Origin of the sequence: Citricoccus sp. NR2 (assembly GCF_027594385.1) — a bacterium.
Lineage (GTDB): Bacteria > Actinomycetota > Actinomycetes > Actinomycetales > Micrococcaceae > CmP2.
In genome coordinates this window covers 3085538-3200880 of sequence record NZ_CP115154.1, presented here as the reverse complement: position 1 = coordinate 3200880, position 115343 = coordinate 3085538, and the positions used below count along the sequence as shown (strand labels likewise).

Sequence of the window (115343 nt, the reverse complement as noted above, 5' to 3'; positions counted from 1 at the left end):
ACCCCGCTGTTCAATATGTGGCGTACCATCGGGCTCTACGACACCTGGCTCGGATTGATCATCCCGTACCTGTCACTGACGCTTCCGATCGCCATCTGGACACTGGCCGCGTTCTTCCAGCAGATCCCCTGGGAGCTGGAACAAGCGGCCCAGGTCGACGGCGCCACCCCGCTGCAGGCGTTCCGCAAGGTGATCGTGCCGCTGGCACTGCCCGGCGTGTTCACCACCGCGATCATTGCGTTTTTCATCGCGTGGAACGACTTCGTCTACGGGATGTCGCTGACCTCTTCGGAGGCGGCGAGAACCGTGCCCGCCGCGCTCGCGTTCTTCTCGGGCGCCTCCCAGTTCGAATCACCCACGGGAGCCATCTCGGCTGCCGCTATCATCGTCACGATCCCCATCGTCATTCTCGTGGTCCTGTTCCAGCGCCAGATCGTTGCCGGTCTGACCTCGGGCGCGGTCAAGGGCTAGAAGAAAGTAGGAGCACTGATGGCATCCATCACCCTGAACAACATCGTCAAGAAGTACGACGACGGCTTCCCGGCGGTCAACGATGTCTCCTTGGACATTGCCGACGGCGAGTTCGTGATTCTGGTCGGACCCTCCGGTTGCGGCAAGTCCACGCTACTGCGGATGATCGTGGGCCTGGAGGACATCACCTCGGGTGACATGATGATCGATGGCCGGCGGGTCAACGAGGCGGACCCCAAGGAGCGCAATCTGGCCATGGTGTTCCAGAACTATGCGCTGTACCCGCACCTGACCGTGTTCGAGAACATCGCGTTCCCGCTGCGGCTGGCGAAGCTGAGCAACTCCGAGGTGGACCAGAAGGTCCGCGAGGCCTCGGCGCTGTTGGAATTGGACGATCACCTCGACCGTAAACCGGCCAACCTCTCCGGCGGTCAGCGTCAGCGTGTGGCCATGGGCCGAGCCATCGTGCGTGAAGCCGATGCATTCCTCTTCGATGAGCCCCTGTCGAACCTGGATGCCAAGCTGCGCGGGCAGATGCGTGCCGAAATCTCGCAACTGCAGCGCCGTCTGGGCGTCACCTCGGTGTACGTCACCCACGATCAGACCGAGGCGATGACACTGGGCGACCGGGTGGCCGTGCTGAAAAAGGGCGTTCTGCAACAGGTCGCCTCACCACGGGAGCTCTACGAACAGCCGGCGAACCTGTTCGTGGCCGGATTCATCGGCTCACCGTCGATGAACTTCCTGCCCGCCACCCACAAGGAAACCGCCGAGGGGCACGTGCTCTCCTCGCCGATCGGTGACATTCCGATCCCGCAAGACAAGGCCGCCGCCGCCCTGGGCCGCGAGATTGTGCTGATCGGCCTGCGCCCTGAGTTCTTCGAGGATGCCTCGATGCTCGACGACGCCAAGCGTGCACAGGGCTCGGTGTTCCCCTCCACCATCAGCCATGTGGAGTGGCTGGGCCACGAGCAGTACGGCTACATCGACTACGAGCAGGACGAGCGGGTGGCTGACCGGCTCACCGCGCTGGCTCAAGAGCTCGACGCCGATGAGCTACGCCCGCAGGTGGTAGCCACCCTTTCGGCCGAGTCGCTGGCACGCCCCGGACAGCCGTTGGATCTGTGGGTGGACACCTCACGGATTCATATTTTCGACCCAGAGACCGGGGATAACCTGACCCGTGACCCGGAGCGTGGTGCGGAGTTGACTCGGCTCGCCGCCGAAGACCGGCAACGCGAGATCGAGATGGCGCAGCAACGCTGATGCGCACTGGCCCACGCTGACGCGCCCTTCAGGAGTCGTCGCGTAGCGCCTCGCGGTGTAGTTCGGCCTTCTCCACGTAGGCCTCCGCGTTGTTCTTGAGCGCGGCGAGTTCGTCCTCGGTGAGCTCGCGGCGGACCTTGGCGGGCACCCCGGCCACCAGGCTACGCGGTGGAATGACGGCCCCCTCGGTCACCAGCGCGCCCGCGGCTACCAGCGACTGCGCGCCCACGACAGCGCCGTTCATCACGGTGGCCGACATGCCGATCAGGCACCCGTTCCCCACGGTGGCGCCGTGCACCACAGCGGCGTGGCCCACCGAGACGTCGTCGCCGATGGTGCAGGGGAAACCCGGATCGGCATGGACCACCACATTGTCCTGCAGATTCGTACGCTCGCCCACGCGGATCGGCGCGGAATCGCCGCGCACGGAGACCCCATAGAACGCAGAGGACTGCTGGCCCAGGGCGACGTCGCCGCTCAGCGTGGCGGTTGGGGCCGCGAAAACGGTCTCGTGGAGCTGGGGAGTGGAACCGGACAGGGTGATGATGTGTGCCATCTCACCAGTCTACGGTGACGAAGTGGCGTCCCGTCGAGAGTCTTGAACTAGGAGAACACCACGGTGCGGTGACCGTCGAGCAGCACACGGTGCTCGGCATGCCACTGCACGGCCTGGCACAGGGTGGAGCCCTCCACCTCGCGACCGCGCACCACGAACTGCTTGGCGGTGAGACCGTGGGTCACCCGCTGCACGCGTTGCTCGATGATCGGGCCCTCGTCCAGATCGCCGGTCACATAGTGGGCGGTGGCGCCGATGAGCTTCACGCCGCGGGCGTGGGCCTGGTGGTACGGCTTGGCGCCCTTGAAGGAAGGCAGGAACGAGTGGTGAATGTTGATCGCACGACCGGCCAGCTTCGAGCACAGGTCGTCGGAGAGCACCTGCATATAGCGGGCCAGGACCACGAGTTCGACGTCGTAGGTGTTGACCAAGTCCATGAGCTGGGCCTCGGCGGCGGCTTTATTGTCGGTGCCGTCGGCGTTCTTCTTGATCGGAATGTGCACGAAGGGGATGCCGTAGAAGAATGCCATCGGCTGCAGGTCCAGGTGGTTGGAGACGATCACCGGGATCTCGATGGGCAGGGTGCCGGCCCGCTGCTGGAAGAGCAGATCGTTCAGGGTGCGTCCGTCCTTGGAGCACATGATCAGGGTGCGGGTTTTGCGCAGCGAGTCATTGACGGTCAGATTCATGTCGAACTTCTCGCGCACCGAGGCGAGCACTTCCTCGGTGGCCTCCGCGGTAGCGGAGGTGGTGAACTGCACGCGCATGAAGAAACTGCCGGTGTCGGGGGAGTCATACTGCTGAGATTCGGTGATGTCCGCCCCGACCTCGAGCAATGCGCCGGAGACGGCGTGCACGATTCCGGGACGGTTCGTGCACGACAGGGTCAGGATCAGAGTTTTCTCGGTGGCGGAGGAGTTCGCGGTGTCAGTCATAGCGTCGAGACTACCTTTCGACATGCTCAGGGAGGCGGAATGCCGGTACGTGAATCACAATAACTAAGAGCATAGTGATTCACGCCACAAAGCTCAAGGGACCCTTGGCACCCCGTGAAAGCTCGCGGTGATTGTGCCGAAATTGCGGCTCAGGGGTTTCATAGTCACCCGGCGGTGTGGTCATGATGGGTGGCAGTTATCCGGTTCTGACGAACTTGGACGACTCGCCACGATGCGGAGACACCGCATCGTTTGACGAATCCCAACGACAACGGAGGTGGAAGTCATGGCGACGACCGATCCGAAGAAACTTCGTAAGCTTGCTGCCGCACTGGGTGTGGGTTCCCTGCTCGTGATGGGAACGGCTGCATGCGACAACACCGAAGACACCGCGCCTGCCGAAGATGGCGTTGAGGCCCCCGCTGAGGAGGGCGGCATGGACGAGGGCACCCTCGAGGACGGCGCTGAAGAGTCCGGCACCGGCGACGACGCCGGCGGCTTGGAGGACACCGGCGATGATACCGGTGGACTGGAAGGCGATACCGAAGAAGACCAGTAAGGTCCGGTGAGCACACCTGCTCCAGCCGACGACGAAGCCCCCACGAAAATTTTCCGTGGGGGCTTCGTGCTGCTCAGATCAACTCCGAGTGATGGTGCTATCAGACACCCGGGGTGTCATCGCCGAGGTTGGCCTTGACGGCATCCTCGATGCGCTGACCGATGGTGGCGTCAACGTTCTTCCAGTACTGGAAGGCGTTGGAGAGCACGGGCTCCTGCACGCCGTCGAGAGCGCCGGAGACGGTCTCCACGAACTGATCGCGCTGAGCGTCGGTGAACACTTCGCGGATCAGGATGCCTGGCTGCACGAAATCTCCGTCTTCTTCGCGCAGCGTGTATGCCTCGCGGACCATCTCGCCGTCGGATTCCCAGGAGACGTCCACTGCGCCGGTCTCGTCCGACCAGGAATCGCCGAAGGAGTTCGGTGCGTAGACGCTACGGGCGCCGCTGTGGTCGTACCACATGTTGCCCTCGAAGCTGTAGGTGTGCACCTCGTTCTTCGGGCGGTTGACGGGCAGCTGCTGGAAGTTGGTGCCGATGCGGTAGCGCTGAGCGTCCGCGTATGCGAAGTTGCGGCCGAGCAGCATCTTGTCGGGGGACATGCCGATGCCGGGAACCATGTTGCCGGGGGAGAAGGCAGCCTGCTCGATCTGAGCGAAGTGGTTCTCCGGGTTGCGGTTCAGCTCCATGGTGCCGACCTTGATGCGCGGGTAGTCCTTCTTCGACCAGGTCTTGGTGAGGTCGAAGGGGTTGTAGCGGTAGGTCTTGGCTTCCTCGTACGGCATGACCTGAACGTAGAGGTCCCACTTCGGGAAGTCTCCGGCGTTGATGGTGTCGAACAGGTCGCGGCGGTGGTACTCGGCGTCTGCACCGGCCAGGCGCTCGGCCTCTTCGTTGGAAAGCACCTCCACACCCTGCTGGGAGAGGAAGTGCCACTTGACCCAGAACTTCTCGCCTGACTCGTTGACCCACATGTAGGTGTGGGAGCCGTAGCCGTTCATCTCGCGCCAGGTCTTGGGCAGGCCACGCTCGCCCATCAGGTAGGTCACCTGGTGTGCGGACTCGGGGTTCTGCGTCCAGAAGTCCCACTGCATGGTGCCGTCGCGCAGGCCGGAATCGGGCAGGCGCTTCTGTGAGCGGATGAAGTGCGGGAACTTCATGGGGTCGCGCAGGAAGAAGATGGGGGTGTTGTTGCCGACGAGGTCGAAGTTGCCCTCTTCGGTGTAGAACTTCAGGGCGAAGCCGCGCACGTCACGCCAGGTGTCGGGAGAGCCCAGCTCGCCGGCGACGGTGGAGAAGCGCAGCAGCAGGTCGGTCTCCTTGCCGGGCTGCAGGAAGTCAGCCTTGGTGTATTGGGAGACGTCCTCAGTGACCTTCAGGGTGCCGAAGGCGCCGGAACCCTTGGCGTGCGGACGGCGCTCAGGAACGTTCATTCGGTTGAAGTGAGCCAGGGTCTCGACCAAGTGGTGATCGTGCAGCACGATCGGGCCGTTAGGTCCCACGGTCAGCGAGTTGCGGTCGCTGACGGCGGGGATACCGGCCTGGGTGGTCGAACCCGTGGCGTGACGAGTGGTGTTCTCGGTCATCTCATTCTCCTTGGTTGTACGAGTGGACGGGTGGGACAGATGGAAATTGTGGGACTGCCGGCTAGCGGAGCAGTCTGTGGTCGGATCTACGGTGCGGTGGTTTCCTTGACTGCGGTGGCGTCTCGGCAATTGCTGCAGACGCCGTGGTAGACCACATCGGCAATCTGGATGCTCATGCCGTGGTCGTGCGACGGCGTAAGACAGGGGGCATGGCCGACGGCGCAGGCCACATCTTCGATGCGACCGCAGTGCACGCAGACGGCGTGGTGGTGGTTGTCATCAACGCGGGTTTCATAGCGGGCGGCCGAATCCGGAAGGTCCAGCTTGCGGGCCAGTCCCACATCAACCAAGGAGTGCAACACGATGTAGATCGACTGCACCGTCATATCGGGCAGGGTGGCGCGCACAGACTGGAGAATGTCGTCCGCGGTGGAATGTGGCAGGGTCTCGAGCGCGTTCAGCACAGCCAGGCGCTGTTTGGTGACGCGCAGACCCGTCTGGCGCAGTCGCGCGGCCCAGGTCAGGGAGGGGGCCTGGGATCCCTCAGTCGTGTGGCTGGCGTCGTGGCGCATGACACTAGTCTCCCAATTTTGAATCACTCAAAAAAGCAAGGTTAGGCTAGCCTGAGCTTGTGGCGCATGGCATGTTTTGGGCGGGGCCGTAAGGGTAGTGCAAGGCGCCGGTGGTGCGGCTAAGATGAGCGAGGAAGCCGCGACTGGCGCAGGTGGGCTACCACCGGGAAGCGGCTTCTCGTGTCGCACTGACGATTTTCAGGTGTGGCGCGCATGCTGGTGTACGAGCCGTCCGCCTGGGTTCGTATGCGTCGCCCTTCGATCAATACCGCCAGCAGGAGACTCTCATGACGGACCAGACCGCCACCATCCAGACATCCATCAACACTGCCCCCTTGTCCGAGGTTGATCCCGAGATCGCCCAGGCGATCGCCGACGAGGTGGGCCGCCAGCGCGGCACCTTGGAAATGATCGCCTCCGAGAACTTCGTGCCTCGCGCCATCCTGGAAACCCAGGGCTCGGTGCTCACCAACAAGTACGCTGAGGGTTACCCCGGTCGCCGCTACTATGGCGGCTGCGAATTCGTTGACGTCGCCGAAAATCTGGCGATCCAGCGCGCCAAGGATCTCTTCGGCGCCGAACACGCCAATGTTCAGCCCCATGCGGGAGCCCAGGCCAACGTGGCCGTGATGCAGGCGCTCATGGAGCACGGCGATACCCTGATGGGGCTGTCCCTGGCCCATGGTGGCCACCTGACCCACGGCATGAAGCTGAACTACTCGGGCAAGAATTTCCGCATCGCTGCCTATGAAGTGGACTCGGAGTCGTACCGCATTGACATGGACAAGGTACGCGAGCAGGCCGTCGCCGAGCGCCCCGACGTCATCGTGGCCGGCTGGTCCGCCTACCCGCGCCAGCTGGATTTCGAGGCGTTCCGTTCTATTGCTGACGAAGTGGGCGCGAAGCTCTGGGTCGATATGGCGCACTTTGCCGGATTGGTAGCCGCAGGGCTGCATCCGAATCCGGTGCCGTACGCCGACGTCGTCTCCTCGACGGTGCACAAGACGCTGGCCGGGCCGCGTTCCGGTTTCATTCTGACCACCGAGAATCTGAAGAAGAAGATCGACTCGGCGGTGTTCCCGGGCCAGCAGGGCGGACCGCTGATGCAGGCTATTGCTGGTAAGGCGGTCGCTTTCAAGATCGCCGGCAGCGAGGAATTCGCGCAGCGCCAGCGCAACACCTTGGCTGGTGCGCAGATTCTTGCTGAGCGCCTGACGGGTGCCGATGTGGCAGAGCATGGCGTCTCCGTGCTGACCGGTGGCACCGACGTGCACCTGGTGCTCGTGGACTTGCGCCATTCCGAGCTGGATGGGCGTCAGGCTGAAGACCTGCTGCACCAGGTGGGTATCACCGTGAACCGCAATGCTGTGCCGTGGGACCCGCGTCCGCCGATGACCACCTCTGGTCTGCGTATCGGCACTCCGGCCCTGGCCACCCGTGGCTTCGGCGATGCTGAGTTCACCGAAGTGGCCGACATTATTGCCACCGCGCTCAAGCCGTCCCCTGATGTGGAGGCACTGAGGGCACGTGTGGCCAAGCTGGCTGACGATTTCCCGTTGTACGAAGGCCTCGAAACCTGGTGACAGCAGCCCATTGACTCACTAAAGTCATAGTGAGTCAGTTGGTGTTTACGATACAGAAGGATGGGGCGTTCAGATGACCGCACAGAAACTCGATGGCCGCGCCACGGCGGCGTCCATCAAGGAAGAGCTCGCCGCACGCGTCGCCCGGCTCAAGGAGCAGGGGGTCACCCCGGGGCTGGGAACTGTCCTGGTCGGAGCGGACCCCGGTTCGCAGTCCTATGTGGCGGGTAAGCACCGGGACTGCGCCGAGGTGGGCCTCGAGTCCATCCAGCGCGAGCTCCCGGAGAGCACGACGCAGGACGAGTTGCTGGCCGTGTTGAAGGAGCTCAACGAGGATCCGCGCTGCACCGGTTACATCGTGCAACTGCCCTTGCCGAAGCATATCGACACCGACGTCATCCTCGAGGCGATCGACCCGGACAAGGATGCGGATGGCCTGCACCCGATGAACCTGGGCCGCCTGGTGGCCTCCACCTCCGGTGAGCTTGACTCTCCGCTGCCCTGCACCCCCAAGGGCTGTGTGGAACTGCTGCGCCACTACGGCATCGAGCTGGCTGGCAAGAACGTGCTGGTCATCGGCCGCGGCGTGACCATCGGCCGCCCGGCTGGTCTCGTGCTGACCCGCAAGGATGTCAACGCCACGGTGACCCTGGCCCACACCGGCACCGTTGACGTGCAGGAGCACATCCGTCGTGCCGACGTGATCATCGCGGCGGCTGGAGTGGCGCACATGGTCAAGTCCGAGGACGTCAAGGACGGCGTTATCGTGCTTGACGTAGGTGTCTCGCGCCGCGAAGACCCGGAGACCGGCAAAGCCAAGATCGTCGGCGACGTCGATCCCGCCGTGGCGGAGAAGGCATCGTGGATGGCTCCGAACCCGGGAGGCGTCGGTCCCATGACTCGCGTCATGCTGGTCGCCAACGTGGTCGAAGCCGCCGAACGACAAGCTGCAGACGCCGCCCGCTGATGCGCATTCGGCAGTGCCCCGGACCCACTTCATGGCAGGTCCGGGGCACTGCTGTATTCGCCCGTCGATTGTTTCTGTGACCTCGGTCTCGCTACGATGAGTCGGTGCAGCCCTTCACCGATGCGGTCATTTCCGCTCAGCAACTCACCAAGTGCTACGACGACTTCACCGCGGTCGACGCCATCAATTTTCACGTTGAACCCGGAGAAGCGTTTGGGCTGCTAGGCCCTAACGGGGCGGGTAAATCCACCACCATGCGAATGATCGGCGGTGTTTCACAGCGCACCTCCGGTACCCTGCAGATCCTGGGGCTGGATCCCGAACAGCACGGTCCCCAGGTGCGGGCCCAGCTCGGGGTGGTTCCCCAGGAGGATAACCTCGATCTCGAGCTCACGGTGCGCGACAACCTTATTGTCTACGGGCGGTACTTCGGGCTGCCCTTCTCCTACCTGCGCCCGAAATCCCAGGAGCTGCTGGAATTCGCCCAGCTCACCGAGAAGGCCGATGCCCGGGTCGAGGACCTCTCCGGGGGTATGAAGCGCCGGCTGGTGATCGCTCGGGGGCTGATCAACCAACCGCAGATTTTCATGCTCGACGAACCCACCACGGGGCTCGACCCTCAGGCCCGGCATGTGCTGTGGGACCGGCTGTTTCGCCTCAAGGAGGCTGGCACCACCCTGGTGCTGACGACGCACTATATGGACGAAGCCGAGCAGCTCTGCGACCGGTTGATCGTCGTCGACCAGGGACGGATTATGGCCGAAGGGTCTCCGGCCCAGCTGATCCGCGAGCATTCCACCCGCGAAGTGTTGGAACTGCGGTACGGCTCAGACCGCAACGCCGTCGTGGCAGCCGAGCTCGAGGCTTCCGAAGACGTGGGTGCCGTGGCTGAGCGGGTGGAAGTACTTCCGGACCGCATCCTGCTCTACGCCCCCGACGGCGAGCACGCGCTTTCTACGGTGGCCAACGCGGGGTGGACGCCGCGCTCCTCGCTGGTGCGACGGTCTTCGCTGGAGGACGTGTTCCTGCACTTGACGGGACGGTCGCTCATTGACTGAGCAGACACGTCTCTCCGACGCCGCCACGCTGCCCACTCTCGCCCCGGCCCGCGAGCACCGGGTGCCTTCGGCGTGGCGGTCGGTCTGGTCGTACGCGGAGCATTTCCTGCGCAATCTGCGCCGCTACGGGACGGTCGTCGTCGTGGAGGCGGTGGGCGAACCCTTGATTTATCTCATGGCCATGGGGTTGGGGCTGGGTTCGTTGATCGGCGGCGGCGAAGCCAGCATCGGGGGAGTGGACTACGTCGCCTTCCTGGCGCCCGCCCTGCTCGCCGCCAGCATCCTGACCTCCGGCAGTCCGGAATTCACCTATCCGATCATGGGCGGATTCTCCTGGCACAAGACGTTCTATGCGGCCCAGGCGACCGTGCTGCGTCCCTGGCATATTGCGGCCGGGCACATTCTGGGCGTGACGATCCGGTTCCTGGTGCAGGCCACGCTGTTCCTGGTGATGATGCTGCCCTTCGGCGTGGTCAGCTCGCCTTGGGCCTGGGTGCAGATCTTCACGGCGACGGCGGGCGGGCTGGCCATCGGCCTACCGCTGATGGCCTACGCTGCCAGTCTGCGCCGCGATGCCGGCCAGTTCGCCATGGTCCAGCGGTTCATCATCATGCCCATGTTCTTGTTCTCCGGCACGTTCTACGCGTTGAACACCTTGCCCCTGGCGCTGCAGTGGATCGGCTGGATCTCCCCTCAGTGGCACGCCGCCCAGCTCGGTCGCATCCTGACCTATGGGATGGACAATCCCGCCTGGCTTACCGGCGTGCACGTGGCGTATCTGCTCGCACTCTGCGCGGTCGGCTGGATCGCCGTGGCGCGCGTCTTCGAGCGCCGGCTGGGTGGGCGCGACCTCGTGACCGTCTCGAGGCGTGAGCTGACGAAGCGCTCGAGAGTGGCACAGCGCAACGCCCAGCGGGATTTTTCCGGTCCCGTGCCGCCGATGCCGAGCATCGAGGTGCGGCAGGGTGCATTCGCGGGAATGTATGCGGGCAACATCCGTGCCGTGATGGAACGTGGATTCCGTGCGCTGAAGACCAATAATTGGGGCATCTTTATCTCCGGCTTCTTTGAGCCGGTGCTCTACCTGCTCTCCCTCGGGTTGGGTCTCGGGGCTCTGGTGGGTGTGGTGGAGGGACCCGCCGGACCGATGGAGTACGGTGCCTTCATCGCACCCGCGCTGCTGGCCGTGTCCGCCATGAATGGTGCGATTTACGATTCGACGTGGAACGTCTTCTTCAAGCTGCGCCACGCCAAGCTCTACCGCACCATGCTGACGACGTCGGTGGGTCCCCTCGATGTGGCCATGGGTGAGATTGGGATGGCGTTGCTGCGCGGTGGAATCTACTCGACCGGGTTCATGCTGGTGATGGCGGTGCTGGGGTACCTCACGAGTTGGTGGTCGCTACTGCTCGTGCCGGCCGCACTGTTGGTGGCTTTTGCCTTCGCGTCCCTGGGGATGGCTATTACCAGCTACATGCGCACCTTCCAGCAGATGGATTGGATCTGGGTGGTGATGATGCCGATGTTCCTGTTCTCGGCCACTTTCTTCCCGCTGAGCGTCTACCCGCCGGTGATTCAGGGAATCATTCAGGCCTTGCCGCTGTGGCATGCCGTCGAGCTGATGCGGCAGCTGTCTGTCGGGGCGTTCAGTGGAGTGACCTTCATCCATCTGGGCTATTTCGTGGTGATGATCACCGTGGGCATCTGGTTCACTACGCATCGCCTGCGGGCGCTGTTCTTGCGCTGACAGCATCGGTGCCCGTTACATTGTTCGTCAAGCTGTAGCCGGGGTCTTCGTCTCGTAGAAGGCCCCGGCCTTGACCATCGCGAAGAGCACGTTGAGCCGGCGACGAGCTAGACACATCACTGCAGCGTTATGACGTTTCCCTTCGGCTCTTTTCCGGTCGTAGTATGCCTTCGATACCGGTTCATGACACGACGCCACCCACGCCGAGTAGAACAACGCGTTCTTCAACCGCTTATTACCCGCCCGCGAGGGAAACTCTCCCCGTATCGAGGTACCCGACCGCCGAGTCACCGGGGCAATACCCGCATACGCGGCCAGATGCCCAGCAGTCCTAAACGCGGAGAAATCACCAGCCGCTAAGAGGATCTGGGACGCGGTCTTAACGCCGACTCCCGGCATGGACGTTAAGACCTGAAGAAGAGGGAGCGAATCAGCCAGTGCGGCGGCCTCTGCCTCGATCTCAGCCCGTTCATTCTTCAGCGCCTTGATCCGTGCCGCATGGCGAGGAACTACCGACTCCGAGGCTACACTCCCGGGTACTGTTACGGTCTGCTCAGCCAGGGCATCGAAGATCGCATCAATCAGTGCCGAGGGATCTTTGCGGGTGTGGTTGCGTGCCCACCGCTTTACCCCAGACTTCCCCGCTGCTCGCAGTCCGGCTGGTCCCCGATACCGGATCAAGAGGTCCAACACGATGCTCCTGGTCAACACTGTGCCCTTGAAGACGCGCTCCAGTGCTGGATGGATCTGGAGCAACAAGGACCGAAGCCGGTTAATCGCCCTGGTGGTGTCATGGGCCAGGTCCTCATCCGTGCCAGCCAACACCTTGAGATTCGCCAAGACGTCGGACTCCCGATCCACAGACCGTAGCGTGTGCGGCATCGTCCTGGCCGTGTCAGCGATGATGAACGCATCCCGGGCATCCGTCTTCGCCTGACCCGGATACAAATCCGCAGCCTTCCGCATCGCTAGCCCCGGAAGGTAAGCGATATCGGCTCCACAATCCCTGGCGACCGCGACCGGAAGCGCACCAATCGTGTTCGGCTGATCAACAATCACCAGCACCCGGCCGTACTCGTGCTGCAAAGTCGTGATCACGTCCCGAAGTGTTGTTTCATCTTGCGAGAGCTCGTGGTCGAAGACCCGCTCACCTGCCAGATTGAGCCCGCAACCGTGATGACTGGTCTTGCCGACGTCGAGTCCGAGCCAGATGTCGTATTCGGTATTCATGACAGTCCTCCTCGACCATCCCCAAAGTGGTCGTTGGTTGTCATGACACCCGATGCTGGCACCCACGTTACGGAGAGACCTCAACAGTATTGGGCCGAGCCCCTATCAGCAGTCAACGCGCGTCCTGGATTCCTGGCGGCAACACCCCCGGATCATCAATGACAGGGCAAATCAGCCATACCAGGACCAGCGACCAGGCCCCGTGCGGGACCTACGAATAAATATAGGGGCACCCCCCGTCGTGGGTGGGGCACCGAGGTTGCTCGTTGCTGGTCGTTGGCGAAGTCGAGCTACTTAGACTCCGGTGTGCTGCCGGTGCTGGTCGGCGCCGGACGGATCTCCGTGGGAATCCGAGGCGGTCACGGTGCGAGCGGGCTCGAACACGGTCATCCCGGTGGCCTGCTCTTCCTCGTTCTTGATGGACATATCGATGCCCTTACGATCGCGCACCAGCAACACCGCCACGAGGCCGAGGAGTACCATCACGCACAGGTAGATCGAGATCGCCATCGAGCTTCCGGTGGCGTCGAGCAGCGCCTGGGCGATGGTGGGGGCGAACGCGCCGCCGATCACTGCGCCGAGGGCATAGGAGATCGAGACCCCGGAGAATCGCACCGAGGCCGGGAACAGCTCGGAGTAGAGGGCGGCCTGGGGGCCGTAGGTGAGGCCGGTGCCGATGCAAACCAAGAGCAATGCCAGGTACACCATGGCCAAGGAGCCCGTGTTGATCAGGATGAACAGCAAGAACACGGAGGGGATCAGCCAGATGTAGCCGATGATGTAGGTGCGGCGGCGACCGATTTTATCCGAAAGAGGACCGGAGGCTAGCGTCGAGAGGAACCAGATCGCTGAGGCGAAGCTCATGGCAACCAGGATCTCGGTGCGGTCGAATCCGATGGTGTCGGTGGTGGCGTATGCGGGGAGGAAGCCACCGGTCGACATGTAGCCAACGGCGTTGTTGCCGGAGAAGATGAAGGCGGCGATGATAACGAGGTACCAGTAGCGACGGAACAGGTCGACGATCGGGACCTTCGCCTGTTCTTTCTTCTCGGCCATTTCCTGGAAAACGGGTGACTCGTCGACGGCGATGCGCACGACGTAGCCGACCACGATTAGCACGATCGACAGCAGGAACGGCACACGCCAGCCCCACTCCAGGAAGGCGTCGCCCGGGGCGATGACGCCGGTCATCAGAGCGGTGATGCCGGTAGCCATCAGCATGCCCAACGGCACGCCCAACTGCGGCACGCAGCCAGCCAGCCCACGGCGCTTGGCCGGAGCGTGTTCCACGGCCATCAGTACCGCCCCGCCCCACTCGCCACCGGCGGAGATACCCTGGACGATGCGCAGGACGAGCAACAGGATCGGGGCCACGATCCCCAGCGTCTCGTAGGTCGGCAGTAGGCCGATCAACGTCGTGGCGACGCCCATCCCGATCAAGGTGACCATCAGAATGAAACGGCGGCCCAGCTTGTCGCCGTAATGTCCGGCCAGGAAAGCGCCCAGCGGTCGGAACAGGAAAGAGATACCGACCGAGGCGAAGGAGATCAATAGTCCGATCGACGGGCCGGCCGGTTCGAAGAACAACTGCGCGAAGACCAAGCCGGCCATCGTTGCGTAGATGAAGAAGTCGTACCACTCGATGGTGGTGCCGATCAGGGTGGCGGCCGCCACGCGCTTCTGGTTGGAAGATCTGCTGTATTGGGAAGTTTCGACGGACATACGGTCCCCTTCGGGTCGAAGGTCGGATAGATCGCGCGGCTGCACGATGTTCGTGTTTGCCTTCCATTGTGTGCTGACTCACACCACGCGTAAACTGGTATTTAGATACAAGGCGGATTCAACCGGTCGATGCAACACCGGGTTGGTGAAGCGATTGTAGCTGCTCGGTGAATACCTCTGCCGGGGTTCTCCAGCCGAGGACCTTGCGGGGCCGGTTGTTGAGCGCGAGGGCCACCGCCTCGAGATCTTCGGCCGACCACCGCGACAGGTCAGTACCCTTCGGGAAGTACTGCCGCAGCAGACCATTGGTATTCTCGTTCGTCGGTCGCTGCCAAGGCGAGTGCGGGTCCGCGAAGAACACCTTCGTACCGGTATTGAGAGTGAACTGCGCGTGCCCGGAGAGCTCTTTCCCGCGATCCCAGGTCAGCGTTTTACGTAGCTGAATCGGCAGGGCCGTGATCGATGAAGCCAGCGCTGCGTTCATCGCGACAGCGCCATATCCTCCGAGCGCCGCCCCGTTCTTCACGGCTGGCGTCTTACCCCATCCCTCCAGCCGGGGCAGGTGTACCAGTAGCGTGGAGCGGCTGGAGCGTTCGATGAGCGTGCCGATCGCGGACCGGCCTGTGCCGATGATCAGATCGCCCTCCCAGTGCCCCGGAACTGCGCGATCATCGGCCTCTGCCGGCCGTTCGGAGAGCACGACGTCCTCGGTAACATGCCCCTGCGGCTTGTTCCGTGAACGCTGCCTGGGTTGGCGTAGTGCCCGCCCGGTGCGCAGACACGCGACCAACTCCCGCTTAAGCGCGCCACGGCCCTCGATGAACAGTGACTGATAGATCGCCTCATGACTGATACGCATGGACCCATCATCGGGGAAATCGATCTTCAACCGGTGAGAGATCTGCTCAGGACTCCAGGCTAGCGACCATCGCCGGTCAGCCCGATGCGGTTTGTTCAGCCCCTTCCACGCAGGCGGTGTCGGCCCGACAACGATGCTACCGTCGGGCCGGCGGACGGTCCCGGCGAGTCGTTCCTGCACGTACTCACGCAACTGACCATTGGTGACGAGTTTCGAGGCCTTCGGTCGCCTCGCAGTTTGCTGCGCCTTCCACTGCGCCACTAACGCCCGATACTCCTGTTTCCCGCTCCGCGTCGCGGCGTTGCGGCGCAGCTCTCGGGAGATCGTGCCAGGGTCACGCCCCAGCTCGCGGCCGATCTCCCGCACGCCTTTACCTTTGGCGCGCATCAGCGCGATCTCCTCACGTTCCTCGAACGAGAGATACCGGCCCGACGGCGCCTCCAAACTCAACGGTGTCATACCGCCAGCGTGGCGAAACCAGCGGCTCCCGACTGGCACGGACACGCCCACTTTCAGCGCCGCTTCAGCTGACGTGATGCCCGTCGCGATCAGACGCCAGAACTGCCGCTGCACCGCCCGCGAGGGCTCAGGCCGCCCAGGCGAGCGCATCGGCGGCCGCAACGCCCTGTCCGCACGCTACTGGCGTCGAGCCCCGTCCGGAACCTCGCTCGTCTTCGCAGACCAAAACTTCGTCGTCACTGCTGAACACCTCCAGGATCACGAGGTGTTGCGACAACCAGTTGAATCCGCCCAACTAATCACGGTTTTAATGAGGTGTTCGTGCCACGATTCACGCTACGGCAGATGGAGGCACTGCTGTCGATCGCCGAAACGGGATCCATTGCCCAGGCCGCACGTGAACTGGGGCTGTCCGCATCGGCGGTGACCGGGGCCCTCAACGAACTCGAGCGTGCCCTCGATTCCACGCTCACGGTGCGACGCAAGGCGCACGGGGTGACACTGACGCCGACCGGGATTCACGTGGTGGAAGAAGCTCGCACTCTGCTGTCCCTGTCCGAGGAGATCGAACATTCCACGCGCGGCTCCGAGGGAGAGGTGCGCGGGCGACTGTCGATGGGTTCCTATGTCTCGCTGGGTCCGACCGTGCTGACGCCACTGCTGGCTGAAGTGGCCCGACAGCATCCGGGGATCGAAGTCGATTTCGCCACCGGATCCCAGGAACAGGTGTGTCAGCGTGTGCTCTCCGGGGATGTGGATCTCGCCGTCGCCTATGACCTGAATCTTCCGGCCGGACTGCGAACGATTCCGCTGGCTAGATTCACCCCGCACGCTGTGCTGCCTGCTGATCATCCGCTCACCGGGCAGGCGACGGTGTCGCTGCGCCAGCTGGCCTCCGAGCCGATGATCCTGCTCGATATCTCACCGAGCCGCGAGAACACCTTCCTGCTGTTCACCGCGGAAGGACTCACCCCTACGGTGGCTTATCGCACGACTGACTTTGAGGTAAGCCGGTCCATGGTGGGGGCCGGACTGGGATACGCCATCCTGACTCAGCGGCCTTCCGGCGATCATACTTACACAGGCCAGCCGTTGGAGATCCGCCGACTCCACCCGCGCGTGCGCAGCTTGGACGTGGTGCTGGTCTGCAATGCCCGCACCCGTCTGTCCCGGCCGGCCGCGGTGATGATGGAGATCGCCAGGGCGCTGCCGTCGAACGCCTTGCATCCCTCGGACCCGTGATCAGCCCTGGGCGGAGCGACGGTGCGGAATTCGTTCCCGATCCCCCTGATGGGAGATAATGAACCCTATGCAGTCTGTGGAATCGTCCTCACCCGCTTCGCCCGCCTCCCGCGCCGCCGCTGGCCTGGGCTCCAAGATCACCTTCGCGGTGATGATCACCGTGCTGTTGGTTGCCATTGTCTTCGCCGCGAACCAGAACGACGTCATCGGCTGGCTCGTCGTCGCGGTCTCCGCTGGTTGGCTCATCCTGGCCACCGTGGTGGTGCTTTTCGTGCGCCGCGGTGCCCGCGCGGTGAACAACCAGGTCAAGAACGCGCAGGCGACTTTCGCGGCACAGCACGCTCAGCGCGCTGGATCCACGACGACGGCATCGGAGCCTCAGGGCGATCCCATGCGCGATTCCAAGCTCGACCACTCCTTCAAGATCGTCGAAGTGCAGACGCGCGTGGTCACCGAGGAACTGAACAAGGGTGCCGACGCCGACCAGGCCATGATCGGGCGCGCGCTCGAGACCATTGCGATGACCTCGTCCAATGCCCGCGACATGATCAACCCGCAGCGTGGACAGAACAGCACCAAGGACGGCGAAGATCCGATCTCCGGTGATGTGATCAACTGAGCCGACCCGGGGCGACTGACACACCGCCGGAGCCCCGATCGTGAACCACGTATGCTGTCAGGGTGAGTGAACCGACACAGACTGAGACCCCTGTAGAGCCCGTGATCCACGCCAACGCCCACGACCCCAAGGCCGCCGGTGCGATTCGCATCGCCACGGTCAACGTCAACGGCATCCGTGCTTCGCACCGCAAAGGCATGACCACCTGGTTCGCCGGCCGTGGCGTCGACCTCATCACCCTGCAGGAGGTGCGAGCCCCTGCCGACATCACCCGTACGCTGGTCGACGAGATCACCGGTGAGGAATGGGGCGAGGCACACCTGCACGACGCCGTGGCCGCTGCGAAGGGCCGTGCCGGGGTGGCGATTGCCTCGCGTTTCCCGCTGCTGGACACGCGCGCCCACCTCAACGACGTCGACGCCTACTTCAACGAGGCAGGCCGTTGGGTCGAGGCTGACGTCGCGACCCCTGACGGCAAGACCCTCACCGTCGTCTCGGCCTATGTGCATTCCGGAGAGGCCGATACTCCGAAGCAGGTGGACAAGTACCGTTTCCTCGACGAGATGATCCGTCGCCTCGGCGAGCTGCGCGACTCCGGCAACCACGTGCTGGTCACCGGTGACTTGAACGTGGGGCATACCCAGAACGACATCAAGAACTGGAAGGGCAACGTCAAGAAGTCGGGCTTCCTTCCCGAGGAGCGTGCCTACTTCGATCGCTTCTTCGGCGAGGAGCTGGGCTACGTCGACGTCGCCCGATCGCTGGCCGGAGACGTGCCTGGCCCCTACACCTGGTGGTCGATGCGCGGGCAAGCTTTCGACAACGACACCGGGTGGCGCATCGATTATCAAATGGCCACCTCAGAACTGGCATCGAAAGCCACGAAGTCTGTGGTGGATCGGGCCCCGAGCTGGGGCACACGCTTCTCCGATCACGCCCCACTGGTCGTCGACTACCAGTTCTGATTACGCACTGCCGCCACCCTTTTTCTCTTCCGCGAAAGACATCATGACCGACAACTCCACTACCTCTCAGCGTCTCAGCCCCGCCGACGTGCTGGCCACCGACCTGTCTTCCACCGCGCATCTGACGGGCGTTTCCGACCGGCACCGCGTACTCTCCGGGATGCAGCCTTCTGCCGATTCCCTCCACCTGGGCAACTATCTGGGAGCCTTGATCAACTGGGTCAAGGTTCAGGATGATTTCGACGCCTACTACTTCATCCCCGATCTGCACGCCATCACGGTGCCGCAGGACCCCGAGTCGGTGGCACAGCGCACCCGGGTTGCGGCGGCACAGTTCATCGCCGCGGGCATCGACCCTGAACGTTCCACGCTGTTCGTGCAGTCCCAGGTTCCGGAGCATGCTCAGCTCGCCTGGGTGCTCACCTGCATGACGGGAATGGGCGAGGCCATGCGGATGACGCAGTTCAAAGACAAATCTGCCAAGCAGGGAGCCGATTCCGCCGGGGTGGGCTTGCTCGCTTACCCGATGCTGATGGCGGCCGATATTCTGCTGTATCAGCCGCAGGGCGTGCCGGTCGGTGATGATCAGCGTCAGCATGTGGAGCTCACCCGGAACTTGGCACAGCGTTTCAACTCCCGTTACGGCGAAACCTTCGTGGTGCCCGTCGGTTTCTACCCGGAGACGGGAGCGCGCATCTATGACCTGCAGAACCCGACAGCGAAGATGTCGAAGTCGGCAGAATCACCGAACGGGCTGATCAATATTCTGGATGAGCCCAAGGTCATCGCCAAGCGTATTAAGTCGGCGGTGACTGACACGGGCACCGAGATCGTCTTCGACAAGGAGAACAAGCCCGGGGTCTCGAACCTGCTGTCGATCTTCTCCGCGCTGACCGGGACCGCGATCGAACAGCTCGAGCAGGACTATCAGGGCAAGATGTACGGCCACCTCAAGGTCGATCTCGCCGAGGCGGCCACTGCAGCACTGGAACCGGTGCGGACCCGGGCCCTCGCCCTGCTGGATGACCCGGCGGAATTGGATCGTCTCCTGGCCCGAGGCGCCGCCAAGGCCCGTGCCGTCGCCGCACCCGTGCTTGCCGACGTGTACTCCAAGGTGGGATTCATGCCACCCGCCGCGGCGTCCTGAACCAGTGATATGACAGTGTCATGGTCGGACGTGCAGATCGTCATGGGTCGACCGTGACACAATCTCCACCTCAGGGTGGATGTGTCTCCGCCGCTGGGCTGGCATGCTGAGTAGGTAGTGTTCCCATGTTGTCCAGGAGAGAGCAACCATCATGTCCCATGTGGCGCCCACTCCGGTCGACGGTTCGTCGCCGTCGACCGACCCCTTGGTCGAGACCGAGAATCTCATCAAGATCTACGGAAGCGGCCAATCGCGTTTTGACGCGCTCAAGGGCCTAACCTTTCAGATCCACCGCGGAGAATCCGTAGCGATCGTAGGGAAGTCCGGTTCCGGAAAGTCCACGCTGATGCACCTGTTGGCATTGCTAGACCGTCCGACCGAGGGCGTCGTGGCCATGAACGGGCGTCCCGTGTCGAATCTGAAGCCCAAAGAGATCTCCCAGGTGCGCAACGCGGACTTCGGTTTCGTCTTCCAACAGTTCTTCCTCAACTCTAATCAGACGGTGCTGGAGAACGTGATCCTGCCGCTGAAGATCGCCGGAGTGCCCGCTGCTGAGCGCAAGCGCCGCGGCATGGAGGTCCTGGAACAGCTGGACATGGCTGATAAGGCCAAGAACAAGGCCACGGACCTCTCTGGCGGGCAGAAGCAGCGCGTGTGCATCGCCCGTGCGCTGGTGAACAACCCGTCCGTGCTGTTCGCGGATGAGCCTACCGGCAACCTCGACTCGGCCACCTCCGAGATCGTTGAGAACATCCTCTTCGGCCTGCACCGCGACCAGGGCATCACCCTGGTGGTCGTGACCCACGATGATGACCTGGCCACCAAGTGCCAGCGCCAGCTGATCATGCAGGACGGCGAGATCGTCGAGGAACGCACCACCCCCGTCTCCACGGGACCCGACACCGGCCGCCACGCCATCATCGAGGAGGGACAGCGGTGAAAAGCAAAGACGTTATCACCTCAGCCCTGGGGAACACGATGCGCTCCAAGCTGCGCACCTTCCTCACCGTCATCGCCATTGTGGTTGGTGCCTTCACCCTGACCCTGACCTCCGGACTGGGTGCCGGTATCAACAAGTACGTCGACCAGATCGTGGAAGGCGTGGGCGATTCCGACCAGATCTATGTGATGTCTGCCCAACAGCAGAATGATCCCATGGCCGGTTCGGGCGAACCCGTCGAGTACGACGAATCCGTCCAGTCGGGCCCAGGCAACGAATTCGGCATGACCGCTCTCACCGACGACGACATCGAGGCCATCGGCGAGATCGATAACATCACCGAGGTCAATCCCATGGTCTTTGTGATGGCCGACTACCTCGAAGTGCCCGAGGGTACGAAGTACACGGTCGACCAGCTGGGCTTCCCTTCGGACATCAACGGCATGGAGTTGCTGGCCGGTGAGACACCGGACCCCCGTCAGCTCGAGGTCATCATCCCGTCGACCTGGCTCACCACGTTCGGTATCGACAATGAAGACAATGCCGAGGAGGCACTCGGGGAGACAGTGACATTCGGGCTGAAGGACATGGCCCAGCAGGAACAGACGGTTGAAGCCGAGGTCGTCGGCGTCTCCGAGCAGATGCTCTCCGGCGTCGGTGGAAATCCGACTCCCTCTCAGGCGCTGAACGATGAGCTCTATGACGTTCAGAATTCGGGTCTCGATGTGGACGTTCCGGAGAGCTACATCCAGGCGATTGCCGTGGTGGATGATATCGATGCCAACATCGACCAGGTCAAGGCTGACCTCTTGGCCGAGGAGTACCTCGGTATGACGGTAGAAGACCAGCTGGGCATGATCCAGGGGATCATCAACACAGTGACTTGGGTGCTCAACGGCTTCGCGCTGATCGCACTGGTCGCCGCCTCCTTCGGTATCGTGAACACCCTGCTGATGTCGGTGCAGGAACGAACCCGCGAGATCGGCCTGATGAAGGCTCTGGGCATGTCCAACGGGAAGGTCTTCGGGCTCTTCTCCATGGAAGCCGTGCTGATCGGTGTGATGGGCTCGCTCATCGGTGTGGGACTCGGCGTGATTGTCGGTGTCGGCGGAAACGCCGCCCTCGTCAACGGTCCGCTCTCGGGGGTTGCAGGGCTGACGCTCTTTGCCATCGAACCGGTGCAGTTACTGCTCATCGTGGCGCTGATCATCGCGATCGCGTTCGTCGCCGGAACCCTGCCCGCCCGACGGGCATCCAAGAAGGATCCCATCGAGGCCTTGCGCTACGAATGACCCATAGGGATACACTCACAATCGCCCGATAATTAGAGGAGACACGCACATGTCGAATGACTACCCGCAGCCCCCGCAACAGGACCCGAATGCTCAGCACGGTGCTCAGCAGCCGGGCACCAAATACAACACGGCGGCCTACCAGCCCGCTGGCCAGTACGGTGCACCCCTGCAGCGTCCCCGGGCCCTGGACACCCTGCGCAATCTGACCCTGATCTCTGCGGGGCTCTACCTCGTCTCGACGATCATCAGCGTGTTCACCAGCCTCGATGAGGACCTCATCGCAGAACAGCTCCGCTCCACCGGAATGCTGACGGAGACCCAGATCGAAGAGAGTATAGAATTCGGCCTCATTTCGGGACTCGTCACAGTACTGGCCACCGGACTCATCGCGCTGATCCTCTACGTGGTGGTCATCATTGGTGTGAGCAAGGCGAAGAACTGGGCCCGCATCCTGGGTATCGTCCTGGCCATCATCGGACTGCTCTTCACCGTCGGCGGTACGCTCATGGGCGGAATCGGTGCCGCGTTTGCTTCCCCGCTGATGATCGCTTCGACCGTGGTCCTGATTCTCTGGATCGTGGTCAGCGTGCTGTGGCTGATCAAGGCCTTCAGCGCCCCGGTGCGCGAGTACTTCGCCGCACCGCCCCAGGCTCGCGCCTGATCGCGAGCTGACGGTCAGTATTGCACTGACCCGGCAACTGCGAGCCCCGCCCGGATCGACGACTGCCCGGGCGGGGCTCGTTGCTATCCTGGACACCACACCACCCGCACAGCGCATCGCGGCCGCCGCCCGATGCAGAAACAAGGGAGCACAGTGAGCGATACCAACACCAAGACCACCTGGATGCGGCGATACACCACGGACCCGGAACGGATCGAGGAATTCATCGACTTCCTCACCTCGAGAGTCATTCCCGTCCGGGAGTCTCGCGGTTTCATCATCGAGCAGGGATGGGTCAACCCCGAAGGCACCCAGCTGACCTGGTTCGTCAGCTACGAGGGGTCACCGGAGGACTTCGCGGCCGCCGAGAAGGCGTGGGAGGAGTCCGAGGACCGCGCGCAGGTCTTTGCCGACGCTCCCGCCTATGTCACGGCCAAAGACCTGCAGCAGGCGCGTCAGATCTTCTAGAGCGCATATAGGCACCAAAAGAGCACCTTCAACGTCTGGAGACGCGACAGGGGCCTTGTTCCGGAATCAATCCGGAACAAGGCCCCTGTCAGCTTAAGGCTGTTGCGGTGATCAGAAGGCGCGTGCCAGCACGGCCTGCTTGACTTCGGCGATCGCCTTGGTCACCTGGATGCCACGGGGGCATGCCTCGGTGCAGTTGAAGGTCGTGCGGCAGCGCCACACGCCTTCCTTGTCGTTGAGGATCTCCAGGCGCAGGTCGCCGGCATCGTCACGCGAATCGAAGATGAAACGGTGAGCGTTGACGATGGCGGCCGGACCGAAGTACTGCCCGTCGGTCCAGAACACCGGGCACGAGGAGGTGCAGGCGGCGCACAGGATGCACTTGGTGGTGTCGTCGTAGCGCTCACGGTCCTCAGCGGACTGGTAGCGTTCCTTGGTTGGCTCGTGACCATTGGACACCAGGAAGGGCATGATCTCGCGGTAGGACTGGAAGAAGGGCTCCATGTCCACGATCAGGTCCTTCTCCACGGGCAGACCCTTGATCGGCTCGACGGTGATGGGCTTGGACAGGTCCAGGTCCTTCAGCAGCGTCTTGCAGGCCAGGCGGTTACGACCGTTAATACGCATGGCGTCGGAGCCGCAGATACCGTGGGCGCAGGAGCGGCGGAACGACAGGGTGCCGTCGTGCTCCCACTTGATCTTGTGCAGGGCGTCCAGCACACGGTCGGTGCCGTACATGGTGAGCTCCCAAGTGTCCCAGTAGGACTCCTCGGAGGACTCGGGCAGGTAACGGCGTACCTGAACGGTGACGGTGAAGCTAGGAACTTCACCGGCGCCGCCGACCTCGTTGCCCAGGTCGATCTTGGACGCCGGCTCGGCTGGTTCGGCATAGGTGGCAGTCATTAGTACTTACGCTCCATCGGCTCGTAGCGGGTCATGATGACAGGCTTGGTTTCGAATCGGATTCCCTTGACACCTTCCATCTCCGCGTTCTCATCGCGATAGATCATGGTGTGTTTCATGAAGTTCTCGTCATCGCGGTCCGGGTAGTCCTCGCGGTAGTGACCACCGCGGGATTCCTTGCGGCCCAGGGCGGCCAGCGTCATCGCCTCGGCGATGTCGAGCAGGTAGCCCAACTCCAGGCCCTCGAGCAGGTCGAGGTTGAAGCGCTTCCCCTTATCCTGGACGGCGACATTCTTGTACCGCTCGCGCAGGGACTCGATCTCTTTGAGAGCGCGGCGGATGGACTCCTCGGTCCGGAACACCTGCATGTCGGCGTCCATGACTTCCTGCAGGCGGGCGCGCAGGTCAGCGATCTTCTCGTTGCCGCTGGCGTCGCGCAGGTTCTCGATCTCCGAGATGATGAAGTTCTCACCGTTCTCCGGCAGCTCCACGAAGTCAGCATCCTTGGCGTATTCCGCCGAGTAGATGCCGGCGCGGCGGCCGAACACGTTGATGTCGAGCAGAGAGTTGGTACCGAGACGGTTGGAACCGTGCACGGACACGCAGGCCACCTCTCCCGCGGCGTACAGGCCCGGGACGACGGTGTCGTTGTCCTGGAGGACTTCACCCTTGATATTGGTGGGGATACCGCCCATGAAGTAGTGGCAGGTCGGGAAGACCGGCACCGGCTCCGTGTACGGCTCCACGCCCAGGTAGGTGCGGGCGAACTCGGTGATGTCCGGGAGCTTGGCGTCGATGTGCGCCGGTTCCAGGTGCGTCAGGTCGAGCAGCACGTAGTCCTTGTTCGGGCCACAACCACGGCCCTGTCGGACTTCCTCCGCCATGGAACGGGCCACGATGTCACGCGGGGCCAAGTCCTTAATGGTGGGGGCGTAACGCTCCATGAAACGCTCACCCTCCGAGTTACGTAGAATGCCACCTTCACCACGGGCGGCCTCGGAAAGGAGGATGCCCAGTCCGGCCAGGCCGGTCGGGTGGAACTGCACGAACTCCATGTCCTCCAGCGGCAGGCCCGCACGGTAGGCGATGGCCATGCCGTCACCGGTGAGGGTGTGGGCGTTGGAGGTGGTCTTGTACACCTTGCCGGCACCGCCGGTGGCGAAAACAACCGACTTAGCCTGGAAGATGTGGATCTCGCCGGTGGCCAGCTCGTAGGAAACCACACCGGCCACGCGCTTCTGCGTGTAGGTGGTGCCGTCCTCGCGGGTTGCTTCCTCGTCGACCATGAGCAGGTCGAGAGCGTAGAACTCGTTGTAGAACTCGACGTTGTGCTTCACGCAGTTCTGGTAGAGCGTCTGCAGGATCATGTGCCCGGTGCGGTCAGCGGCGTAGCAAGCGCGGCGGACCGGCGCCTTACCGTGATCGCGGGTGTGACCGCCGAAGCGGCGCTGGTCGATCTTGCCCTCGGGGGTGCGGTTGAACGGCAGGCCCATCTTTTCTAGGTCCAGCACGGCGTCGATGGCTTCCTTGGCCATGACCTCGGCTGCGTCCTGGTCGACGAGGTAGTCGCCGCCCTTGACGGTGTCGAAGGTGTGCCATTCCCAGTTGTCTTCTTCGACATTGGCCAGGGCGGCGCACATGCCGCCCTGAGCGGCACCGGTGTGTGAACGGGTCGGGTAGAGCTTGGTGAGCACGGCGGTGCGAGCGCGCTGGCCCGCTTCGATGGCAGCGCGCATACCGGCGCCACCGGCCCCGATGATCACGACATCGTACTTATGTACTTGCATCTGGTGCGATTCTTTCTTTCTGACGTATGCGCTTCAGCACTGAGAGCTGATCGGTGCGGTGATGAGTCGAATACTCAAGCGCGTGTGCGTCGGTTCGGGTCTGTGGTCTCAGTCAGCGCTTAGTTGAAAGCGGCCTGGTCGAAGCAGAATGACGGGCTGCGATCCAGGAGCTGACCGGTGGAGTCGACCATGCACGGCTCGAAGGTGAAGATCACCAGGGTGCCCAGCACGATGATGGCGGTGGACGCGGCGTACAGGACGATCTTCAGCCAGAAACGGACCTTGTCCGACTCGGTGTAGTCGTCGATGATGGTGCGCACGCCGTTGGTGCCGTGCAACATCGCCAGCCACAGCATGGCCAGGTCCCAGATCTGCCAGATGGGGGAGGCCCACTTGCCGGCCACGAGACCGAAGTCGATGCCGTTGATGCCCTCGCCCACCATCAGGTTCGAGAAGAGGTGCACGAAAATCAGCACGACGAGGAGCACGCCGGACAGGCGCATGAACAGCCAAGCCAGCATCTCAAAGTTGCCGGACTTGCCTTTGCCACGCGTGTACTTCGGGTCGATCCGACCCGAACGCGGTGCTGCGATATTGGTTGCTTCTGCAGTGGCGCTCATGGCTCAGTGACCTCCAAAGGCAAGCATCAGGTGACGGATAGTGAATCCGGCGAAGACGACGATCCACAGAACAAGGACACCCCACAGCAGTCCCTTGTGGTGTTTCGTGCCGCCCTTCCAGAAGTCGATCAGAATGATGCGAAGGCCATTGAACGCGTGGAAGATGATGGCGCCCACGAGTCCCACCTCGCCGACAGCCATGACCGGGTTCTTATAGGTTCCGATGACAGCGTCATAGGCTTCCGGCGATACGCGCACCAAAGCGGTATCGAGAACGTGGACCAATAGGAACAGGAAAATCACCACGCCGGTGATGCGATGGGCCACCCAGGACCACATTCCCTGTTTGCCGCGATAAAGTGTCCCGCGGCCTGACTTCGACGTCGAGGCGGGGGACTGCGCGGTTGTCGCAGTTGACACTTTTGTACCTCCCCAAAAAGGATGCAATGGCGTCTGCAGACAGGTGGAGAATCTGCAAGAGGAACGCCGGTGCGAATTGCACTCCTTCTGATCAAGGGTAGTCCCTCGAGAGGGTCTTGCGGAAATTACGTCAACGTGTTGACCCGAATGCTCCGGCGTGCTCGCCTAAGCTGGTGGACGTGAACAGATCAGAGGCATCCGAGGCCATGTCAGTACCCGTGTCCGCCACCCCCGGACTCGACCGGTTTTACGCCGTGATTCCGGCCGGAGGAGTGGGAACACGGTTGTGGCCCCTCTCTCGTGCAGCCGCTCCGAAGTTCCTCCATGACCTCACCGGTTCGGGGCAGACGCTGATCCGTGCGACCTTTGATCGGTTGGAAGATTTGGCCGGATCGCAAGTGATGGTTGTCACAGGGCAGGCTCACCGGGATGCGGTGCAGGAACAATTACCCGATCTGGATTCCAGGGACCTGGTTTTGGAACCCGAACCCAAGGACTCGGCCGCCGCCATTGGTCTTGCCGCGGCGATCCTGTACCAGCGCGACCCGGAGACCATTATGGGATCGTTCGCCGCAGACCAGGTGATCGGCCCGGTGCCGGTATTCCAGCAGGCCGTTCGCGAGGCGGTGGCGACCGCTGCCAGTGGCGGCGACGGCAAGATCGTCACCATCGGTATCAAGCCCACCTACCCGGCCACCGGGTTTGGCTACATCCACCAGGGGCGGGCCCTGGAGGTCGAGGGTGCCCCGAGCGCGCACGAGGTGGATTCCTTCGTGGAGAAGCCCGACGAGAAGCGCGCCCGCAGTTATGTAGACAGTGGCGAGTACCTCTGGAACGCTGGCATGTTCGTGGCGCCGGTCGCCCTGATGCTCAAGCACCTGAAGGCCACCGAGCCGGAGCTCTACGCCGGGGTGACCGAGATTGCTGAGGCCTGGGACACCGAGGAACGAGACGCGGTAATAGCTCAGGTGTGGCCCGACCTGCCGAAGACGGCTATTGATTATGCGGTGGCGGAACCGGCCGCCGATGCTGGCGATGTGGCGGTCATTCCGGGGGATTTCACCTGGGACGATGTGGGCGACTTCGCGGCGATTGCTCGGCTGAACCCGGCTACTGACAGTTCAGGGATCACCGTGATCGGGGAGACCCCACGCGTGTACTCGGACCAGGCCTCCGGCGTCGTCGTCACCGATACCTCGCGGGTGATCGCGCTGATCGGCGTCGAAAACGTGGTGGTGGTCGATACCGGGGACGCGCTGCTCGTGACCACTACCGAACACGCACAGTCCGTGAAGAAAGCCGTGGAGTCACTGAAGGCGCACGGCGACAACGACGTGCTGTGACGCCTTGAGTCGTACGAGGCGTGCTGGTGACACGGTGGGACGCGCGCAGTGGATAAGGTAAGGGAATGGATTCCGACACCGAGCCCACCACGGCACCGCGTCCGGTCTTAGATGACCCTGGACTGCCGCGGGTGACACCGCTGATTGAGCAGCTGGTGGACGACGTCATCACCGTTCGCCGTGACCTCCATCAGCACCCGGAGCTCTCCTATCACGAGTACCGCACCACAGAACGCCTGCTCACCGTGCTGCGCACGGCCGGGTTGCAACCGGAGAAGTTCGAGGACACCGGACTGTTTGTGGACATCGGCTCCGGGCCGATCGTGCTGGCGCTGCGCGCCGATATTGATGCGCTGCCGCTGCAGGAACTCACCGGACTCGACTACGCCTCGGTGAATCCGGGGGTGGCTCACGCCTGCGGTCACGACATGCATACCGCCGTGATGCTCGGCACCTCGCTGGCGCTGCACCGACTAGTGACCGGCACCGCGGGCCAGGCCGGGGTGGATGTGAGCCGGGTGAGCCTGGCCGGGCGGGTGCGGATCATTTTCCAGCCTGCCGAGGAACAGCTGCCCGGCGGATCGCTGTCGGTGATTAAGCAGGGCGTGCTCGAGGGAGTACCCCGGATTTTGGCCGCGCACTGCGAGCCGCGCTTCGACGTCGGGACCATTGGTACCCGTATCGGTGCTATTACCTCTGCCGCGGACACGATCCGGATTCGGTTGCACGGCCGCGGTGGCCATACATCGCGACCCCAGCTCACCGAGGACCTGGTGTACGCCCTGGCCCAGATCGCCGCCCAGGTGCCGGCCGTACTCGGCCGGTTGATTGATGTGCGCTCGGCCGCTCAGGTGGTGTGGGGCGAGATTAACGCCGGACACGCTCCGAACGCGATCCCGAATACCGGATACCTGGCGGGCACCCTGCGCTGCTTGGATGCCGAGGCCTGGGAAACAGCCGGACGGATGCTCGACGACGTCGTCACACAGGTGGCCGCGCCCTATGGTGTGGACGTCGAACTGGACCACGTGCGCGGCGTGCCTCCAGTGGTCAACACCGAGGCGGAGACGGACCTCATTGAGGACGCCACCCGATTCGAGATTGGCTCGCGTGCCATTACCCTGACCCCGCAGTCGATGGGCGGGGAAGATTTCGCCTGGATGACCCAGCAGGTGCCCGGCTCCATGCTGCGCCTGGGTACCCGCACTCCCGGCGGGCGCATTTACGACCTGCACCAGGGCGACTATGTTCCCGATGAGCGCGCGATTGGAGTGGGCATGCGGATCTTCACCGCGGCCGCGCTGCGAGCCCTGGCCGGAGTGCAGTAATGCCTGATCTTGCGACGGAAGGCACGGCGGACAGCACCGTGGACTGGGGCGCGCTGCGGGACGCGGCGGCCCGGGTGCTGGACCGGGCGTATGCTCCCTACTCCGGGTATCCGGTGGCTGCCGCCGGGATCACGGGCACCGGCGAAGTGCTCACCGGGGTGAATGTGGAGAACGCCTCCTATGGCCTCACCCTGTGCGCCGAATGCTCCCTGGTATCCCAGTTGACTCTTGTGCCCGGCAGCGCCTCGGGAGTACGCCCGGAACTGCACGCAGTCGTGTGTCTGGACGCCGAGCAGCAGCTGATCACCCCCTGCGGGCGGTGCCGTCAGTTACTCTACGAATTCCGCCCGGCCGAGCCTGGCGCCGCGTTGCTGGTGCTCACCAACGAGGGGCCGCTGAGCATCGAGGCCCTGCTACCGTACGCCTTCGGACCCCAGCATCTGAGCACCTGAACCCTGCAGACCTGAGCCCGAGAGGAGCCGCCCCGATGAGCGGAACCGAGCCCTTTGACGCCGTCGAGCTGATCACCACCAAACGTGACGGCGGAGCGCTTTCTGCCGATCGGGTCACCTGGCTCTTCGAGGCCTACCTGCGCGGCGTGGTGGCCGAGGAGCAGATGTCGGCGCTGGCCATGGCCATCGTGTTCCGTGGGCTGAACCCGGAGGAACTCTCCGCCTGGACGCAAGCCATGATCGACTCGGGCACCCGCATGGACTTCTCCGCGGTGTCGGCGCCCACCGCCGATAAACACTCCACCGGCGGCGTGGGCGACAAGATCACCCTGCCCCTGGCCGCGGTGGTCGCTTCCTTCGGGGTGGCGGTGCCGCAGCTCTCCGGGCGCGGGCTGGGCCATACCGGCGGCACCCTGGACAAGCTCGAATCCATCCCCGGCTTTCGGGTGGAGCTGACCACCGAGGAGATCGTGCAACAGTTGCGCGAGGTCGGCGCGGTGATCTGTGCCCCGAGCACGCAGCTGGCCCCGGCTGACCGGAGGCTCTATGCCCTGCGTGATGTCACCGGAACCGTGGAATCCATCCCGCTGATCGCTTCGTCGATCATGTCCAAAAAGATCGCCGAGGGCACCGACTCGCTCGTGCTGGATGTGAAATGTGGGACCGGCGCCTTCATGAAGACGTTCGACGACGCCCGGGCGCTCGCCGAAACCATGGTGCGCCTGGGCACGGACGCCGGGGTGGCGACGTCTGCCTTGATTACCGACATGTCCACCCCGCTGGGGCTGACCGTGGGCAACGCCATGGAGATCGAAGAATCGGTGGAGGTGCTCGCCGGGGGAGGACCCGACGACGTCATCGAACTCACCGTGGCCCTGGCCCGTCGCATGCTGGACGCCGCCGGCCGACCCGACGCCGACCCGGCCCGGGCGCTGGCCGATGGCACCGCGATGGACACCTGGCGGGCCATGGTGCGAGCCCAGGGTGGGGACCCGGACGCCGCCCTGCCGGCACCGAAACACACCCACACCGTGCGCGCCGACACCTCCGGCATGCTGACCCGGCTGGACGCCCTCGACGTCGGCGTGGCCGCCTGGCGCCTCGGTGCGGGACGCGCCCGCAAAGAAGACCCGGTGCAAGCAGCCGCCGGGGTGCGCCTGCACGCCAAGCCGGGGGAGACGGTGTGCGCCGGGGACCCGCTGTTCACCCTGTGCACGGACACCCCGGAGCGATTCGACCGCGCCGAAGAGTCGCTGCGCTCGGCGGTCAGCATCGGTGCGGAGGACTCCGCCTCATCCCGCCCCCTGATCCTGGCTGCCCTGTAGGCGCGCGACCAACGCCTCAACCGATACACTGTCGCCGTGTTCCAGTTCATTGAAGACGCCGTGCTTGCTGCGGCCACCGCCTGGTGGATGCCCTGGGCCGTCTTCTTGCTCTGCTTCATCGACGGGTTCTTCCCCGTGGTGCCCTCGGAATCCGTGATCGTCGCCCTGGCCTCGCTGTCGGCCGGCCACATCGACGTGAATCTGGGCGTGCTCTTCCTGCTCGGCTGGGTGGGCGCGGTCGGTGGCGACCAGGTGGCGTATTGGATCGGACGCAGCGTGGGAGTGAGCCGCTTCCGCTGGATGCGCACCCGCTCCGTGCGCCGTGCTGTGGGTGCGGCCCGAAAGTCGCTGGCCACCCGCGGGGCCCTGGTCATTACGACGGCGCGTCACATTCCGGGTGGCCGCGTCGCCGTAAACTTCACCGCTGGAGCCAGCCGGTACCCGTGGTGGCGTTTCACCGCCCTCGACGTCGTCTCCGCGGCGATCTGGGCCGCATACTCGATTCTCATCGGTCGGTTCACCGCCGGCTGGTTCGAAAACACCCTGCTGCAGATCGCACTGGCCCTGGTAATCGCCGTCGTCATCGGCTTCGGGCTCGACTTCGTGATCAAGCGTGTGCTGGCGCGAGCCGTGGCCCGCGAGGAGTCCGCTCCCGTAGACTCCAAGAGTGACTCAGAACAGCACTGAAACTGCCTTCGCCCCCGAACCGCCAACACCTCTGGAACTAGACCTCGCAGCCCTGCCGAAAGTGAGTCTGCACGACCACCTCGACGGCGGGCTGCGCCCCGATACGGTGGCCGAGTTGGCCGCTGAGATCGGCCACGCGCTGCCGGTGGATCCCGCCACCGAATCCCTCGCCGAGTGGTTCGCCGAAGCGGCCAACGCCGGCACCCTGGAGCAGTACCTCGAGACGTTCGCCCACACCACCGCCGTGATGCAGACCGCGTCGGCGCTCACCCGTGTCGCCCGCGAATTCGTCGAAGACCTGGTGGAAGACGGAGTCGTCTACGCCGAAATCCGCTGGGCTCCCGAACAGCACACCGAAGCCGGGCTCAGCCTAGACGAGGCCGTGGAAGCGGTGCAGGCCGGACTCGACGCCGGCGTGGAAGAAGCCGCAGAGCGCGGTCACCGTATCCAGGTCGGCCAGCTGGTCACCGCCATGCGGCAGAACGACCGCTCGCAGGAAATCGCCGAACTGGCTGTGCGGCACCGCGACCGAGGCGTGGTCGGCTTCGACATCGCCGGACCGGAATCCGGGTTCCCGCCCTCGCGCTTCGCCGAGGCCTTCACTTGGCTGGCCGAACAGGGCTTCCCGGTGACCGTGCACGCAGGGGAATCCGAGGGCCTGGACTCCATCCGTGACGCGCTGGTGAACGGGCGCGCCCTGCGCCTGGGCCATGGGGTGCGCATCGCCGACGACCTCACCGTCACCGCCGCCGACGACGAGACCGGTGACGCCTCGGATCTCGTCGTCGACCTCGGCCACCTGGCCACCTGGGTGCTGGACCGGGAGATCCCCTTGGAAATCTGCCCATCTTCGAACCTGCAGACCGGCGCGGTGGCCGCCCCGGAAGACGACTCCACCCCGGTGCTGGAGCATCACCCCATCGACATGCTGGTGCAGTTGGGTTTCACCGTCACCGTGAACCCCGACAACCGCCTGGTCTCCGGGGTGTCGCTGACCGATGAGCTGTACCTGCTCGCCGAAACCTACGACTACTCGCTGTCCGACCTGCTGCAGTTTCAGATCAATGCAGCCAAGGGGGCATTCCTGGATCACGACTCCCGCTACGAGTTGCTGGAGTACCTGCTGGATACCTGGTCCTCGGTCGCCGAGGCCGAGGCCAACCAACCCGGATCCACCGGACTGCGCCTGGTCGACATGGACTTCGACGAGGCCGAGGAAGCCGACGAACGAGCATGAGCGAGACCCCCGGTGCCGTTGACCGCCTGATGTGGGTGACCCGGCAGTTGCGGCGGTGGTGCCCCTGGACCCGGGAACTCACCCACGCCCAGCTGGCCGAGTACCTCATCGAGGAGGCCCACGAAACGGTCGAGGCCATCGAGGCCCTGCCCGCAGTGGACGCGGTACCGGAGGTTCAGCGCACAGGCTACGACACGCTCCGCAAGGAGTTCGGTGACGTGCTGTTCCAAGTGGTGCTGCACTCCGCGGTCGCCGAAGAACTATCCGGGACCGAAGCCAACGGGTTCACCCTGGACACCGTGGCCGAGGCGATCACAGAGAAAATGATCCGCCGTAACCCCCACGTCTTCACCCCCGAAGGTGAGCTGCTGGATGCATCCGAGCTCGGCGCGGTCACCATCGACGACGTCGAGAAGAACTGGGAGCGGATCAAAAAATCCGAACGGGCGGACCACCCGGAGGGCCGTGAAGGCGACCGTGCTGTCACCTCCGTCTTCGACCTACCGGCCGCGCTGCCTGCGCTCGCCGCTGCGGCCAAGGCCGTGGACCGGGCCGGGCGCCAGCCCGTTAATCCGTTACCTGCCCCACGCGTCGGTCCACTGTCCGTGGAACTGACCGACGAAGAACAGCTCGGTGAAGACCTGTTTGCCCTCGTTCAGGCGGCGCGCGCTCGAGGTCTCGACCCGGAGCGCGCCCTGCGCGCGCACCTGCGGGGCCGACGCGAAAGCAGCTTCTGACGATGACAACGGCAGGAAGCTCGGTCCCCGATCTTGCTGGCCGCTATGGAGAGGAGTCAGCCTTCTCTGGGTAGAGCTTACTCGTCCTCGGGGTCGGTGTCGGCGCTGTCATGGCGGTGCTCTTCGCACTTGGCCATCTGGTGTTCGCCAACATTCTCGTTGACTACGAGGTCGTGGACACCGTCAGCTGGTCTGCGCTGGTCTTAATGTTCGCCTTACCTTTTGGCCTCGTGGTGGGGGCTGGCGCGTCAGTTATTGTGTGTGTTCTTGCGCGGTGGATGCATCGCTGGGCCACTCGCGCGATGACAAGAATTTCCATCGTTGTCGTGTGCTTGCTGTTGTCTGGGACGGGCTGGGTGGGCCTAAACCTCATGCTCACCGGTGACCAACCCATGGATTGGCTGGGATCATTCCAATGGCTTCCTGGTCCACTGGCCGGTGGACTGGTGGGTGGGCTCGTGCTTTCACGCTACGTCGCACGCCGCTGGACTCGGTAAGCTGGTGGCCGAGGCATGCATCGCCTCTTCCACGTCGTCGTCCTTCAAGGAGACTGAATCATGACATTTCCCCCCGTGATCGAAGCGATCATCGGCCGAGAGATCCTGGATTCCCGCGGCAACCCGACCGTTGAGGTCGAGGTGCTGCTGGCTGATGGCTCCGTGGGCCGCGCCGCCGTCCCCTCCGGCGCCTCCACCGGCGAGTTTGAAGCCGTTGAGCGCCGCGATGGCGACAAGAAGCGCTACCTGGGCAAGGGGGTGCTGAAGGCTGTGCAGTCCGTGAATGACGAGATCGCCGATGAGCTCTACGGTGTCGACGCCACCGACCAGCGCGAAATCGACCAGCTGATGCTGGATCTCGACGGTTCTGAGAACAAGGGCAAGCTGGGCGCCAACGCCATCCTGGGTGTGTCCCTGGCCGTGGCCAACGCCGCCGCCGCCGCCTCAGACCTGCCGCTGTTCAAGTACCTGGGTGGCCCGAACGCCCACGTGTTGCCTGTGCCGATGATGAACATCCTCAACGGTGGCGCCCACGCCGACTCCAACGTCGACATCCAGGAATTCATGATCGCTCCCATCGGCGCCCCCTCGTTCTCCGAGGCACTGCGCTGGGGCGCGGAAATCTACCACACCCTGAAGAAGGTGCTCCAGGAGAAGGAACTCGGCACCGGCCTGGGCGATGAGGGCGGCTTCGCCCCGTCCCTGCCGTCGAACCGCGACGCCCTGGACCTGATCACCACCGCCATCAAGAAAGCCGGCTACACCCCGGGCAAGGACGTGGCGCTGGCTCTCGACGTCGCCTCCTCCGAGTTCTGTGAAAAGGGCAAGTACACCTTCGAGGGCGAGAAGCGCACCGCCGAGGACATGATCGCCTACTACACCGAGCTGGTGGAGAACTATCCGCTGGTGTCCATCGAGGATCCGCTGGACGAGAACGACTGGGACGGCTGGGCCAAGCTCACCGCCGCCCTGGGCGACAAGGTGCAGCTGGTGGGTGACGACCTGTTCGTGACCAACCGTGAGCGACTGCAGCGCGGTATCGACGAGGCCTCTGGCAACGCACTGCTGGTGAAGGTCAACCAGATCGGATCGCTGACCGAGACCTTCGACTCGATCTCCTTGGCCCAGCGCCACATGTTCCACTGCATGATCTCCCACCGCTCCGGCGAGACCGAGGACACCTTCATCGCCGACCTGGCCGTCGCCACCAACGCGGGCCAGATCAAGACCGGTGCCCCGGCCCGCTCCGACCGCGTGGCCAAGTACAACCAGCTGCTGCGTATCGAGGAGGAGCTCGCCGACGCTGCTGTGTACGCCGGCCGTTCCGCCTTCCCCCGCTACCAGGGCTGATGTGCTGCGCTGGTCCTAAATGATGATTCGGGCCAGTCACGCGCGGGGTGCCGGACGATACGTTGTCCGGCACCCCGTGTGCTCTTCGATACAGGAGCCGAGAGGCTGAGAGTTCGAGACACGACGGCGCGGTGACCCCGTCAGGGCACCGTGCCTCGCTACCCTGGGAACCACAGTGTCCCCTCTGGTATCCGCGACCGACCGCGAATACTGCTTCCCCGGTGAGGAGGTGCCATGCCACCGCGTCGACCCCGCGTTCCCCGTTCAGCCGAGCGCGCGCACCCGAAACCGGACACCCCCGAGACGTCAAGCACCGCAGAAGCACCGGAACTACCAGCCAAATCGGTGCAAGACACCGACGACGCCGCGAAAAACCACTCGCAGACACTCGTGACCTCCCACGTCACGGATCGCCTCAGCCGGGTCGCGAGCGGGGCCTCCAAACGCGCTTCTGAAGCCTGGAACTCCACCGCCGAGAAGGTCGCTGCCAAGCGCACTCAGGAGCGCAAACAGGTGCTGAATCGCGCCCGGGCCGCCGCCGCCACCGCCGGAGCCCGTCCGCGCCCCACCGATCACAAGAATTCTCGAGACTCCGGCCCCCGCGTGGTGAGGCCGGCCCGCAGTTTCTCCGGCCACGCCGTCGTGCTGGTGCTGGTGCTGTTCATTTCCGCCATCGTGGTGGCCCCTACTTTGCGCGTGTTCCTCACTCAACAAGCTGAGATCAGCGAAATCCGCGCCGACCTGGAGTTACAGTCGGATCGACAGCGCGAGCTCACCCGCCAGCTGGAGCGCTGGGAGGACTCCGCCTACGTGCAGCAGCAGGCGCGCGAACGGTTCAATATGGTGATGCCAGGGGAGAAGAAATACATGGTTGTCGGCGGCCAGACGGAAGCCGAACAGAACGAGGACATCGTCGAAGTGACAGCCGAACCCGAAGAACCGGCCTGGGCGTATGACCTCTGGGAATCGCTGATCGTCTCGGCACACCGTTAGAGTGTTCTTTCGTGAGCACCACCGAACGTATCCCCACTCAGACCGACCTCGACACCCTCTCGTTGCAGCTGGGTCGCCCCGTGCGCGACGTCGTCGAGATTGGCGCGCGCTGCGTGTGCGGAAACCCGCTCGTGGCCACCACCGCGCCGCGGCTGTCCAACGGCATCCCGTTCCCCACCACTTTTTACCTCACCCACCCCCTGGCCACCGCCGCCGTGTCCCGGCTCGAGGCGGCCGGGGTGATGGCCGAGTTCAGCCAGCGGTTGGAAGGCGATGAAGAGTTGGCGAGTGCCCACCGCGCCGCTCACGAGGCCTATCTTGAGGCTCGCCGCGACGTGGGGGAGCGTGCCGGAACTGGCCCGGTGCCCGAAATTGACGGAATTTCTGCCGGCGGCATGCCCGAGCGGGTGAAATGCCTTCACGTGCTGGTCGGGCACGCCCTGGCCGCGGGACCAGGCGTGAACCGGCTCGGTGATGAAGCCCTGGCTCTGATCGACGCCGAATTCTCCCCGCAGCGCTGCCAGTGTGCTGGCGCCTGGGATGCGGACGCCGACGTGCCCACCCGCGACCTGTCCCGGCACGTGCGCCGGTTGGAAGCCCAAGGAATCAGCAACCCCATCAAGCAGTCGGAGGGCAACGATGACTGACGAGCACCGACCCACGGGCGAAGAAGTCGCCGCCATCGACTGCGGCACCAACTCCATCCGCCTGCTCATCGCCCGGCCCGCCCCCGACGGCACCGGGCTGGTTCAGCTGCACCGCGAAATGCGCGTGGTCCGTCTCGGCGAGGGCGTGGACGCCGCCGGTGAATTCTCCGAGGCTGCCCTGCAGCGCACCTTTGACGCGCTTGATGACTACGCCGTGGTGATCCGTCGCCTGCTCGGCACCGACACGTTGAGCCCCGAACGCGTGCGCTTCGTAGCCACCTCCGCCTCCCGCGACGTCAGCAATCGGGACGCCTTCGCCGCTGGCGTCCGGGCACGCCTGGGTGTGGACCCCGATGTGGTGGACGGACTGGAAGAAGCCGGGCTCAGTTTCGCCGGCGCCGCCGGAGCGCTGCCCGTAGAACTGCGCCAGCGGCTCGGCCGCGGTCACGACACAGTGCGGGTGCTCGTGGTGGATCTCGGCGGCGGCTCCACCGAGTTCGTGCTCGGTACCTTGAGCCTCACCGAACTGGGGCGGTCCGACGTGCTCGCCGCCGTCTCCAAGGATATGGGGTGCGTACGCTTCACCGAGCGCCACCTGCACAGCGATCCGCCGAGTGTGGCCGAAATCGACGCCGCCCAGCACGATATTGACACCGTACTGGACGAGGTTGCCGCCCACCTGGATCTCAGCAGCGTCGACGCCGTGGTGGGTGTCGCCGGCACCGTCACCACCGTCACCGCAGCCGCCCTCGGTCTGTACACCTATGACCCCGACGCCCTGCACGGTGCTGTGGTGGACCTGCCCACCATCGACGCCGCCGCCGGCACCCTGCTCACCTCCACCCGCGACCAACGTGCCGCCCTGCCCTTCATGCACCCGGGCCGTGTCGACGTGATCGGCGCCGGATCACTGATCTGGACCCGCATCCTGCACCGGATGCAACAGGTCACCGAGGGCCGCATCGGCGTGGCTGTGGCCTCCGAACACGACATTCTCGACGGTGCCGCCCTGAGCCTGCTGGGGAGCGCTCATGACCGTTAAACCCACTCGTACTCCGCCCCGCCCCCGATTCGTCGTCCGTACCGGCGCCGTCGCGCTCACCGGCCTGCTCCTGGCTGGTGGACTTGCGGCCACCGCCCACGCGGATCAGTGGCGCGATGACCAGTACTGGCTGGAGGAGTATGGATTTACCGAGGCGTGGGAGACCACCGAGGGCGAGGGCATCACCATTGCCGTCATCGACACCGGTGTCGATTCCTCCCACCCGGACCTCACCGAACAATTTGCCGGCGGCACCGATGTCTCCACGCTCGGCGCCTCCGACGGCACTCAGCCCCTGGGCGTTGATCCCGATCACGGCACCATGGTGGCCTCACTGATCGCCGGGCACGGCAACAACCTCGAAGAGATCGCCAAGGCCGAAGAATTCAACGAAGAGCTCGCCCGCGCCGAAGAAGAAGCCGAAGACGAGGACGAAGACTCGGACGACGACGCCGATGAGTCACCCTCGCCCAGCCCGACCCCGCGCGACGTGCCCGATCCCGGCCCCGGCGACCATGGCATCCTTGGTGTGGCCCCGGCCGCGCAGCTGCTCTCTGTCTCCGTCTACCTCGGTGATGACCCGGCCGCACCCACCCCGGAAGAACAGATCCCGCAGGCCGTGAAGTGGGCGGTTGATAACGGCGCCGATGTCATCAACATCTCCCTATCCTCCTCGGCTCAGGACTGGCCGCTGAGCTGGGACGAAGCATTCCTCTACGCCGAAGAGAACGACGTCGTCGTGGTCGCGGCCGCCGGTAACCGCGGCTCCGGCACCATGACCGTGGGTGCTCCCGCCACCATCCCGGGCGTGCTCACCGTGGCCGGGCTCGATCAAAACGGCGCGGCCAGCTGGGACTCCTCGACCGAAGGCATTACCATCGGCGTGGCCGCGCCGGCCGACCCGCTCGTGGGCGCCCTGCCTGACGGCGGGTACCGCCGCTGGGCCGGCACCTCGGGTGCGGCCCCCATCGTAGCGGGCCTGGCCGCGCTGATCCGCTCCGAGTATCCGGACATGCCCGCGCACCAGGTCATCCACCGGATTCTGGAAACGGCACACGACGCCGGAGACGCCGGCATCGACCCCGTCTACGGCCACGGCATCATCGATGCCGCCGCCGCAGTCAACGCTGATGTGGCCACCGTGGATCGCAACCCGATGGACTCCATCTCCGAATGGATCCGGGTTCACCGCCGAGCCGAAGTCGAACCGCCCGAAACCAGCAACTCCCCAGCGCCGCCCTCGGCCAGCCCCGACACCTCGGTGCCCACCGAGGTACCCGTGGCCGCCGACGTCACCGATCCGCGCGCCGGCATCCAGCCCGCCGTGCTCTTCAGCGCCGGGGGACTCACCCTGGTTCTGGCGGTCGTTGCGCTCGTCTTGTTGCTGCGCTCGCGGCGGACAACTTCGTGACTTCGTGAAAAAATTCACAAGCCCGCGTTGAGCGCCTACGATGGGAGTCATGGCTAACACTCCGCACTTGTCTCCCAAGCCTCGCGTCCTTATTGTCGGCGGCGGTTACGCCGGCCTGACCGTGGCCCGCAAGCTCCAGAAGCTCGTCAAGGATCGCGGCGGTGTCGTCACCGTCGTCGACCCACGTCCCTACATGACCTACCAGCCCTTCCTTCCGGAGGTCGTTGGCGGTCACATCGAGGCCCGCCACGCTGTGGTCGACCTGCGCACCCACCTCAAGCACGCCGAAGTCGTGCAAGGCAAGGTCACCCGCGTTTCCCACGAGAACCGCACTGCCACCGTTGAAGGTGAAGACGGCGCCGAGTTCGAAATTCCGTACCAGGACGTCGTGATGACCGCCGGTGCGAACACCCGCACCTTCCCGATCGAGGGCCTGGCCGAAGCTGGCATCGGTCTCAAGACCATCGAGGAAGCCCTTGCCCTGCGCAACCAGATCCTGGAGCGCATCGAAACCGCAGCCCTGATGACCGATCCTGCCCAGCGCGCCCGCGCCCTGACCTTCGTGGTCGTCGGCGGCGGCTTCGCCGGTGTGGAGACCATCGCCGAGATGGAGGAGCTCATCCGCACAGCCATCTCCAAGAACACCCGCCTGGCCCAGTCCGATGCCCGCATCGTGCTGGTCGAGGCCATGGGCCGCATCATGCCCGAGGTCAGCGCCGAGCAGGCCACCGAGGTCGTGGCTCACCTGGAATCTCGCGGTATCGAGGTGCTGCTGAACACCTCGCTGAGCTCTGCCGTGGACAACGAGCTGAAGCTGATCAACATGACCGACAAGTCCGACGCCGGCACCTTCTTCGCCGATACCCTCGTCTGGACTGCCGGTGTGGCAGCTTCCGGTCTGGCCCGTCAGACCGACTTCCCGGTGGAAGAGCGCGGCCGCATCGAGGTCACCCCGACTCTACAGATTGCCGACGGCGCCGGGGGCGTCCTCGAAGGCGCCTGGGGCTGTGGCGACGTCTGTGCCGTGCCCGACCTCACCGGTGACGGCCCCGGCGGCATGTGCGTCCCCAACGCCCAGCACGCTGGCCGTCAGGCTAAGCAGCTCGTGGCTAACCTGCTGGCCGTCCGGTTCGGCGAGGGCGCCGTGGAAGAGTACTACCACAAGTCCTTGGGCACCGTTGCCGGCATGGGGGTCGGCAAGGGGGTGGGTAACCCGCTGGGCGTGCAGCTCAAGGGCATCCCGGCCTGGCTGGCTCACCGTGGTTACCACGCCATGGCGCTGCCGATGCTTGAGCGCAAGTCCCGCGTGGTGTCTGGCTGGATCCAAGAACTGATCTGGGGCGTGGACACCACCCAGGTCAAAAACCTGGAGACCCCGCGCAATGCCTTCCTGGAGGCCGCTGGCGGCGAGCCGGCACTGGGCCGTTTCGCCAAGCAAGCGAAGCAGCTCACCAGCAAGTAAGGTTCGTTCGCTCCGGTCCGGCACCCGTTGCGGGTGCCGGACCGGAGGCATTCCCGCCCCCGTAGCCCAATTGGCAGAGGCAGGCGACTTAAAATCGCCGTGTTGTGGGTTCGAGTCCCACCGGGGGCACTCAACGATGTCGGTGCGGGCTTGGTGCCCAGCCGATTAATTGCCAGTGATGGTGCTTCAGACGTAGCCTGCCAGCATGAGCGCTCCGAAAATCGAGGTCAAGCGGATCTACGACGACGCTGATCCCACCGACGGAATCCGCGTCTTGGTGGATCGGCTCTGGCCGCGAGGTGTGAGCAAAGAGCGCGCAGAACTAGATTCGTGGATGAAGCAGGTCGCGCCCAGCCCGGAGCTACGTGCCTGGTGGAATCACGACCCCGAGCGTTTTGACGAATTTTCGCAGAAGTACGAGCACGAGCTCAGCGACGATGTACATCAAGAAGAGCTGCAACGGCTGATCGAACTGATCCACACCCATGATCGGGTGACCCTGTTATTTGGGGCGAAAGACGAACAGGTCAACCACGCGGTGGTGCTTCAGGATTTTCTCCGCCGCCATAATGCCAGCGAGCTCGACGATCGGAAATAGTCCGGCCTCAACGGGGAGGCACCGCCGAAAATCGCACCAACGACCCCCGGCAACGTCACCAAGCCCGTGGTCTTGGTTTGATCCGTGGACGGAATCAGCCCCTCACGGATGGCACCTTGAGCGATATCGAGCGTGGCTTGTCGAGGCGTGGCGCCCAGGGACAGCCACCCCTCAACTTCATCCCAGTGATCCAAGACTTCGTGTGCTCGTGATGACCGCGACCAAGAACATCACTGTCAAAGCGACCACCACCCAGCCGGCATGGCTGATCACACCGGACAACACCACGCTGATCGCGGCCAGTTGCAAAGTACCCCGCAGTACGGCAGCAAGGGTGTGCGACGTCGGTGACGTGGAGCACCAGCACCGTGACGGCGAGCAGAACGACGACGCCGGTCAAGGCGCGCGTCATCTCAGGCGTCATCGTGCCCGACCACGCACATTCACAGCGGAGGCTTCCGCGGGTTCGGGATCGGGCCGGGGACGTGGTTCGACATCGAAGAGTGGGATGAAAAACTGGCAGAGCGGGCCGATGGCCAATGCGAAGACGACAGTTCCGATGCCGAAGACGCCGCCGAGCAGCCAGCCCAGGGTGACCACGATGATTTCTAATCCCGTGCGGACCACCCAGATGGGCTTTCCGGTGACGCGGTGCAGGCCGGTCATGAGCCCGTCCCGAGGACCTGGACCAAACCGCGCGCCGATGTAGAGTCCGGTGGCCAATCCGACCATCGTCACCCCGGCGATCATCAACAGCACCCGCACCCAGAGTGCGGACACCTCCGGAATCATCAGCAGTGCGAGATCCGCAGCCGGTCCCACGAGCAGCGCGTTGAGTACCGTGCCCAGGCCGGGCCGCTCCCGCAACGGAATCCAGCACAGCAACACCACCACGCTGATGAGGATGATGACCATCCCAAAACTTAGTGGAACATGGTTGCTCACCCCGAGAGTGAGGACATCCCACGGCGCGGCGCCCAGCATGCTGCGAACCAGCATGGCCAGACCGACCCCATAGAAAAACAAGCCGATCAGCAGCTGGACGACACGACGCAGAACCATGGCGTCATCTTATCCAGCCGATTGATCCGCTCCGCGAGATAGGTGATGATCGTCATCAATGAAAGTCGGCAGGGGAGGAGGATACATGGGAGACCCGGTCTGCTGGCTCTCGCACGTTTGCCCAGAATGCGGGGCTTTCAACGAGGAGAATTCGGCTCAACCTAGCGCTCATCGGGCGTGCTGGCGCTGCGGTTTCGACCTCGATGACGAAGGGGATATTACAACCGAATAGCTAGAGATACATGCCTGAGGCGTCGGAACTGTCTTCCGGCTCGGCGACCGCATGCAGGTCGCGTTCGCGGAGCAAGACGTAGGCGCGAGCGTTAAGTTCCACCTCATGCCGCTCTTCTGGGTCGAAGAGCACGCGATCACCCAGCTCGACGTGACGCACTGCCGGACCCGCAGCAACAACCGTGGCCCAGCTCAGGCGGTGTCCCATCTGGGCCGTGGCAGGAATCAGGATTCCGGCGGAGGAGCGGCGTTCGGCCGATTCCTTGTCTTGGTGCACCAAGATCCTGTCGTGCAACATCCGAAGTGGGAGCTCGGTGGCCTGCTGCTCTGTCTCATCAGTGGTCGGCTTCTCTGAAGTCACCGCCCCAGTTTACAAACCGTGGATACAGTTTGAGCGACACGACTCCGTCAGGCTCAGAGTGATGGTGGTTAAGCTCTGAACGAGGCAGATGTGATCTCGCGCGCCCCAGGCCGACAAGCCGGTATACTCATGATCAGTACGATCGTGCACCGACCTAGAGGAGATGGCGCATGGCCAACCCCGTGTTCAATTCGAACAACTTCCAGTCTCAGATGCGCGGCGGTCATGCCGTGGACACCTCGCGTGGCGGACCCACCCTGACCGCAGATCAGCTGCAGCAGATGTACAACGAACCTGCTGCCACCGCCGCCGACACCGGCCGGATGACCTACAATGACGTCATCCTCCGCACCACCGGCACCCTGCTGCTGGTCATCGCCGGCGCTGCTGTTGGTTGGATCACCGCCAACCCGATCCTCATGTTCGGCGGTGCCATCGTCGGACTCATCCTCGGTTTGGTCAACGCCTTCAAGCGCGAACCTTCGCCCGCTCTGATCTTGGCTTACGCCGTCGCGCAGGGTCTGTTCCTGGGAGGACTGTCCCGGGTCTTCGAGATGCAGTGGCCGGGTGTGGCCACGCAGGCACTGCTGGGCACCCTGTGCGTGTTCGCCGTGACCCTGGCACTGTTCATGTCCGGCAAGGTGCGCGCCACCCCGAAGGGCATGAAGATCTTCATGGTCCTGATCATCGGTTACGGTCTGTTCTCGCTGGTGAACCTGGGCCTGAGCATGTTCGGTGTGCTGGATGAGCCCTTCGGTCTGCGTTCCGGCTTTCTGGGCGTTGCCATCGGCCTGCTGGCCATCGGACTGGCTGCTTACTCGCTGGTGATCGACTTCACCGCCGTGGACGAGGGTGTCAAGAACGGTGCACCGCGCAAGTACTCTTGGTCGGCAGCATTCGGTCTGACAGTCACCCTGATCTGGCTTTACATTGAGATCCTGCGTCTGATCGCGATTCTGCGCGGAAACGACTGACCTTTGCAGAAGCCCTTCGGGGCATCTCCACCGGGCGGCACTGTATGACGGTGCCGCCCGGTGGTGTTTCGTTCTCTTCCCGTAAGGGAATAACCTTAGTGAGGATCCACGGACGCCGTGACGATACGGCACGAGAGAAGAGTCTGAGATGAACACTGCGGGAGAGCCAGCCGCCGATGGCGGTCGTGTCTACGTTGATGACGATGCGCCTCTCACCGACGACGAGGTGAAATCAAGGGTCGCCGCTGATGTGCCCTACGGGCTCACCGTAGCGGCCGCCTGGTCGTGGCGGGTGTTGCTCGTGCTGATCATGGCGGGAGCCGCGGTCTGGCTGTTCTCCCACGTGTCGATCCTGGTGATCCCGCTGCTCATTGCCGCTCTCTTGGCCACTCTGTTGCACCCCATCCACATGTTCTTGATCCGATGCAAGATCCCTGCGGTGGTGTCCGCGCTGCTGTGCATCCTGATGCTGATCGGCATCGTGGTCGGACTGATCACCCTGGCCGGCCAGCAACTGGTCGTCGGTTTCTCCGACATGAGCGGACGTGTGGTGGAAGGCGTCAACGGGCTGATCGCCTGGGTGCAGACCCTCGGAATCACCACCGACCAGTGGACCTCGGTCCTCGACGACCTCTTCAACGCGGCACGGAACAACTCCCAGGCGATCCTCTCCGGAGCCCTCGGTTTTGGTACGACGGCGGGCAACATCGCCGCCGGAATGGTGATGGCACTGTTCGCCCTCGTGTTCTTCCTGCTCGACGGCAACCGGATCTGGCTATTTCTCCTGAATTTCGTCCCACGCCGGCACCGCCGGGCCATCGACGGTGCCGGTCGCGCCGGTTGGACCTCGCTCGGCTCGTACGTGCGCATCCAAATTTTCGTCGCCTTCGTTGATGCGGTCGGTATCGGTTTCGGTGCATACCTCCTCGGGGTGCCGCTGGCGATGCCGCTGGGTGTGTTGGTCTTCCTGGGTTCCTTCATCCCGATCGTCGGTGCCGTGCTCACCGGTGCGGTCGCCGTCCTGCTCGCTCTGGTGGCCAATGGGCTCGTCAACGCGCTGCTGATGCTGTTGGTCGTGTTGGCCGTGCAACAGCTGGAATCTAACGTGCTGCAACCGCTGGTGATGGGCAAAGCCGTCAGCCTGCACCCGCTCGCCGTCTTCCTCGCTGTGGCCGCCGGTACCTCCGTGCTGGGTCTCGTCGGAGCCGTCTTCGCGGTACCCGTGTTGGCTTTCGCCAACTCCGCGGTCCGTTACGTGTCGTCTCGTCCCTGGGAAAGAAATGACACGGGTGAGAACAGCACAGAGACCACGTTCAAAGAACGAGCCGCGGCCCTGGAAGACCGGCTGTTGCCGCAACTACGCCAAGTCCGTAAGCGCGGTCAGCGCTCGGACTCAACCACAGACGCTGAGACGAACACCGACGACGCCGTTACCGACGTCACCGGCGACACGTCATCCCATCCATCCTCCAAGGAGCGCTCGTGACCGAAGATTCCGTGATCAGCCATCTGCCCGTGCAGTTCGAGCAGATTGAAGCCGCTCGAGCGGCGCTGGAGGGTGTGGTGTTATCCACGCCCATGGATCACTCACGAGCCCTCGGTCGCTCTGTCGGCGCCACCGTGCACCTGAAATGCGAGAACTTGCAGCGTGCCGGTTCCTTCAAGGTCCGTGGCGCCTACGTGCATATGGCCTCACTCAAGGAAGAAGACCGGGCACGCGGCGTGGTGGCTGCCTCCGCTGGTAACCACGCTCAGGGTGTGGCCCTGGCCGCCAAACGCCTCGGCATCAAGGCCACCATCTTCATGCCCCAGGGCGTAGCCCTGCCCAAACTGCAGGCTACCCAGGACCACGGGGCCGTCGTGAGGCTCCACGGCAACAACGTCGATGAGGCGCTGGCTGAGGCCCAGCGCTATGCCGAGGACTCGGGGGCGGTGTTCATCCACCCTTTCGACAACCCGCACGTGGTGGCCGGTCAGGGCACCATCGGCTTGGAGATCCTCGAGCAGCAGCCCGACGTCGACACCATCGTGATGGGCATTGGCGGCGGTGGTCTCCTGGCCGGCGTGGCTGTGGCCGTGAAGGAAATGGCGCGCCGACAGGGCCGCATCATCAACATCATCGGCGTTCAGGCGGCTAACGCGGCAGCGTACCCGCCCTCCCTAGCCGCCGATGCCGTCGTTCCATTATCCAATGTCTCCACGATTGCCGACGGCATCGCCGTGGGTCGGCCGGGGCAGATCCCCTTCCAGATCATCAAGGAACTTGTCGACGGCGTGGTGACGGTCACCGAAGAGGAGATCGCCAACGCTCTGGTGTTCCTGCTGGAGCGCTCCAAGATGGTGGTGGAACCCGCAGGAGCTGTTGGCGTGGCCGCGTTGTTGGCCGGCAAGCTGGACGAACTGGGTATCTCCTCGACTTCCACCGTGGCCGTGCTCTCGGGCGGCAATATCGACCCGATGCTGATGCTCAAAGTCATCCAGTCCGGTCTGGCGGCTGCAGGGCGTTTCCTGACCGTACGAATCGCACTGCGTGACCGTCCCGGAGAGCTGATGACGATTTCGCGCATCATCGCGGAGACCGAAGCCAACGTCACTCGTGTGGATCACTCCCGTATCGGCGACACCCTGGGCCTGGGGGACGTGCACATCACGATCGACATGGAGACCCGCGGTCGCGATCACTCCGAGGAAGTGCTCGGTCGGTTGCGTGCGGCCGGATACCAACCGATCAAACAGAACTAGTCTGACCGGACCGTACCTGCGCGCGCGGGGTACTCCAGCTCAGCTAGACGGGTATAGCGTTGCGGATCGCTCGTCACCGTGCCCGCGGAGAGGTCAACATAGGCCGTGACGATGTCGGCGCCGTCGCCCAACCAGCAGTCAGCGCTATGCTCGATCAGGAGCTGACGGGAGCCGACGGCAAGACTGAGGCGAGCGAACTGCCCATCTCTGGAGGGTGCACTCGATCGGCTCGGTGAGGCTGACTCAGCGCGTCGTGATCTTGCGATCTTCTCGTTCAGGCGAGACGAGACTTGCTGAACAGGTTCGGAATCGAATCGGCCTTCTTGCGAATCACGTAGACACCGGGCAGATGTCCCACCGTGTCGTTGATTCGGGACGAGAATTCGGCGGTGGTCCAGGCTTCCAGGCCGGGCTCGTTGCCGAGCACGACGGCGGCGGCGTTGAGCGCTTCCAAGACGCCGAGCACGAAACGGTCCGAGGCCCCGGCTGAACCCCCGCCCGACAGGATGGTGGCGAGACGCGAGCGGACCTCGTCGGCGGCATCTCCCTGCTCTTCGAACGTGGAGGCACCGATCTTCTTCGTGTGCTCCAGTACCGCGTCACGGTCTGCCAGGTCCCTGCCGACGGCAGGCACCGGGTTGAGCTTGGAACGACCAACCAAGGACGACAACTGCTGGTCGGTGTAGGGATCCAACGCATCCAGGGTGGGTTGGAGCGGGCCGAGATCCGAATGGTCGGCCAGAACGACGGATACCTTCGGGTCATCCTGCTGTCCGGGCTCAGCGCGGTCCCATGGGCCGAACTTCACCGCACCAGCCTCATGCAGGTCGGTGATCGCGGCGGCGACGAGTGCCTGATCTAGCAGTCCGGACACCGGGCTGAGGGCGTCGCGATGCTTCAGGGTGGCCAGGAAGAGCTTTTCTACAGTCAACACATCGTTCAGCGTAGCAAGGGCGAGGCGCTAGTGAGCAGTGCTGAGCACCCCCAATGCAAAACGGCGGGGACCTCACCTTGTGGTGAGGTCCCCGCCGTTACGGATCGGACGAAAATCAGGCCTTGTACGGCGTGACGTTCTTCAGCTCAACCTTGATTTCCTTGCCGTTCGGCGCGGTGTAGGAGACGGTGTCGCCAGCCTTGGAACCGTGGATCGCCTCGCCCAGCGGTGAGCGCTCCGAGTAGACCTCGAGCTTTTCGCCATCGGCGGCGATCTCGCGATTGCCGAACAGGAACGTCATTTCGTTGCCAGCCACCACGGCGGTGACCACCATGCCGGGCTCAACGATGCCGTCGTCTGCCGGGGCGTCGCCGACGCGGGCATGCTCGAGAAGGTGCTTGAGCTCGAGGATGCGGCCCTCGTTCTTGGACTGCTCCTCGCGTGCAGCGTGGTAGCCGCCGTTCTCCTTCAGATCGCCCTCATCGCGAGCCTGTTCTATACGATCGATGATTTCCTGGCGTCCGGGACCGGAGGCGTACTCCAGCTCCTTGCTCAGTCGGTCATAGGCTTCTTGGGTCAACCAGGGGGTCGAATCGTTGTTGCTCATGGCCATGCGGCCTCCTTCGTAACGGTCATCTTTCACGTCATAGAACGAGCCCCGCCGTCGGGCGAGCGCAGGGTGAGAATGATGATCACCGGCGCGAAACCCATGGCGGGGCAGGGAACTGTTGACCCACAGTCTAACAGTCGAGCCCCGTGAGGGCCGAGGAGTCGGGGTAGGCGAGCACCTGCGCTGTCAGCGAAATCGCCCAGGTGGGGGCTCAGTCCCCGGTGTTGATGTACTGGATATTGCTGGGGCCCTCTCCGGCGTACCAGCAGGTGTCCACGACGCCGCTGACGCCGAGCCCGTCGGTGCGCAGCGGTGCCTCGTAGTAGCGGGTCATATCGGATGGCAGTCGCGACTCGTCCTCGGGCTCAGGTCCGATGGTGACGGTGTCGAAGCCCACCACTGCGTAGTTTTCGGCCAGAATCTGCACCGAACAGGTGACGGTGGCTTCGGGCTCCTTGGTCAACTGGAAGGTCACGGAAGCCTCTTGATCGGAGGCGATGCTGTAGCCGACGTCTTTCCAGGAGAGCCGATCCGCGTTGGCCGAATAGGCGATCCATACGGTGACGAGTACGGCCGCGATCAGCGCCACGACGGCAATAATGATCCCCCGACGGCGGGCGCGGGGGTTGGAGGTGCTTTGGGCACGACCATATCGATTCGCTAAGCTGTCTTCGGTGACATGACCTGCGGGCTGAGGCTGCTGATCCATAGGCCTCCATACTAGCCCGAGTGCGGCGCCGCTTATTCGTCCATGACAGGAGTACGGACACAGCTGTGGAGAATCAGAACCCTGATCAGCCGGGCCTCAACGACGCCTCGGACCACCAGGAATTCGGCGTTCCTGTGGGGCAGCGGAACTACGGCACCCTGCCGCCGGAGCAGTCCCATGCCGTGGACGAGGCCTCCAAAGTTCCGGAATCGTCCGGGTTGCGCCTGCTCGCCGTGCACGCCCACCCCGATGACGAATCGTCCAAGGGGGCGGCGATGATGGCGGCTTATTCGGCCGCCGGGGCCGAGGTCATGGTGGCGACCTGCACCGGTGGTGAAGCCGGAAGCCTGCTGAACCCGCACTACGGCGACGACATCCGCCTGCACCGTGACTTGACCTCCGTGCGCCGCGCAGAGATGGAGGAGGCCGGAGCTGCCCTGGGCATCGAGCACCGGTGGCTGGGCTTCGTGGATTCCGGGCTACCTGAAGGCGACCCGTTGCCCGAGCTGCCGTTCGGAACCTTCGCCACCCTGCCCCTGGAGCAGACGGCGGCACCTCTGGTTCGGTTGGTTCGCTCTTTCCGGCCGCATGTGATCATCTCGTACGACGAGATCGGCGGTTACCCGCACCCCGACCACATCCGCTCTCACGAGATCACGGTGGCGGCCTACCAAGATGCTGGAGACCCGGAAAAGTACCCAGGCACTGGTGAGCGCTGGGAGATTTCGAAGCTCTACTACGATCGGGCTTTCAACCCCGACAAGTACCGGGCACTGCACCAGGCGTTTATCGAGAGCGGCGAAGATTCTCCCTACGCCGACCGTATTGCCTGGTACCAGCGCATGCTCGAGAACGATGACGATTCCTCCGGTGGTTTCCGGTTGACCAAGCATGAGGTGACCACCCAGATTCATGTTGCAGATTTCTTGGAAAACCGCGACGCCGCGTTGCGTGCTCACCGCACCCAGATTGATCCCGAAGGGCACTTCTTCATGGCGCCCAATGACCTAATCCGCACCACCTGGCCGTGGGAGGATTACGTGCTGATCGACTCCCGGGTGGAGACGAAGTTGCCCGAAACGGACTTGTTCGCCGGACTTCGGTCAGACGAGCGTCACGGTAGCTAGCGTCGGCGTAGACTGGATCATCATGTTCTTTTTCGAAGCAGCCGTTGAGCCGAGCCCCGGCGTTGAAGAGCCGACCCTGCGTCCCGGACTCGACGAAAGCGAGATTACCCCGGGCATTGAAGGGTTCCTGCTGACCGCACTGATGGTCACGTTTGCGATTCTGGTACTGAATCTGATGATCCGCTCGATCCGCAAGGTGAAGTTGCGTTCGGAAACGGCCGAAGACATGCTCGTCGAGCGCTACCAGGGCTACCTCAGCGAGGAAAAGCGCCAGCGCCCCGAGGACGACGGCGAGCTCTCTCCCGACAAAACCGAGCTGTACCGGAAGAAGTACCCGGGCTACCTGGACAGCCCCACCCCTGAACCGAAGTCACCGGATTCCGGACGCGACTTCTAAAAGGAGTATCTAGCGCCGTACGGGCTAGGACAGCACCGCGAACATGATCGCGATGTAGTGACAGACGAACCCGCCCACCGTAAAGGCATGGAAGAGTTCGTGAAAGCCGAACCATTCGAGGCTGATGTTCGGCCGTTTCAACGCGTAAAACACCGCGCCGACGATGTAGCAGGCGCCGCCCGCGCAGGTCATGATCGCGGCCACCAGATTCGCCTGGAAGAACTCGCCCAGATACAGCACTGCCGCCAGGCCGAGTGCCACGTAAATCGGCGTGTACAGCCAGCGCGGGGCATCGGTCCAGACCAGCCGGAAGATCACCCCGGCTACCGCGCCGATCCACACCAAGGTGAGCAGGATCGTCGCCTCCCGGGTCTCCAGTAGCGCTAGAGACAACGGGGTGTAGGTGCCGGCGATCACGAGCATGATGTTGGTGTGGTCCAGCCGCTTCAGCGTGCGTGCCACCTTCGGCGTCCACTGCACCAGGTGATAGGTCGCAGAGACGGAGAAGAGCAGCAGCCCGGTCACCGCATACACCGCCGATGCCCAGGACAGCGTTGCCGTCGGGGCTAAGGCAACGAGGACGATCCCCGCAGCCAAAGCCAGGGGGGCGGTCGCGAGATGGATGAAGCCACGCATCTTAGGCTTGAACTCGGGATGCGTGACGTCGGTAATCCGATCGATGCGCCAGCGTCGCGGACGAGGGACGCGTGGAGGATGGGGCTGAGTCATCGTCATGTGCCCATTCTACGTGGCGTTGCTTTCGGGCCACTGTGTATCCGCTACCGTAGTCCTGGAAGGCCACACGACCACATCGTCGGCGGTCGCACCGGAGCAGAAGGAGACCTGGATCGTGCTCACCCAGTTGCTGTATCGGTTCTACGAGCGACGGCTCCAGGCAGAGCTGGACGGCGCGGATCTGCCACAGCACATCGGGGTCGTGTTGGACGGCAACCGGCGTTGGGCCAAAGCTGCCGGCGAGACGACGGCGCGCGGCCACCAGGCCGGGGCCGACAAGATCCTGGAGTTCCTGGGCTGGTGCGACGAGATGGGGATCCGCATGGTCACCCTCTACCTGCTCTCCACCGAGAACCTGAACCGGCCCGCCGCGGAATTGACCCAGCTGATTGGGATCATCTCCGACACCCTCGATCGTCTCGAGCGCGGCCTGGATAACGGTCACCGGCTCCGGATCCACCCGGTCGGTTCACCGTCGCTGCTACCCTCCGAACTGGCCGAACAGGTCAGTCGACTGGGGGAGGAGACCGCGCAAGTCGAAGGGCTCCACGTCAATGTGGCTGTCGGCTACGGGGGCCGTCAGGAAATCGTGGACGCCGTCGGTGAGCTCCTCGACGACGCCGAGCAAGCGGGAAAGAGCCTGTCCGAGGTGGCCGCAATGTTGTCGGTGGAGGCGATCTCCGACAAGCTGTATACCCGCGGACAGCCCGACCCAGACCTGGTGATTCGTACATCCGGTGAACAGCGACTCTCCGGATTCCTGATGTGGCAGTCCGCCTATTCGGAGTTCTACTTCTGCGAGGCCCTCTGGCCCGATTTCCGGCGCGTGGACTTCATGCGGGCGCTACGAGATTTCGCCTCCCGGCACCGGCGCTTCGGCTCGTAACCAAGCGTTCATCGAAGTTCACCTCATTTTTACCCGGCTCCTCAGATCTGGACGCCCACACCATCTAGCGTGAGGATTGTCAGAAGGACACAGCCGCAGCGTCCACCCCGGCCGTCAGGGCTGGTCCTCTTCCGATTCCTGTCGAAGGAGACGATGAGTGCGAACCTACGTGCTGGATACTTCGGTCCTGCTGTCCGACCCCCGAGCCATGACCCGGTTCGCGGAGCACCGTGTGGTGCTGCCCCTGGTGGTGATCATGGAGCTGGAACACAAACGGCACGACCCGGAGCTGGGATTCTTCGCACGCACCGCGCTGCGCCTGCTCGATGATCTGCGCATCACCCACGGATCATTGTCCGAACCGGTGCCGATCGGTGATGAGGGCGGGGCGCTGCGCGTGGAACTGAACCACATTTCGGTGGAGGTGCTGCCGCACGGGTTCCGCAATGCGGACAACGACACTCGCATCCTCGCGGTCGCGAAGTCACTCTCCGATGAAGGCGAAGACGTCACCGTGGTCTCCAAGGACCTGCCCATGCGGGTGAAAGCCTCCGCCCTGGGCTTAGCCGCGGATGAATACCGCAATGAATTCGTCAAAGACACCGGCTGGACCGGGATCCGGCGCATCGACGTCGCCGATGAAGCGATCGACCAGCTCTACCAGGGCCAGGAGTTGCCCTGGAATGAACTCGTTCCCAACACGGGCGCGGGCACGGACGCCGATGCCGACCCGAATGAGCCGGCCCCGGTGAACACCGGATTGGTGCTGTCCAGTGCTGGCTCCTCCGCTCTGGGCCGCGTGGTGGGCGAGGACAAAGTGCAGCTGGTGCGCGGCGACCAGGACGCTTTCGGTGTGCACGGCCGCTCGGCCGAACAGCGCCTGGCCATGGAACTGCTGCTGGACCCCACCGTGGGGATTGTTTCCCTGGGCGGTCGTGCTGGCACCGGTAAATCCGCACTCGCGCTGGCCGCCGGCCTGGAAGCTGTCCTGGAGCGTCAGGAACATCGGAAGATCATCGTGTTCCGTCCGCTCTACGCCGTCGGTGGGCAGGATTTGGGCTATCTGCCGGGCACCGAGTCGGAGAAGATGGGACCCTGGGGGCAGGCGGTGTATGACACGCTCACTGCTCTGGTCTCCACCGCCGTGATGGAGGAGATCGTTGATCGAGACCTGCTCGAGGTGCTGCCGCTGACCCATATTCGGGGTCGCTCCCTCCACGACGCCTGGGTCGTGGTGGATGAGGCTCAGTCACTGGAAAAGAACGTGCTGCTCACGGTGCTCTCCCGCATCGGCCAGAACTCCAAGGTGGTGCTCACCCACGACGTCGCTCAGCGAGACAACCTGCGGGTGGGACGTCATGATGGTGTGGCCGCGGTGGTGGAGAAGCTGAAGGGGCATCCGCTGTTCGGGCACATTACCCTGACCCGTTCGGAGCGCTCGCCGATCGCCGCGCTGGTGACGGATCTGCTCGAGGACCGCACCCACTGACCACCGGGGGAGGGAAAGAGTGGGGACCGTCACGACGTGATGGCGGCCCCCACTGAGTGATATCCGCTCGCACTGGAGGGGGATGAGCACGAGCCACGATCACTCCAGCCACAGTTCCGCTATTGGGGGAGGGAACCATGGAGTCTCAACCTCCGCGATTCAGTCTACTGATCATCGGAATGGTGTTCCAGGGTCATTTGACGGCGGTGGAGAACTCAGTGCGCGGCGTGCCCGTCGATCACGGCGTGCCTGGTTAGTCCAGATCAAAGCCATGATCACTCCGGCGGTGGCTCCGGCAAGGTGCCCATCCCACGACAATCCGGGCTGGGGCAGGAACCCGGTGAGCATCGAGACGTAATTGGCGACGACGACGAACGCCACGACGATGGCCCAGAATCGGCGTGCTTGCAGCCCGTAGACCACCAGAAACGCGGCGTAAGCGTACGTCACGCCCGAGGCACCGATGTGCACCGCATCGCGGGCCAGCAACCAGGTCAGGGTGCCCGAGAGCAGCCAGATACCCGCGGTGATGATTGCGTAACGGCGGGTGAGCCAGGCGATGGCGATGCCCAGGACCAGCCAGGTTCCCGAGTTGCTGATCAGGTGAGCGAAATCCAGGTGCAGCAGCGGCATGGTGAGAATGCCGATCAGACCTTCCGTGCTGCGCGGGCGCAGTCCGACATCGTACACAGTGGCGCCGAGCAGGGCGCTGACCAGGTGAATCAGCCACATCAGCGCCACGGGCAACGCTACCGGGATGACGCTGCGCAGTAGTCGTTCCGGCCAGGGACGCGGCGCCACGGTTCCGGCGTCGGCATCGGTGCGAGTGCTCATCGGGGTTCCTCCGTCAAGGGTGTCACGTCGTCATCCACAGCCTAGCGACGGTACGGCCCACCGTGGTGCGGTACCGCCTAGCATGGGAGCATGCTTCTGCTTGTTTGGCGTGCGTTCGGCGACGCCATCGACTCCGGGCACCCCGCTGACGTGATCGCGAGCCTGTGCGCCGCCGTCGGTCTGGTGTGGTTTGCTGTGTGCGCGGTGCCGCTGTGGGTCAGTGATGTTCGCGAGCACCGGCTGCCCAACCGGTGGACCCTGCTGCTGGTCGTCGGCGGTGTGGTGACTCTCGGTACGGCCACCTTGCTGGCCACCGATGGCTCAGAGCTGGCGGGGCGAGCGCTGCGAATGGTGCTGGCCGGACTGGTCTACGCCGCGGTGCTGTTCGTGTTGCATCTGGCCACCCGCGGCGGGATGGGCATGGGGGATGTGAAGCTTGCCGCCGGGCTGGGCGTGTACACGGGCTGGCTGAGTTGGGACGGCCTGCTGGCTGCGGTCGTCTTTGGTTTCCTGATCGGGGGACTGGTGGCCCTGATGTTGGTGGCGGTGCGCCGGGCGACGCGATCCACGCAGATTGCCTTCGGGCCCTCGATGATGGTGGGGGCGTTGGTGCCGCTGATGCTCATGGAGGCCGGCTAGAGAACTCGTCGTGCCCCCGGGGATGCGAACGGCCCGCCGCTGACTCCCCGGGAGGGGACCAGCGGCGGGCCGATACGCGTCGTCGTGTGGCGCGAGCTTACTCGGCTGGACGGGTCATGGACATGGTGTCCAGGGCGGCGTCAAGCTGAGCCTCGGTGACCTCACCGCGCTCCACGTAGCCGAGATCGATGACAGCTTCGCGCACGGTCATCTTGTTGTTGACCGAGTGCTTGGCGATCTTGGCGGCGGCCTCGTAGCCGATGACCTTGTTCAGCGGGGTCACGATCGAGGGCGATGCGCCAGCCAGGAAGGAGCAGCGCTCCTCATTGGCGGTGATGCCGTCGATCATCTTGTCGGCCATCACCCGGGAGGTGTTGGCGAGCAGGCGGATGGACTCGAGGAGGTTGGCGGCCATGACCGGGATGCCGACGTTGAGCTCGAAGGCGCCGTTGGTGGAGGACAGGGCCACGGTGGTGTCGTTGCCGATGACCTGGGCGCAAACCATGATCGCGGCCTCGCAGATCACCGGGTTCACCTTACCGGGCATGATGGAGGAGCCGGGCTGCAGGTCGGGGATCGCGATTTCGCCGAGGCCGGTATTCGGGCCGGAGCCCATCCAACGCAGGTCGTTATTGATCTTCATGATCGAGTAGGCGATGTTGCGCAGCTGGCCGGAGGCCTCGACGAGACCGTCGCGGTTGGCCTGGGCCTCGAAGTGGTCGCGGGCCTCGGTGATGGGTAGCCCGGTCTGCTCGGCGAGCAGCTCGATCACGCGGGCGGAGAAGCCCTTCGGGGTGTTGATGCCGGTGCCCACTGCGGTGCCGCCCAGCGGAACCTCGGCGACGCGCGGCAGTGACGAGTCAATGCGCTCGATGCCGTAGCGGACCTGCGCGGCGTAGCCGCCGAACTCCTGGCCCAGGGTGACCGGGGTGGCGTCCATCAGGTGGGTACGGCCGGACTTCACCACACCGGCGAATTCTTCGGCCTTCTTTTCGAGGGAGACGGCCAGGTAGTCCAGAGCGGGCTTCAGGTCGTTGATCAGTGCGCCGGTGACGGCCAGGTGCACGGAGGTGGGGAACACGTCGTTGGAAGACTGAGAGGCGTTGACGTGGTCGTTGGGGTGGACCTCGTTCTCGGAGCCGGCCTCCTTGAGTGCGCGGGTGGCCAGGGTGGCGAGCACCTCGTTGGTGTTCATGTTGGAGGAGGTGCCGGATCCGGTCTGGAACACGTCGATCGGGTAGTGGTCGTCGTGAGCGCCGGAGATGACCTCATCAGCGGCAGCGACGATGGCGTCGGCGCGCTCCTGGGTAATCACCTCGAGTTCGGCGTTGGCCCGAGCGGCGGCCTTCTTCACCTCGGCCAGGGCGTGGATGTGTGCCGGCTCCAGGGTTTTGCCGGAGATCGGGAAGTTCTCGACGGCGCGCTGGGTCTGGGCCCGGTACAGGGCGTCGATCGGGACCTGAACTTCGCCCATGGTGTCGTGCTCGATACGGTACTGCGGTTGCGATTCAGTCATAGTGCTCATCCTAATTGTCGGGGTCAGGGTGTATCTATCGTCGCGTGTCGATGTCGCCGACGGCCGCGCCCACTTCGACGGTGCCGTTGGCCAGGGAGTAGGTCAGTCCGAGAACAGCGGTGCGTCCGTCTTCGACGGCGTCGGCCAGGGAACGGGAGGTCTCCACGAGCCGGTGCACGGTTTGGTCGGTGTGTTCGGCCACGGTGCCGTCGACGTCGGTCACGCCCTGCTGGCGTGCCGCGAGCACCGAGGGGGTGATCCGCTCGACCAGGGAGCGGATGAAACCGGGCGGCATGGCACCGGAAGCGTAGGAATCCACGGCGGCGGTCACCGCTCCGCAGGAGTCATGGCCGAGCACGATGATCAGCGGGATGTTCAGGATGTCGACCGAGTATTCCAGGGAACCGAGCACGGCGTCGTCGATGACCTGCCCGGCGGTGCGGACCACGAAGACATCACCCAAGCCGACGTCGAAAATGATCTCGGCGGCCAGCCGGGAGTCGGAACAACCGAAAATCACGGCCAACGGATTCTGTTCATCGGTCAACGAGGCGCGGCGGGCGGCATTCTGGTTCGGGTGCAGCGTGGTGCCCGAGACGAAGCGCTCATTGCCTTGGGCTAGGATCTGCCAGGCACGGGTGGGGGTTGCGGGCATCAGGACCTGCTTTCGTTGTCGTTCTCCAACACCGCTTCGGTGAGGGTGGTGATCTGCTCATCGGAGCCGGATCCCGAGACCACCAGGGTTACGGAATCGATGTCGGATGCCTCGGAACCAGCAGCCTCCTCATGGGCCAGTTCGGTGACCAAATAGGTGTGTCCGTTGTCGGCCCGGTGCACGCTGAAGTCGTGTCCGCTCAGCTCGATGAGGCCGGATTCCGCGGCGCCGTGAACCTGCTGTCCCACCCAGGTGCTGTTGGCATCTGAGGACTGGACGAAGCCAACGAATTCTTGATCGGGGGTGACATAGCCGACCTGCCAGTTGGGTACGCCGTCGGAGGGCGACCCGTTCCAGCGGGCATAGCTGGCGTACCAATCTTCGGGAATCTCCGGGGCCAGAGCGGTGAAGTCGGCGACGCTGCTGGCTTCGGCGGCGATGGCCGGAACGTCGATGCCGGGGTCGGCGTCGCGATCGCGAAGCGGGTTGAGCATGACCACGAGGGCGACAATGGCGACCGTGGCGAGCACCGAGAACGCCATGGCCTTGACGTTCTGGTACATGCGCTCACCTTGTTTGCGCGTGTACTGAGGCTTCGGGGCGGCATCGACGGGTTGAGTCACGGACTCTATTCTGCCACTTCGTCGCGGCCGCTCTGGCTCCCAGTAGGATGTGAAGAGTAGCAGTGCCGCTCACCAACGATACGGAGTACAGATCATGGCGAAAGCCGATGGACAGCCGCAGAACGACCTCAACGACTCCTTGAAGCCCGACCGGAACCTGGCAATGGAGCTGGTGCGTGTGACAGAGGCGGCGGCCATCGCTGGAGGCCACTGGGTAGGTTACGGTGATAAGAACCGCGCCGATGGTGCCGCCGTGGATGCGATGCGTAAGTTCATGGACACCGTGCGGATGAACGGTGTGGTTGTGATCGGCGAGGGCGAGAAGGACGAAGCCCCCATGCTGTTCAACGGTGAGAACGTGGGCGACGGCACCGGAGCTGAGGTGGACGTCGCGGTGGATCCCATCGATGGAACCCGCCTGACTGCCCTGGGCTACAACAACGCGCTGTCCGTGTTCGCAGTGGCTGAGCGCGGCACCATGTTTGATGCCTCATCGGTGTTCTACATGGAAAAGATGGTCGTGGGCCCGGAGGCCGCCGAAATGGTGGACCTGCGCCTGCCGGTCAAACAGAACATTCATTTGCTGGGTAAGGCGCTGAACAAGCCGGTCTCCCAGCTGAACATCTGCGTGCTGGACCGCCCGCGTCACGAGGGCCTGGTGCGTGAGATCCGCGAGGCCGGCGCCCGCGTGAAGTTCATCATGGACGGCGACGTGGCTGGAGGCATCGCCGCAGCTCGCCACAACACCGACGTTGACATGCTGCTGGGCACCGGTGGCACTCCCGAGGGTGTCGTGACCGCCTGTGCATTGAAGGCCACCGGCGGCATGATCCAGGGTCGATTGGCGCCCACGGACGACGACGAGAAGCAGAAGGCTATTGACGCCGGGCTGGACCTGGACCAGATACTGACGACGAATGACCTCGTGCGTTCCGACAACTGCTACTTTGCCGCCACCGGCATCACCGACGGCGACCTGCTGCGTGGCGTGCGCTACTACAACGACCGGATTGTCACCCAGTCGATCGTGATGCGCTCCAAGTCGGGCACTGTGCGCACGGTGGAAGCCGAGCACCGCACCGAGAAGTGGCCGGAGTGGCTGCCGGAGCGCTGATCCAGACTCAGGACTGAGTCGCGTCAGCGAGACGCGCTGGGACACCCGATGACGAACAGCGTCGTCGGGTGTTCTGCGTTGTGGGGCTTTTGAGTGCTGACCGCGCCGCCGGCGCTGCGGTCTGCCAGGGCGAGCGCTCTGGTGCTCGCGGGTGCGAAGGCGGCCTGACCGGGGGTCAGATCGAGAGACTGCTCGCTGGCCTCCAGACGGACCTCACCGGCGGTGCACACCAGGATCCGTGGTCCGGCGTCGTGCAGGTGAAACGTGGACTGAGGCGCAAGGTGGATACCGGTGACGATGAAGTCGTTCACCGGGACCGGGAATGTTTCGACGCGGGCACCGTCCTCGGATTCCCCGCGGGATGCTGGGTGCACGCGCGGATCCGTGGTCGGCGTGAAATCGACCACCCGCTGCAGTTCGGTGACGTTGATGTGCTTCGGGGTGAGCCCGCCGCGTAGCACGTTATCGGAGGAGGCCATGGTCTCCAGGCCGAGCCCGGAGAGATAAGCGTGGACCACTCCGGCACCGAGGAAGATGGCTTCGCCCGGGGACAGATTCACCCGGTTCATCAGCATGGACACCAACACGCCGGGGTCATCTGGATGATGTGCGGCGATCTCTACGGCGGTGCTCAGCGAGGCATCGGTGGCCACCAGGTCTGTATTGTCCGGGTGACACAGTGCGGTCAGCAGTCGGGTGGCAAAGGTGCGGTTGTCGGTGTCGTCGGCCCAGGGGCCCTCGGGGTCCAGCAGGGCGGTGAAGACCCCGGAGAGATCCCCAGCCTCCAGCCGCTGAGAAAATTCGGTGACCGCCGTCAGCACGTCCGCCGAGAGCTCCTGGAGCTCGCCCAGGCGGCGGAAGGTGCCCGCTGCATCGCGCGGGTCCCGGAACCCACACAGTGCAGAGAACTCGGTGATCGCGATTAGCATCTCGGGCTTATGGTTGCGGTCCTTGTAGCAGCGCTCGGGTGAATCTAGGGCGGTGCCACGAGCGTTCTCCGCGTCCCAGCCCTGCTGGGCCTGGTTAACGGTGGGGTGAGCCTGAATCGACAGGGGAGCGGCCGCAGCCAGCAGCTTCACCAGGAAGGGGAGCTGCGGGGAGTGCGGGTCACCGGAGGCGTCGATTCCGGCGGCTAAGCAGCCGCCCAGGGCCTCCGCCGGTGCGGCGGCCAGCAGGGTATTCAACGGGACGGAGGCACCCAGGTGATGCACCACGGAGGGAGCACCGGGGTGGGAACCCAGCCAGAGTTCAGCCTCGGGCTCACCGGAAGCGTCACGGCCCTGCAATTCGGCCAGTAGCTCGGCGGAGCCCCAGGCGTAGTCACGCACTGGCCCGTCGAGCAGGTATAGCTCGGCGAGTGCATCACCGTGAACGGACGGGGGAGTGAGAGAGGTCATCGGTGCTGCACGACCTATCCGGGGTGGCAATACTGGTTGGTCGAGGAAGCGTCCTCGAGCAGGGCTTCTTGATACGTGTCCTCGGCCCACATCAGGTATTCCTCGGTGATCTCGGTGCCGTCGGCCTGCGTTGGAGGCTCCGGCCAATCGGCGGGATCCTGCGAGGCGGCCGAGCCACGTTCGGAGCCGGTGGCCTCATCGCCCTCGACGTCCATGCGCACCTGAGCGAAATGGGTGAGCAACGGCGCGATGTTCACACCGGCGGGGGTGCTGCCACCCAGCGGGGTGTCATCGGCAGCGAGCATGTCTGAGACGCGGGAGTGGATCTCATCGAAATCGGGGTAGGTGGAGAAGCGTTCGCCCTGGTCCCCGAAGTCCGGGGCGCCGATGGTCAATCGGTCCATGGGAACCTGCTGCGACTTTGCTCCCAGAGACAGGAAAGTGCCCAGCTGCTGCTGCGGCAGGTCGGTTTCCACAATCTGCTCACCGGCGTCGAGAATTCCCTCGAATCGGGTCAATAGGGTGGGCAGATTGAACTGGGAGAGCATGGCCTGCTGGATGCACTGCTGCCGGCGGATGCGGGAGTAGTCGGACGACCAGTGTCGCGATCGGGCGAAGGCCAGGGCGTCTTTGCCGTCGAATTCGTAGGTGCCCGGTCCCCACCAGGCGTTGCCCCAATCGCCGTCGGGACGGTTGCCGCGGTGGGTAGTCCAACCGCCGGTGGTCACGGTGACGCCACCCATGGAGTCGATCAGCTGAGCGAAGCCCTCCATGTCGAGCAACACGTACGCCTGCACGTCGATCCCGAGGATTCCGCTGGCGGCGTCCATCATCGCTTCCGCTCCGGGATCCTCAGCACCGGGATAGAGATCGCTGTGGTCATTGACGACGTCGACGTAGAGCGAGTTGATGATGCACTGATCCCCGCAGTCGTAACCGTTGGGGTAGACCGACCACAGAGGGGAGTCATCGGAGAACTGGGTGTTCTGGAAGTTGCGAGGAATCGAGAACAGGATGATCTTGCCGGTGTCGGCGTTCACCGAGGCCACGGAAATCGAGTCGGGCCGCAGGCCTTGGCGCCCCTCACCCGCATCGCCGCCCATCACCAAGAAGTTGTAACGGCCGTTGACCGGGTCAATGGGCGGGCTATCGGCGAAAATGGTGGACAGGGAGGTCCGCGAAGAATTCAGCATGACCGACCCGTAGGCCAGTGACCCGGAGGTCAGCACCATCAGGATGACCGTGGTGAAGGCGACGATCGGTTTCAGCCCGGGAGCCAGCAGCCGTAAGCGGATGAGCCGAAACGTGTCGATCCACAGGATGGCCCAGCCCACCGCGAGAACGGCCAGTAAGATCACGGCCAGGAACTGTGCGGTGGGGTAGCTAGCCAGGACCACCATCATGTCGCGGGCGAACAAGGCCCCGAGAATCACCAGGATGAGCAGCGCCCAGAGGGAGACGGTCACGCCCATGGCAAAGCGTCCCAGGGAACGGTTTCCGGCCAGGGCCTGCGCACTTCCGGGAATGAGCAGGGTCAGTGCCAGCAACAAGAAGGAGCGCTTGCTGCGCTCGGGTGCGGTGGCCCCCTGCGGATTTTTCAAAGGATCGACGGAGGCGCCGTCGGGGCGGAACCGGTCGAACCGGCGCTGACGGAAGGCGGCCAGGTCTCGGCGCGAAAGAGTTTTAGCCATGGAGTATTGGGGGATCAGGCTTCGGTGGGACGGTATCCAGGGTTACCCTGCAGTGTCTCACGCAGTCGGGTTCCTTTCGCGGAAGCCATGTCTTTGAGCTCGGCGGCGAAGCTGATCATGTGGGTGCGGATCCGCTCGGCTTCTGGGCCAGAACCCGAACCGAGGATGCGTGCTGCGAGCAGTCCGGCGTTGCGCGCCCCGCCGATGGAAACAGTGGCCACGGGAACCCCGGCGGGCATCTGGACGATGGAGAGCAACGAGTCCATGCCGTCCAACGTTTTCAGCGGAACCGGGACGCCGATCACCGGCAGCGGCGTGGTGGAGGCTAGCATGCCCGGAAGATGGGCTGCACCCCCGGCCCCGGCGATGATGACCTGCAGGCCGCGTTCATGGGCGCGGGTTCCGTAGGCGATCATCTCGTGGGGCATCCGGTGCGCGGAGACCACATCGGCTTCGTAGCTGATACCGAATTCCTCGAGCGCCTCGGCGGCAGCTTGCATGACGGGCCAATCAGAATCGGACCCCATCACAATCCCCACCTGCGGTGCGGTGGTGGATTCTGCTGCAGCGGAATCGAGGCTGGTGCTCTGTTGGGTCATCGTCTGGCAGTCTCCTGGCTAGCTGGTACCGGGTCGAAGGAAATAGGGAAAGGAGGGAAGTCCGGAACGGGGAGGGGGTCAGCGGGCGCTGTCGGCGCTCGGGACTCCGTCACGAATCACCGAGGCTGCCCCCTCGGCGATTGCGCGAGCCTGGTCCAGATCCTGTTCTGTGGCGGCGATCACATTGACGTGACCTACCTTACGTCCGGGTCGCACGGCCTTTCCGTAGACGTGGATCTTGGCGCTCGGATATTCGCTCATGGCCCGGTCGAATGCCGAATAGAGGTCTTGATTGGCCCCGCCCAGGTAGTTCTTCATGACCGTGTAGGCGCCCAGGGGCTGAGTGGAGCCCAGGGGGAGATCCAGTACGGCGCGCAAATGCTGCTCAAACTGTCCGGTCACTGCGCCATCCATGGACCAATGTCCGGAATTGTGCGGGCGCATCGCCAGCTCGTTGATCAGGAAGCCCGGGCCGGTTCCTGGGGTCTCGAAGAGTTCGACGGCGAGCATGCCCACCACGCCGAGACGCTCGGCCAGGGTGGAGGCTGCCTCGGCCGCTGCTGCGGCCACCTCGGGATCTAGGCCGGGGGCCGGGGCGGTGACGACATCACAGACGCTGTCGGTCTGCAGTGACTCCACGATCGGGTAGATCGCGACCTCACCCGAGGGGCGGCGAGCCACCTGGGCGGAAAGTTCGCGCGAGAACGGGACCAGCTGCTCCACGAGGAGGGCCGGGAAATCGAGCTCGAACCACTCGGTGGTTTCGGCTGCCTCCTCTGGGGTGCGCACCACGCGCACGCCCTTGCCGTCGTAGCCGCCGCGGGGAGTCTTGAGCACCACGGGCCAGCCGTGCTCCTCGCCGAAGCTCACCAGAGCTTCCACGGAATCCACTGCTGCCCAAACAGGGTTCGGCAGTCCGAGCTCATCGGCAATGCCTCGCATTTTCAGCTTATCCTGGGCGTACTGTAGGGCCTCGGGTCCCGGGCGGACCGCGACACCAGAGTCCTCGAGGGTGCGCAGGTGCTCGGTGGGAACGTGCTCGTGATCGAATGTGAGGACATCCACAGTCGCGGCGAAGCGCATCAGCGTGTCCAGGTCGCGATAATCGCCCACCGTGTAACGGGCGGCACTGGTCGCAGACACGTCCTCGGACTCTGCGAGGACGTGGAGATGGACACCGAGTTCAATGGCGGCGGGGGCCAGCATGCGGGCCAACTGGCCGCCGCCGACGACGCCTACGAGAGGAAAAGTCACCCTCTTAGGGTACATACTCAAGGAGAGGCTGACGTGTCTGTCCCTTCGAACGTGCTTCTTCCCAGGGGGCACCGACGCGGGGCCACGGGCAGGGGCTTTCAGGTTTTCAGCAGGAGTCCGCATTAGAGTGGCCGGGAACTTTGTCCAGACCAGGAGCTCACACCCCCTATGTTCAGTGACCTTTGGCAGCGCCTTCTTGGGCTGATTCGTATGCTGTGGCGAGAAGTCGCCAAATTCGGCACGGTCGGCGCGGTCGCGTTCGTGATCGATTCGGCGGTGTTCGTGTGGCTCATGCACGGGCCGATGGAAGGCTCCAACGTGAAGGCCAAGATTGTGGCCGGTGTGGTGGCGACGATCTTCTCGTGGATCGCCAACCGTTTCTGGACCTTCCGGCACCGTCGTCAGTCCAATGTCGGTCGCGAGCTGGTGCTGTTCTTGGTCATGAACGCCATTGGCCTGGGCATTCAGGCCGGCTGCGTGTTCATTGCTCAGTATCTGCTCGGAGTGACCTCCACCTCGGGGCTGTTCATTGCCGGCAACGTGGTGGGCCTGTTCTTCGGCACGGTGTTCCGCTTTTTCGCTTATCGGTTCTGGGTGTTCTCCGAGACCATGGAGTCCGACCCGGCATTCGCCCACGATCGCGGGTTCCTTACCGGCCAGTTTCCGGCCGTGCCCGCCGCTGACGAAAATTCTAAGCCAAACACCGACCAGCGTTCGGCGCAGTCGGAAGGGTTCGACTCAGCTCGCTGAGCCGCCGAGGCGCTCGACCTCGCGCAGATGCTCCACCCGTTCCGGGGCGAGCGTCTCACTCCCGGCGCCCCCGGTATCTTCTGCAGCGTCGGTCACCTCTACCATGATGACCGGGCACCGTCGCGACCACTGCTCATGCACCGCAGCGAGGAGATCCTCGGTGAGGTGGGTGCCGCGCTCCGCAAGAATCAGCCCACCCTCAAAAGCCCAGGCGCTCGCCGGCGAGGCTGCTGCTAGCCGGAGTGAGGCACCCTCGGTGCCGGTGATCAGATCCGGCGCTATTCCCACATGCTGGTCCGCCTGGGAGGCCACCTCGTCGTCGAAATCAATGGCATGGCTGGGCAACTGCGCCCCAGACGACCCGGACGCTCCGGTCAGTGAGGTCACCACGATCAGCTCACCTGCGTGCTCTGCCCACCGTTCGGGTGCGGTGGTGACGATCAGCGCGGCGTCCTGAACAGCGTCGTCGCCGTCTCCAAAACACCGAATCTCATCAAAATCCCAGGAGATTCCTAGGGAGGCGGCCAGGGTGAGCCAGTGCACGGGTAGATCGAGCACCGCCAGCCCGGCGGTATCGATGCCATGATGCTCCAACAGGTTCGCCGTTTTCGCTGCCCAATTCACTAACACTCGTCCCGAGAGTTCGGTGCGCGACCCGTCCTGGTGGTACTGAATCAGCGCGGGACGGGCCGAGGCCCCGACGTGGGCGATCAGGTCCGCGCCCGGGCGGGCGATCGACGGGCCGGACGACGAGAGGGAAACCATGGTGACCTCGACTTGATAGCGGTGAGTTGGCGGGCAGATAGCACGTGGGCAGCTGAGGGTTCGACACGCCCGGCTGCGTGATGCTACCGGTCCGTTGCAGCGTCGAACTGAGCTTGACCCAGAGGAGTTACAACGGTGTAATTAGACGTGATCAATGATGAAGTAATGGTCCGTATTGGGCCGTTGCGCTTCCCAGGTGTACTTCATCAGCATGACGGGTGCGACCGACGGAAATCCAGTCGGACCGCCTGCCTCGTGCTGGGCTGAACCCAGGGCTGATGCACGGACTAGCTCGCCGCCGTACGAAGGTGGCGAGACGGCTCTCCTGAGAGCCTGCGAACCGTAGAGAGGAACTGATGGAGAACGCACAACGGCTGGACTCATCTCGACGCGATGTCGAGCCCACCACGCAGCGTCCGACACGTGGCGTACCCTCTGACTGGTTCATTGACCCCGCCGACCCCCAGGCGGCGGATCATGCCGACGTCACCCTAGGCGACCAGGCCACCGCCTTCCTGGCAGCCCACGAGGCTCTGGAGAGCGCCGATGCTCTCGCCGAGACCGGTTCCACTGGCGCGGACCTGGCCACCGTGACCGCCTTGCACCCCGGCGACGCCCCGGCCCCGCAGTCGGCACCGGATGCCGGTACCTGGCTGGGCATCCCCGGTTTTGGTCACCCCGAAGACGAGGGCGAACTAGCCTGGCAGGCCGATGCGCTCTGCGCCCAGACCGATCCCGAGGCGTTCTTCCCCGAAAAGGGAGGCTCCACCCGCGACGCCAAGAAGGTCTGCTCGGCGTGCACCGTACGCTCCGAATGCCTCGAATACGCCCTGGCCAACGACGAACGCTTCGGCATCTGGGGTGGGCTCTCCGAGCGTGAGCGCCGCCGCCTGCGCAAGAAGTCATCCTGAGAACTGTGACTCGCTCGGCCGTCCAGCACGTCACCGCCGTGGTGACGGTCGATCGTCGACCGGAAACGCTGATCGACGCCGTCCGTTCCATCACGCAACAGCACCGGGTGCCGGACCGCGTGATCATCGTGACCACCTCCGGGACGATTGATCCAGCTGTCGTAGCTGAGTCCACCCGTGAGCTGACCGACGCCGATGTGGACTGGCACCATGTGGAACGTCCCCGCACCCCGGGGCGGTCCTTGGCTGACGAGCTCTCCGCCGTCATGGAGCCCGCTGAACCGGGGGAGTCCTCGGAGAAGTCAGGGGGGAGCTCCACCTCGGACGACCGCTGGATCTGGTTCCTGCACGACGACGCCGTCGCCGAACCGCACGCCCTGCAGGCGGTGTTGCGCGCCGTGGAGGTCTCTCCCTCAGTGGCGCTGGCCGGCGCCAAGCAGGTCGAACGCGCCCGCCCTCGTCACCTGCTCGACGTCGGGGTGACCATGACCCACACCGGCCACGCAGTGAGCATGATCGAACCCGGCGAGCTGGACCAGGGTCAGTATGACGACCGCACCGACGTGCTCTCCGTGTCCGCTCCGGGCATGTTGGTGCGCGAGGACGTGTGGCGCGAGCTCGACGGCGTGGACCCGGCCACCCCCGGCCCGGCGGCAGCCCTGGATTTGTGCCTGCGCACCCGACTGGCTGGTCACCGTGTGGTGGTGGTACCCCGGGCGGTGGTCCGCCACGGCGGCCACGGTGAAGGGCTACAAGCCTCCCGCCGCGAACGTCATGAGGCCGCCGCTTGGATGCGGCTGAAACACTCTCGCGCCCGGCTGACCCTGCCGCTGTTGTGGCTGTGGATGATGCTGTCCGCGGTGGGTTCGCTGGCCTGGTCGCTACTGATTAAGGAGCCCGGGGCCGGGATGGCCCGGCTCGGTGGCACCCTGCAGGGCGCCACCCGACCCTTCGCGCTGTTGGGATCCCGCCGTCGGGCGCGGTCCACGCAGACGCTGTCGGCAGTACGCGCCGCCAGCATCCGTGACCTACGCCCGCGCCGGGCTCAGGTGCGGGCCTACCGCCGTTCCGTGATTGACGTGTCCGAACCCGATGAGGTGATCGGCGCCGGCACCGGCTCCACCCACCTGGATTCAGAACCCACCGGCGGTCACGACGATTTCACCGCCCTGGCCACCCCGGAACGCAACTGGGTGGGCATCGGCCTGGTCACTGCCCTGCTGCTGCTCGGTGCGGTGGCCGTGCTGGGCCTGCGCAGCCTGCTCGGCGCCGAAGCCGTGGCCGGCGGAGGCCTGGCTCCTCTGGACGGTTCGCTGCGCGACCTGTGGGAGACCGCGGTGTCCGGCTGGTCCGAATCCGGGGTTGGCTTTGCCGCTCAACCCGGACCCTTCGGACTGGTGCTGGTGCTGCTGGGACTGACCGGCTCCGCCTCGGTTTCCGTGGTGGTGCTGATGATTCTGACGCTGCCGCTGGCCGCCGCAGGTGCCTGGACCGCTGCCGGAGCGATCGCCCGGTCCCGTGCCGCCCGCTTCGCGGTCGCCCTGGCCTGGGGCCTGGCTCCCACCCTGCTCATTAGCATCGGGCAGGGCCGGCTCGGCGCGATTCTGGTGCACCTGCTGCTGCCGTGGCTGGTGCTGTCCCTCATGCGCGCCACCGGTTCGGCCGCGCCGCGCCGTCGTGACCCGGGTTCGCTGCACAGCGACGCCCCCACCGGGCCCGGAACCCGAGGGGTCATCTCCTGGACCGGCTCCGGCTGGACCGCCCTGTTGCTCGCCCTGATCACCGCTGCTGCGCCATCGCTGCTGGTGCCCGCGGTGCTGAGTGTGCTGATTCTCGCCGCGGTAATGCGCTCCCGGGGCCGCGCCTTGTGGTGGACCCCAGCGCTCACCCTGGCTCTGTTTGCCCCCGCGGTGGTCACCCACTGGAACAACCTGCGCGCCGTGCTGGCCGACCCCGGCGTGCCGCTGAGCTTCACCGCCGCCCCCGGTTGGCAACAGCTGCTCGGCTTCCCCACGGAATTCACCGCCGACGCCGGACTACTTGCCGTGCCCGGCCTCGACTCACTGGTGCCCGGATTCCCCTGGGCGCTGGTGATCGCCCTGGTGATCGCCGGCCCGCTGCTGATCCTCGCCGTGCTCGGTGTCTTCTCGCTGCGCCCCGCTGGTACCACCGCCCGGGTCGGGCTGATTGTCACCGCGGTGGGCTTGGCCACCGCCTGGGTTGCCACCCAGATCACGGTCTCCGTTGACTCCCTCGGCGCCCCCGTCACCCTGTTCACTGGCCCCGCCGTCTCCGTGGTGTGGCTGGGGCTGATGATCGCTGCCGTCGCTGGATTCGACTTGGTGCACCGATTGCAGCGGGTAGCCGTGCCCGCCGTCGCCCTCGCCATGGTGGGTGCGGTGGCCGTATCGGCCACCGTGTGGCTAGTGCCGCGCTTGACCGGGGCAGAATCACAGGACCGCCAGCGCGCTGCCCTCGAAGCCCGTGCCACCACCGGGGAATCCGATCCGGAACTCTCCGCGTTGACCGCCTCCAGCCTCATTTACCCGACCTCGATCCGGCAGGTCCCCGCCACTGCGGCCGACCAAGCGCTGAGCGAGCTCTCCACCCGCACCCTGATCATTTCCCGATCCGGAGAAGGGGTGACCGCGGCCGCGGTAGCCGGTGCCGGCGAGGCTTTGAACCGTTTGTCCGGTGGCGTGGTGACCCGCACGCTGACCGGTGGGATTTTCACCCCTGAGAGCGCGGAAACTGATCCAGCCGATGAAGCGCTGCGCACCCTGGCCGCCGAGCTCGTGGCCGGTACCACCAATGACCCTCGCAGCCAGCTGACCAGCATCGGCGCGGCCTTCGTGGTGCTGCGCGACCCCGACGGCGTGGACCAGACCACCGCCGCTAATCTTGACGCTGTCCCCGGGCTCACCCCCGTCGGCCTGACCGAGCACGGCTGGCTGTGGCGCGTGGAACCCGCCAGCGACAATGGCGCACCTGTCCTCAGCGACGACACCGGCTCGGAACCCGACACCGAAGCCCGCGGATTCGCCGTGGCCCGCGCCGCCGTGCAAGACGACGGCGGAACCACCCTGGCCCTGATCCCCAGCGAACACGGCCGCTTCCACGCCGAAGTGCCCGCCGCCGAAGAGGAGTCCACCGAGCGCCGCGTGGTGCTTGCCGAACGCGCCCACGACCGGTGGAGCGCGACCTACAACGGCCAGGCGCTGGAAGCCACGGAAGCCCCCGAAGGCTGGAACCAGGCGTTCGTGCTACCCGCCGAGGCCGGCGAGCTGGAGATTCACTACGACGCCCCCGTGTCGCGCTGGTACTGGGTGGTGCCCGGGGTGCTGCTGCTGATCGCCCTGCTGCTGGCGATCCCCTCGCCGACCCGCCGCACCGCCTCCCGCACCCAGGACCGGCCGCTGGACGCAGGCGACTCCGCCGTGGACCCCCTGGAAGACAGCACCGACGACGACGCGGATTGGACGGCACAGCGATGACCCCCGGCAGTGACGAACAGGCCCAGCTGGGCCGCGGCGCGCGCAAACGGGCCGTGCGCCGCGACGCCGTGCTGGAAGCCTACGGCCGCTCCGAACGTCGCCGCGGCTGGGCCCTGCCCACCTTGGGCGGCGTGGGCGCCCTGTTGCTGGTGGGCGGTGTGGCCTACGGCACCACCGTGTTGCCCGCCACGCCGGCCGCGCTGAACACCGGCGCTGCCCCCGCGGCACTGTCCGCCGCCACCGCCCAGTACGTGTGCCCGGCCGCACCTCGGCTGCCCTCGGGCGCGGACGAGGCCACCGACGTAGACTTCTCCCCGCTGTCCTCCGACGCCTCCACCGAGGCCACCGTCAGCCTGTTCTCCGACCTGGCTGGCCGATTGCCCGGCTCCACACTGCGCCCGGCCACCACGGCAGGCGATGCCCACGGCGGGCCCGAAGCGGCCGCCGCCTCCGGTGAGGAACTCACCGCCTCCCAACCTGATGACATCCAGCAGGGCGCTCCCGCCACCTCGGGTGCCGACGGCGTGGCCGTGCGTGACGCCGGGGCCCACCGGGTCGGCGCCCCCGGCGGCGAACAAGGGCTGCCCAGCGTGGTCACCGTCGAACCCCTCGGCGGCCAAGCCGGGCTCGGCTCCGCCATTGCCGCCTATTCGGCTAGTGACGGTGACCTCACTGGTCTCGACGTCTCGGCCTGCACCGTTCCCAGCCACCAGCAGCGCCTCACCGGCGCCACCACCACCCTGGGTTCCACCGCCATCCTGGTGCTCACCAATCCCTCGGCCTCTGCCGCCACCGTGGACCTGCGCCTCTTCGGGGCCGAGGGGATCATCGACTCCCCAGGCACTTCCGGGCTCGTCCTCGGCCCCGACCAGACCCGCTCCTTCGTGCTGGGCGGCCTCGCCCCCAACGAAGAAAACCTGGCCGTGGAAGTCCGCTCCTCCGGCGGTGCGGTCTCCGCCAGCATCCAGCAGCACCGGCTCTTCGGCGTCATGCCCGGCGGGGTCGACATCATCACCCCCAACGCCGATGCCTCCCAGCGCCAGGTCGTCCCCGGGGTGAGCTCGCCGGGTGCGGACGCCCTGGAGGAATTGAACAGTCAAGACGACGTCGACGTCGCCCCGGCCGTGCAGATCGCCGCCACCGGCTCGGCCACCACCGCCGAAGTCACCGCCCTCGGACCGGACGGTCCGGCCTCCCTGGGTAGCGGCTCCGTGGTGGAACTCGCTGCCAATGGCACCGGCAGCGTTGACCTCTCCAACCTGCCCGCCGGCGAATACACGATCGTCGTGGAGGCGGACGCTCCGGTGATCGCGACCGCCCGTTCGGTCAGCGGTGCCGCGGAAGAATCCGTGGACATGGGCCTGACCCCCTCGGCCTCCGAGCTCGCCTTCGAGCAGTTGGTATCCCTGCCCTCCCACGGCACCTCGCAGTTAGTGGTGTACGGCTCGGCCGCCGGCACCATCGAGTATCAGCTCGTCGATGAATCCGGGAGCCTGGGGGAGACCCAACAACAAGAAGTCGCCGAAGGTGACAGCGTTACCCTGGATCTCGACGACGTCGATGCCCCGGCCGGGGTGCACATCTCCACCACCGACACCGGGCTGTTCGCCGGTGTGATCGTGTCCGACGGCGCTACCGGCCTCTCCGGCTACCCGGTCACCCCGGCCGCCGCCAACGGCACCGGCGTTCTGGTCCGTGTGGGCTACTGAGCCGCAGAAGGGTCAATCTCCTCCACCGGAATCCCGGTCCACCGCGACCAGGCCCGCACCAGCGCCCGGTACGTCAGTTCTTCGATCATGGCGGTGGCCAGCTCATCGTGATCGGCGTGCGGATCCGCGCCCCGGGTCGACACCCTGGACTCAATAGCCATCCGGTGCACCGTGATCGTCGGAATGTCCGTTGCGCCGTGTTCGACGTCGGAGAGCAGATCGCCCACCGCCTCGGCGCCGCCGCCCTGAAACACCTGCAACCGGCGCTCCAAATGCAACGGGATCATCGTGTATCGGAAGCTCACCTGATGCACATCCTCGCCCACCACCTCCGCCAGCCGGTCAATGGCGTTGGCCAGGGTCTCCCCAAACCGTAAGTGGCGGCTGCTGTACCGGGGCAGCGACTGCGGATGCAACGGCCCGCGCAGTCCGCGCCCGTGCCGGTTCCGGCGACGTCGCGAACCTCCCGTCACCGGGGTTTCCGCGCCCTCGGCGGCGGTGATGGTGACGGAGGTGAACATGAACTCCAGTCTAGGCCGGAATCGCGGCACCTCGGAAGAGACGCCGGGACCGCGTGTGCTCTCCGGTACGTGCCAGCACAGCCGGTAGAGTGACGTGCTGTGGGAACGAATCGTTATTGCACCAAGACCGGCTGCCGCGGTGCCGCCGTGGCCACGTTGACGTACAACTATGCCGACTCGGCGGTGGTGCTCGGGCCCATGTCGCAACGGGCCGAACCCCACGCCTACGACCTGTGTCAGCGGCACTGCCGCACCATGACGGCCCCGGTGGGCTGGGAGCTGCTGCGCCTGGTCTCCCTCGAGGACCTCCAGGCCCCTCCCGCTGCAGATCCGGATGACCTGCTGGCCCTAGCCGATGCGGTCAAAGAAACCCCGGAAGAATCGGCCTCGACGTCCGACCCGCTGGACGACGTCACCCCCGATACCTCGGCCCACCGGGTGGATCGCAGCGTTCAGCCCGTGGCGGATTCCGACGTCGTCGATCCGCGCCCCGTCAGCGGTGAGACCCGGCCCAGTTTGAGGATCCTGCGCTGAGTCGAATCATGACTCGAGCCTCTGCGCGCGGCCGCGTGACGGTCTAGGCTGGAGAGCATGACGCAGAATCCCGCAGAAACCCCTGACCTCGCCGTGCCCACCACCGCCGGCCCCGGTACCGACCCTGCCTTCTCGAACCGGACCACCGTGCCCGGCGCCGAGTTCGACTTCACCATCCGCGACATCACCCTCGCCGAGGCCGGACGCCACCAGATCCGCCTGGCCGAGCACGAGATGCCCGGGCTGATGGCCCTGCGCGAAGAGTACGCCGAATCTCAGCCGCTGGCCGGGGCGCGCATCGCCGGTTCTCTGCACATGACCGTGCAGACCGCGGTGCTCATTGAGACCCTCACCGCCCTGGGCGCCACCGTGCGCTGGGCGTCCTGCAACATCTTCTCCACCCAGGACGAGGCCGCTGCCGCGATTGTCGTGGGCGAGGGCACCCCCGAGAACCCGCAGGGTGTTCCGGTGTTCGCCTGGAAGAACGAGTCACTGCCGGAATACTGGTGGACCGCCGAACAGATCCTGAGCTGGCCCGGCGCCGATGAGGACCCCGAGCTGGGCCCCAACATGATTCTCGACGACGGCGGCGACGCCACCCTGCTGCTACATAAGGGCGTGGAATTCGAGGGCGCCGGGGGCGTGCCGTCGGCCACCGACGAGGACCCGGAGGAGTTCCGGATCATCCTGGCCCGCCTGCGCGCTTCCCTGCAGGCCGATGGCCAGAAGTTCACCCGCATTGCTGAGCAGATCCGCGGCGTCACCGAGGAAACCACCACCGGTGTGCTGCGCCTCTACCAGCTGGCCCAGACCGGTGGGCTGCTGTTCCCCGCGATCAATGTCAACGACGCCGTCACCAAGTCGAAATTCGACAACAAGTACGGCATCCGCCATTCCCTGCCCGATGGCATCAACCGCGGTACCGATGTCTTGATCGGCGGCAAGGTTGCTGTCGTGTGTGGCTACGGTGACGTGGGCAAGGGTGCGGCCGAGGCGCTGCGTGGCCAGGGTGCCCGCGTCGTCGTCACCGAAATTGACCCCATCTGTGCGCTGCAGGCCGCGATGGACGGCTATCAGGTGGCCCGTCTCGATGAGGTGATCGGCACCGGTGATCTCTTCATCACTACCACCGGCGGCAAGGACATCATCATGGCCGAGGACATGGTCAAGATGAAAAACAAGGCCATCATCGGCAACGTCGGCCACTTCGACAACGAGATCGACATGGCAGGACTGGGCAGGATCCCGGGCGTGGTAAAGACCGAGATCAAGCCGCAGGTGCACGAGTGGACGCTCGACGCCGGAACCGACGCCGAGCGCTCGATCATCGTGCTCTCCGAAGGTCGGCTGCTGAACCTGGGCAACGCCACCGGGCACCCTTCGTTCGTGATGTCCGCATCGTTCACCAACCAGGTGATGGGCCAGATTGAGCTGTTCAACCAGCACAACGCCGCCGGTTCACTGACCGGACGCACCTACGAGAACCAGGTGTACACCCTGCCCAAGGTGCTCGACGAAAAGGTGGCCCGCCTGCACCTGGACGCCCTGGGTGTGGGACTCACCAAGCTGTCGAAGTCCCAGGCCGAATACCTGGGTGTGGACGTGGCCGGACCATACAAGCCGGACCACTACCGCTACTAAAAGGAGCGACTGCGCACCAACCGGGACGCGCGTTCTTGCATGGCCTCACGACGGGCCTGCAGGATCGCGTAGTCCCGGTTTCTGCGTTCGGCGACCACCGCGTGCAGAAACGCCTCGGGCGGAACCTGGGCACCGGGACCCGGCGCCACATAGGGTGCCACCTGCTGGGTGAGGTTCCATGCGGTGCGCTGGCGGGCCTCGGGCAGCATCCTCTCGGCCTGCCGCAAGAACCGAGTAATAGCCACCGCCAAGGAATCCGGCAACCGGCCGACGTCGGCCGTAGAAGCCCACTGGCGCAGCGGGGCCGGGACGTCCGGCAGTGGGGGAGGCAGCTTCGGTAGCCGCTGGGTGATCAGGTAGGTCCCGGCCACCATGTCGCCGAGGCGCTTGCCGCGCTCGTTCATCATCGAAGCGATCACCGCAACCGAGCCCGCGGTCATCCACACCTCAAAGACCCCGGTGAGCACCCGGGCCAGCACGTGGCGGGCGCGCACCCCGCCGCCGTCATCCCGTACCGCACGTAATCCCAGCGCCCACTTGCCCAGGGAGCGGCCCCGGGTGAGCGTCTCCACGGAGAAGGGCACCAGCACCAGCAGAAAGACCATCGTGACGATCACCGCCGCTTGTCCCGCGGCCTGGTCCAGCGTCACATCGAACTGCGCCAAAGTCCAGATCAGCCCCACGGTCAGGAGCGCCAGCGCCACGCCGTCGATGAGGGTGGCGGCCGCGCGCTGAATGATCGTGGCCGGGCGCAGTTGCAGGACGACCGCCTCACCGGTGATAACGGTGGCTGAACTCATATGGGGCACCCCTGACGCTTCGGTACTGTCCGGGCACCACCTTACCCGGTAGCCTGTCAGGGTGGATCTTGACGCCTTCACCGCCGTGAACCAGCAAGACTGGGACCGTCTGCGCACCCTGTCCAAGCGCCGGCGCCTCAGCTCAGCGGAGATTGATGAGCTGGTGGAGCTCTACGGCCGGGCTTCCACCCACCTCTCCGTGGTCCAGGCCCAAGACCCCGACGGCCCCCACGCCAGTGGCCTCTCCCTGGTGGTCGCCGCGGCCCGCACCCGGCTCACCTCCGCCACCGAAAATCCCGGCTCGGTGGTGCGAGAATTCGTCTCGCGGCAGCTCCCGGCTGCGTTCTATCGGATCCGCTGGATGACGGTGATCCTCGGGGTGCTGTTCTGCGCGGTGGGTACCGCCTACGCCACCTGGGTAGCCACCTCCCCGGAGGTGCTGGCCTCGCTGATGACCCCCGAAGAACAAGAAGCCTTCGTCCAAGAGGATTTCGTTCAGTACTACTCGGAAAATCCGGCCGGCTCCTTCGCTTCCCTGGTGTGGACCAACAACGCCTGGATCGCCGCCCAGGAAGTAGCGTTCGGGATCACCGGGTTCTTCGTGCCCTACGTGCTCTACACCAATGCCCAAAACATCGGCATGTCTGCCGGGGTGATGGCGGCCCATGATGAGCTGGACACTTTCTTCTTGTTCATTCTGCCGCACGGGTTCATGGAGCTCACCGCCATTTTCATCGCCGGTGCCGCTGGACTGCAGATTTTCTGGGCCCTGGTGGCTCCCGGCCGCCAAACGCGCATGGCCTCGGTGGGTTCCGCCGGGCGCTCGCTGATCACCGTCGCCATCGGTCTCGTGGGCGTACTGTTCGTCTCCGCCCTGGTGGAGGCTTTCGTCACTCCCGCCGACTGGCCCGATCCGGTGCGCCTGGGTATCGGTGCCGCCGTGCTGGCCGGGTACTGGGTGTACACCCTGCTGCTCGGGCGCCGTGCGGTGCGCGACGGCGTCACCGGAGACCTCTCCCGCACCGACTCTGGAGCCCATCAGCTTACCGCCTGATCCGCGGTCGCCGATGCGCCGCACATCGGTGGGTCACTCCTCACAGAACTCCTCCGGGGCAGTACGCTCGGAGGAGAACCACCATGAGGCGGGCTTGTACGGCTCGGAAACGAGGTAGAGATGACGACTCAGGACCCTGAACAGCAGGACCCGAAAGCCACATCCGAGGATTTCGAATCCGGTCTGGATTACAGCGCGTTCATCGACGACGAGCCGGAGAACACCGCCGACGCCGATGCCGAATCCACCACCGAGGCGCCCACCACGGAGACCCCGCGATTCCTGCAGGACTCCGATGCCGACGCCGAAACCACCCCGATCGCCCGTCAAACCGAGCTGGACCACGAGCACGACGCCCAGCCGGACGATGCCCAGCCGGACGATGCCCAGCCGGACGACGCCCAGCACACGGAGGTCATCGGCGATGCTGAGACCACCGACCTCACGTCGGAGGAGCCCCAGCACACTGAGGTGATCGGCGAGGCCGATGACCACCAGCGCACCGAGGTGATCTCGGATCAGGAGCCGACGGCGGATTCCCCTGCGGCCGAGCACAACTACACGGTGCCGCTGCCCGACCTCAGCGCGGACCAGAAAACCGGAGACCCCGCAGGTGCTGGAGACACCGGGGACACCCGGGTCCTCCACAAGACCGCCACCGAGGCTGAACCGGTCGACCCGTTCACCGGGGTGGCAGCCGTGCCAGCCTCGGCCGGAATGGGCCACGCCGAGACGGATCGACGCACCCGCCGCGAGGCCGAGGCCCGCGCCATGGCCCGGGACGAGGCGTTGGAATCGCCGCGCACTGTTTCTCGGGTTTTGCAGGTGCTGTTGGCGATTTTCGCGCCCATCGTGCTGCTGATCGCCGCGATCCGCCTGGTGGCCTCACCGGTGTTCCTGTGGCTGGAATACCGCCGCCCTGGGTTCCCCTCGGACGATTTCGGCTTCAGCACCGAGGACCGCACCGTCTACGGCTCCTACGGGCTGGACTACCTGTTCAACCTGTCGAACTCCCGTTATCTCTCGGAGCTGACCTCCGGTGAGGGCCAGAGCCTGTTCACGGCCGAAGAGGTCTCGCACATGCACGACGTCAAGATCGTCATGCTGATCACTATGCTCGCCGGGATCGTGCTGGGGCTGGCCTGCCTGGCCTTCATGATCATTCTGGCCCGCACCCGCAAGGGTGGCATCCGCCGCGGCCTGTTCGCAGGCGCCGTCTGGCTCATCGTGGCCATCATCGGCCTCGCCGTGGTAGCCGTCCTGGGTTGGGAAGCATTCTTTGCCGGGTTCCACTCGCTGTTCTTCGCCGATGGCACCTGGACGTTCTACGCCTCTGACACCCTGATCCGGCTCTACCCGAACCAATTCTGGATCGACGCAGGAATCGCCGTGGCAGCACTGACCCTGATCACCGCGATCGTGACCCTGGTCTTCACCTGGCCCACGCGCCGTCGTCGCGAGGACTCCAAACAGGACCAAATCCAGCTGATCACCCGCAAAAACTACTGGTCGAGCGAATCAGCCCGCTGAGTCAGCGCTGGTAGAGCCGCTCGATCTCCTCCGGATGGTCCTCGATCACCCGGTGGCGCTGGAGCTTCTGTGACGGGGTTACGTGACCCGAAGCCTCGGTGAGCTCGCGGTCCAGAATCAGGAATTTCCGCACGGACTCGGCCCGGGACACCTGCTCGTTGGCCAGGTCCACGAACCGCTGCACTTCCGCGATGATGCCCTCATCCTCGGCGGCCTCGGCCAGGCTCATGGGGGAGCGTGAGTGCTCGGCGGCCCACCGATCCACGGCTTCGGGGTCGAGAGCGACGAGCGCGCCGATGAAGGGACGATCGTCACCGACCACTACCACCTGAGAGACCAGTGGCGCGGTGCGGATGGATTCCTCCAGGGGAGTGGGCACCACGTTCTTGCCGCCCGCGGTGACGATGAGCTCCTTCTTCCGCCCGGTTACGTACAGGTAGCCGTCATCATCCAGGCGGCCCAGGTCACCGGTCTTGAAGAAACCGTCCGCGCTGAACGCCTCGGCGCTGGCTTCGGGACGGTTGAGGTAGCCATCGCAGATGACGATGCCGCGCAGCCAGATTTCGCCGTCCTCGGCGATCTTGACCGTGGTGCCCGGCACCGGCAAACCCACCGACCCCAAGCGGGTGTGCCCGGGGATATTCAGAGTGGCCGGGGCGGTGGATTCGGTCAGCCCGTAGCCCTCCTGGATATTGATCCCCATGCCGCGGAAGAAATGCGCCAAATCCGGGTTCAACGGGGAAGCCCCGGAGACGGCGAAGCGTGCCTGCCCACCCATCAGGGCCCGCACCTTCGGGTACACGAGGCGGTTGAACAGCGCGTGCTTGGCCTTCAGTGCGGCTCCGGGGCCCTTGCCTTCGCCGCGCTGCTCGGCTTCGAGGGCACGTGAATAAGCGATGGCGGTGTCGCGGGCCGCGGTGACGATGCGTTCCTTGCCGGAGTCGCGGGCGTTGGCGAGGATGCCGGCCTCGACCTTTTCCAGCAGGCGGGGCACCAGCAGCAGCCAGGTGGGGTGGAAGCTGGCCATGTGCTCGGTGAGCCGAGACAGGTCCGAGGTATGGGCGATCTGGATCCGCCCCACCAGGCAGATGTACTGCACCGCGTGGGCGAGCACGTGGGCCAGCGGCAGGAACATCACGGTGCGCTGTTCGCCGCCGCCGATGATGTCCTGGGCGAAGGTCAGGATGTTCACCGCACCTTCGGCCAGATTGCGGTGGGTGATTTTCGCGCCCTTGGGCTGACCGGTGGTGCCCGAGGTGTACACCAGGGTGGCGGTGTCATCGAGCACCGGAGTGCTGCGTGCCTCCTCGATCACCTCGTCGGCCAGGTGAGCTCCATCGTCGGCCAAGCGCACCAGGGCGGCGTCGTCCATGGAAAACACGGTGAACGCGCTGGCATCCACGCCCTCGGTCTCGTCCAGGGCTCGCGCCACGGAGCGGTGTTGCTTCTCGCCGCCGGTGAACACCAGGCGGGCGCCGGAATCCGAGAGAATGTGACGGACCTGAGCCGGGGAGGAGGTCTCGTAGATCGGCACCGATACGGCGCCGGCGAACCAGATCGCCTGGTCAATCAGTGCCCACTCGTAACTGGTGGGTGCCATCAGCGCCACCAGATCCCCGGGGGCCACACCGTGGTGCGCCAGCCCCTTGGCCAGCGCCCGCACCCGATCAAAGAACGCCTGGTAGGACACATCCAGCCAACCGCCGGTGCCGTTGGGCACCGCGTACACGGGTGCCTCGGGGGTCTGCTGTGCGACGGCCAGGGCCAGGTCAGTCAGATTCGAATCGTCTGGCAGAGTCGCCGTCGGGGCGGTGGAGGTTTCCAGCATGAGAGCCTTCCCAAGAAAAATGAACTGTCAGGAGCAACCTGGTCGATGCTATCGGGTGCCGAGGTCGAGAGCCTAGATCCAGGAGTCGAACCACATGCGCATCCGCCAGGAATCGTACGGGATCTGCTGGCCGGTCCACAGCGGCATGAAGTACGCGGACAATAGAACCACCGCCAGTACGAATCCGAGCACGATGATCAGACTGCGCCGGCGCGGTCGCAGTCCGTCCGCGGTGTCGATGGCGTCCCGGCGCAGGATCAGTCCCAGGCACATGGTCACGGCTAGCACCAGGAACGGGGCGTAGGCGATGGTGTAGAAGAAGAACATGGTGCGTTCCGGCCACAGCGTCCACACGAGCTGGCCGGCCACGTAAACGCCGAGAATGGCACCGGCACGCCAGTCGCGCTTGCCCAGCCACAGGAACACCATCACCAGCATGGCCAACAGGCCAGACCACCACAGCAGCGGATTGGCCAGGTCCAGAATCGCTTCGGAACAGCCGCCCTCGGTGGCGCACCCCAGCTCGCCCTTGTCGGTGCCGACATAGTGGAACGAGACTGGCCGGCCCATAAACGGCCATGTCCACGGGTTCGAGGCGTAGTTATGGCCCGACGACAGGTCCGTGTGGAACTCGGTGGATTGGGAGTGATAGTGCACCAGGCTCCGGAACCAGTCGGGCACCAGCGCTTCCAGCCCGCTGGCCGGATGCTCTGCACCCCAATTGCGGTAGAAACCACCGGAGGTGAGAATCCAGCCCGACCAGGTGATCAGGTAGGTGATGCCCCCCACCACGACGACACACACGAACGCATACAGCCCGTCGCGCACCACACCGGCCACGAACCAGCGGCGGATTCCGGCCACCCGGCGCGCGCTGATGTCCCAGCACACGATCATCAGCCCGAACACAGCAACAAACGCCAGACCCGACAGTTTCACCGAACAGGCGGCTCCCAGCAGCACCCCTGCGAGCATCCGCCACGGACGCCAGCCCAGCCACGGACCCCACTGCAGATACCGTCTCAGCTGCTCGGGGGAGTCCTGCGCCCGACCCGCAATGAGCCGGGCCAGGCGTTTTCGGCCCGCATCCCGGTCCAGAATCATGGCCCCGAACGCCGCAAGAATGAAGAATGAGAGGAAAATGTCCAGCAGTCCGGTGCGTGACATCACCAGGTGATGTCCGTCCACTGCGAGCAGCAGTCCAGCAATCCCGCCCAGGGCCACCGAACGGAACATATGCTGGGCGATCAACGCCACCAGCAGCACCGAGAGCGTGCCCACCACCGCGGATCCCAGGCGCCACCCAGCGCCAGATTCCGGTCCCATCAAGGCCACCCCGGCACCGATCAGCCACTTTCCTAGCGGCGGGTGCACCACATAGGAGGCTTCGTCTTTGGCGGCGATCTCCCCGTTGGCGAAGGCTTCGTCGGAGTCTTCTTCCCAACCGACCTCGTAGCCGTGTTGCCAGAGACTCCAGCCGTCCTTGACGTAGTAGGTCTCATCGAAAATGAGCCGGTGCGGATGATCCAGCGCGGTGAAGCGCAGAATCGCGGCGAGGAAGGTGACGAGGGCGGGAACGATCCAGGCCGCCGCCCCCAGCGGAAGGCGTTCGCCGATCAGGCGCGCTCGCAGTACGGTGTCGGTGTACGCTTGCGACGCTGACGACACCCAGGATGGGGCGACGGAGGCGGGGCGGCGATGCACGCACACCATCGTACGTGACGATTTGAGGACTACATGGGCAGCATCATTTTGGCGGCGACGCCGTTGGGTAACATCGGCGATGCATCGGCCCGACTGCGCGAGTTGTTGAGTACCGCTGACGTCGTGGCGGCCGAAGACACGCGCACTCTCGCCCAGTTGGCACGGGCCTTAGGCACCACCATCCGGGGACGCACGGTGGCCCACCATGAACACAACGAAGCCCACTCCGCCCCGGAACTGGTCCGTCTGGCCGCCGAAGGTGCCACCGTGGTCATGGTCTCCGACGCCGGCATGCCGTTAGTCTCCGATCCGGGGTTCCGGCTGGTCCAAGCCGCCGTGGCCGCCGGGGTGGACGTCACCTGCGCACCAGGCCCATCTGCGGTGACCACTGCGTTGGCCCTTTCCGGGCTGCCGAGCGACCGCTTCGCTTTCGACGGATTCGTTCCGCGCAAGGAAGGGGAGCGGCGCCGTTGGCTCAGCGAGGTCGCCGAAGACTCCCGCACCCTGGTGTTTTTCGAATCGCCGCACCGGTTGGCGGCCACCCTGCAGGCCATGAGCGAGGTCTTCGGTCCGGACCGTCCAGCGTGTGTCTGCCGAGAATTGACCAAACTGCACGAGGAAGTCGTGCGCGGCCACCTCGCTGGTCTCGCCGAGTGGGCGGGAGCCGGAACGGTGCGTGGCGAGATCGTCGTCGTGGTCCAGGGACACCAGCCCGATCAGACCACCCCGGACCTCGAGACCCTGGTCAGCGTGGTGGAAGAACGGGTGTCTGCGGGGGAGAAACTGAAATCCGTGGTCAAAGAGGTCGCCGCCGCTGCCCCAGGGGTGGCCACCCGCGATCTGTACAACGCAGTGTTGGCCCGTCGCGAGGCATGAGCGCCATGCTTAACCGGCATGAGCGCCATGATTAACAACGGCAACAACGACAAAAACAGACACACGTGCGCAAGCTCACCCTGACCCCCTAGTCTGGAAGCACGACGTCAGGTTCGGCGTCACTCCGTCTCCGCGGCTTGGAGCAACCCCAGCACTACGCTGTAGGGCACACCGAGCGTGAACGAATGAAAGAGGTAGCGATGACCGTGACGGCACAGCGTGAACAGGAACTGTTGGCTTCGGTTCCCACCGGACTGCTCATCAACGGAGAATGGCGTGACGCCTCCTCCGGCAAGACCTTCGACGTCCACGACCCGGCCACCGGCAAGGTGCTGACGTCGTTGCAGGATGCCACCAGCGAAGACGCGCTCGCTGCACTGGACGCGGCAGACGCCGTGCAGCGTGAGTGGGCCCTGTCGGCCCCGCGTGATCGCGCCGAGATTCTGCGCCGTGCTTTCGATCTGGTCACCGAGCGCGCCGAGGACTTCGCCCTGCTGATGACCCTCGAGATGGGCAAGCCCCTGGCCGAGGCTCGCGGCGAAGTCGCCTACGGTGCCGAATTCCTGCGCTGGTTCTCCGAAGAGACCGTGCGCCACTACGGCCGCTACTTCACCTCGCCCGAGGGTAAGAACAAGATGATCGTCACCCACAAGCCCGTGGGTCCCTCCCTGCTGATCACCCCCTGGAACTTCCCGCTGGCGATGGCCACCCGCAAGGTCGCCCCGGCTGTTGCTGCCGGATGCACCATGGTGCTGAAGCCGGCCAAGCTGACTCCTCTGACGTCCCAGCTGTTCGCCCAGACCATGATGGAAGCCGGACTGCCGGCTGGCGTGCTGAACGTGGTCTCGGGTACCTCTGCATCCTCGATCTCCGGCCCGCTGATGAAGGACCGTCGCCTGCGCAAGGTGTCCTTTACCGGATCCACCCCGGTGGGTGTGCGCCTGATGAAGGACGCCGCCGAGAACGTGCTGCGCACCTCGATGGAGCTCGGCGGCAACGCCCCGTTCCTGGTCTTCGAGGACGCTGACCTGGATGCTGCTGTGCAGGGCGCAATGGCAGCGAAGATGCGCAACATGGGCGAGGCCTGCACAGCAGCCAACCGCTTCCTGGTGCACGAGGCCGTGGCCGAGGAATTCACCCAGAAGTTCGCCGATGCCATGAAGGCACTCAAGCCGCTGCGCGGAACCGATCCGGAGTCCACCGTGGGACCGATCATCGATGGTGGCGCTCGCGACGACGTTCACGCCCTGGTCACAGAAGCCGTGGATGCCGGTGCTGATGTCGTCACCGGCGGCGCCCCGGTGGAAGGCGATGGCTACTTCTACCAGCCCACCGTGCTAAAGGTGTCCAGCGGCAGCCCGATCCTGGGCCAGGAGATCTTCGGTCCGGTGGCTCCGGTCATCACCTTCTCCAGCGAGGAAGAGGCCATCGAGCTGGCCAACGCCTCCGAGTATGGCCTGGCCTCCTACATCTACACCCGCGACGTCAACAAGATGTTCCGGGTTTCCGAGCAGATCGAGTTCGGTCTGGTCGGCTTCAACGCCGGTGTCATCTCGAATGCTTCCGCACCGTTCGGTGGCGTCAAGCAGTCCGGTCTGGGCCGTGAAGGCGGCGCCGAGGGCATCGAAGAGTACACCACCGTGCAGTACATCGGCATCGCCGACCCCTACGCTGCGCAGTAACGCACTCAGTGGCTGACTGACTGTCAGCCTCCCTCTGGAGCCCTGGTCGTGAAGATCGGGGCTCCTGTGCGTTGACCATGGATGTTGCCGACGTCACGGGATACTCTGCATCAGAGTAGACGTCATTATCGAGGAAAATGAGCACCAGCGCGTGCGAGGAAAGAGGACACATGACCGCACCAGTTCTGTATCGTCACCTGTTCGGCCCTGGCCCGACGAACCCGTACCCAGAGGCCACCGCCGCCCTGGGTCTGCCCCTGCTGGGCCATTTGGACCCAGAGTTCATCGCGCGCATGGACCGGGTCAACGCCGGACTGCGCACGCTGTGGGGCACGCAGAACGAGCGCACCATGCCGTTGAGTGCCACAGGTTCTGCCGGCATGGAGGCCGCGTTCGTGAACACGCTGCAGGACGGTGACGTCGCGGTGATCGCGGTCAACGGCCTCTTCGGTGAGCGGATGTGCGATGTGGCGGCCCGCTGCGGGGCCGAGGTGGTTCGGGTGGATCACGACTACGGCACCCCGGTGGATACTCAGCGGGTGTTGGAGGCCCACCCGAATCCCACCGTGATTGCTGCTGTGCATGCCGAGACCTCCACCGGTGTGCGCTCGGACCTGTCGGCCATCGGCGCCAACAAGGGTGAGGCACTGCTGATCATGGATGCGGTGACGTCGATCGGCGGCATGAAGGTCGAAGCTGACGCCTGGGGCGTCGATGTGGCTTACGCGGGCACCCAGAAGTGCATCGGTGTCGCTCCCGGTTTGGCGCCGTTCACGTTCTCGGATCGTGCCTTTGAGCGTCGGGTCGAGAAGCCCCAGTCATGGTACTTGGATCTCGGTCTGCTCGGTGGTTATGCATCCGGTGCCTCTGGCGGCAAGCGCGCCTACCACCACACCGCACCGGTGTCGATGGTCGCCTCCCTGGAAGCCGGTATCGACCGGATCCTCGGCGAGGGGCTCGAGAAGGTGCAGTCCCGCCACGAACAAGCCGGCGCCAGCCTGCAGGCCGGGCTCCAGGAGATGGGGCTAGAACTGTTCGCCGCTGAGGGGCATCGTCTGCCCCAGCTGACCTCCGTCAGGGTCCCCGAGGGTGTTGATTCGGCCTCGGTGCGTAGCTTCCTCTTGCAGGAATACAACCTGGAGATCGGTGCCGGTGTCGGCCAGTTCGCTGATTCCGTGTGGCGTATCGGCCTCATGGGACCGAACGCCAACCCCGCCTCGGTCGCCTTGATCTTGACTGCTCTCAAGGATGCGCTGAGCCGCGCCTGATGGCGGCAATGAAACAGGAGAATCGAGGAAACCGATCCGTCTTGTTGACAACCTTGAGCTACCCGCTGTTTCTGGGCGGCGTGGTACTGCTCCTCAGCGGGGGGAGGCATTGAAGCTGGGTTGATCATGTTCTCGGGGGTCTTCTTGATCGGGGTCAATGAGTTGTGCTTGTATCTCGACAACTAAAGCCCCGACTCGCAACAGCGAGTCGGGGCCATTCGAGATTCAGTAGATGAACCTGCGAAATCTGACCAAAGTCAGGGTGTCAGCACTCCACGACGTTGACGGCGAGGCCGCCGCGTGAGGTCTCCTTGTACTTGGATTTCATATCCTTGCCGGTGTCGCGCATGGTCTTGATCGCCTGATCCAAGGTGACGCGGTGTTCGCCGTCGCCGTGCATGGACAATCGGGCGCCGTTGATGGCTTTCACCGAGGCGATCGCGTTGCGCTCGATGCAGGGCACCTGAACCAACCCGCCCACGGGGTCGCAGGTGAGTCCCAGGTTGTGCTCCAGGCCGATTTCCGCTGCGTTTTCGACCTGACGCGGGCTGCCGCCGAGCACGGCGCACAGCGCGCCGGCTGCCATGGAACAGGCGGAGCCAACCTCGCCTTGGCAGCCCACATCGGCGCCAGAGATTGACGCGTTGAGCTTGTACAGCTTGCCGATCGCACCGGCGGTGAGGAAATACTCGACCACCGCGTCATCCTGCTCGGCCGACCCCACCTCGCCGTCGTGTACGAAACGCGTGTAGTAGTGCAGCACGGCCGGGATGATGCCGGCCGCCCCATTAGTTGGAGCGGTCACGATGCGCCCACCGGAGGCGTTTTCCTCGTTGACGGCCAGCGCATAGAGGTTCACCCACTCCAGTGCCCACAATGCATCCTTGGTGACCCCTAGCTCCTCCTGCTCGCGTAGCCGCCGGCGCAACTCGGGAGCACGCCGGCGCACCTTGAGACCACCGGGAAGAATGGTCTCCTCGCGCGTGCAACCGTTCTCAACGCATTCCTGCATCACCGACCAAATGCCCAGGATCTGGGAACGAAGGTAATCTTCGGTGTGTTGGGCCAGCTCATTGGCCAACATCACTTGCGCGATGGACAATTCTTCGCGCTCGCAGATCTCCAGCAACTCATCGGCCGTGGTAAACGGGTAGGGTTCTTCGACGCCGGAGCCTCCGGTGGTGCGCTCGTCGCCGTCTGCTGCTGCGAGCTCTTCGGCGGTGACGACGAATCCGCCACCCACCGAGTAGTACTCGCGGCTGTGGAGTTCCACTTTCGCCTCATCGTAAGCGGTAATGCGCATCCCGTTGGGGTGTCCGGGCAGCGATTTGCGCATGTGCAGGATCAGGTCCTTGTCCCGGCGGAATGCCAGCACCTTCTCGCCGCCAAGGTTGAGCTCGCGGGAGTAGATGACCTGCTCTACGGTGCCCTGCGCGGCGTCGGCGTCGATGGATTCGGGCTGTAGGCCCAGCAAACCGAGGATCACCGCATGATCGGAGCCGTGACCCACACCAGTGGCCGAGAGGGAACCGTAGAGCTCTGCTTTGACGCGCTGGACCTGAGCTACGAGCCCGCGGTCACGCAGTTCGTCAACGAAAAGTCTCGCCGCTCGCATGGGTCCGACCGTGTGCGACGACGACGGTCCGATCCCAATGGAGAACAGGTCCAGCACGCTCAGCGTCATAGCAGTTCCTCGCCAACTTCCTGGTAATTGAATTCCAGCATGCCATCGATCAGCCAGCGGACGAGATAGTCCGTGAACGAGGCGCGCGGGTAGATGCGGAATCGTTCCGCGTCGACCCGATGCAACACCACCGGGACGGTGCCGATCTGGGTGGAGACGCCGGTGCCGGTGGGGCAACCGGAATCGTGCAGATCAACCGCACAACCCTTCTCGAGTACCGCCCGGGCCGAGGGCCCGGTGAGCTCGAGGACGGCGCGGTTGGCCGAGACGTCGATGACCTGGCCGGGCAGGCCCTCCAGGCTTGCTGCCGCCTCGGCGTCGGCTCCGGGGGACTGTTCACGGGAGACGTCCACATAACTGAACTCGTCGGGTGAGAGCCAGATGATGTGGGCGCCGTGCGGGTCGCCGGTGACCTGGCCGTGCGCGGTCGGCAAAGCCACACCGAGCGCCTGCTCGACGGCGGTGGCCGACGGGGAGCCCGGCTGGGCACGGATCACCATCTGCACGGGGAAGGACAGCTCGAAGAGCGCCACCCCACGATCGCCGGTGACTTCGGCTTGGGCCATCTCATCAGCCAGATGGGACGCCGGGGTGCGGCGCAGGTGGTTCAGGGTGTTCTCAGCCATCTCGGCGTGCTCCTTCTGGATCGTAGAAAACCGGTGAGGTGATCTCTACCTCGACCGCATCGTTCGGGTCGGAACTCAGCGGGGCGCTGACGATCTCACCGATGCGGTTGCGTCCGTTCTCCACCAGAGCCAGGCCGAAGGGGCGGCCCAGGGCGGCGGAGAGATAGGACGAGGTGACATGGCCGATCATGGGCACCGGCCCGTCGGCTGCGGTGACCGGGGAACCGGCCGCGACCAGTTGGGCGCCTTCCGGCAGTCGGGTAGTGCCGTCCACCGGCAGCACGCCGACCAGGTGCTTGCGGTCTTCGCGGGCGGTGTCGATGCGCGAGTAGGAGCGCTTGCCCACGAAGTCCTTCAGCTTCGAGACGATCCAGTCCATGCCCGCATCCTGCGGGGTGACGGTGCCGTCGGTGTCCTGACCAACAATGATGAAGCCCTTTTCGGCGCGCAGTACGTGCATGGTCTCGGTGCCATAGGGCGTGATGTTGAACTCCGCCCCAGCCTCGGCCACCAGCTCCCAGGTGCTCAGCCCGTAGAAGGTCTCCACGTTGATCTCGAACGCCAGCTCACCGGAGAAGGAGATGCGGGCCACGCGGGCCGGCACTCCGTTGGACAGGGTGGTTTCCCGGAACGCCATGAACGGGAATGCCTCGGCGGAGACATCCAGGTCGGGGGCGACCTTCTCCAGCACGGCCCGGGACTTCGGTCCCACCACCGCGATGGTGGACCACTGCTCGGTGACAGAGGTGAAGACGACGTCGAGGTCTGGCCACTCGGTCTGGTGCCACTCCTCGAGCCAGTCCAGCACGGTCGCCGCGCCACCGGTGGTGGTGGTCATCAGGTAACGGTCATCGGCGATGCGCAGGGTCACGCCGTCGTCGAAGATCATGCCGTCGGGCTTGCACATCAGCCCGTAGCGGCCCATGCCGACCTTGAGCTTGGCGAAGCCGTTGGTGTAGATCCGGTTGAGGAACTCACCGGCGTCGGTGCCGCGGATCTCGATCTTGCCCAGGGTGGAGGCGTCCATGAAGCCCACGGATTCGCGGGCGGCTGCACATTCGCGGAGTACGGCCGCGTCCATGTCTTCGCCGTCTTGCGGGTAGTACCAGGGGCGCTTCCACTGTCCGACGTCCTCAAACAAGGCACCGTGCTCCACATGCCAAGGGTGGATGGAGGTGCGGCGGGCCGCGTCGAAGAGGTCTCCACGACGACGCCCGGCCAGGGCCGCGAACGGCACCGGCGTGTAGGGCGCACGGTAGGTGGTGGTGCCCAGCTTCGCCGGATCGGTGACGCCGATGAGGTGACCGATGATGCCCATGGCGTTGACCCCGGAGGTCTTGCCCTGGTCATTCGCGGTGGAGATCGAGGTGTAACGCTTGACGTGCTCCACCGCGCGCATGCCGGCACCGGTGGCACGCACGATGCTGGCCACGGTCTGGTCGCGCTGGAAATCCACGAAGTGGGTGTGCCACTCGGAGGGCTGGCCCTCGGGGGCGGGCACCAACCACAACGGCCGGAAGGTTCCGGTGCTGGACGGCTCCGTGGTGGAGATGGTCAGCGAGGCGGTGCGGCCCAGGGCCTGGGCGGCGCCGTGACCGGCGGTCGCGCCCTCGGCGAGGGCCTCGGCCAACTGGTAGGAGCCGTTCAGCGCGCCGGCGGTCTGCTGGTCGCGGACCACACCACCGGGCACGAAAGCCTCCACATGGTCGGCCCAACGCAGCGCACCCTGACGCTGTGAGTGCAGGTGCACCACCGGCGAGAAGCCACCCGAGACGGCGAGCAGGTCGGTCTCGATGCGCTCGGTATCTCCCGTCAGTTCTCCGGTGTCGGTGATGGCGGAGACGGTGACTGCGCTAACCCGGTCCTGCGGGCCCTCGCCTTCGGTGCCGATGACGGCCGAGGCCGGGATACCGCGGACCCCGTTGGCCTCCAGCACCGCACGGGCGGTATCGCTGAGTTCGGGGCGGGCATCCACGACGGCGGCGACCTGGACTCCGGCGGCGGCCAGGTCCTCGACGAGTGCGTAGGCGGAATCGTTGGTAGTGAACACCACTGGATTCTGACCCGCCACTGCAGCCCAACGGTTCAGATAGCTGCGCACGGCCGAAGCCAGCATGATGCCGGGACGGTCGTTGTCGGCGAAGACGATCGGGCGTTCATGTGCACCGGTGGCGAGTACGACCTGGGCGGCACGGATGTGCCAAATGCGCTGACGCGATACCCCGGGGCGCTCGGCCGGTGCCAGGTGGTCGGTGCGCTTCTGCACGGCGATCACGTAGTTGGAGTCGTAGGACCCGAACGCGGTGGTGCGCGGCAGATAGGTAAAGTCCTCGGCGTCGGAGGTGAGGCCGGCCACCGTCGATCGGGCCCAGGCCACCGCCGGTTCGCCGTCCACGGTCTCACCGCGGGAGGACAGCAGCGAACCACCGGGGATCGGCTGTTCGTCCAGCAGCAGAGTGCGGGCCCCGGCGACGGCGGCCTCACGAGCGGCCGACACCCCCGCCGGACCGGCGCCGATCACGAGCACATCGGTGTGAACGTACTTGTGGTCGTACACCGAGGTGTCGTCGCCCGGATCCAGGCGACCCAGAGTGGGCAGGTACTCGGCACTCAGGCCATCCACCGCAGCCACGGTAGTGGCGGGCAGCATGGACTCGGCCACGCCGCCATCGGAGCGGGCGGCCACATGTAACAGCGCGTTGGACTCTTCCACACCGGCGGCCAGGATGCCGCGGGAGCGGGACTCGTAGTGCGAGGATCCGCAGTCCAGGCGTCCGCCGGCCACCAGTGCGGAGGCCACGGTGTCGCCGGCTCGGGCCGGGTAATCGACGCCGTCCACGGTGATGGTGAACTCGGCGACGTCAGGGCGCAACAGCCCGTGACCGATGCCGAGCGCGTTGATGGTGGTGTCGCTCAGTCGTGTCGATGAGATGGAGGAGCTCATCACATTCTCCCTTCGACGGTCGCCGGTGCCGGCGCCGGGGCAGTCTCGTTGGCACCGTAGGTGGCCAGGAACTCATAGGTGTGGGTGTCGCGGACGGCGTTGAACCATTTCCGGCAGCCGATGGAGTGCTGCCAGCGCTCCTCGAACCGTCCCTTGGGGTTATCCCGGTAGAACAGGTACTCGGCCCATTCCCGGTCGTTCAGCGCGTGCGGGTCTTCGGGGTAGGCGACGTGCGCCTGTCCGCCGTAGTGGAATTCCACTTCGTCGCGTGGCCCGCAGTGCGGGCAATTGATCAGCATCATGGCAGTGCAGCTCCTTGGAAGTCGCGAATCCGCGGGTCAGTGGGCCACGGCGGCGGCGCCGTGCTCGTCGATGAGGTGGCCGGTCTCGAAGCGATCCAGGCTGAACGGTGCGTTCAGCGGGTGCGCTTCACCGGTGGCGATGGTGTGGGCGAAAGTGAATCCCGAGGCAGGAGTGCCCTTGAATCCGCCGGTACCCCAGCCACAGTTCACGTAGAGATCATCGATGGGGGTGTTGGAGATGATCGGCGACGCATCTAGGGTGGTGTCCACGATGCCGCCCCAGGTGCGCAGCAAGTGCGCACGGGCGAAGATCGGGAACAGCTCCACGGCGGCAGCCATCTGCTCTTCGATGACGTGGAACGATCCGCGCTGGCCGTAGCCGTTGTAGGAGTCGATACCCGCGCCCATGACCAGCTCGCCCTTGTGGGCCTGCGAGACGTAGACGTGCACGTGATTTGACATCACCACGGTGGGGTGGACCGGCTCGAACAGCTCGGACACCAGTGCCTGCAGCGGGTGCGACTGGATGGGCAGCCGGAATCCGGCCAGCTCCGCCAGCACCGAGGAGTGCCCGGCCGCGGCCAGACCGACCTTGCCGGCGTTGATACGCCCGCGGGTGGTCTCGACACCGATCACGCGGTCGCCGTCCTTGTAGAACCCGGTGACTTCGCAGTTCTGGATCAGGTCCACGCCCATCTCGTCGGCCTTGCGGGCCAGGGCCCAGGCCACGTGGTCGTGCTTGGCAATACCGGCGCGTGGCTGGTAGGTGGCGCCCATGACGGGGTAACGGATGTTGTCCGTGATGTTGATGATGGGGCACACCTCCTTGACCTGCTGGGGGTCCAGGAATTCAGCGTCGACGCCGTTGAGCCGGTTGGCGTTCACGCGGCGCTGGGCCTCGCGCACATCCTGCAGGGTGTGGGCCAGGTTCATCACGCCGCGCTGGGAGAACAGGAAGTCGTACTCGAGCTCTTCGGGCAGACCTTCCCACAGCTTGAGCGACTTCTCGTAAATCGCGGCCGACTCATCCCACAGGTAGTTCGAGCGGATGATGGTGGTGTTGCGGGCCATGTTGCCCCCAGCCAGCCAGCCTCGCTCCAGCACCGCCACATTGGTGATGCCGTGGTGCTTGGCCAGGTAGTAGGCGGTGGCCAAGCCGTGGCCGCCGCCGCCGACGATGACGACGTCATAGCTGGACTTGGGGTCGGGGTTGCGCCAGAGGAAATCTGGGTGCTCGGGCAGGTGATTTGCCATGATCAGGCTCCCATCGGAGTCAGGTCGGGGTACAGGGGGAAACGCTCAGCCAGGGCTGCCACGCGCTCGCGAAGACCGGCCAGGGACTCCTCGGCGGCGCCGTCTTCACCGTTGGACTCGGTGCCGGCGATCAGGGTCTGGGCGATGATGTCGGCGACCTCGCGGAAGGCGTCGTCGTCGAAACCGCGGGAGGCGAGCGCCGGGGTGCCGATGCGCAGGCCGGAGGTCACCATCGGCGGACGCGGGTCGAAGGGCACAGCGTTGCGGTTGATGGTGATGTCGACGGCGGCCAGCAGGTCTTCGCCCTGCTTGCCGTCCAGGGAGGAATTGCGCAGATCCACCAGCACCAGGTGCACATCGGTGCCACCGGTCAGCACCGAGATGCCGCGAGCGCTGACGTCCTCAGCACTGAGCCGCTCGGCCAGGATCGCCGAACCGCGCAGGGTGCGTTCCTGACGCTCGCGGAAGCCGGCCTCGGTAGCGATCTTGAAGGCCACGGCCTTGCCCGCAATGACGTGCTCGAGCGGGCCACCCTGCTGACCAGGGAAAACCGAGGAGTTGAACTTCTTTGCCAAATCGGCGTCGTTGGTCAGGATGATGCCGCCGCGCGGACCCGCCAGGGTCTTGTGCGTGGTGGAGGTGACCACGTGGGCGTGGGGGACCGGGCTCGGGTGCAAGCCGGTGGCTACGAGGCCTGCGAAGTGGGCCATATCCACCATCAGGTAAGCCCCAACCTCGTCGGCGATCTCGCGGAATCGGGCGAAGTCGAGCTGGCGCGGGTAGGCGGACCAGCCGGCGATGATCAGCTGCGGCCGGTGCTCTCGGGCGGCCTCGGCCACGGTGTCCATATCGATCTGGTGAGTCTCTTCATCCACACCGTAAGCAGCTACGTTGTAGAGCTTTCCGGAGAAGTTCAACTTCATGCCGTGGGTGAGGTGACCGCCGTGGGCCAGATTCAGACCCAGGATGGTGTCGCCGGGCTTCAGCAGTGCCGACATGGCCGCGGAGTTGGCCTGGGCGCCCGAGTGCGGCTGGACGTTGGCGTATTCAGCGCCGAACAGTGCCTTCACGCGGTCGATGGCCAGCTGCTCGATCTCATCGACGAACTCGCAGCCACCGTAGTAGCGCCGACCGGGGTAGCCCTCGGCGTACTTGTTGGTCAGCACCGACCCTTGAGCCTGCATCACGGCCAGGGCGGTGTGATTCTCAGAGGCTATCATCTCCAATCCATCTCGCTGACGGCCGAGCTCCGAATCGATGAGCGAGGCGACGTCGGGATCAATGGAGCTGATCTGAGCGGTGAGCTCGTGTGGGATCTGCTGGGTGGTGGACAAATCGGCCCCCTTCGGAACGGTGCGGCCCGGTCGACCGCGGAACGTTGATCACCAGATATGCACGGTGATTGAAACTGATATATCAGAGTGTTTATGACGAGCGTCACTCTTGTCAAGTGAACGGGCGTATCCGAAACGTTCCCGAAATATTGCCCGCAGAGCACTTGACTGTGATGTGACTCACTGCCATTATTCATTGCAACAAGGTTGCGCGCAACGCAACGAATGGCTGCTTCATTCGGAGCACTGAAGAAAGGGAGCCTTGATGACTCAGCAACAAGGCCAGTTCGACACAGAGCATCCGACTCGTCGCCCCGCGCGCGAGCGAAAAGTCAGTCTTCCGCGCTTCCGTGGCAGGGTCATTCCACCACTCGATCGGGCGATCATTATGGCGGCGCCGCCGACTCTGATCATTCTCGTCATCGTGCTCGTCCTGACCAACCAGGACGGCGCGTCCGGCGTCATCGAGATCGGCCGCACTTTCGTCACCAGCGGATTCGCTTGGCTGTTCGTGCTGTATTCCCTCGTTGCGGTGCTCGTCTGCGCCTGGGCTGGGTTCTCCCGCTTCGGCAAGGTCCGCCTCGGCGGCCCCGACGCCAAACCCGAGCACGGCAACTTCGCCTGGTACTCGATGCTCTTCGCTTGCGGGCAGGGCATTGGGCTGATCTTCTGGTCTGTGGCCGAGCCGATGCTGCTGGTCAATGAAGCGCCGTTGATTCCCGCCACGGATTCTCATGGTGAACCGGGGATCGTCTGGACCTACTTCCACTGGGGATTCACCGCGTGGGCCATGTACTGTGTGGTCGCGCTGTGCCTGGCGTACTCCCACCACAACCTGGGTAAGACGCTCACGTTCCGTGAAGCCACGGTCGACATGCTCCCCAAGAAACTGCAGCGTCCCGCCGGTGTGGTGGTCGAGCTCATCGCCATTATGGCCACCGTGCTCGGACTCGGCACCTCTTTCGGCTTCGCGGTCATGCAGTTCTCCTCCGGTATCGCCAGCTTCACCGGACTGAGCACCTCATCGACGATGTGGCTGATGGTGATTCTCGGCTTCGGGCTGCTCACCGCTATATCCGCCTTCGTGGGTGTGAACCGCGGTATGAAACGGCTCTCGGAGGCCAACTCGGTGCTCTCCATCGTGCTGGTCGTCGGCGTGTTCATCTGCGGCCCCACTGTCTACATCCTGTCCAACGTGACCCAGACCTTCGGTACGTTCTTCCAAAATTTCGCGGCGATGAGCTTCTGGACGGAGGCCGGCCTGGCCGGAACCGGCATGGAAAGCTGGTCCGACTCCTGGATGGGTTGGTGGACCGTGTTCATCTGGTGCTGGGTGATCGCCTTCTCGCCCTTCGTAGCCGGATTCATCGCCCGCATCTCCCGGGGCCGCACCATCCGCGAGTTCGTCATCGGTGTCACCGTGGTTCCCACACTGATCGTGATGGTGTGGGTCGGCATCATTGGCTCGGCCTCCACCCGCTATGACGAAGAGACCGGCGGCATGATCGCCGCGGCCGTGGGCGAAGACAATTCCACCGGACTGTTCCTCACCCTGGAGCGCATCCCGCTGATCGGCACCCTGTTGCTGGTAGCCGCGACCATTCTCGTGGCGACCTACTTCATCACCTCGCTGGATTCCGGTACTTACGCCCTGGCGGATTTCGTTTCCGCGCCGAAGAAATCGGGGCCCTGGTTCCGCGTGGTGCTGGTGATCAGTATCGCCACCGTGGCCATCCTCTTGCTCTTCATCGGCGGAACCAATGCCGTGGATACGGTGCAGACCGGCACCATCATCGGCGGCTTCCCGTTCTCGATCATCATCCTGCTGATGATCGCCAATTTCATCCGACGACTGCGGGCCCGGAACAAGGAGATCCGCCGTCTGGAGAAAACCATCAATGACCCCCGTCCGCTCAGCGAGGACGACAACGTGGATGCTGACGGCATTCCGCTGGACGCCTACCAGGACGGAAAACACCAACCACTCAACTGAACCAACCAGCACATACTAAGGAGTACTGACATGACACCTAACAACGCCGCCTCCGTTGCCGAACTCGAGCGCCTGAAGACCCTGCACAATGGGCAGAAGCAGCCGCTGACCTTCTCTGACGCCGAATTCGAGCGCCGCCTGAGCGGGCTGCGCGCCATCATGGGGGAGAAGGGTCTCGACGCCGTGATCCTCAACAGCTACCACGGCATCAAGTACTATTCTGATTTCCTGTACACCACCTTCGGCCGCAATTATGGGCTGGTGGTCACCGCGGAGAACTCGACCACCGTGACCGCGAACATTGACGCTGGCATGCCGTGGCGCACCAGCTATGGCGAGAACATCGTCTACACCGACTGGCAGCGGGACAACTTCTTCTACGGCCTGCAGGAAGCCCTGCGCCGGGACGGCGTGACTGCAGCCCGCATCGGCGTCGAAGATGACTTCCTGCCCGTGATGACCCGGGCCCGGATCCAGGACGCGTTCCCGGACGCCGAGCTGGTGGATGTTTCCCAGGCAGCCATGCGTCAGCGCATGATCAAATCCGCCGAAGAGATTGAGGTCATCAAGCACGGTGCCCGCATCGGCGACCTGGGTGGCGAGGCCATCAAGGAGGCCATTCGCGAGGGAATCACCGAGTACGAAGTGGCTCTGATCGGTACCGAGGCCATGACCCACGAGATCGCTAAGACCTTCCCACATCGCGAGGTCCGCGACACCTGGGTGTGGTTCCAGTCCGGAATCAACACGGATGGTGCCCACAACTGGGCCACCACCCGCAAGCTGCAGCGCGGCGACATCCTCTCGCTGAACTGCTTCCCGATGACCTCGGGCTACTACACGGCTCTGGAGCGTACGCTGTTCCTCGGCCAGCCTGACGAGCGCAGCCTTGAGCTGTGGAACGTCAACGTCGAGGTGCACCGTCGGGGACTGGAACTCATCAAGCCCGGTGCGGTCTGCAAGGATATTGCCGCCGAGCTCAACGAGATCTACATCGGCTACGGACTGCTGCCGAACCGTACCTTCGGTTATGGCCACTCCTTCGGTGTGCTCTCGCACTACTACGGGCGCGAAGCCGGCCTGGAACTGCGCGAGGATATCGACACCGTACTCGAGCCGGGCATGGTGGTATCCATGGAGCCGATGATCACCGTGCCTGAGGGGGAGCCCGGTTCCGGTGGCTACCGCGAGCACGACATCCTGGTGGTCGGCGAAGACGGTGCCGAAAACATCACCGGATTCGGCTTCGGCCCGGAGCACAACATCATCGACGCCTGATCACCGCAGATCGGACGATGAACTGATCCATCTGGGGAGGACGCGGAGCCGCGGTGCGACCGAACGACGAGCCGGTCGCACCGCGGCTCTCGGCCCCCATCGAACTTTCATGGAAAAATGCCACCATGTCATCCACCGCTGACGCTGACTCCGAGCGCACCTCCTCGCCCGTCCTGAACCTGATCAATGTGCTACGGTGCTTCACCACCGAGGCACCGGAACAGGGCGTGACCGAAATCGCCGAGAGGGTCGGGGTGCATAAATCCACCGTGTCGCGGCTGCTGGCCACCCTTGAAGGCGAGCAGATGGTCGAGAGGGTTCCCAGTTCACGCAAATACCGGCTGGGACTCGGGCTGATCGGCATCGCCGGTCCGCTACTGGCCTCCCTGGATGTGCGCCGGCTCGCCTACCCTGTCCTGACTGAACTTTCCGCGGTGACAGCCGAGACGGCCGCGCTGATGGTGTGGGACGGCTCAGCTGCGGTGACTGTGGAGCAGGTGGCGAGTCCGCAACGGGTTAAGCACACCTCCAGCATGGGCACCCGCTATGCCACCATGCACTCGGCCAGCGTGATGGCCCTGCTGGCCTACCAGGAACCCGGGTTGGCGCGGAAGCTCTGTACCAGCGGTGCGCTGATCGGCGATGGGCCGGAACCCTCTATCTGGCCCGAGCTGATCGACGAGTACGAAGCCGAGCTGGAGGAGGTCCGCGCCACCGGCTACGCCATCAACTTCCGCAAAACCTTCGACGACGAGGTTGGGGTGTGTGCCGTGGTGGTGGATCATCGTGGGGAACCGGTGGCTGGACTGCTCATCGCCGCCCCGGCCTATCGTGTTGATGAAGCCCGCTGTGCCGAGCTGCTGGAGCGTTGCCGCGCGGCGGCGGCGGAAGTGTCATCCAGATTGGGCGGCACAACTGATATACCACCAGGTACCATCTAAGGAGCCCATTAGCATTCAACGCAGAAAGGGGCGAAAATGACCCTGCAGCGTGTGGACGACCCCGCAGGTACCCTCGCCGAACAAGCCTATGCCAACCTCCTTGATCGCCTAGTGCTCCTCGAGATCGCTCCGGGAGATGTCATTAAAGAGCAGGCGCTCGCCGTCGAGCTGGGATGCGGACGAACTCCACTACGGGAAGCGTTGAAGATTCTGGAGCGCGACCAGCTGATCGTCACCTACCCGCGACGTGGCACCTTCGCTGCGCCGCTGACCTTGACGGACCTGTCGGTGATATCCGATATGCGTGCCGTGTTGGACCCCCTGGCCACGCGGCGCGGCGCCGAACTCCACGGCGGTGAGCAGCGCGAAGCCCTGCAGCGACTGCGGGACCAACTGCTCGAATTGCGCGCCGCCGATCACGACAAGCTCACCCCGCGCGAGCTGATCCATCTCGACCTGCACACCCACCGCGTGTTGTACGCCGCCACCGGTGAAGCGCTGCTCGAGCAGACCCTGCTCCGCCTGCTGCATTTGGTGACACGCATGTGGTGTGCGGTGCTGGACCGGGTGCCGGACGTGGAACAGCATGTCCAGGAACACCTGGACCTGCTCGACGCGGTGCTGTCTGGGGACGCGGACCGTGCAGCGGAGCTGTCGGCAGAACACGTCCGACACTTCGAAGACGTGTTGCGCTCGAACCTCTGAGCCTGATTACAGTGGATTCATGACCAACGAGTCGATCGACCAGGTGCCCGCCGCGTACCGTGCTACAGAGGATCCGGAGCCCGCGAACACCTCAGGCCCCACCGCACTGCACCAGCGTTCGAGTCGGGAAGAGAAAACCGGACGCAGTCGTCGTCTGGAATATCCGCCAGCGCCACAGCCACTGGTCGGTCCCATCATCGACAACCACACTCACCTGGATTTCAGAGATGGTCTGGTCGAGGTCAACGTGCACCAGGCCATGGACGCCGCCGAACAGGTGGGCGTCATCGGAGCCATCCAAGTGGGTTGCAACCTGGAAGCCGCACGCTTCACCGTGGAAGCAGTCGAGGCAGAGCACCGGCTACTCGGAGCGGTCGCCATTCACCCCAACGACGCGGCCCGGATGGCCCAGCGCGGCGAACTGGACGACGCGCTGGATGAGATTTTCACGCTGGCCAATCATCCGCGCATCCGCGCGGTGGGGGAGACCGGGCTGGATTACTTCCGTACCGGACCCGACGGCATCGATGCGCAAAAATACTCGTTCCGCCGTCACCTCGATATGGCAGTCCGACTGGACAAGGCCCTGCAGATTCACGATCGCGATGCCCACGACGACGTCGTCGAAATTCTGGACCAGGCCGACCAACTACCACGCCACGTGGTCTTCCATTGCTTCTCCGGGGATGCTTCCCTGGCCCGGATCTGCAATGACCGCGGCTGGATGATGTCCTTCGCCGGCCCGGTGAGTTTCAAGGCTAACGACGCGCTGCGTGAAGCCGCCCGGATCGCGCGTCCCGAACTGATGCTGGTGGAGACGGATGCCCCGTTCCTCACCCCGCATCCGTATCGCGGACGTCCCAATGCCCCGTACCTGACGCCGCTGACCCTGCGTACGCTGGCTTCCGTGCGTGGTATCAGCGAGGAAGCCATGGCACAGACGGTGCTGGAGAACACCCTGCGTGTCTATGGAGCCTTCGACGCTTCCTGAGTGTTCGCTCACAATATTCGTAATCAATTTGAGATCTTCGTTATCGTTCCGTTATCGTCCTATGAGTGGCTCCGGTCTGCACAGGCTCGGGCAACCCTCATTCGCAACGATTTGGACTTGATTCATGGCACGTATGCTCAACTCCCGCCTGTCGAAGATTTTCGCCCAGGTAGCGGCAATGGCGCTCGTCGTCGGCGGTCTCGCCGTCTTCGTCTTCACCCAGGCCAACGGCACCGGCACCGCGGAAGCGCAGCCGACCGACGGCTCGGCGCAGAACGCGGAAGCACTCGACATTGAGCTCGCCTCGGCGGTGGCCCCCTTGGGTAGCACCCAGGTGGACCTGCCGAAGGCCGTGACCGCACAGCGCGGTGACGCCACCGAACAGTTCGTCTCCACCGCCACCACGGTGGAAGAAGCACTGGAGCAGGGCGGCGTGACCGTCGGAGCCGACGACCTCGTCGAGCCAGCACTGGATTCCGCCCTGACCGACGGCGCCAAGATCACGGTGAAGGTCGTCGAGAAGTCCGAGGTCACCGAGACCCGCACCGTGGAGCACGACTCCACTGAGGAAGACGACTCCAGCCTGGAGAAGGGCAAGACCAAGGTCAAGACCGAGGGCAAGGACGGCGAAGAAGAGGTGACCTTCGAGGTGACCACCGTCGATGGCGAAGAGACCGAGCGCGAAGAGATCTCCGCCACGGTGACCACCGAACCGGTCACCGAGGTCGTTTCCGTGGGCACCAAGGAGCCGGAGCCGCAGCAGTCCTCCTCCTCCTCCTCCTCCTCCTCCTCCTCCTCCTCCTCTGATTCTTCTTCGTCTTCCTCCGAGTCCTCCAGCGCCTCGCAAGCCTCCGCTCCGACCTCCGGTGTCTGGCAGCGCCTGGCTCAGTGTGAGTCCGGTGGCAACTGGTCGATCAACACCGGCAACGGCTACTACGGCGGCCTGCAGTTCAACCCCAATACCTGGGCCGCGATGGGCGGCACCCAGTACGCGCCGCTGCCGCACCAGGCAACTCCTGCCGAGCAGATCGCCGTGGCCACCAAGCTGCAGGCCGCTGCCGGCTGGGGCCAGTGGCCGCACTGCTCGAGCCAGCTGGGACTGCGCTGATCCCCTCCTAGAGCACCCTAGAGCGAAGGACCCGCTGAAAAGCGGGTCCTTCGCTCGTTAAACACTCACAGCAGGGCGGGGGATAACATCCGCCGGGTCGAGTTCAACCACGTAGGATGGACTCCGTGACTGAGACCGATGATTCCCTGCTGTCTGCCACCGATATCCGTCGGATTGCCGCAGAAGTGGGTCTGCGCCCCACCAAAACACTCGGGCAGAACTACGTCATCGATCCCAACACCATCCGCCGTATCGTGGCCTCGGCCCGCTTGGGCGAAGGATCCCACGTGCTCGAAGTCGGGCCGGGACTGGGCTCACTCACCCTGGGGCTGCTCGACGCCGCGGAAGCGGTGACCGCCATCGAAATCGATCCGACTCCGGCCGCCCGGCTGCCGCGTACCGTCTCCGAGTTTCGTCCCGGTTCCGAAGACCGATTCAGCCTCATCACGGACGACGCCATGCACGTCACCGAGGCCGACCTGGCTAGGGCTCGGCCCGCAGCTGCGACCACCGGGCCCACCTCACTCGTGGCGAACCTGCCCTACAACGTGGCGGTGCCGGTGCTACTACACTTGCTCGCTGAGGTGCCCACCCTGACCAGTGGACTCGTGATGGTCCAAGACGAGGTGGCCGATCGACTCAGCGCCGGCCCCGGCAACAAGATCTACGGAGTGCCCTCCGTGAAACTCGCCTGGTACGCCCAGGCCGAGAAAGCAGGCGTGGTGGGCATGAACGTCTTCTGGCCCGCGCCGAAAATCCGCTCTGGACTGGTGCGATTCACCCACCGCGAGCCACCACACACCACAGCGACTCGTGACGAGGTGTTTGCGGTGATCGATGCGGCCTTCTCCCAGCGACGCAAAACGGTGCGCGCCGCGCTGGCATCCTGGGCGGGGTCATCGCAGGCGGCCGAGCACGCACTGGTGGCCGCCGGCGTGGACCCGCGTGCCCGCGGTGAAGTGCTCACGATCGAGGACTACGCCGCCATTGCCGAGCACCGCCCCTCCCCGGACATCACAGAAGAAACGTCGTGATGAGCGCGGCGACCAGCTCAGCCCGGTTCTTCGGACACGTCACCGCTTTCGCGCCGGGCCGCGTCACCCTGACCCTGCAGGTCGGGGCGATGCAGGAAGACGGTCGTCACGAGACCGCCGGTGTCGCCATGGCTATCAGCTTGGGAAACGACGTCACCGCCACGCGACGTGACGATGGCGAGATCATGGTCACCGTCAACGATGACTCCGCCGTTGTTGTGGACCATGAAGACCTGGAACTCGGCGAATCCAACATCGCGTGGCGGGCCGCCCATCTACTGCGCGAGCACCTGGGACTGGACCCGGAACATATCGGCGTCGATCTCGAACTCACCCTCAAGATCCCGCTCTCGGGAGGTCTCGGAGGACAGGCCGCCAACGCCGCCGCCGTACTGGTGGCCTGTGCTGCCCTCTGGGAAGCCGGGGTATCGCGCCAAGAACTCGCCGATCTGGGAGCCCGCCTCGACGACGACGTGCCGCTGGCCATTATGGGTGGTGCTGCCGTCTCGGTCGGCCCGGAGCAATCCCTCTCACCGATCCTCACCCGCTGCACTCTGCACGGGGTCATTGTGCCCGCCTCCGTCACGATAACCTCTGAGGAAGTGTACGAACTGCTCGACTATCTGCGCGGCACCGAATCCGTCAATGCACGCGAGCAACTGGGCATCGACACCGAACTAATGCAGTCGCTATCCCGCGGCGATGCCGAGGTGCTGTCCCTGATGATGCACAACGACCTACAAGCACCGGTGCTTGTGCTCGTGCCCGAGGTCAACAGTCTGCTGGACCTGGGGATGGATGAAGGCGCACTGTGCGGGATGGTCTCGGGATCGGGCCCGGCCACGGTGTTTATCACCCGCGACGCCGAAGACGCGGTCCACCTGGCCGGGCGCATCGCAGAACGTACCGGCATTGCCGCGATTCCCATGCACGGTCCGGTCCAGGGCGCGCGGCTGCGCTGAGGTTCACTATCCTGGAGGGGATGGCACATTTACTGGGCGCTGAGGCGCTGCACCTGGACTACCCCACGAAAACCGTCTTCGAATCGGTGACCGTTGGGATCAATGAAGGCGACCGCATCGGCATTGTCGGTCGCAACGGCGACGGCAAATCGAGCCTGCTGGGCATGCTGGCTGGCACCGTCGAGTATCAGTCGGGGCGCGTCACCAAGCGCGGGGGAGTGCGATTCGGGGTGCTCACCCAGCGCGATGACCTCGACGCCGATGCCACCGTGGGAGCCTCCATCGTCGGGGACATGGCCGAGCACGAATGGGCGGGGGACTCCCGCATCCGCGACATCATCTCCGGGCTGGTCGCCGACCTGGACTGGGAGGCTCGGATCGGCGAACTCTCCGGCGGCCAGCGACGTCGTGTGGCTCTGGCCGCACTGCTGATCGGGGACTGGGACCTGTTGGCCCTCGACGAGCCCACTAACCACCTCGACGTCGAGGGCATTGCCTGGCTGGCCGAGCATGTGAAGAATCGCTGGCCGAAAAACGCCGGTGGACTGCTGGTGATCACCCACGACCGTTGGTTCCTGGATGAGGTCTGCACCGACACCTGGGAAGTTCATGACGGGATCGTGGAACCCTTTGAAGGCGGCTACGCGGCCTACGTGTTGCAGCGGGTCGAACGCGATCGCATCAACGCGGCCACCGAGCAGAAGCGCCAGAACCTGATGCGCAAGGAACTGGCGTGGCTACGTCGCGGTGCCCCGGCCCGTACCTCGAAGCCGAAGTTCCGCATCGATGCTGCGAACCAGCTCATCGAGGATGTTCCGCCGGTGCGCGACAAGATCTCACTGCAGGCGCTCGCCGTCTCACGGCTGGGTAAAGACGTCGTGGACCTCGAGGACGTCTCCGTATCCTTCGGCGATCGCACCATTTTGAACAACGTCACCTGGCGCATCGCACCGGGGGAGCGCACCGGTATCCTCGGCGCCAACGGCGCGGGCAAATCCACCCTGTTGGGCGTGATTGCCGGCACCGTGCAACAGACCTCCGGGCGCGTCAAGCGCGGCAAGACCGTCCAGTTGGGCATCCTGGACCAGCAGTTCTCTCAACTCGACGACATCCAGAACGACCGAGTGCGCGAAGTGTTGGCCCGCACGAAAACCAGCTTCAACGTGGACGGCAAGGAGTTGACTCCGGCGCAGCTGCTGGAACGGCTGGGCTTCGCCCGAGAACACCTCTCCAGCCACGTCGCCTCTCTATCCGGCGGCCAGAAACGGCGGCTGCAACTGCTGATGGTGCTGTTGAGCGAGCCCAATGTGCTGATTCTCGATGAACCCAACAATTCGATGGGTTGTTCGTTCCGGACACCTCGATTCTACCGTCGTGGCAGGGCAACGTCACGCCCTGATGCTCGACGTCGGCTCCTTGGGAGACGGTATGGCGTGCCGTGTCGCACCGCGCCGGTCGGGAGGGGTGGTCGCTGATGGCTACACCGCTTCTGGGGGCCGAAGGGCTGCACTTGGAGTACCCGACGCGGGTGGTCTTCGACTCGCTATCGGTCGGGATCGAGGAAGGCGACCGGATCGGGATCGTCGGCCGCAACGGTGATGGCAAGTCGAGTCTGCTGGGGATGCTCTCGGGGCAGATCGAGCCGCAGGCGGGTCGGGTCACCCGACGGGGCGGCGTGCGATTCGGGGTCCTGGGTCAGAGTGACGACCTCGATCCGGAGGCCACGGTCGGGTACTCGATCGTCGGCGACGCTCCGGAGCATGAGTGGGCCAGCGATGCACGCATCCGCGATGTGATCGGCGGTCTGGTCTCGGACATCTCCTGGGATGCGGTGATCGGCCGGCTCAGCGGCGGGCAGCGGCGACGCGTAGCCCTCGCCGCCTTGTTGGTGGGTGACTACGAGCTCATCGCGCTAGATGAGCCTACGAACCATCTTGATGTGGAGGGTATCGCTTGGCTGGCTGAGCACATGAAGCGACGCTGGCCCAAGAACAGCGGCGGGCTTCTGGTCATCACCCACGATCGCTGGTTCCTCGATGAGGTCTGCACCGAGACCTGGGAGGTGCACGACGGCACGGTCGAGCCGTTCGAGGGCGGCTATGCCGCCTACGTGCTCCAGCGGGTCGAGCGAGATCGAATGGCGGCTGCGGCCGAGAGCAAGCGGCAGAACCTGATGCGCAAGGAGCTGGCCTGGCTGAGGCGGGGTGCTCCGGCGCGGACGTCGAAGCCGAAGTTTCGGATCGACGCGGCCAACGAGCTGATCGCTGACGTGCCGCCGGTGCGCAACCCCATCGAGTTGCAGCGGGTCGCTGTCGCACGTTTGGGCAAGCAGGTCGTGGACCTGGAAGACGCGAGCGTGAGCTTCGGGGACCGGACGATCCTCGATGACGTGACCTGGCGGATCGCCCCTGGTGAGCGCACCGGCATCTTGGGCGCGAACGGTGCGGGCAAGTCGACGCTGCTCGGACTGATCTGCGGCACCCTGGAGCCGACCGAGGGACGGGTCAAGCGGGGTAAGACGGTGCAGGTCGGCATCCTCGATCAGCAGTTCTCCCAGCTCGCCGATATCGGCGGTGACCGGGTGCGCGAGGTCCTGGCCCGCACCAAGACCACGTTCCAGATCGACGGGAAAGACCTCACCCCGGCGCAGCTGCTGGAACGGCTCGGCTTCGCCCGCGAACACCTCTCGGCACGCGTCGATGACCTCTCCGGCGGGCAGAAGCGGCGGCTGCAGCTGCTGATGCTGCTGCTCAGTGAGCCGAACTTGCTGCTACTAGACGAGCCTACGAACGACGTTGATGCGGACATGCTCGCCGCGTTGGAAGACCTACTGGACTCCTGGCCGGGCACGCTGATCGTGGTCTCGCACGACCGCTACCTGCTGGAGCGGGTCACGGACCAGCAGTACGCCATCTTGGACGACGGGCTGCGGCATGTGCCGGGCGGGGTGGATGAGTACCTGCGGCTGCGAGCCGCGCAGGAGCAGCAGGCCGTGACCCCGTCGCCGATGAGCGCCCAGGCCGCCGAACAGAAACCATCGTCGCCTTCGTCTTCGGAGTTGTCGGGTGCGGAGCGCCGGGCGGTGCAGAAGGAGATCGGCGCGATCGAACGCCGGCTGGAGAAGCTGTCGGGAAGCATCGACCGCATCCATCAGCGTCTCGCCGACCACGATCAGAGCGACTACGGGGGCCTGCAAGGCCATACCGATGAGCTGCGCGAGGCGGAGGGCGAGGTCGCCGAGCTCGAAGAGCGGTGGCTGGAGCTGTCCGAGTCGATCAGCTGACGGGCCAGGGCTCCCGCCCCGCAGACAGAGGTTCGCGCCTGCCGCTTCGTGAGCGACAGGCGCGAATGCTGATCCCGATGACCGGGGTGATCAGGCCTGCGGCGGTCTGTGCTCGTTTCTTGTTTCGGCGGGGGTGGGTTCTCGGTAGGTCTCGGGAACCTCTTCGGCGCGACGACTGGCTCGTGATTCTCCGATCTCCTGCAACGTGAGACGGATCAGCATCTCCGACAGCTTGTGCAGATCGGGTGGTTCGCGATGCACCGCCCTGATAGAGAAATGTCGTTCGTCGTACCGACGCCGCGAGGTCTTCTTCACGTACTTACCCATCGTGCACTCCTACGCCGAGACCGTCGGTTCGGCGATAACGTGCTCCCGAGAGTTACGCTCCGTGCGCCGCTCGGTGTGCTCGTGGATGCGCACGCGGGCAAGCAGAACCAGGCTGACGGGGCCGATCCAGAGCAACTTGAGCCCCGACCAGATCGCGACCAGCACGATGAGGTTGAGCCAGCCCGGCCCGCCGTCACGGATGATGACGGTCAGTAGGCTCGCGGCGTAGAGGTACGGGATCGCGAGCAGCATCGCCGGGATGCCCCACTTGAGGCCGCGACGGGTGCGGACCTTGTCGAGCACGATGTTGGTCGGCATCCGGCGGCGCATGAAGACGCGGATATGGATGCTGGCGAACCAGATGAGTCGGAACATGATGCCTCCAAGCACGCAACTGTGATGAGGCAGTACGTGTGGAGTGTCCCGAAGGACGGCCCCAAAAGGGGGCCTACATGGTGAGGGGCGAATCTGCCTCTGTGCTTCTCACTCTACGCCGCGCGTACGACGCGCGGTAGCCCCCGCGGGCCGTGCTCGGTCGCTGGCGGTGCACCTTGCCGGTGACCGTCTGGGAAGGGACACAGATCATGGCGAAGCTGGCAGAGCAGGCGAAGGGTGAGCGGCAGGCACGGATGATGCTGTCGATGATCGCCGAGCCTGACGACGCGGCCACCGGCCGCATCCTGCACCGACTCGGCGGGGTCGAGACGCTCCGGCTGCTCGAAGACGACCAGGCCGCGGTGCCGGAGATGAACCGCGCCGATGCGATCGCCTGGCTCAACCGCGTCGCCCCGCGCATTGAGGGCGACATCTCGGCACGAGTTGCGGAGGCGGAACGAGCCGGTATGTCCACGCTCATCCCGACCGATACGGACTGGCCGCACGCGCTCAACGACCTCGGCTCCCGCGCCCCGTACCTGCTGTGGACACGCGGGGCGACCTCCTTCCTCGCAGGCGCTCTCACGGATCGGGTCACGATGACCGGCTCCCGGGCGGCCAGCGAGTACGGCGTCCAGGTCGCCGGGCATCTCGCCGGAGACCTGGCCCAACAGGAGCGCACCATCGTCGCCGGCGGCGCCTACGGCATCGACGCCGCAGCACACCGGTCGGCACTCGCCGACGGTGGAGGCACGATCGCGGTACTGGCCGGCGGCATTGACCGTCCCTACCCGCGCGGGAACTCGGACCTGCTGGCCCGGATCGGCGATCTGGGGGTGCTGGCCAGCGAGGCTCCTCCGGGGGCGACGCCGACCCGGTGGCGGTTCATGGCCCGCGCCCGTCTGCTGGGTGCGCTCTCGGGCGCGACGGTGATCCCAGAGGCAGGCTTCCGGTCGGGATCGCTGCTGGTGGCAACAGAAGCCCACCGGCATAGCCGCGCCGTCGGAGCGGTCCCCGGCCCGGTCACGTCGGCGGCGAGTGTGGGGCCGCATGAGCTCATCAAGCGCGGACGCGCCGAGATCATCACCGATACCGCGGACGTGACCGCCCTGCTGGATTCGCTGGATGATCCAGGCCGGCTGCTGAACCGCCAGGCAGCCTATCGGCCGTTCGAGACTCAGGAGCCCGCTTCTTTCGGGTTGCCGACAATTCGTCAGTTCTAGGATCGCCACGCTGAAAACGTCGAGACCACACGGGCGAGAAGCCGTCTCTGTGGAGCGCAGTCATCCCGGCAGAGGTGCCCTTCACTCGGTTGATGGGTTGAGTGCAGCGGAAACTAAATCGTTGCCACTACTTCTCCGAGAAGCGAACGTTCAAAACTAGTAAGCGGTATTCTCTCTGTGCCACGCAACGCCTGAATTGCTTCAAGCATCTCATCGAGACTTCGGGAGTTCCCAAGTCCGCGTACCAACTGTCGCGATATCTCAAGAGGCAGGCCGTACTCCTCCAACGTAGTGAGATGCGGAGCGGAGAACATGCTCTCAACTCGGGCCGCGAAACCGTCGAATGACCCAGATTCCAATCCGCGCTCCTCAAGAATCTCGCTCACGACTACATCGAGCGCCCTCAACGCAGTGGGAAAATTGTGGTCTAGCCAGTACCGCACGAAATCGAACGCCGCCTCAATCTTCTCGTCAACGCTGGAAGATTGATCATGTTCGTTCTCAACAAACCCCGCGATAATGTCCTTCATTCGGCCTTCAACGAGAGACGCTTGATTGACTTGATAAGCGAGTTGCTGCGCGCTGTATGCGCCGTGCCCACGATGATACGAAGGAGGAATGTAGTTCCATATCAGTTCGCAGACTGCCCGAAGCTCCGCCCATTTTGGGTAGGAAGTAGACCACTGCAGCGGCTGAAGCCGTGACGTGGGCAGCGTGCGAATATGCTTCGCAAGCTCGGTTGCAGCTTCCGGTTCCACACCCTTTATCGAGCGCAGAACCTTCAGGCTAAGGCCCGACTCTTCTAATACAGGTGACACCCGCTCCCTGGTCTCGTCGCTCCAATCTCCTTCGTCGATCTGCACGAGTAGTGAACTCGGGGCAATATCGCTTTGGCTGACTCCAGGAATGTCAATCTCGGGAAACTCTCTCGTCGGGGCATCATGAAAGAGCACGATCTCACCCACGAAATGCTTAAACATTCTGCCAACACGGCCACGTATGTTGGCGAATGTGAAGTAGTTGTATGCCCTATTAGCAACTTTGCGATCAAGAATTATGATGCGTTTTGCTCGGGTATTGACTCCTTCGATCAGAGAGTTCGTGCAGACAAGCGTGTCAAGATCACCGTCTTCGAATCCCTGTACCATCTTTTGTGCGAGCCAACGAGGAAGGCGTCCATGATGCACACCCACTCCACGTCGCAGCGCTCTTGAGACAATCCAATCCGGATGGTAGTTCTCTTCGATCCACTCGGCTACTTCCGGTAAGCCCCGACTAACGGTCGCGCCACTTGACCGCTGTTCGATCAGCGCTTCCAAAACCTTTCGCGTCTTTGCTGGGCTTTGGCAATATACCAATGTGGGGTCACAGGACGAACCAATCAGTTCGGCTACTATCGCGAGGCGTTCTTCGTCGTTTGAAGCCTTGAGTTTTCTGGTGTCAGCAGCAACGGTGGAGAAATCAGTTCTGATGAAAGAAGCACGAAGGTTAGAAGGGAGGACTGATGCGAGGCCCTCCACGACTGGACCCGCAAAGTAAAACTGGGCGCCAGTCTTAGCGAGTCGCAAGAATGCCTGATTCAACATTGATGCGCGTTGTTCTAGAGTGCCTTCGCTCTCCTCCGCAAGCTTGTAGAACTCGTCAATGAAGAAGAAATCAACCGCAGGGAGTTGAGGAACCGCGAGCAACCGCTCCTGTGTCATGACCAGGATGTTGCGTTCACTCAACTCCTGGTTCGGGTGGGTGACAATCTTGTACTCACGAAATTGGGAGAGGCGTCGGCGGGTCTCATCCAGAAGTGCGATTGTAGGAACCACGAGTACCAGGTTCTTGTACCTGCCAGTTTGAACTAGTGCATCTATAACCACACTCTTTCCAAAGCTGGTTGGCGCCGAGAGAATTACATTCTCTCCTTCAACCAGGCGGTGAAATACTTGAGACTGAATGCGGTGGAAGACGGTCTCAGAGGCTGGGTTGGGTCGGTTCATTTCCATGATGACCGCATCCCGAAGAGAGTCATGGTCTGCACCTTGAACGGCATAGGGGTACAGTCCGTGCAGCATTGCTAAACTTCGAAGGATTTCGCCCTCGGGTCCCGTCCTACTGATTTTCTCAAGCGCTCGAATTACAAGATCCGTGCTTTCAGATCCGATGCCATTAATTGAAGTGAAAGCAGCAATATCGGATAGGATCTCAAACGCGTCGTCAACCTCACCGCGTAGCAGAGATGTCAGTTCTGCGTGAGAGCCTGCCATGCTTTCAACCTCCCATCGAAAGCGGACGTGAGTTCGGCCTTGGTGTCCATTGGGAAGAAAAACACGTGTGCCCTGATCTGACGAGGAAGTGTCCAGTTCTCGTACCTGTCTCGCAGACTCTTCCAGTTGTTCATGACCTCGGTTCGTAGATCAGCGAGGTACTCCTCAGTGCTCTCCTTGTGCCTGCCCGCAGCTTCGCTGTCATAGGAAATGAAGATAGGAACTACGACACTCTTGAATGTTCTGTCCAACGAGGTCTTTCGAGACAACAGCGCGGTGATCTTGTCCCGGTGAGGATAGTCGTCAGGAATCTTGTCGGTTATGGCGGCAAATTCGTACCGCAGGTAGTCGCGACTGAGATGTAGCTTCAGCTCATCATATATTGCGCTGGCTGCACCGTAGCTGTCTTTATAGAGCTTCGATTCGCCAAGCCAGAGTTCCAGTTCCCCGGAGGCTCCTGTATCGACAATGTGGGCACAGTCGAAACCTTTGACAGTGTCGTTGGCAGCGTCTTTGAAGTAGATCCGGGATATAAGTCTCGAACTTCCATAGAACTTGCGCAGAATCATGTGAAGGAGGAGTTCACCAATTTCTCCTCTTCTCTCAAAGTCAATGGTGGCGTAGACACGACTGAGAGCCTTCCCGAGCAGTGCTGTGCCAGTAGCGTGGTTGTACCCTTCCAGTTCTTGCGTAGGAAGAATCCAATCTGCTGCCCAATTGATCAGATCGACGCTGAGGTCATCGGAGCGCCATGTTCCATCTTCGAAACCGGCGCAAAACGTTGCAGATGGTAAGAGACTGTCGGTGTGATCTACGACGAGTTCAAGGATCGTCTCAGGAACTGGGAGCTTCGTAGCCATTGCCGACAGTTACCTCCGTGGATAGCTGAAGACGCTCAACGGAGGTGCCCATGAGGTCGAAGTTGCTGTCATAGCTACGCGTGCCGCAGCCATGCGGTTGAGTCACATCCTATCCTCTTCGGCTGTAGCCAAGAGGTCCTCTGGCGTGAGTGTCACCAGATGTCACAGGGATCGTTCTTGCCTCCTGACGCTGACAGAACGTTGGGCGACAGAGTCTCCGGTCTGAGGAGTATCCGCAGCTACCCGACGTATGGCTGCCGCTGCGCGGGCGCGGTCAATCTTCTGCGCCGCGCTCTGGGGTGCCGGGCCGAGTGGGGTGTCGTCGCTGATTTGATAGCGGTCGCGGTAGGCCGCGATGGTCCGGGCGTCACGTCGCCAGCGTGCCTGTTCGCGGTCACCGGACGGCGGGTCGCCGAGCGGCTGGGTCCACGGTTCGCCGGTCTGGCGGGCGGTGTCGAGGATCGCGTCGGCGCGGGTCTCGATCAGCTCGCGGCGCTCGGTCAGCGCTTCGCGCATGTCTGCGGCGATCGGGCCTTGCGCGTGCGGGATGAGGCCGGCGATCAGCCGCGGGGTCTTTCTCGTGCGCCCCGACCCGGCCGGCTGGGCGGTGGCGCGGGCGAGGCGGTAGTGCATGACCTTGGCGATGTCCTCGGCGTCATCGAAGCCGCGAGCAGCCACCAGGCGCGGGAAGAGCGTATCGACGTCGTGGTGGTTGGCCTCGGCGCGGCGCAGCTCGGCGGTCAGCGCTCCGAACGCGACCGAGCCCAGCGTGGCGTCGGCCTGTTCTTCGGTCAGGCCCGAGTCGCGGATGAGGGCGGCCCAGCGGTCGTGTTGGGCGGCTGCGGCGATGGTTTCGTACTCGGCGGCGAGCTGGGCGATCGAGCCCCACTGGTCCTGCTCGGCGGTGATCGTCTCGTGCGCGGAGAGCTCGGCTCCCGAGTGCTGCAGCACCCCGAACAACACGCTCCGCCCGGTGGCTTCCTCGTTGTCCGAGGGGTGTGGTGCGGCGTGGTCGTCGGGTCGGTCGAGGACGACGTAGGCGCGATTAGATTCCTTGCCGCGGGTCATTGCGACATAGAAGTTCTCACGTGTCGAGGACGGCTCGATCAGAACGTGGGCGGTGTCGACGGTGATGCCCTGCGCCCGGTGCGCGGTGACCGCGTATCCCAGATCGACGTGCTCGGCCACGTAGTCGGCCGGCAGCACGATCGACCCGGTGCGGCGTCCGGGCTTGCGGATCGTGATCGACCCGTCATCGCGCACGTCGGTGATCTGCCACCGTTCGCCGTTGCGCACCCATCCCCGGCCTGTGCCGGTGCGCAGGCGTCGATCGTTGCGGCGGGTGATGACCGTGTCCCCGACGCCAGCGGACGTGCCCTCGGCCAGTGCGACCTCCCGGCCGGGTTTGATCTTCCCGGCCAGGATGAGATCGGCGCGGGCCCTCGCGTTGAGCGCGGTCACGTCTTCACGGGTCTCGGCGATCAGCACCGAGGCCCGTCTGGCGTCGCGGTCGGCACGCCAAGCGGTGTAGGCGGCATCGATCATGTCCTCGGCATCGCCGTCGCTGATGCGGCCGTGACCTGCGTAGGTGTCGATCACGCGGGTGCGGCCGTGGCGCAGATCGAGGGAGGCGGTCTTCTCCCATTCGTGGACGAAGCGGTGCACGTCCACGAGCTCGGGGGCGTCGTCGCGGTCGGCCACGAGCATCCCGAAGCTCCCGCCCGCATCGACGGATTGGAGCTGTCCGTAGTCGCCGACCAGCAGCACTTTCGCGCCCGTCTCGGCTGCGAGGCCGGTGATGCGCTCCAGCGACAGAGTGCCCGCGAGGCTGGCTTCGTCGATGATGACGAGCTGCCCGGCCTGGAACGTCTCCCCGCGGAGAAGGTGGTTCTGCCACCACTTCGCCGTGTTCTCGGTCGCGATCCCGAGATCATCGCCGAGGACCTGCGCCGCCACGGCAGAGGGAGCCAGCCCGACCACGGTCCCGTGGCCGTGCTGCTTCTCCCATGCCCGCCGCAATGCCGACATGGCGGTGGTCTTCCCGGCACCTGCCGGGCCGACCAGCACGTCGAGAACACGGCCGGAGACCGCGATCTGGGTGAGCGCTGCGGCCTGGTCGTCGCCGAGCAGGCGCCCTTCCTGGTCGGGCTTCGCGGTGATCTTCTCGACCGTCTCGACCTCGACGGTCGGGCCGGTCAGGGTGCGGGAGCGTTCCAGGAGACGGTCTTCGGCCTCCAGCAGCACCGTGGAGGAGAACACGGTCGAGTGGCGGGGCCGGAACACGCTGGTGCCGTCTGGGCGGCGGAACGCGGCCGGGCTGGTGGCGAGCTCGGGCGGCGTCAGCCGCAGTGAGGCCTGCTCGGCGGCATCGGCGATCATCCCCACGATCGCCTCCCGGTCGCTGGCGGTCGCGAATCGCCATGCCATCGACTGCCGGCTCGCTTCGGAGTGCAGGTTCCATCGCCGCCAGGTCGAGCGTTTCTCGCCGACGACCTCGACCACCGCCTGCCCGAGCTCGGAGATCACCTCCAATGGCACATCATCTGCCCGCAACGGCCGCACCTGCTGCGCCTCGGCGAGAAGGCTGCCGGCCCAGCCGGTCGCGTCCTCACCCAGCAGTTGGCCGGCCCGGTCGCGCCAGCCAGCGGTCAGGTCGGCCAGGGAATGGACCTGCTTCTCGGGCCGGGTGGCGAGAGTGGCCTGGGCGCGCAGGCGCACGATCGTCCGTGCGGAGGGCCGGCGGCCGTGCTCGGCGGTGTAGGCGGCGATGAGCCGGTCGGTTTCGGCGTCGATATCGCGGGCGCGGGAGGAGAACTCCTCGACCAGCTCCTCGCTGACCCCGGTGATCTCCCACGCCGGGTTGCGGTCCCGGCCCCGATCCCGTGCCTCCCACTCCACGCCGAGCGTGCCGGTGAGGCGGTCGGCCAGGACCGCGTTGTAATGCTCCGAGAGCGCGACGACCGCCGCGTGCATGGGCCGCCCGTCCAGCGACCGCCAGCGTCCGTCCAACGCGGTCTGGACCTTGTTGGAGATCACGACGTGGGTGTGCAGCTGCGGGTCCCCGGAGCGGCTGTCGTAGTGATCGAACGCCGTGGCGATCAGCCCGGTCACGTCGACCTGGGCAACCGCGCCGTCCGCGGCGGTGTAGCCGGTGCGGGTCGCGGCGACCTCGCGCTCCATGAAGTCCACGACCTCGGCGATCGCGTCGTGATGCGCCTGGGCGATCAGAGCCTGCGTGCCGGCGTCGGCCACGCCCCACAGCACCGAAACGGACTTCGGCACCGAGAACGTGTAGTCGAAGCCCGCGACCGCACGGCGGTTGCCCCGCTCGGTCTCCTTGGCCTCGATCTGGCTGATCTGCTCGGCACGCTCACCCATCCCCAGGCCGGGGTCGAGATCGGCGACGCGCTTCTCAATCCGCTCCGCGACCGAGACATACCTCGGGAAAGCCCGTCCGAGCGGATCGCCGCTGACAGGGTCGCGGCCCATCCCGATCAGCAACTGCAACTGCGGCTCCGAGACCTCATCGCCGAGAGCGATCTGCCCGTCGCCGAGGCCGTGCAGAGCCGACCCCATCCAAGAACCCGGTGGTGTTCCCTCCTCCGTGTAATACCTCGTCAGCGGGGTTGAGAGGGAGCGGTCACCGTCGGCGGCAGCGATCGTGCGCAGCAGATACTTGTACCCGTCGCCCGCGCTCATCACCCGCATCGAGACCGTCACACCGAGCAGGTGAGCAAGCGCTCCAAGGCGACCCCGCGCTCACAGTGACGGCGGGGTCCCGGACTCCTTGTAATAGCGCCTCAGCGCGGTAGCGACCACCCGGGCACCGTCACCGACGGCCACGCTGCTTTACAGATACCGGTAGCCCTGCCCTGCCGTCGTCACCCGGATCGAGACCGTCACATCAGGCAGGTACGCCACCCCGGCGTGCCCCACCACCGCACCGAGAGTGGTGTCATGTCGGTGGCGTGGTCTCGTCGCCTCTGATGTCCAGCTATGAACGCTAGCCTTGGACAGCATGGTGGACAGGACGACTCTCGACGGTAGTCGCGATGCGTCTGCGTCTCAGGGCTGGATGAGGGCGCATCGACGTCTCATCGATGTGGCCGTTGCGGTGCTGGTGTTCGCCTACGACTTGATGTTCCTCGTCGTCATGCTGGTAGGCGGTGAGTTTACGCCGCTGATGTTCGGGACCGCGCTGGTGCTGTCGCTTGCGATGTGCGTGCTCTATCCGCTCCGGTGCCGGTCGCTCCCGTGGGTTTTTGCTGGCATGTTCACCGCGGCGGCGGTGCAGGTCGCCATCGGTATCGGGCTCGCGCCGGCCTCGGTGGTCATGCTGGGGCTCATGCTGTACGCGATCGGTTCGTGGGGAGCCTGGAGACTGCTGATCCCGGCTGTCGTGCTGACGGCAGGATGGGCGGTGCTCGCCGGCGTCCCGGTGGTGCAGGATGACCGTGCGCGCGTCGGTGAGAT

General features: G+C 64.6%; 104 protein-coding genes, 1 tRNA gene, 1 pseudogene and 1 riboswitch (2 of these 107 running past the window's edge). Of the genes and pseudogenes, 63 read left to right on the top strand and 43 right to left on the bottom strand.

Annotated features, from left to right (window positions below):
- Together O1A05_RS15090 and O1A05_RS15085 are read left to right on the top strand one after the other, a co-directional pair.
- Positions 1-471: the 3' portion of a carbohydrate ABC transporter permease gene (locus O1A05_RS15090; protein ID WP_270107615.1), read on the top strand. The gene continues 351 nt to the left of window position 1, outside the view; only the last 471 of its 822 coding nucleotides appear in the window; its start codon lies off the left edge, out of view; it ends in the stop codon at positions 469-471.
- Positions 472-489: 18 nt separating this feature from the next.
- Complete coding sequence (locus O1A05_RS15085; RefSeq protein ID WP_270105981.1) at positions 490-1737, top strand: ABC transporter ATP-binding protein; 1248 nt, start codon at positions 490-492, stop codon at positions 1735-1737.
- A 28-nt stretch (positions 1738-1765) separates the two neighbouring features.
- On the opposite strand, the gene O1A05_RS15080 is transcribed toward O1A05_RS15085, so the two are convergent.
- Both O1A05_RS15080 and O1A05_RS15075 read right to left on the bottom strand, forming a co-directional pair.
- On the bottom strand, positions 1766-2293 hold the full coding sequence (locus tag O1A05_RS15080; protein WP_270105980.1) for a gamma carbonic anhydrase family protein: 528 nt from the start codon (positions 2291-2293) through the stop codon (positions 1766-1768).
- A gap of 47 nt (positions 2294-2340) precedes the next feature.
- A complete protein-coding gene (locus O1A05_RS15075; protein ID WP_270105979.1) occupies positions 2341-3228 on the bottom strand; it encodes a formyltetrahydrofolate deformylase in 888 nt (295 codons plus the stop codon).
- Between the two features lie 286 nt (positions 3229-3514).
- Here O1A05_RS15075 and O1A05_RS15070 point away from each other — a divergent pair, with 286 nt between their 5' ends.
- Positions 3515-3787, top strand: a complete 273-nt coding sequence (locus tag O1A05_RS15070) for a hypothetical protein (RefSeq protein ID WP_270105978.1) — start codon at positions 3515-3517, stop codon at positions 3785-3787.
- Positions 3788-3887: 100 nt separating this feature from the next.
- Here O1A05_RS15070 and O1A05_RS15065 read toward each other — a convergent pair whose 3' ends face one another.
- Together O1A05_RS15065 and O1A05_RS15060 are read right to left on the bottom strand one after the other, a co-directional pair.
- Positions 3888-5372, bottom strand: coding sequence for a catalase (locus O1A05_RS15065; protein WP_270105977.1), 1485 nt, complete (start codon positions 5370-5372; stop codon positions 3888-3890).
- Between the two features lie 86 nt (positions 5373-5458).
- Entirely contained in the window at positions 5459-5944 is a 486-nt protein-coding gene (locus O1A05_RS15060) for a Fur family transcriptional regulator (protein WP_270105976.1), read from the bottom strand.
- 129 nt (positions 5945-6073) lie between these two features.
- Positions 6074-6193, top strand: a riboswitch (ZMP/ZTP riboswitch).
- A 38-nt stretch (positions 6194-6231) separates the two neighbouring features.
- Between O1A05_RS15060 and glyA (O1A05_RS15055) the strand changes: the two genes are divergently transcribed.
- The 4 genes from glyA (O1A05_RS15055) to O1A05_RS15040 all read left to right on the top strand — a co-directional run bounded on the left by glyA (O1A05_RS15055) (position 6232) and on the right by O1A05_RS15040 (position 11299).
- Positions 6232-7527 (top strand): serine hydroxymethyltransferase, encoded by a 1296-nt coding sequence (gene glyA, locus O1A05_RS15055; protein ID WP_270105975.1) that lies wholly within the window; start codon positions 6232-6234, stop codon positions 7525-7527.
- 73 nt (positions 7528-7600) lie between these two features.
- The gene (locus O1A05_RS15050) at positions 7601-8494 is read left to right on the top strand and encodes a bifunctional methylenetetrahydrofolate dehydrogenase/methenyltetrahydrofolate cyclohydrolase (RefSeq protein WP_270105974.1); all 894 of its coding nucleotides are present in this window, start codon (positions 7601-7603) and stop codon (positions 8492-8494) included.
- Between the two features lie 104 nt (positions 8495-8598).
- Positions 8599-9552 (top strand): ABC transporter ATP-binding protein, encoded by a 954-nt coding sequence (locus O1A05_RS15045; RefSeq protein WP_270105973.1) that lies wholly within the window; start codon positions 8599-8601, stop codon positions 9550-9552.
- Positions 9545-11299, top strand: coding sequence for an ABC transporter permease (locus tag O1A05_RS15040; RefSeq protein ID WP_270105972.1), 1755 nt, complete (start codon positions 9545-9547; stop codon positions 11297-11299). Before O1A05_RS15045 ends, O1A05_RS15040 begins: the two co-directional genes overlap by 8 nt.
- 27 nt (positions 11300-11326) lie before the next feature.
- Here the strand turns inward: O1A05_RS15040 and O1A05_RS15035 are convergent, their stop codons facing one another.
- The 3 genes from O1A05_RS15035 to O1A05_RS15025 all read right to left on the bottom strand — a co-directional run bounded on the left by O1A05_RS15035 (position 11327) and on the right by O1A05_RS15025 (position 15719).
- Complete coding sequence (locus tag O1A05_RS15035; protein ID WP_270105971.1) at positions 11327-12529, bottom strand: IS110 family transposase; 1203 nt, start codon at positions 12527-12529, stop codon at positions 11327-11329.
- 294 nt (positions 12530-12823) lie between these two features.
- Positions 12824-14251: an MFS transporter gene (locus O1A05_RS15030; RefSeq protein ID WP_270105970.1), complete on the bottom strand. Its 1428-nt coding sequence runs from the start codon at positions 14249-14251 to the stop codon at positions 12824-12826.
- Positions 14252-14369: 118 nt separating this feature from the next.
- The gene (locus O1A05_RS15025) at positions 14370-15719 is read right to left on the bottom strand and encodes an IS30 family transposase (RefSeq protein ID WP_270107614.1); all 1350 of its coding nucleotides are present in this window, start codon (positions 15717-15719) and stop codon (positions 14370-14372) included.
- A 171-nt stretch (positions 15720-15890) separates the two neighbouring features.
- On the opposite strand from O1A05_RS15025, the gene O1A05_RS15020 reads away from it, so the two are divergent.
- The 8 genes from O1A05_RS15020 to O1A05_RS14985 all read left to right on the top strand — a co-directional run bounded on the left by O1A05_RS15020 (position 15891) and on the right by O1A05_RS14985 (position 22906).
- The gene (locus O1A05_RS15020) at positions 15891-16811 is read left to right on the top strand and encodes a LysR substrate-binding domain-containing protein (protein ID WP_270105969.1); all 921 of its coding nucleotides are present in this window, start codon (positions 15891-15893) and stop codon (positions 16809-16811) included.
- A 67-nt stretch (positions 16812-16878) separates the two neighbouring features.
- Positions 16879-17430, top strand: a complete 552-nt coding sequence (locus O1A05_RS15015; protein WP_270105968.1) for a hypothetical protein — start codon at positions 16879-16881, stop codon at positions 17428-17430.
- A 101-nt stretch (positions 17431-17531) separates the two neighbouring features.
- Complete coding sequence (locus O1A05_RS15010) at positions 17532-18395, top strand: exodeoxyribonuclease III (RefSeq protein ID WP_270107613.1); 864 nt, start codon at positions 17532-17534, stop codon at positions 18393-18395.
- A gap of 43 nt (positions 18396-18438) precedes the next feature.
- A complete protein-coding gene (trpS, locus tag O1A05_RS15005) occupies positions 18439-19542 on the top strand; it encodes a tryptophan--tRNA ligase (protein ID WP_270105967.1) in 1104 nt (367 codons plus the stop codon).
- Between the two features lie 151 nt (positions 19543-19693).
- A complete protein-coding gene (locus O1A05_RS15000; RefSeq protein WP_270105966.1) occupies positions 19694-20482 on the top strand; it encodes an ABC transporter ATP-binding protein in 789 nt (262 codons plus the stop codon).
- Positions 20479-21774 (top strand): ABC transporter permease, encoded by a 1296-nt coding sequence (locus O1A05_RS14995; protein WP_270105965.1) that lies wholly within the window; start codon positions 20479-20481, stop codon positions 21772-21774. Before O1A05_RS15000 ends, O1A05_RS14995 begins: the two co-directional genes overlap by 4 nt.
- A 49-nt stretch (positions 21775-21823) precedes the next feature.
- Positions 21824-22438: a hypothetical protein gene (locus O1A05_RS14990; protein ID WP_270105964.1), complete on the top strand. Its 615-nt coding sequence runs from the start codon at positions 21824-21826 to the stop codon at positions 22436-22438.
- 153 nt (positions 22439-22591) lie between these two features.
- Entirely contained in the window at positions 22592-22906 is a 315-nt protein-coding gene (locus tag O1A05_RS14985) for a hypothetical protein (protein WP_270105963.1), read from the top strand.
- 111 nt (positions 22907-23017) lie between these two features.
- Here O1A05_RS14985 and O1A05_RS14980 read toward each other — a convergent pair whose 3' ends face one another.
- The 4 genes from O1A05_RS14980 to sdhC form a co-directional block, all read right to left on the bottom strand.
- Positions 23018-23809 (bottom strand): succinate dehydrogenase iron-sulfur subunit, encoded by a 792-nt coding sequence (locus O1A05_RS14980; RefSeq protein ID WP_270105962.1) that lies wholly within the window; start codon positions 23807-23809, stop codon positions 23018-23020.
- Positions 23809-25596, bottom strand: a complete 1788-nt coding sequence (gene sdhA, locus O1A05_RS14975; RefSeq protein WP_270105961.1) for a succinate dehydrogenase flavoprotein subunit — start codon at positions 25594-25596, stop codon at positions 23809-23811. Before sdhA ends, O1A05_RS14980 begins: the two co-directional genes overlap by 1 nt.
- A gap of 119 nt (positions 25597-25715) precedes the next feature.
- Positions 25716-26216: a succinate dehydrogenase hydrophobic membrane anchor subunit gene (locus O1A05_RS14970; RefSeq protein ID WP_270105960.1), complete on the bottom strand. Its 501-nt coding sequence runs from the start codon at positions 26214-26216 to the stop codon at positions 25716-25718.
- Positions 26217-26219: 3 nt separating this feature from the next.
- Complete coding sequence (gene sdhC, locus O1A05_RS14965; protein ID WP_270107612.1) at positions 26220-26555, bottom strand: succinate dehydrogenase, cytochrome b556 subunit; 336 nt, start codon at positions 26553-26555, stop codon at positions 26220-26222.
- Between the two features lie 287 nt (positions 26556-26842).
- Between sdhC and O1A05_RS14960 the strand changes: the two genes are divergently transcribed.
- The 16 genes from O1A05_RS14960 (at position 26843) to O1A05_RS14885 (ending at position 41745) form a co-directional block, all read left to right on the top strand.
- Positions 26843-27979 carry a mannose-1-phosphate guanylyltransferase gene (locus tag O1A05_RS14960; protein ID WP_270107611.1) on the top strand — a complete coding sequence of 379 codons (1137 nt, stop codon included), beginning with the start codon at positions 26843-26845 and terminating at the stop codon, positions 27977-27979.
- Positions 27980-28044: 65 nt separating this feature from the next.
- The gene (locus tag O1A05_RS14955) at positions 28045-29307 is read left to right on the top strand and encodes an amidohydrolase (protein ID WP_270105959.1); all 1263 of its coding nucleotides are present in this window, start codon (positions 28045-28047) and stop codon (positions 29305-29307) included.
- The gene (locus tag O1A05_RS14950) at positions 29307-29759 is read left to right on the top strand and encodes a cytidine deaminase (protein ID WP_270105958.1); all 453 of its coding nucleotides are present in this window, start codon (positions 29307-29309) and stop codon (positions 29757-29759) included. The genes O1A05_RS14955 and O1A05_RS14950 overlap by 1 nt, the downstream gene beginning before the upstream one ends.
- 35 nt (positions 29760-29794) lie before the next feature.
- A complete protein-coding gene (locus O1A05_RS14945) occupies positions 29795-31084 on the top strand; it encodes a thymidine phosphorylase (protein ID WP_270105957.1) in 1290 nt (429 codons plus the stop codon).
- A 36-nt stretch (positions 31085-31120) separates the two neighbouring features.
- Positions 31121-31771 (top strand): DedA family protein, encoded by a 651-nt coding sequence (locus O1A05_RS14940; protein WP_270105956.1) that lies wholly within the window; start codon positions 31121-31123, stop codon positions 31769-31771.
- Positions 31752-33008: an adenosine deaminase gene (locus O1A05_RS14935; protein WP_270105955.1), complete on the top strand. Its 1257-nt coding sequence runs from the start codon at positions 31752-31754 to the stop codon at positions 33006-33008. The genes O1A05_RS14940 and O1A05_RS14935 overlap by 20 nt, the downstream gene beginning before the upstream one ends.
- Positions 33005-33745 carry a MazG nucleotide pyrophosphohydrolase domain-containing protein gene (locus O1A05_RS14930; protein ID WP_270105954.1) on the top strand — a complete coding sequence of 247 codons (741 nt, stop codon included), beginning with the start codon at positions 33005-33007 and terminating at the stop codon, positions 33743-33745. Before O1A05_RS14935 ends, O1A05_RS14930 begins: the two co-directional genes overlap by 4 nt.
- 302 nt (positions 33746-34047) lie before the next feature.
- A complete protein-coding gene (locus O1A05_RS14925) occupies positions 34048-34242 on the top strand; it encodes a hypothetical protein (RefSeq protein ID WP_270105953.1) in 195 nt (64 codons plus the stop codon).
- A 60-nt stretch (positions 34243-34302) separates the two neighbouring features.
- On the top strand, positions 34303-35592 hold the full coding sequence (eno, locus tag O1A05_RS14920; RefSeq protein ID WP_270105952.1) for a phosphopyruvate hydratase: 1290 nt from the start codon (positions 34303-34305) through the stop codon (positions 35590-35592).
- 234 nt (positions 35593-35826) lie between these two features.
- Positions 35827-36585, top strand: a complete 759-nt coding sequence (locus O1A05_RS14915; RefSeq protein ID WP_270105951.1) for an FtsB family cell division protein — start codon at positions 35827-35829, stop codon at positions 36583-36585.
- Positions 36586-36596: 11 nt separating this feature from the next.
- A complete protein-coding gene (locus O1A05_RS14910; RefSeq protein WP_270105950.1) occupies positions 36597-37232 on the top strand; it encodes a DUF501 domain-containing protein in 636 nt (211 codons plus the stop codon).
- Positions 37225-38274, top strand: a complete 1050-nt coding sequence (locus O1A05_RS14905; protein ID WP_270105949.1) for a Ppx/GppA phosphatase family protein — start codon at positions 37225-37227, stop codon at positions 38272-38274. Before O1A05_RS14910 ends, O1A05_RS14905 begins: the two co-directional genes overlap by 8 nt.
- Positions 38264-39685: a S8 family peptidase gene (locus tag O1A05_RS14900; RefSeq protein ID WP_270105948.1), complete on the top strand. Its 1422-nt coding sequence runs from the start codon at positions 38264-38266 to the stop codon at positions 39683-39685. Before O1A05_RS14905 ends, O1A05_RS14900 begins: the two co-directional genes overlap by 11 nt.
- A 49-nt stretch (positions 39686-39734) precedes the next feature.
- The gene (locus O1A05_RS14895; protein ID WP_270105947.1) at positions 39735-41147 is read left to right on the top strand and encodes an NAD(P)/FAD-dependent oxidoreductase; all 1413 of its coding nucleotides are present in this window, start codon (positions 39735-39737) and stop codon (positions 41145-41147) included.
- Positions 41148-41202: 55 nt separating this feature from the next.
- A tRNA-Leu gene (locus O1A05_RS14890) sits at positions 41203-41276 on the top strand.
- Positions 41277-41352: 76 nt separating this feature from the next.
- Positions 41353-41745 carry a DUF488 domain-containing protein gene (locus O1A05_RS14885; RefSeq protein ID WP_270105946.1) on the top strand — a complete coding sequence of 131 codons (393 nt, stop codon included), beginning with the start codon at positions 41353-41355 and terminating at the stop codon, positions 41743-41745.
- On the opposite strand, the gene O1A05_RS14880 is transcribed toward O1A05_RS14885, so the two are convergent.
- From O1A05_RS14880 to O1A05_RS14865, 4 genes are all read right to left on the bottom strand, one after another.
- Entirely contained in the window at positions 41694-41939 is a 246-nt protein-coding gene (locus O1A05_RS14880; RefSeq protein ID WP_270105945.1) for an ABC transporter permease, read from the bottom strand. The two genes, O1A05_RS14885 and O1A05_RS14880, sit on opposite strands and share 52 nt — an antisense overlap.
- Positions 41923-42054, bottom strand: coding sequence for a hypothetical protein (locus O1A05_RS14875; protein WP_270105944.1), 132 nt, complete (start codon positions 42052-42054; stop codon positions 41923-41925). Before O1A05_RS14875 ends, O1A05_RS14880 begins: the two co-directional genes overlap by 17 nt.
- 111 nt (positions 42055-42165) lie before the next feature.
- Positions 42166-42807, bottom strand: a complete 642-nt coding sequence (yczE, locus tag O1A05_RS14870; protein WP_270105943.1) for a membrane protein YczE — start codon at positions 42805-42807, stop codon at positions 42166-42168.
- Between the two features lie 232 nt (positions 42808-43039).
- Positions 43040-43336 (bottom strand): GroES family chaperonin, encoded by a 297-nt coding sequence (locus O1A05_RS14865; RefSeq protein ID WP_270107610.1) that lies wholly within the window; start codon positions 43334-43336, stop codon positions 43040-43042.
- A gap of 233 nt (positions 43337-43569) precedes the next feature.
- Between O1A05_RS14865 and O1A05_RS14860 the strand changes: the two genes are divergently transcribed.
- The 3 genes from O1A05_RS14860 (at position 43570) to ilvA (ending at position 47115) form a co-directional block, all read left to right on the top strand.
- Complete coding sequence (locus tag O1A05_RS14860; protein ID WP_270105942.1) at positions 43570-44373, top strand: Bax inhibitor-1/YccA family protein; 804 nt, start codon at positions 43570-43572, stop codon at positions 44371-44373.
- Positions 44374-44521: 148 nt separating this feature from the next.
- Positions 44522-45859 carry an AI-2E family transporter gene (locus O1A05_RS14855; protein ID WP_270105941.1) on the top strand — a complete coding sequence of 446 codons (1338 nt, stop codon included), beginning with the start codon at positions 44522-44524 and terminating at the stop codon, positions 45857-45859.
- Positions 45856-47115, top strand: a complete 1260-nt coding sequence (gene ilvA, locus O1A05_RS14850) for a threonine ammonia-lyase (protein WP_270105940.1) — start codon at positions 45856-45858, stop codon at positions 47113-47115. Before O1A05_RS14855 ends, ilvA begins: the two co-directional genes overlap by 4 nt.
- A 274-nt stretch (positions 47116-47389) precedes the next feature.
- Here the strand turns inward: ilvA and O1A05_RS14845 are convergent, their stop codons facing one another.
- The 3 genes from O1A05_RS14845 to O1A05_RS14835 all read right to left on the bottom strand — a co-directional run bounded on the left by O1A05_RS14845 (position 47390) and on the right by O1A05_RS14835 (position 49368).
- Entirely contained in the window at positions 47390-48049 is a 660-nt protein-coding gene (locus O1A05_RS14845) for a GPP34 family phosphoprotein (protein ID WP_270105939.1), read from the bottom strand.
- A 115-nt stretch (positions 48050-48164) separates the two neighbouring features.
- The gene (gene greA / locus O1A05_RS14840; RefSeq protein ID WP_431521144.1) at positions 48165-48656 is read right to left on the bottom strand and encodes a transcription elongation factor GreA; all 492 of its coding nucleotides are present in this window, start codon (positions 48654-48656) and stop codon (positions 48165-48167) included.
- Between the two features lie 214 nt (positions 48657-48870).
- Positions 48871-49368 carry a DUF4307 domain-containing protein gene (locus tag O1A05_RS14835; protein ID WP_270105937.1) on the bottom strand — a complete coding sequence of 166 codons (498 nt, stop codon included), beginning with the start codon at positions 49366-49368 and terminating at the stop codon, positions 48871-48873.
- 158 nt (positions 49369-49526) lie between these two features.
- On the opposite strand from O1A05_RS14835, the gene mca reads away from it, so the two are divergent.
- Positions 49527-50495, top strand: a complete 969-nt coding sequence (gene mca / locus O1A05_RS14830) for a mycothiol conjugate amidase Mca (protein WP_270107609.1) — start codon at positions 49527-49529, stop codon at positions 50493-50495.
- Between the two features lie 22 nt (positions 50496-50517).
- Entirely contained in the window at positions 50518-50892 is a 375-nt protein-coding gene (locus O1A05_RS14825; RefSeq protein ID WP_270105936.1) for a hypothetical protein, read from the top strand.
- A gap of 24 nt (positions 50893-50916) precedes the next feature.
- Here the strand turns inward: O1A05_RS14825 and trhA are convergent, their stop codons facing one another.
- Positions 50917-51627, bottom strand: a complete 711-nt coding sequence (gene trhA / locus O1A05_RS14820) for a PAQR family membrane homeostasis protein TrhA (protein ID WP_270105935.1) — start codon at positions 51625-51627, stop codon at positions 50917-50919.
- A gap of 112 nt (positions 51628-51739) precedes the next feature.
- Between trhA and O1A05_RS14815 the strand changes: the two genes are divergently transcribed.
- Both O1A05_RS14815 and O1A05_RS14810 read left to right on the top strand, forming a co-directional pair.
- Positions 51740-52513, top strand: a complete 774-nt coding sequence (locus O1A05_RS14815) for an isoprenyl transferase (RefSeq protein ID WP_270107608.1) — start codon at positions 51740-51742, stop codon at positions 52511-52513.
- A 208-nt stretch (positions 52514-52721) separates the two neighbouring features.
- Complete coding sequence (locus tag O1A05_RS14810) at positions 52722-54002, top strand: PhoH family protein (RefSeq protein ID WP_270107607.1); 1281 nt, start codon at positions 52722-52724, stop codon at positions 54000-54002.
- A 171-nt stretch (positions 54003-54173) separates the two neighbouring features.
- Here O1A05_RS14810 and O1A05_RS14805 read toward each other — a convergent pair whose 3' ends face one another.
- Entirely contained in the window at positions 54174-54836 is a 663-nt protein-coding gene (locus O1A05_RS14805) for a rhomboid family intramembrane serine protease (protein WP_270105934.1), read from the bottom strand.
- Between the two features lie 90 nt (positions 54837-54926).
- Here O1A05_RS14805 and O1A05_RS14800 point away from each other — a divergent pair, with 90 nt between their 5' ends.
- Complete coding sequence (locus tag O1A05_RS14800) at positions 54927-55475, top strand: prepilin peptidase (RefSeq protein WP_270105933.1); 549 nt, start codon at positions 54927-54929, stop codon at positions 55473-55475.
- Between the two features lie 97 nt (positions 55476-55572).
- On the opposite strand, the gene O1A05_RS14795 is transcribed toward O1A05_RS14800, so the two are convergent.
- The 3 genes from O1A05_RS14795 to O1A05_RS14785 are packed head-to-tail and all read right to left on the bottom strand — an operon-like array spanning position 55573 to position 58269.
- Positions 55573-56991 carry a class II fumarate hydratase gene (locus tag O1A05_RS14795; RefSeq protein ID WP_270105932.1) on the bottom strand — a complete coding sequence of 473 codons (1419 nt, stop codon included), beginning with the start codon at positions 56989-56991 and terminating at the stop codon, positions 55573-55575.
- Positions 56992-57025: 34 nt separating this feature from the next.
- Complete coding sequence (locus tag O1A05_RS14790; protein ID WP_270105931.1) at positions 57026-57646, bottom strand: carbonic anhydrase; 621 nt, start codon at positions 57644-57646, stop codon at positions 57026-57028.
- The gene (locus O1A05_RS14785; protein WP_270105930.1) at positions 57646-58269 is read right to left on the bottom strand and encodes a DUF4245 domain-containing protein; all 624 of its coding nucleotides are present in this window, start codon (positions 58267-58269) and stop codon (positions 57646-57648) included. The genes O1A05_RS14790 and O1A05_RS14785 overlap by 1 nt, the downstream gene beginning before the upstream one ends.
- Positions 58270-58363: 94 nt before the next feature.
- On the opposite strand from O1A05_RS14785, the gene glpX reads away from it, so the two are divergent.
- The gene (gene glpX, locus O1A05_RS14780) at positions 58364-59383 is read left to right on the top strand and encodes a class II fructose-bisphosphatase (RefSeq protein WP_270105929.1); all 1020 of its coding nucleotides are present in this window, start codon (positions 58364-58366) and stop codon (positions 59381-59383) included.
- Positions 59384-59406: 23 nt separating this feature from the next.
- Here glpX and manA read toward each other — a convergent pair whose 3' ends face one another.
- From manA to O1A05_RS14760, 4 genes are all read right to left on the bottom strand, one after another.
- Complete coding sequence (gene manA / locus O1A05_RS14775; protein WP_270105928.1) at positions 59407-60780, bottom strand: mannose-6-phosphate isomerase, class I; 1374 nt, start codon at positions 60778-60780, stop codon at positions 59407-59409.
- Between the two features lie 14 nt (positions 60781-60794).
- Positions 60795-62471 (bottom strand): LCP family protein, encoded by a 1677-nt coding sequence (locus O1A05_RS14770; protein WP_270105927.1) that lies wholly within the window; start codon positions 62469-62471, stop codon positions 60795-60797.
- A 14-nt stretch (positions 62472-62485) separates the two neighbouring features.
- Complete coding sequence (gene purE, locus O1A05_RS14765) at positions 62486-63070, bottom strand: 5-(carboxyamino)imidazole ribonucleotide mutase (RefSeq protein WP_270105926.1); 585 nt, start codon at positions 63068-63070, stop codon at positions 62486-62488.
- A gap of 78 nt (positions 63071-63148) precedes the next feature.
- Entirely contained in the window at positions 63149-64324 is a 1176-nt protein-coding gene (locus O1A05_RS14760; protein WP_270105925.1) for a 5-(carboxyamino)imidazole ribonucleotide synthase, read from the bottom strand.
- 168 nt (positions 64325-64492) lie between these two features.
- Here O1A05_RS14760 and O1A05_RS14755 point away from each other — a divergent pair, with 168 nt between their 5' ends.
- On the top strand, positions 64493-65074 hold the full coding sequence (locus tag O1A05_RS14755) for a GtrA family protein (protein ID WP_270105924.1): 582 nt from the start codon (positions 64493-64495) through the stop codon (positions 65072-65074).
- Here the strand turns inward: O1A05_RS14755 and O1A05_RS14750 are convergent.
- Complete coding sequence (locus O1A05_RS14750) at positions 65063-65839, bottom strand: TIGR03089 family protein (protein WP_270105923.1); 777 nt, start codon at positions 65837-65839, stop codon at positions 65063-65065. The two genes, O1A05_RS14755 and O1A05_RS14750, sit on opposite strands and share 12 nt — an antisense overlap.
- 356 nt (positions 65840-66195) lie before the next feature.
- Here O1A05_RS14750 and O1A05_RS14745 point away from each other — a divergent pair, with 356 nt between their 5' ends.
- From O1A05_RS14745 to O1A05_RS14735, 3 genes are read left to right on the top strand one after another with little or no spacing between them, the layout of a single operon-like run.
- Entirely contained in the window at positions 66196-66750 is a 555-nt protein-coding gene (locus tag O1A05_RS14745) for a WhiB family transcriptional regulator (RefSeq protein WP_270105922.1), read from the top strand.
- 5 nt (positions 66751-66755) lie between these two features.
- Complete coding sequence (locus O1A05_RS14740; RefSeq protein WP_270105921.1) at positions 66756-70244, top strand: glycosyltransferase; 3489 nt, start codon at positions 66756-66758, stop codon at positions 70242-70244.
- Entirely contained in the window at positions 70241-71953 is a 1713-nt protein-coding gene (locus O1A05_RS14735; RefSeq protein WP_270105920.1) for a DUF5719 family protein, read from the top strand. The genes O1A05_RS14740 and O1A05_RS14735 overlap by 4 nt, the downstream gene beginning before the upstream one ends.
- On the opposite strand, the gene O1A05_RS14730 is transcribed toward O1A05_RS14735, so the two are convergent.
- Complete coding sequence (locus O1A05_RS14730) at positions 71947-72474, bottom strand: hypothetical protein (RefSeq protein ID WP_270105919.1); 528 nt, start codon at positions 72472-72474, stop codon at positions 71947-71949. The genes O1A05_RS14735 and O1A05_RS14730 overlap by 7 nt on opposite strands.
- A 99-nt stretch (positions 72475-72573) precedes the next feature.
- Here O1A05_RS14730 and O1A05_RS14725 point away from each other — a divergent pair, with 99 nt between their 5' ends.
- Together O1A05_RS14725 and ahcY are read left to right on the top strand one after the other, a co-directional pair.
- Complete coding sequence (locus tag O1A05_RS14725) at positions 72574-73008, top strand: DUF3499 domain-containing protein (protein WP_270105918.1); 435 nt, start codon at positions 72574-72576, stop codon at positions 73006-73008.
- 57 nt (positions 73009-73065) lie between these two features.
- Positions 73066-74649: an adenosylhomocysteinase gene (gene ahcY / locus O1A05_RS14720; protein WP_270105917.1), complete on the top strand. Its 1584-nt coding sequence runs from the start codon at positions 73066-73068 to the stop codon at positions 74647-74649.
- Here the strand turns inward: ahcY and O1A05_RS14715 are convergent.
- Positions 74646-75449 (bottom strand): RDD family protein, encoded by an 804-nt coding sequence (locus O1A05_RS14715; RefSeq protein ID WP_270105916.1) that lies wholly within the window; start codon positions 75447-75449, stop codon positions 74646-74648. The genes ahcY and O1A05_RS14715 overlap by 4 nt on opposite strands.
- A gap of 61 nt (positions 75450-75510) precedes the next feature.
- On the opposite strand from O1A05_RS14715, the gene O1A05_RS14710 reads away from it, so the two are divergent.
- The gene (locus O1A05_RS14710) at positions 75511-76503 is read left to right on the top strand and encodes a stage II sporulation protein M (RefSeq protein ID WP_270105915.1); all 993 of its coding nucleotides are present in this window, start codon (positions 75511-75513) and stop codon (positions 76501-76503) included.
- 120 nt (positions 76504-76623) lie between these two features.
- Entirely contained in the window at positions 76624-78033 is a 1410-nt protein-coding gene (locus O1A05_RS14705) for a TIGR01906 family membrane protein (protein WP_270105914.1), read from the top strand.
- A 1-nt stretch (position 78034) separates the two neighbouring features.
- Here O1A05_RS14705 and O1A05_RS14700 read toward each other — a convergent pair whose 3' ends face one another.
- Positions 78035-79861: an AMP-dependent synthetase/ligase gene (locus O1A05_RS14700; RefSeq protein WP_270105913.1), complete on the bottom strand. Its 1827-nt coding sequence runs from the start codon at positions 79859-79861 to the stop codon at positions 78035-78037.
- A gap of 72 nt (positions 79862-79933) precedes the next feature.
- Positions 79934-81574: a dolichyl-phosphate-mannose--protein mannosyltransferase gene (locus O1A05_RS14695; protein WP_442867641.1), complete on the bottom strand. Its 1641-nt coding sequence runs from the start codon at positions 81572-81574 to the stop codon at positions 79934-79936.
- A 24-nt stretch (positions 81575-81598) separates the two neighbouring features.
- On the opposite strand from O1A05_RS14695, the gene rsmI reads away from it, so the two are divergent.
- The 3 genes from rsmI (at position 81599) to O1A05_RS14680 (ending at position 85391) form a co-directional block, all read left to right on the top strand.
- Positions 81599-82441, top strand: a complete 843-nt coding sequence (rsmI, locus tag O1A05_RS14690; protein WP_270105911.1) for a 16S rRNA (cytidine(1402)-2'-O)-methyltransferase — start codon at positions 81599-81601, stop codon at positions 82439-82441.
- Positions 82442-82641: 200 nt separating this feature from the next.
- Positions 82642-84123: an NAD-dependent succinate-semialdehyde dehydrogenase gene (locus O1A05_RS14685; RefSeq protein ID WP_270105910.1), complete on the top strand. Its 1482-nt coding sequence runs from the start codon at positions 82642-82644 to the stop codon at positions 84121-84123.
- Positions 84124-84293: 170 nt separating this feature from the next.
- Positions 84294-85391, top strand: coding sequence for a pyridoxal-phosphate-dependent aminotransferase family protein (locus tag O1A05_RS14680; protein WP_270105909.1), 1098 nt, complete (start codon positions 84294-84296; stop codon positions 85389-85391).
- A gap of 265 nt (positions 85392-85656) precedes the next feature.
- On the opposite strand, the gene O1A05_RS14675 is transcribed toward O1A05_RS14680, so the two are convergent.
- Genes O1A05_RS14675 through glyA (O1A05_RS14650) form a run of 6 tightly spaced genes read right to left on the bottom strand, consistent with a single transcriptional unit; the run spans position 85657 to position 93535 of the window.
- The gene (locus O1A05_RS14675; protein WP_270105908.1) at positions 85657-87075 is read right to left on the bottom strand and encodes an L-serine ammonia-lyase; all 1419 of its coding nucleotides are present in this window, start codon (positions 87073-87075) and stop codon (positions 85657-85659) included.
- Positions 87072-87701: a sarcosine oxidase subunit gamma gene (locus O1A05_RS14670; RefSeq protein ID WP_270105907.1), complete on the bottom strand. Its 630-nt coding sequence runs from the start codon at positions 87699-87701 to the stop codon at positions 87072-87074. Before O1A05_RS14670 ends, O1A05_RS14675 begins: the two co-directional genes overlap by 4 nt.
- Positions 87694-90645: a glycine cleavage T C-terminal barrel domain-containing protein gene (locus O1A05_RS14665; RefSeq protein ID WP_270105906.1), complete on the bottom strand. Its 2952-nt coding sequence runs from the start codon at positions 90643-90645 to the stop codon at positions 87694-87696. Before O1A05_RS14665 ends, O1A05_RS14670 begins: the two co-directional genes overlap by 8 nt.
- On the bottom strand, positions 90645-90947 hold the full coding sequence (locus tag O1A05_RS14660; RefSeq protein WP_270105905.1) for a sarcosine oxidase subunit delta: 303 nt from the start codon (positions 90945-90947) through the stop codon (positions 90645-90647). The genes O1A05_RS14665 and O1A05_RS14660 overlap by 1 nt, the downstream gene beginning before the upstream one ends.
- Positions 90948-90983: 36 nt before the next feature.
- Positions 90984-92201, bottom strand: coding sequence for a sarcosine oxidase subunit beta family protein (locus O1A05_RS14655; protein WP_270105904.1), 1218 nt, complete (start codon positions 92199-92201; stop codon positions 90984-90986).
- Between the two features lie 2 nt (positions 92202-92203).
- Positions 92204-93535, bottom strand: a complete 1332-nt coding sequence (gene glyA, locus O1A05_RS14650) for a serine hydroxymethyltransferase (protein ID WP_270105903.1) — start codon at positions 93533-93535, stop codon at positions 92204-92206.
- 265 nt (positions 93536-93800) lie between these two features.
- Here glyA (O1A05_RS14650) and O1A05_RS14645 point away from each other — a divergent pair, with 265 nt between their 5' ends.
- From O1A05_RS14645 to O1A05_RS14600, 10 genes and pseudogenes are all read left to right on the top strand, one after another.
- Positions 93801-95528 (top strand): BCCT family transporter, encoded by a 1728-nt coding sequence (locus O1A05_RS14645; protein WP_270105902.1) that lies wholly within the window; start codon positions 93801-93803, stop codon positions 95526-95528.
- A gap of 30 nt (positions 95529-95558) precedes the next feature.
- Entirely contained in the window at positions 95559-96806 is a 1248-nt protein-coding gene (locus O1A05_RS14640) for a M24 family metallopeptidase (RefSeq protein ID WP_270105901.1), read from the top strand.
- A gap of 125 nt (positions 96807-96931) precedes the next feature.
- The gene (locus O1A05_RS14635; RefSeq protein ID WP_270105900.1) at positions 96932-97747 is read left to right on the top strand and encodes an IclR family transcriptional regulator; all 816 of its coding nucleotides are present in this window, start codon (positions 96932-96934) and stop codon (positions 97745-97747) included.
- Positions 97748-97783: 36 nt separating this feature from the next.
- Entirely contained in the window at positions 97784-98452 is a 669-nt protein-coding gene (locus O1A05_RS14630; protein ID WP_270105899.1) for a GntR family transcriptional regulator, read from the top strand.
- Between the two features lie 19 nt (positions 98453-98471).
- Positions 98472-99443: a TatD family hydrolase gene (locus O1A05_RS14625; protein WP_270105898.1), complete on the top strand. Its 972-nt coding sequence runs from the start codon at positions 98472-98474 to the stop codon at positions 99441-99443.
- 124 nt (positions 99444-99567) lie between these two features.
- Positions 99568-100551 carry a resuscitation-promoting factor gene (locus tag O1A05_RS14620; RefSeq protein WP_270105897.1) on the top strand — a complete coding sequence of 328 codons (984 nt, stop codon included), beginning with the start codon at positions 99568-99570 and terminating at the stop codon, positions 100549-100551.
- A 125-nt stretch (positions 100552-100676) separates the two neighbouring features.
- Entirely contained in the window at positions 100677-101585 is a 909-nt protein-coding gene (gene rsmA, locus O1A05_RS14615) for a 16S rRNA (adenine(1518)-N(6)/adenine(1519)-N(6))-dimethyltransferase RsmA (protein ID WP_270105896.1), read from the top strand.
- A complete protein-coding gene (locus O1A05_RS14610; RefSeq protein ID WP_270105895.1) occupies positions 101585-102547 on the top strand; it encodes a GHMP family kinase ATP-binding protein in 963 nt (320 codons plus the stop codon). The genes rsmA and O1A05_RS14610 overlap by 1 nt, the downstream gene beginning before the upstream one ends.
- A 20-nt stretch (positions 102548-102567) precedes the next feature.
- Positions 102568-103887: pseudogene (locus O1A05_RS14605) on the top strand (ABC-F family ATP-binding cassette domain-containing protein); the annotation flags it as partial.
- A 134-nt stretch (positions 103888-104021) separates the two neighbouring features.
- On the top strand, positions 104022-105830 hold the full coding sequence (locus O1A05_RS14600) for an ABC-F family ATP-binding cassette domain-containing protein (protein ID WP_270105894.1): 1809 nt from the start codon (positions 104022-104024) through the stop codon (positions 105828-105830).
- A 90-nt stretch (positions 105831-105920) separates the two neighbouring features.
- Here O1A05_RS14600 and O1A05_RS14595 read toward each other — a convergent pair whose 3' ends face one another.
- A complete protein-coding gene (locus tag O1A05_RS14595) occupies positions 105921-106157 on the bottom strand; it encodes a hypothetical protein (protein WP_119297042.1) in 237 nt (78 codons plus the stop codon).
- A gap of 9 nt (positions 106158-106166) precedes the next feature.
- Positions 106167-106532, bottom strand: a complete 366-nt coding sequence (locus tag O1A05_RS14590; protein WP_119297043.1) for a sulfate permease — start codon at positions 106530-106532, stop codon at positions 106167-106169.
- A 209-nt stretch (positions 106533-106741) separates the two neighbouring features.
- On the opposite strand from O1A05_RS14590, the gene O1A05_RS14585 reads away from it, so the two are divergent.
- Entirely contained in the window at positions 106742-107755 is a 1014-nt protein-coding gene (locus O1A05_RS14585; protein WP_270105893.1) for a DNA-processing protein DprA, read from the top strand.
- A 113-nt stretch (positions 107756-107868) separates the two neighbouring features.
- Here O1A05_RS14585 and O1A05_RS14580 read toward each other — a convergent pair whose 3' ends face one another.
- The 3 genes from O1A05_RS14580 to mobF form a co-directional block, all read right to left on the bottom strand.
- The gene (locus O1A05_RS14580; RefSeq protein WP_119297044.1) at positions 107869-110010 is read right to left on the bottom strand and encodes a DEAD/DEAH box helicase; all 2142 of its coding nucleotides are present in this window, start codon (positions 110008-110010) and stop codon (positions 107869-107871) included.
- Positions 109986-110870: a HamA C-terminal domain-containing protein gene (locus O1A05_RS14575; RefSeq protein ID WP_119297045.1), complete on the bottom strand. Its 885-nt coding sequence runs from the start codon at positions 110868-110870 to the stop codon at positions 109986-109988. Before O1A05_RS14575 ends, O1A05_RS14580 begins: the two co-directional genes overlap by 25 nt.
- A 162-nt stretch (positions 110871-111032) precedes the next feature.
- Positions 111033-114578 carry a MobF family relaxase gene (gene mobF, locus O1A05_RS14570; protein ID WP_270107606.1) on the bottom strand — a complete coding sequence of 1182 codons (3546 nt, stop codon included), beginning with the start codon at positions 114576-114578 and terminating at the stop codon, positions 111033-111035.
- Positions 114579-114984: 406 nt separating this feature from the next.
- Between mobF and O1A05_RS14565 the strand changes: the two genes are divergently transcribed.
- Positions 114985-115343, top strand: the 5' portion of a protein-coding gene (locus tag O1A05_RS14565; protein ID WP_270105892.1) for a sensor histidine kinase. The gene runs 769 nt beyond the window's last position; 359 of the gene's 1128 nt are visible here — the first part of the coding sequence; the start codon lies at positions 114985-114987; its stop codon lies off the right edge, out of view.

Excerpts from the sequence above, each read along its gene's own strand:
- O1A05_RS15065 (WP_270105977.1), bottom strand. The coding sequence starts at position 5,372 with ATGACCGAGAACACCACTCGTCACGCCACGGGTTCGACCACCCAGGCC.
- yczE (WP_270105943.1), bottom strand. The coding sequence starts at position 42,807 with ATGGTTCTGCGTCGTGTCGTCCAGCTGCTGATCGGCTTGTTTTTCTAT.
- O1A05_RS14695 (WP_442867641.1), bottom strand. The coding sequence starts at position 81,574 with ATGGTGTGCGTGCATCGCCGCCCCGCCTCCGTCGCCCCATCCTGGGTG.
- trpS (WP_270105967.1), top strand. The coding sequence starts at position 18,439 with ATGACCGACAACTCCACTACCTCTCAGCGTCTCAGCCCCGCCGACGTG.
- O1A05_RS14730 (WP_270105919.1), bottom strand. The coding sequence starts at position 72,474 with ATGTTCACCTCCGTCACCATCACCGCCGCCGAGGGCGCGGAAACCCCG.
- mobF (WP_270107606.1), bottom strand. The coding sequence starts at position 114,578 with ATGCGGGTGATGAGCGCGGGCGACGGGTACAAGTATCTGCTGCGCACG.
- O1A05_RS14750 (WP_270105923.1), bottom strand. The coding sequence starts at position 65,839 with ATGGTTTCCCTCTCGTCGTCCGGCCCGTCGATCGCCCGCCCGGGCGCG.
- O1A05_RS14625 (WP_270105898.1), top strand. The coding sequence starts at position 98,472 with ATGACCAACGAGTCGATCGACCAGGTGCCCGCCGCGTACCGTGCTACA.
- sdhA (WP_270105961.1), bottom strand. The coding sequence starts at position 25,596 with ATGCAAGTACATAAGTACGATGTCGTGATCATCGGGGCCGGTGGCGCC.
- O1A05_RS14685 (WP_270105910.1), top strand. The coding sequence starts at position 82,642 with ATGACCGTGACGGCACAGCGTGAACAGGAACTGTTGGCTTCGGTTCCC.
- O1A05_RS14980 (WP_270105962.1), bottom strand. The coding sequence starts at position 23,809 with ATGACTGCCACCTATGCCGAACCAGCCGAGCCGGCGTCCAAGATCGAC.
- O1A05_RS14950 (WP_270105958.1), top strand. The coding sequence starts at position 29,307 with ATGCCTGATCTTGCGACGGAAGGCACGGCGGACAGCACCGTGGACTGG.
- O1A05_RS14990 (WP_270105964.1), top strand. The coding sequence starts at position 21,824 with ATGTCGAATGACTACCCGCAGCCCCCGCAACAGGACCCGAATGCTCAG.
- O1A05_RS14715 (WP_270105916.1), bottom strand. The coding sequence starts at position 75,449 with ATGAGTTCAGCCACCGTTATCACCGGTGAGGCGGTCGTCCTGCAACTG.
- O1A05_RS14620 (WP_270105897.1), top strand. The coding sequence starts at position 99,568 with ATGGCACGTATGCTCAACTCCCGCCTGTCGAAGATTTTCGCCCAGGTA.
- O1A05_RS15070 (WP_270105978.1), top strand. The coding sequence starts at position 3,515 with ATGGCGACGACCGATCCGAAGAAACTTCGTAAGCTTGCTGCCGCACTG.
- O1A05_RS14895 (WP_270105947.1), top strand. The coding sequence starts at position 39,735 with ATGGCTAACACTCCGCACTTGTCTCCCAAGCCTCGCGTCCTTATTGTC.
- manA (WP_270105928.1), bottom strand. The coding sequence starts at position 60,780 with ATGACCTCTCTCACTCCCCCGTCCGTTCACGGTGATGCACTCGCCGAG.
- O1A05_RS14825 (WP_270105936.1), top strand. The coding sequence starts at position 50,518 with ATGTTCTTTTTCGAAGCAGCCGTTGAGCCGAGCCCCGGCGTTGAAGAG.
- O1A05_RS14675 (WP_270105908.1), bottom strand. The coding sequence starts at position 87,075 with ATGACGCTGAGCGTGCTGGACCTGTTCTCCATTGGGATCGGACCGTCG.
- O1A05_RS14955 (WP_270105959.1), top strand. The coding sequence starts at position 28,045 with ATGGATTCCGACACCGAGCCCACCACGGCACCGCGTCCGGTCTTAGAT.
- sdhC (WP_270107612.1), bottom strand. The coding sequence starts at position 26,555 with ATGTGGTCCTGGGTGGCCCATCGCATCACCGGCGTGGTGATTTTCCTG.
- O1A05_RS14805 (WP_270105934.1), bottom strand. The coding sequence starts at position 54,836 with ATGAGCACTCGCACCGATGCCGACGCCGGAACCGTGGCGCCGCGTCCC.
- O1A05_RS14900 (WP_270105948.1), top strand. The coding sequence starts at position 38,264 with ATGACCGTTAAACCCACTCGTACTCCGCCCCGCCCCCGATTCGTCGTC.
- purE (WP_270105926.1), bottom strand. The coding sequence starts at position 63,070 with ATGACCCAACAGAGCACCAGCCTCGATTCCGCTGCAGCAGAATCCACC.
- O1A05_RS14755 (WP_270105924.1), top strand. The coding sequence starts at position 64,493 with ATGTTCAGTGACCTTTGGCAGCGCCTTCTTGGGCTGATTCGTATGCTG.
- O1A05_RS14655 (WP_270105904.1), bottom strand. The coding sequence starts at position 92,201 with ATGGCAAATCACCTGCCCGAGCACCCAGATTTCCTCTGGCGCAACCCC.
- O1A05_RS14945 (WP_270105957.1), top strand. The coding sequence starts at position 29,795 with ATGAGCGGAACCGAGCCCTTTGACGCCGTCGAGCTGATCACCACCAAA.
- O1A05_RS15080 (WP_270105980.1), bottom strand. The coding sequence starts at position 2,293 with ATGGCACACATCATCACCCTGTCCGGTTCCACTCCCCAGCTCCACGAG.
- O1A05_RS14575 (WP_119297045.1), bottom strand. The coding sequence starts at position 110,870 with ATGGCTACGAAGCTCCCAGTTCCTGAGACGATCCTTGAACTCGTCGTA.
- O1A05_RS14665 (WP_270105906.1), bottom strand. The coding sequence starts at position 90,645 with ATGAGCTCCTCCATCTCATCGACACGACTGAGCGACACCACCATCAAC.
- O1A05_RS14915 (WP_270105951.1), top strand. The coding sequence starts at position 35,827 with ATGCCACCGCGTCGACCCCGCGTTCCCCGTTCAGCCGAGCGCGCGCAC.
- O1A05_RS14810 (WP_270107607.1), top strand. The coding sequence starts at position 52,722 with ATGACCCGGTTCGCGGAGCACCGTGTGGTGCTGCCCCTGGTGGTGATC.
- O1A05_RS14660 (WP_270105905.1), bottom strand. The coding sequence starts at position 90,947 with ATGATGCTGATCAATTGCCCGCACTGCGGGCCACGCGACGAAGTGGAA.
- trhA (WP_270105935.1), bottom strand. The coding sequence starts at position 51,627 with ATGACGATGACTCAGCCCCATCCTCCACGCGTCCCTCGTCCGCGACGC.
- O1A05_RS14770 (WP_270105927.1), bottom strand. The coding sequence starts at position 62,471 with ATGGCTAAAACTCTTTCGCGCCGAGACCTGGCCGCCTTCCGTCAGCGC.
- O1A05_RS15035 (WP_270105971.1), bottom strand. The coding sequence starts at position 12,529 with ATGAATACCGAATACGACATCTGGCTCGGACTCGACGTCGGCAAGACC.
- rsmI (WP_270105911.1), top strand. The coding sequence starts at position 81,599 with ATGGGCAGCATCATTTTGGCGGCGACGCCGTTGGGTAACATCGGCGAT.
- O1A05_RS14865 (WP_270107610.1), bottom strand. The coding sequence starts at position 43,336 with ATGTTGCACGACAGGATCTTGGTGCACCAAGACAAGGAATCGGCCGAA.
- O1A05_RS14970 (WP_270105960.1), bottom strand. The coding sequence starts at position 26,216 with ATGAGCGCCACTGCAGAAGCAACCAATATCGCAGCACCGCGTTCGGGT.
- O1A05_RS14835 (WP_270105937.1), bottom strand. The coding sequence starts at position 49,368 with ATGGATCAGCAGCCTCAGCCCGCAGGTCATGTCACCGAAGACAGCTTA.
- O1A05_RS14705 (WP_270105914.1), top strand. The coding sequence starts at position 76,624 with ATGACGACTCAGGACCCTGAACAGCAGGACCCGAAAGCCACATCCGAG.
- ahcY (WP_270105917.1), top strand. The coding sequence starts at position 73,066 with ATGACGCAGAATCCCGCAGAAACCCCTGACCTCGCCGTGCCCACCACC.
- O1A05_RS14960 (WP_270107611.1), top strand. The coding sequence starts at position 26,843 with ATGTCAGTACCCGTGTCCGCCACCCCCGGACTCGACCGGTTTTACGCC.
- O1A05_RS15085 (WP_270105981.1), top strand. The coding sequence starts at position 490 with ATGGCATCCATCACCCTGAACAACATCGTCAAGAAGTACGACGACGGC.
- O1A05_RS15000 (WP_270105966.1), top strand. The coding sequence starts at position 19,694 with ATGTCCCATGTGGCGCCCACTCCGGTCGACGGTTCGTCGCCGTCGACC.
- O1A05_RS15030 (WP_270105970.1), bottom strand. The coding sequence starts at position 14,251 with ATGTCCGTCGAAACTTCCCAATACAGCAGATCTTCCAACCAGAAGCGC.
- O1A05_RS14645 (WP_270105902.1), top strand. The coding sequence starts at position 93,801 with ATGACTCAGCAACAAGGCCAGTTCGACACAGAGCATCCGACTCGTCGC.
- greA (WP_431521144.1), bottom strand. The coding sequence starts at position 48,656 with ATGAGCAACAACGATTCGACCCCCTGGTTGACCCAAGAAGCCTATGAC.
- O1A05_RS14635 (WP_270105900.1), top strand. The coding sequence starts at position 96,932 with ATGTCATCCACCGCTGACGCTGACTCCGAGCGCACCTCCTCGCCCGTC.
- O1A05_RS14795 (WP_270105932.1), bottom strand. The coding sequence starts at position 56,991 with ATGACTGAATCGCAACCGCAGTACCGTATCGAGCACGACACCATGGGC.
- O1A05_RS14860 (WP_270105942.1), top strand. The coding sequence starts at position 43,570 with ATGGCCAACCCCGTGTTCAATTCGAACAACTTCCAGTCTCAGATGCGC.
- eno (WP_270105952.1), top strand. The coding sequence starts at position 34,303 with ATGACATTTCCCCCCGTGATCGAAGCGATCATCGGCCGAGAGATCCTG.
- O1A05_RS14680 (WP_270105909.1), top strand. The coding sequence starts at position 84,294 with ATGACCGCACCAGTTCTGTATCGTCACCTGTTCGGCCCTGGCCCGACG.
- O1A05_RS15025 (WP_270107614.1), bottom strand. The coding sequence starts at position 15,719 with ATGCGCTCGCCTGGGCGGCCTGAGCCCTCGCGGGCGGTGCAGCGGCAG.
- O1A05_RS14595 (WP_119297042.1), bottom strand. The coding sequence starts at position 106,157 with ATGGGTAAGTACGTGAAGAAGACCTCGCGGCGTCGGTACGACGAACGA.
- O1A05_RS15015 (WP_270105968.1), top strand. The coding sequence starts at position 16,879 with ATGCAGTCTGTGGAATCGTCCTCACCCGCTTCGCCCGCCTCCCGCGCC.
- O1A05_RS15075 (WP_270105979.1), bottom strand. The coding sequence starts at position 3,228 with ATGACTGACACCGCGAACTCCTCCGCCACCGAGAAAACTCTGATCCTG.
- glyA (WP_270105975.1), top strand. The coding sequence starts at position 6,232 with ATGACGGACCAGACCGCCACCATCCAGACATCCATCAACACTGCCCCC.
- O1A05_RS14800 (WP_270105933.1), top strand. The coding sequence starts at position 54,927 with ATGCTTCTGCTTGTTTGGCGTGCGTTCGGCGACGCCATCGACTCCGGG.
- O1A05_RS14600 (WP_270105894.1), top strand. The coding sequence starts at position 104,022 with ATGGCTACACCGCTTCTGGGGGCCGAAGGGCTGCACTTGGAGTACCCG.
- O1A05_RS14885 (WP_270105946.1), top strand. The coding sequence starts at position 41,353 with ATGAGCGCTCCGAAAATCGAGGTCAAGCGGATCTACGACGACGCTGAT.
- glpX (WP_270105929.1), top strand. The coding sequence starts at position 58,364 with ATGGCGAAAGCCGATGGACAGCCGCAGAACGACCTCAACGACTCCTTG.
- O1A05_RS15060 (WP_270105976.1), bottom strand. The coding sequence starts at position 5,944 with ATGCGCCACGACGCCAGCCACACGACTGAGGGATCCCAGGCCCCCTCC.
- O1A05_RS14855 (WP_270105941.1), top strand. The coding sequence starts at position 44,522 with ATGAACACTGCGGGAGAGCCAGCCGCCGATGGCGGTCGTGTCTACGTT.
- O1A05_RS14610 (WP_270105895.1), top strand. The coding sequence starts at position 101,585 with ATGAGCGCGGCGACCAGCTCAGCCCGGTTCTTCGGACACGTCACCGCT.
- O1A05_RS14735 (WP_270105920.1), top strand. The coding sequence starts at position 70,241 with ATGACCCCCGGCAGTGACGAACAGGCCCAGCTGGGCCGCGGCGCGCGC.
- O1A05_RS14790 (WP_270105931.1), bottom strand. The coding sequence starts at position 57,646 with ATGCCCGCAACCCCCACCCGTGCCTGGCAGATCCTAGCCCAAGGCAAT.
- O1A05_RS15050 (WP_270105974.1), top strand. The coding sequence starts at position 7,601 with ATGACCGCACAGAAACTCGATGGCCGCGCCACGGCGGCGTCCATCAAG.
- O1A05_RS14670 (WP_270105907.1), bottom strand. The coding sequence starts at position 87,701 with ATGGCTGAGAACACCCTGAACCACCTGCGCCGCACCCCGGCGTCCCAT.
- O1A05_RS14640 (WP_270105901.1), top strand. The coding sequence starts at position 95,559 with ATGACACCTAACAACGCCGCCTCCGTTGCCGAACTCGAGCGCCTGAAG.
- O1A05_RS14925 (WP_270105953.1), top strand. The coding sequence starts at position 34,048 with ATGACAAGAATTTCCATCGTTGTCGTGTGCTTGCTGTTGTCTGGGACG.
- O1A05_RS14745 (WP_270105922.1), top strand. The coding sequence starts at position 66,196 with ATGGAGAACGCACAACGGCTGGACTCATCTCGACGCGATGTCGAGCCC.
- O1A05_RS14905 (WP_270105949.1), top strand. The coding sequence starts at position 37,225 with ATGACTGACGAGCACCGACCCACGGGCGAAGAAGTCGCCGCCATCGAC.
- O1A05_RS14585 (WP_270105893.1), top strand. The coding sequence starts at position 106,742 with ATGGCGAAGCTGGCAGAGCAGGCGAAGGGTGAGCGGCAGGCACGGATG.
- O1A05_RS14630 (WP_270105899.1), top strand. The coding sequence starts at position 97,784 with ATGACCCTGCAGCGTGTGGACGACCCCGCAGGTACCCTCGCCGAACAA.
- O1A05_RS14580 (WP_119297044.1), bottom strand. The coding sequence starts at position 110,010 with ATGGCAGGCTCTCACGCAGAACTGACATCTCTGCTACGCGGTGAGGTT.
- O1A05_RS14930 (WP_270105954.1), top strand. The coding sequence starts at position 33,005 with ATGAGCGAGACCCCCGGTGCCGTTGACCGCCTGATGTGGGTGACCCGG.
- O1A05_RS14590 (WP_119297043.1), bottom strand. The coding sequence starts at position 106,532 with ATGTTCCGACTCATCTGGTTCGCCAGCATCCATATCCGCGTCTTCATG.
- O1A05_RS14700 (WP_270105913.1), bottom strand. The coding sequence starts at position 79,861 with ATGCTGGAAACCTCCACCGCCCCGACGGCGACTCTGCCAGACGATTCG.